102 protein-coding genes, 1 tRNA gene and 1 pseudogene (1 of these 104 running past the window's edge) are annotated in these 115,343 nt (G+C 71.6%); 41 read left to right on the top strand and 63 right to left on the bottom strand.

The window, feature by feature from the left end; all coding sequences use genetic code 11:
* Positions 1–21, top strand: the final stretch of a protein-coding gene (locus AC067U_RS34260) for a glycosyltransferase (protein WP_478833737.1). Its footprint begins 1,107 nt before the window's first position; 21 of the gene's 1,128 nt are visible here — the last part of the coding sequence; its start codon lies off the left edge, out of view; the stop codon is at positions 19–21.
* 46 nt (positions 22–67) lie between these two features.
* Here the strand turns inward: AC067U_RS34260 and AC067U_RS34255 are convergent, their stop codons facing one another.
* From AC067U_RS34255 to gmd, 4 genes are all read right to left on the bottom strand, one after another.
* Positions 68–595 (bottom strand): toxin-antitoxin system HicB family antitoxin, encoded by a 528-nt coding sequence (locus AC067U_RS34255; RefSeq protein WP_478833736.1) that lies wholly within the window; start codon positions 593–595, stop codon positions 68–70.
* A 254-nt stretch (positions 596–849) separates the two neighbouring features.
* On the bottom strand, positions 850–1,536 hold the full coding sequence (locus tag AC067U_RS34250; protein WP_478833735.1) for a hypothetical protein: 687 nt from the start codon (positions 1,534–1,536) through the stop codon (positions 850–852).
* 128 nt (positions 1,537–1,664) lie between these two features.
* Positions 1,665–4,454, bottom strand: a complete 2,790-nt coding sequence (locus AC067U_RS34245) for a CBM96 family carbohydrate-binding protein (protein WP_478833734.1) — start codon at positions 4,452–4,454, stop codon at positions 1,665–1,667.
* Positions 4,455–4,701: 247 nt separating this feature from the next.
* Positions 4,702–5,715 carry a GDP-mannose 4,6-dehydratase gene (gene gmd, locus AC067U_RS34240; RefSeq protein ID WP_478833733.1) on the bottom strand — a complete coding sequence of 338 codons (1,014 nt, stop codon included), beginning with the start codon at positions 5,713–5,715 and terminating at the stop codon, positions 4,702–4,704.
* Between the two features lie 215 nt (positions 5,716–5,930).
* Here gmd and AC067U_RS34235 point away from each other — a divergent pair, with 215 nt between their 5' ends.
* The gene (locus AC067U_RS34235; RefSeq protein ID WP_478833732.1) at positions 5,931–6,866 is read left to right on the top strand and encodes a GDP-L-fucose synthase family protein; all 936 of its coding nucleotides are present in this window, start codon (positions 5,931–5,933) and stop codon (positions 6,864–6,866) included.
* Positions 6,867–6,875: 9 nt separating this feature from the next.
* On the opposite strand, the gene AC067U_RS34230 is transcribed toward AC067U_RS34235, so the two are convergent.
* Entirely contained in the window at positions 6,876–8,351 is a 1,476-nt protein-coding gene (locus AC067U_RS34230; RefSeq protein ID WP_478833731.1) for a sugar transferase, read from the bottom strand.
* 447 nt (positions 8,352–8,798) lie between these two features.
* Between AC067U_RS34230 and AC067U_RS34225 the strand changes: the two genes are divergently transcribed.
* Positions 8,799–11,069 carry a M4 family metallopeptidase gene (locus AC067U_RS34225; protein ID WP_478833730.1) on the top strand — a complete coding sequence of 757 codons (2,271 nt, stop codon included), beginning with the start codon at positions 8,799–8,801 and terminating at the stop codon, positions 11,067–11,069.
* Positions 11,070–11,178: 109 nt separating this feature from the next.
* Here the strand turns inward: AC067U_RS34225 and AC067U_RS34220 are convergent, their stop codons facing one another.
* The 4 genes from AC067U_RS34220 to glgP form a co-directional block, all read right to left on the bottom strand.
* Complete coding sequence (locus AC067U_RS34220) at positions 11,179–11,535, bottom strand: hypothetical protein (RefSeq protein WP_478833729.1); 357 nt, start codon at positions 11,533–11,535, stop codon at positions 11,179–11,181.
* A 154-nt stretch (positions 11,536–11,689) separates the two neighbouring features.
* Positions 11,690–12,382 carry a hypothetical protein gene (locus AC067U_RS34215; protein WP_478833728.1) on the bottom strand — a complete coding sequence of 231 codons (693 nt, stop codon included), beginning with the start codon at positions 12,380–12,382 and terminating at the stop codon, positions 11,690–11,692.
* Between the two features lie 174 nt (positions 12,383–12,556).
* Positions 12,557–13,777 carry an acyltransferase family protein gene (locus AC067U_RS34210; protein WP_478833727.1) on the bottom strand — a complete coding sequence of 407 codons (1,221 nt, stop codon included), beginning with the start codon at positions 13,775–13,777 and terminating at the stop codon, positions 12,557–12,559.
* 251 nt (positions 13,778–14,028) lie between these two features.
* Positions 14,029–16,674 carry an alpha-glucan family phosphorylase gene (gene glgP / locus AC067U_RS34205; protein WP_478833726.1) on the bottom strand — a complete coding sequence of 882 codons (2,646 nt, stop codon included), beginning with the start codon at positions 16,672–16,674 and terminating at the stop codon, positions 14,029–14,031.
* 508 nt (positions 16,675–17,182) lie between these two features.
* On the opposite strand from glgP, the gene AC067U_RS34200 reads away from it, so the two are divergent.
* The 5 genes from AC067U_RS34200 to AC067U_RS34180 all read left to right on the top strand — a co-directional run bounded on the left by AC067U_RS34200 (position 17,183) and on the right by AC067U_RS34180 (position 25,972).
* On the top strand, positions 17,183–19,171 hold the full coding sequence (locus tag AC067U_RS34200) for an alpha-1,4-glucan--maltose-1-phosphate maltosyltransferase (protein ID WP_478833725.1): 1,989 nt from the start codon (positions 17,183–17,185) through the stop codon (positions 19,169–19,171).
* Positions 19,168–20,862, top strand: coding sequence for a maltose alpha-D-glucosyltransferase (gene treS, locus AC067U_RS34195; protein ID WP_478833724.1), 1,695 nt, complete (start codon positions 19,168–19,170; stop codon positions 20,860–20,862). Before AC067U_RS34200 ends, treS begins: the two co-directional genes overlap by 4 nt.
* A gap of 261 nt (positions 20,863–21,123) precedes the next feature.
* Entirely contained in the window at positions 21,124–22,587 is a 1,464-nt protein-coding gene (locus AC067U_RS34190) for a maltokinase N-terminal cap-like domain-containing protein (RefSeq protein ID WP_478833723.1), read from the top strand.
* Positions 22,584–24,881 carry a 1,4-alpha-glucan branching enzyme gene (gene glgB / locus AC067U_RS34185; RefSeq protein ID WP_478833722.1) on the top strand — a complete coding sequence of 766 codons (2,298 nt, stop codon included), beginning with the start codon at positions 22,584–22,586 and terminating at the stop codon, positions 24,879–24,881. Before AC067U_RS34190 ends, glgB begins: the two co-directional genes overlap by 4 nt.
* A 467-nt stretch (positions 24,882–25,348) precedes the next feature.
* On the top strand, positions 25,349–25,972 hold the full coding sequence (locus AC067U_RS34180; protein WP_478833772.1) for a helix-turn-helix domain-containing protein: 624 nt from the start codon (positions 25,349–25,351) through the stop codon (positions 25,970–25,972).
* 63 nt (positions 25,973–26,035) lie between these two features.
* Here AC067U_RS34180 and AC067U_RS34175 read toward each other — a convergent pair whose 3' ends face one another.
* On the bottom strand, positions 26,036–27,061 hold the full coding sequence (locus tag AC067U_RS34175; RefSeq protein ID WP_478833721.1) for an ATP-dependent 6-phosphofructokinase: 1,026 nt from the start codon (positions 27,059–27,061) through the stop codon (positions 26,036–26,038).
* Positions 27,062–27,389: 328 nt separating this feature from the next.
* Between AC067U_RS34175 and pta the strand changes: the two genes are divergently transcribed.
* From pta to pyk, 3 genes are all read left to right on the top strand, one after another.
* On the top strand, positions 27,390–29,579 hold the full coding sequence (gene pta / locus AC067U_RS34170) for a phosphate acetyltransferase (RefSeq protein WP_478833720.1): 2,190 nt from the start codon (positions 27,390–27,392) through the stop codon (positions 29,577–29,579).
* A gap of 14 nt (positions 29,580–29,593) precedes the next feature.
* Complete coding sequence (locus tag AC067U_RS34165) at positions 29,594–30,805, top strand: acetate kinase (protein WP_478833719.1); 1,212 nt, start codon at positions 29,594–29,596, stop codon at positions 30,803–30,805.
* Positions 30,806–30,867: 62 nt separating this feature from the next.
* The gene (gene pyk / locus AC067U_RS34160) at positions 30,868–32,298 is read left to right on the top strand and encodes a pyruvate kinase (protein ID WP_478833718.1); all 1,431 of its coding nucleotides are present in this window, start codon (positions 30,868–30,870) and stop codon (positions 32,296–32,298) included.
* A gap of 128 nt (positions 32,299–32,426) precedes the next feature.
* Here pyk and AC067U_RS34155 read toward each other — a convergent pair whose 3' ends face one another.
* The 4 genes from AC067U_RS34155 to AC067U_RS34140 all read right to left on the bottom strand — a co-directional run bounded on the left by AC067U_RS34155 (position 32,427) and on the right by AC067U_RS34140 (position 36,639).
* Positions 32,427–33,749, bottom strand: coding sequence for a hypothetical protein (locus AC067U_RS34155; RefSeq protein ID WP_478833717.1), 1,323 nt, complete (start codon positions 33,747–33,749; stop codon positions 32,427–32,429).
* Complete coding sequence (locus AC067U_RS34150; protein WP_478833716.1) at positions 33,739–34,275, bottom strand: DUF6114 domain-containing protein; 537 nt, start codon at positions 34,273–34,275, stop codon at positions 33,739–33,741. The genes AC067U_RS34155 and AC067U_RS34150 overlap by 11 nt, the downstream gene beginning before the upstream one ends.
* Positions 34,276–34,394: 119 nt before the next feature.
* Complete coding sequence (locus AC067U_RS34145) at positions 34,395–35,036, bottom strand: DUF6230 family protein (RefSeq protein WP_478833715.1); 642 nt, start codon at positions 35,034–35,036, stop codon at positions 34,395–34,397.
* 628 nt (positions 35,037–35,664) lie between these two features.
* On the bottom strand, positions 35,665–36,639 hold the full coding sequence (locus tag AC067U_RS34140) for a tetratricopeptide repeat protein (protein ID WP_478833714.1): 975 nt from the start codon (positions 36,637–36,639) through the stop codon (positions 35,665–35,667).
* A gap of 296 nt (positions 36,640–36,935) precedes the next feature.
* Here AC067U_RS34140 and AC067U_RS34135 point away from each other — a divergent pair, with 296 nt between their 5' ends.
* Positions 36,936–37,559: a TetR/AcrR family transcriptional regulator gene (locus AC067U_RS34135; protein ID WP_478833713.1), complete on the top strand. Its 624-nt coding sequence runs from the start codon at positions 36,936–36,938 to the stop codon at positions 37,557–37,559.
* 115 nt (positions 37,560–37,674) lie between these two features.
* On the opposite strand, the gene AC067U_RS34130 is transcribed toward AC067U_RS34135, so the two are convergent.
* The 5 genes and pseudogenes from AC067U_RS34130 to AC067U_RS34110 all read right to left on the bottom strand — a co-directional run bounded on the left by AC067U_RS34130 (position 37,675) and on the right by AC067U_RS34110 (position 42,772).
* Positions 37,675–39,375: an acyl-CoA mutase large subunit family protein gene (locus AC067U_RS34130; RefSeq protein WP_478833712.1), complete on the bottom strand. Its 1,701-nt coding sequence runs from the start codon at positions 39,373–39,375 to the stop codon at positions 37,675–37,677.
* Between the two features lie 101 nt (positions 39,376–39,476).
* A complete protein-coding gene (locus tag AC067U_RS34125) occupies positions 39,477–39,806 on the bottom strand; it encodes a DUF3817 domain-containing protein (RefSeq protein WP_478833711.1) in 330 nt (109 codons plus the stop codon).
* 93 nt (positions 39,807–39,899) lie between these two features.
* Positions 39,900–40,409 carry a MarR family winged helix-turn-helix transcriptional regulator gene (locus tag AC067U_RS34120; protein ID WP_478833710.1) on the bottom strand — a complete coding sequence of 170 codons (510 nt, stop codon included), beginning with the start codon at positions 40,407–40,409 and terminating at the stop codon, positions 39,900–39,902.
* Between the two features lie 137 nt (positions 40,410–40,546).
* Positions 40,547–41,778 (bottom strand): annotated as a pseudogene (locus AC067U_RS34115) (MFS transporter); the annotation flags it as partial.
* Between the two features lie 250 nt (positions 41,779–42,028).
* Entirely contained in the window at positions 42,029–42,772 is a 744-nt protein-coding gene (locus tag AC067U_RS34110) for a tyrosine-protein phosphatase (protein WP_478833709.1), read from the bottom strand.
* An 18-nt stretch (positions 42,773–42,790) separates the two neighbouring features.
* Between AC067U_RS34110 and AC067U_RS34105 the strand changes: the two genes are divergently transcribed.
* The gene (locus AC067U_RS34105; RefSeq protein WP_478833708.1) at positions 42,791–43,792 is read left to right on the top strand and encodes an ArsR/SmtB family transcription factor; all 1,002 of its coding nucleotides are present in this window, start codon (positions 42,791–42,793) and stop codon (positions 43,790–43,792) included.
* An 88-nt stretch (positions 43,793–43,880) separates the two neighbouring features.
* Positions 43,881–44,909, top strand: a complete 1,029-nt coding sequence (locus AC067U_RS34100) for a glycoside hydrolase family 6 protein (protein WP_478833707.1) — start codon at positions 43,881–43,883, stop codon at positions 44,907–44,909.
* A gap of 92 nt (positions 44,910–45,001) precedes the next feature.
* Here AC067U_RS34100 and AC067U_RS34095 read toward each other — a convergent pair whose 3' ends face one another.
* From AC067U_RS34095 to AC067U_RS34080, 4 genes are all read right to left on the bottom strand, one after another.
* Positions 45,002–45,433: a PIN domain-containing protein gene (locus AC067U_RS34095; protein WP_478833706.1), complete on the bottom strand. Its 432-nt coding sequence runs from the start codon at positions 45,431–45,433 to the stop codon at positions 45,002–45,004.
* On the bottom strand, positions 45,430–45,999 hold the full coding sequence (locus AC067U_RS34090) for a type II toxin-antitoxin system VapB family antitoxin (protein WP_478833705.1): 570 nt from the start codon (positions 45,997–45,999) through the stop codon (positions 45,430–45,432). The genes AC067U_RS34095 and AC067U_RS34090 overlap by 4 nt, the downstream gene beginning before the upstream one ends.
* Positions 46,000–46,102: 103 nt before the next feature.
* Positions 46,103–46,399, bottom strand: coding sequence for an MTH1187 family thiamine-binding protein (locus AC067U_RS34085; RefSeq protein WP_125816333.1), 297 nt, complete (start codon positions 46,397–46,399; stop codon positions 46,103–46,105).
* Positions 46,396–46,755, bottom strand: a complete 360-nt coding sequence (locus AC067U_RS34080; RefSeq protein ID WP_478833704.1) for a DUF3817 domain-containing protein — start codon at positions 46,753–46,755, stop codon at positions 46,396–46,398. The genes AC067U_RS34085 and AC067U_RS34080 overlap by 4 nt, the downstream gene beginning before the upstream one ends.
* A gap of 205 nt (positions 46,756–46,960) precedes the next feature.
* Between AC067U_RS34080 and AC067U_RS34075 the strand changes: the two genes are divergently transcribed.
* The 4 genes from AC067U_RS34075 (at position 46,961) to AC067U_RS34060 (ending at position 49,700) form a co-directional block, all read left to right on the top strand.
* On the top strand, positions 46,961–47,599 hold the full coding sequence (locus AC067U_RS34075; RefSeq protein ID WP_478833703.1) for an AIM24 family protein: 639 nt from the start codon (positions 46,961–46,963) through the stop codon (positions 47,597–47,599).
* A complete protein-coding gene (locus tag AC067U_RS34070) occupies positions 47,599–48,249 on the top strand; it encodes an AIM24 family protein (RefSeq protein ID WP_478833702.1) in 651 nt (216 codons plus the stop codon). The genes AC067U_RS34075 and AC067U_RS34070 overlap by 1 nt, the downstream gene beginning before the upstream one ends.
* A gap of 101 nt (positions 48,250–48,350) precedes the next feature.
* Positions 48,351–49,160, top strand: a complete 810-nt coding sequence (locus tag AC067U_RS34065) for an AIM24 family protein (RefSeq protein WP_478833771.1) — start codon at positions 48,351–48,353, stop codon at positions 49,158–49,160.
* A gap of 63 nt (positions 49,161–49,223) precedes the next feature.
* Positions 49,224–49,700, top strand: a complete 477-nt coding sequence (locus AC067U_RS34060; protein WP_478833770.1) for a MarR family winged helix-turn-helix transcriptional regulator — start codon at positions 49,224–49,226, stop codon at positions 49,698–49,700.
* A gap of 70 nt (positions 49,701–49,770) precedes the next feature.
* On the opposite strand, the gene AC067U_RS34055 is transcribed toward AC067U_RS34060, so the two are convergent.
* The 3 genes from AC067U_RS34055 to AC067U_RS34045 form a co-directional block, all read right to left on the bottom strand.
* On the bottom strand, positions 49,771–49,845 hold the full coding sequence (locus AC067U_RS34055; RefSeq protein WP_478833769.1) for a 50S ribosomal protein bL37: 75 nt from the start codon (positions 49,843–49,845) through the stop codon (positions 49,771–49,773).
* A gap of 183 nt (positions 49,846–50,028) precedes the next feature.
* Positions 50,029–50,988, bottom strand: coding sequence for a methylmalonyl Co-A mutase-associated GTPase MeaB (gene meaB, locus AC067U_RS34050; RefSeq protein ID WP_478833701.1), 960 nt, complete (start codon positions 50,986–50,988; stop codon positions 50,029–50,031).
* A 49-nt stretch (positions 50,989–51,037) separates the two neighbouring features.
* Positions 51,038–52,240 (bottom strand): acetyl-CoA C-acetyltransferase, encoded by a 1,203-nt coding sequence (locus tag AC067U_RS34045; RefSeq protein WP_478833700.1) that lies wholly within the window; start codon positions 52,238–52,240, stop codon positions 51,038–51,040.
* 136 nt (positions 52,241–52,376) lie between these two features.
* Between AC067U_RS34045 and mce the strand changes: the two genes are divergently transcribed.
* The 7 genes from mce to AC067U_RS34010 all read left to right on the top strand — a co-directional run bounded on the left by mce (position 52,377) and on the right by AC067U_RS34010 (position 62,873).
* Positions 52,377–52,823, top strand: a complete 447-nt coding sequence (gene mce, locus AC067U_RS34040; RefSeq protein ID WP_478833699.1) for a methylmalonyl-CoA epimerase — start codon at positions 52,377–52,379, stop codon at positions 52,821–52,823.
* Between the two features lie 185 nt (positions 52,824–53,008).
* Positions 53,009–57,598: a polarized growth protein Scy gene (gene scy, locus AC067U_RS34035; protein WP_478833768.1), complete on the top strand. Its 4,590-nt coding sequence runs from the start codon at positions 53,009–53,011 to the stop codon at positions 57,596–57,598.
* A 195-nt stretch (positions 57,599–57,793) separates the two neighbouring features.
* The gene (locus AC067U_RS34030; RefSeq protein ID WP_478833698.1) at positions 57,794–58,732 is read left to right on the top strand and encodes a cellulose-binding protein; all 939 of its coding nucleotides are present in this window, start codon (positions 57,794–57,796) and stop codon (positions 58,730–58,732) included.
* Between the two features lie 136 nt (positions 58,733–58,868).
* Entirely contained in the window at positions 58,869–59,888 is a 1,020-nt protein-coding gene (locus AC067U_RS34025) for an ABC transporter ATP-binding protein (RefSeq protein ID WP_478833697.1), read from the top strand.
* Positions 59,889–59,890: 2 nt separating this feature from the next.
* Complete coding sequence (locus tag AC067U_RS34020) at positions 59,891–60,646, top strand: ABC transporter permease (RefSeq protein ID WP_478833696.1); 756 nt, start codon at positions 59,891–59,893, stop codon at positions 60,644–60,646.
* Positions 60,647–60,786: 140 nt separating this feature from the next.
* Positions 60,787–61,956 (top strand): ABC transporter ATP-binding protein, encoded by a 1,170-nt coding sequence (locus AC067U_RS34015; RefSeq protein ID WP_478833695.1) that lies wholly within the window; start codon positions 60,787–60,789, stop codon positions 61,954–61,956.
* Positions 61,953–62,873, top strand: coding sequence for an ABC transporter permease (locus AC067U_RS34010; RefSeq protein ID WP_478833694.1), 921 nt, complete (start codon positions 61,953–61,955; stop codon positions 62,871–62,873). The genes AC067U_RS34015 and AC067U_RS34010 overlap by 4 nt, the downstream gene beginning before the upstream one ends.
* A 47-nt stretch (positions 62,874–62,920) precedes the next feature.
* Here AC067U_RS34010 and AC067U_RS34005 read toward each other — a convergent pair whose 3' ends face one another.
* Positions 62,921–63,247 carry an ATP/GTP-binding protein gene (locus AC067U_RS34005; protein WP_478833693.1) on the bottom strand — a complete coding sequence of 109 codons (327 nt, stop codon included), beginning with the start codon at positions 63,245–63,247 and terminating at the stop codon, positions 62,921–62,923.
* A gap of 236 nt (positions 63,248–63,483) precedes the next feature.
* On the opposite strand from AC067U_RS34005, the gene AC067U_RS34000 reads away from it, so the two are divergent.
* The gene (locus AC067U_RS34000; protein ID WP_478833692.1) at positions 63,484–64,515 is read left to right on the top strand and encodes an LLM class flavin-dependent oxidoreductase; all 1,032 of its coding nucleotides are present in this window, start codon (positions 63,484–63,486) and stop codon (positions 64,513–64,515) included.
* Between the two features lie 176 nt (positions 64,516–64,691).
* Here AC067U_RS34000 and AC067U_RS33995 read toward each other — a convergent pair whose 3' ends face one another.
* Complete coding sequence (locus tag AC067U_RS33995; RefSeq protein WP_150207310.1) at positions 64,692–65,084, bottom strand: SCO5389 family protein; 393 nt, start codon at positions 65,082–65,084, stop codon at positions 64,692–64,694.
* A gap of 232 nt (positions 65,085–65,316) precedes the next feature.
* Between AC067U_RS33995 and nucS the strand changes: the two genes are divergently transcribed.
* Positions 65,317–65,988, top strand: a complete 672-nt coding sequence (gene nucS / locus AC067U_RS33990) for an endonuclease NucS (RefSeq protein ID WP_478833691.1) — start codon at positions 65,317–65,319, stop codon at positions 65,986–65,988.
* A gap of 834 nt (positions 65,989–66,822) precedes the next feature.
* Here the strand turns inward: nucS and AC067U_RS33985 are convergent.
* From AC067U_RS33985 to AC067U_RS33975, 3 genes are all read right to left on the bottom strand, one after another.
* The gene (locus tag AC067U_RS33985; RefSeq protein WP_478833690.1) at positions 66,823–69,432 is read right to left on the bottom strand and encodes an ATP-binding protein; all 2,610 of its coding nucleotides are present in this window, start codon (positions 69,430–69,432) and stop codon (positions 66,823–66,825) included.
* Between the two features lie 154 nt (positions 69,433–69,586).
* Positions 69,587–69,910, bottom strand: a complete 324-nt coding sequence (locus tag AC067U_RS33980; RefSeq protein WP_478833689.1) for an STAS domain-containing protein — start codon at positions 69,908–69,910, stop codon at positions 69,587–69,589.
* Positions 69,911–70,084: 174 nt separating this feature from the next.
* Entirely contained in the window at positions 70,085–70,933 is an 849-nt protein-coding gene (locus tag AC067U_RS33975; protein ID WP_478833688.1) for a 3-hydroxyacyl-CoA dehydrogenase family protein, read from the bottom strand.
* Between the two features lie 168 nt (positions 70,934–71,101).
* Here AC067U_RS33975 and AC067U_RS33970 point away from each other — a divergent pair, with 168 nt between their 5' ends.
* Entirely contained in the window at positions 71,102–71,674 is a 573-nt protein-coding gene (locus AC067U_RS33970) for a cob(I)yrinic acid a,c-diamide adenosyltransferase (RefSeq protein WP_478833687.1), read from the top strand.
* A gap of 19 nt (positions 71,675–71,693) precedes the next feature.
* On the opposite strand, the gene AC067U_RS33965 is transcribed toward AC067U_RS33970, so the two are convergent.
* Genes AC067U_RS33965 through AC067U_RS33955 form a run of 3 tightly spaced genes read right to left on the bottom strand, consistent with a single transcriptional unit; the run spans position 71,694 to position 72,836 of the window.
* Positions 71,694–71,963, bottom strand: a complete 270-nt coding sequence (locus AC067U_RS33965) for a type II toxin-antitoxin system RelE family toxin (RefSeq protein WP_478833686.1) — start codon at positions 71,961–71,963, stop codon at positions 71,694–71,696.
* Entirely contained in the window at positions 71,960–72,235 is a 276-nt protein-coding gene (locus AC067U_RS33960) for a type II toxin-antitoxin system Phd/YefM family antitoxin (protein ID WP_478833685.1), read from the bottom strand. Before AC067U_RS33960 ends, AC067U_RS33965 begins: the two co-directional genes overlap by 4 nt.
* Before the next feature lie 37 nt (positions 72,236–72,272).
* On the bottom strand, positions 72,273–72,836 hold the full coding sequence (locus AC067U_RS33955) for a hypothetical protein (protein ID WP_478833684.1): 564 nt from the start codon (positions 72,834–72,836) through the stop codon (positions 72,273–72,275).
* Between the two features lie 152 nt (positions 72,837–72,988).
* Between AC067U_RS33955 and AC067U_RS33950 the strand changes: the two genes are divergently transcribed.
* The 3 genes from AC067U_RS33950 (at position 72,989) to AC067U_RS33940 (ending at position 76,901) form a co-directional block, all read left to right on the top strand.
* Entirely contained in the window at positions 72,989–74,191 is a 1,203-nt protein-coding gene (locus AC067U_RS33950) for a sensor histidine kinase (RefSeq protein ID WP_478833767.1), read from the top strand.
* Entirely contained in the window at positions 74,188–74,850 is a 663-nt protein-coding gene (locus AC067U_RS33945) for a response regulator (RefSeq protein WP_478833683.1), read from the top strand. Before AC067U_RS33950 ends, AC067U_RS33945 begins: the two co-directional genes overlap by 4 nt.
* 191 nt (positions 74,851–75,041) lie before the next feature.
* Positions 75,042–76,901: a glycosyl hydrolase family 18 protein gene (locus AC067U_RS33940; RefSeq protein ID WP_478833682.1), complete on the top strand. Its 1,860-nt coding sequence runs from the start codon at positions 75,042–75,044 to the stop codon at positions 76,899–76,901.
* A 138-nt stretch (positions 76,902–77,039) separates the two neighbouring features.
* Here the strand turns inward: AC067U_RS33940 and AC067U_RS33935 are convergent, their stop codons facing one another.
* From AC067U_RS33935 to AC067U_RS33810, 26 genes are all read right to left on the bottom strand, one after another.
* Positions 77,040–77,486 (bottom strand): DUF2550 domain-containing protein, encoded by a 447-nt coding sequence (locus AC067U_RS33935; RefSeq protein ID WP_478833681.1) that lies wholly within the window; start codon positions 77,484–77,486, stop codon positions 77,040–77,042.
* 144 nt (positions 77,487–77,630) lie between these two features.
* Positions 77,631–78,005 carry a F0F1 ATP synthase subunit epsilon gene (locus AC067U_RS33930; RefSeq protein ID WP_351310763.1) on the bottom strand — a complete coding sequence of 125 codons (375 nt, stop codon included), beginning with the start codon at positions 78,003–78,005 and terminating at the stop codon, positions 77,631–77,633.
* Between the two features lie 135 nt (positions 78,006–78,140).
* Positions 78,141–79,583 carry a F0F1 ATP synthase subunit beta gene (gene atpD / locus AC067U_RS33925; protein WP_478833680.1) on the bottom strand — a complete coding sequence of 481 codons (1,443 nt, stop codon included), beginning with the start codon at positions 79,581–79,583 and terminating at the stop codon, positions 78,141–78,143.
* Positions 79,583–80,500 (bottom strand): F0F1 ATP synthase subunit gamma, encoded by a 918-nt coding sequence (locus AC067U_RS33920; protein ID WP_478833679.1) that lies wholly within the window; start codon positions 80,498–80,500, stop codon positions 79,583–79,585. The genes atpD and AC067U_RS33920 overlap by 1 nt, the downstream gene beginning before the upstream one ends.
* A 20-nt stretch (positions 80,501–80,520) precedes the next feature.
* Complete coding sequence (atpA, locus tag AC067U_RS33915; protein WP_478833678.1) at positions 80,521–82,113, bottom strand: F0F1 ATP synthase subunit alpha; 1,593 nt, start codon at positions 82,111–82,113, stop codon at positions 80,521–80,523.
* Between the two features lie 129 nt (positions 82,114–82,242).
* Complete coding sequence (locus AC067U_RS33910; protein WP_478833677.1) at positions 82,243–83,058, bottom strand: F0F1 ATP synthase subunit delta; 816 nt, start codon at positions 83,056–83,058, stop codon at positions 82,243–82,245.
* The gene (locus AC067U_RS33905; RefSeq protein WP_478833676.1) at positions 83,055–83,597 is read right to left on the bottom strand and encodes a F0F1 ATP synthase subunit B; all 543 of its coding nucleotides are present in this window, start codon (positions 83,595–83,597) and stop codon (positions 83,055–83,057) included. Before AC067U_RS33905 ends, AC067U_RS33910 begins: the two co-directional genes overlap by 4 nt.
* A 42-nt stretch (positions 83,598–83,639) precedes the next feature.
* Positions 83,640–83,870, bottom strand: a complete 231-nt coding sequence (locus AC067U_RS33900; RefSeq protein ID WP_365111196.1) for an ATP synthase subunit c family protein — start codon at positions 83,868–83,870, stop codon at positions 83,640–83,642.
* Between the two features lie 72 nt (positions 83,871–83,942).
* Complete coding sequence (gene atpB / locus AC067U_RS33895; protein WP_478833766.1) at positions 83,943–84,782, bottom strand: F0F1 ATP synthase subunit A; 840 nt, start codon at positions 84,780–84,782, stop codon at positions 83,943–83,945.
* Between the two features lie 210 nt (positions 84,783–84,992).
* The gene (locus AC067U_RS33890) at positions 84,993–85,430 is read right to left on the bottom strand and encodes a hypothetical protein (RefSeq protein ID WP_478833675.1); all 438 of its coding nucleotides are present in this window, start codon (positions 85,428–85,430) and stop codon (positions 84,993–84,995) included.
* 641 nt (positions 85,431–86,071) lie between these two features.
* The gene (locus AC067U_RS33885; RefSeq protein ID WP_478833765.1) at positions 86,072–87,433 is read right to left on the bottom strand and encodes an MraY family glycosyltransferase; all 1,362 of its coding nucleotides are present in this window, start codon (positions 87,431–87,433) and stop codon (positions 86,072–86,074) included.
* Positions 87,434–87,537: 104 nt separating this feature from the next.
* Positions 87,538–88,770, bottom strand: a complete 1,233-nt coding sequence (locus AC067U_RS33880; protein WP_478833674.1) for a serine hydroxymethyltransferase — start codon at positions 88,768–88,770, stop codon at positions 87,538–87,540.
* Between the two features lie 267 nt (positions 88,771–89,037).
* Positions 89,038–89,676 carry an arsenate reductase/protein-tyrosine-phosphatase family protein gene (locus AC067U_RS33875; RefSeq protein ID WP_478833673.1) on the bottom strand — a complete coding sequence of 213 codons (639 nt, stop codon included), beginning with the start codon at positions 89,674–89,676 and terminating at the stop codon, positions 89,038–89,040.
* Positions 89,673–90,320 (bottom strand): L-threonylcarbamoyladenylate synthase, encoded by a 648-nt coding sequence (locus AC067U_RS33870; RefSeq protein WP_478833672.1) that lies wholly within the window; start codon positions 90,318–90,320, stop codon positions 89,673–89,675. Before AC067U_RS33870 ends, AC067U_RS33875 begins: the two co-directional genes overlap by 4 nt.
* Positions 90,321–90,369: 49 nt before the next feature.
* Positions 90,370–91,215, bottom strand: a complete 846-nt coding sequence (gene prmC, locus AC067U_RS33865; protein WP_478833671.1) for a peptide chain release factor N(5)-glutamine methyltransferase — start codon at positions 91,213–91,215, stop codon at positions 90,370–90,372.
* 88 nt (positions 91,216–91,303) lie between these two features.
* Positions 91,304–92,383, bottom strand: a complete 1,080-nt coding sequence (prfA, locus tag AC067U_RS33860) for a peptide chain release factor 1 (protein WP_478833670.1) — start codon at positions 92,381–92,383, stop codon at positions 91,304–91,306.
* Positions 92,384–92,522: 139 nt separating this feature from the next.
* Positions 92,523–92,744 carry a 50S ribosomal protein L31 gene (rpmE, locus tag AC067U_RS33855; RefSeq protein WP_365111216.1) on the bottom strand — a complete coding sequence of 74 codons (222 nt, stop codon included), beginning with the start codon at positions 92,742–92,744 and terminating at the stop codon, positions 92,523–92,525.
* Between the two features lie 205 nt (positions 92,745–92,949).
* Positions 92,950–94,050, bottom strand: coding sequence for an LCP family protein (locus AC067U_RS33850; protein WP_478833669.1), 1,101 nt, complete (start codon positions 94,048–94,050; stop codon positions 92,950–92,952).
* Positions 94,051–94,222: 172 nt separating this feature from the next.
* Positions 94,223–95,974: a trypsin-like serine protease gene (locus tag AC067U_RS33845; protein ID WP_478833668.1), complete on the bottom strand. Its 1,752-nt coding sequence runs from the start codon at positions 95,972–95,974 to the stop codon at positions 94,223–94,225.
* A gap of 131 nt (positions 95,975–96,105) precedes the next feature.
* Positions 96,106–98,154: a transcription termination factor Rho gene (rho, locus tag AC067U_RS33840; RefSeq protein WP_478833667.1), complete on the bottom strand. Its 2,049-nt coding sequence runs from the start codon at positions 98,152–98,154 to the stop codon at positions 96,106–96,108.
* 428 nt (positions 98,155–98,582) lie between these two features.
* Entirely contained in the window at positions 98,583–99,512 is a 930-nt protein-coding gene (gene thrB / locus AC067U_RS33835) for a homoserine kinase (protein ID WP_478833666.1), read from the bottom strand.
* 377 nt (positions 99,513–99,889) lie between these two features.
* Positions 99,890–100,960, bottom strand: a complete 1,071-nt coding sequence (gene thrC, locus AC067U_RS33830; RefSeq protein WP_478833665.1) for a threonine synthase — start codon at positions 100,958–100,960, stop codon at positions 99,890–99,892.
* Positions 100,961–100,967: 7 nt separating this feature from the next.
* A complete protein-coding gene (locus AC067U_RS33825; protein WP_478833764.1) occupies positions 100,968–102,266 on the bottom strand; it encodes a homoserine dehydrogenase in 1,299 nt (432 codons plus the stop codon).
* Between the two features lie 181 nt (positions 102,267–102,447).
* Positions 102,448–103,839, bottom strand: coding sequence for a diaminopimelate decarboxylase (lysA, locus tag AC067U_RS33820; protein WP_478833664.1), 1,392 nt, complete (start codon positions 103,837–103,839; stop codon positions 102,448–102,450).
* Positions 103,840–103,874: 35 nt separating this feature from the next.
* Positions 103,875–104,843: an ArgS-related anticodon-binding protein NrtL gene (gene nrtL, locus AC067U_RS33815; protein WP_478833663.1), complete on the bottom strand. Its 969-nt coding sequence runs from the start codon at positions 104,841–104,843 to the stop codon at positions 103,875–103,877.
* Between the two features lie 155 nt (positions 104,844–104,998).
* On the bottom strand, positions 104,999–105,442 hold the full coding sequence (locus AC067U_RS33810) for a response regulator (protein WP_478833662.1): 444 nt from the start codon (positions 105,440–105,442) through the stop codon (positions 104,999–105,001).
* Between the two features lie 109 nt (positions 105,443–105,551).
* On the opposite strand from AC067U_RS33810, the gene AC067U_RS33805 reads away from it, so the two are divergent.
* The 8 genes from AC067U_RS33805 to AC067U_RS33770 all read left to right on the top strand — a co-directional run bounded on the left by AC067U_RS33805 (position 105,552) and on the right by AC067U_RS33770 (position 110,798).
* Positions 105,552–105,623: transfer RNA gene (locus tag AC067U_RS33805), tRNA-Arg, on the top strand.
* Between the two features lie 378 nt (positions 105,624–106,001).
* Positions 106,002–106,367: a WXG100 family type VII secretion target gene (locus AC067U_RS33800; RefSeq protein WP_478833661.1), complete on the top strand. Its 366-nt coding sequence runs from the start codon at positions 106,002–106,004 to the stop codon at positions 106,365–106,367.
* 37 nt (positions 106,368–106,404) lie between these two features.
* The gene (locus tag AC067U_RS33795; RefSeq protein WP_478833660.1) at positions 106,405–106,701 is read left to right on the top strand and encodes a WXG100 family type VII secretion target; all 297 of its coding nucleotides are present in this window, start codon (positions 106,405–106,407) and stop codon (positions 106,699–106,701) included.
* A complete protein-coding gene (locus AC067U_RS33790) occupies positions 106,701–107,942 on the top strand; it encodes a hypothetical protein (protein WP_478833659.1) in 1,242 nt (413 codons plus the stop codon). The genes AC067U_RS33795 and AC067U_RS33790 overlap by 1 nt, the downstream gene beginning before the upstream one ends.
* A gap of 19 nt (positions 107,943–107,961) precedes the next feature.
* The gene (locus AC067U_RS33785; RefSeq protein ID WP_478833658.1) at positions 107,962–108,615 is read left to right on the top strand and encodes a hypothetical protein; all 654 of its coding nucleotides are present in this window, start codon (positions 107,962–107,964) and stop codon (positions 108,613–108,615) included.
* On the top strand, positions 108,612–108,923 hold the full coding sequence (locus AC067U_RS33780) for an RNase A-like domain-containing protein (protein ID WP_478833657.1): 312 nt from the start codon (positions 108,612–108,614) through the stop codon (positions 108,921–108,923). Before AC067U_RS33785 ends, AC067U_RS33780 begins: the two co-directional genes overlap by 4 nt.
* Positions 108,924–108,937: 14 nt before the next feature.
* The gene (locus AC067U_RS33775) at positions 108,938–109,573 is read left to right on the top strand and encodes a contact-dependent growth inhibition system immunity protein (RefSeq protein ID WP_478833656.1); all 636 of its coding nucleotides are present in this window, start codon (positions 108,938–108,940) and stop codon (positions 109,571–109,573) included.
* Between the two features lie 241 nt (positions 109,574–109,814).
* Positions 109,815–110,798 (top strand): XdhC family protein, encoded by a 984-nt coding sequence (locus AC067U_RS33770; RefSeq protein WP_478833655.1) that lies wholly within the window; start codon positions 109,815–109,817, stop codon positions 110,796–110,798.
* A gap of 66 nt (positions 110,799–110,864) precedes the next feature.
* Here the strand turns inward: AC067U_RS33770 and AC067U_RS33765 are convergent, their stop codons facing one another.
* Entirely contained in the window at positions 110,865–111,191 is a 327-nt protein-coding gene (locus tag AC067U_RS33765) for a plasmid stabilization protein (protein WP_478833654.1), read from the bottom strand.
* A 121-nt stretch (positions 111,192–111,312) separates the two neighbouring features.
* On the opposite strand from AC067U_RS33765, the gene AC067U_RS33760 reads away from it, so the two are divergent.
* Positions 111,313–111,693 carry a DUF6479 family protein gene (locus tag AC067U_RS33760; RefSeq protein WP_478833653.1) on the top strand — a complete coding sequence of 127 codons (381 nt, stop codon included), beginning with the start codon at positions 111,313–111,315 and terminating at the stop codon, positions 111,691–111,693.
* Between the two features lie 215 nt (positions 111,694–111,908).
* Here AC067U_RS33760 and AC067U_RS33755 read toward each other — a convergent pair whose 3' ends face one another.
* Entirely contained in the window at positions 111,909–112,793 is an 885-nt protein-coding gene (locus AC067U_RS33755; RefSeq protein WP_478833763.1) for an ATP-dependent DNA ligase, read from the bottom strand.
* A 9-nt stretch (positions 112,794–112,802) separates the two neighbouring features.
* Entirely contained in the window at positions 112,803–113,708 is a 906-nt protein-coding gene (ligD, locus tag AC067U_RS33750) for a non-homologous end-joining DNA ligase (protein WP_478833652.1), read from the bottom strand.
* 31 nt (positions 113,709–113,739) lie between these two features.
* Between ligD and ku the strand changes: the two genes are divergently transcribed.
* Positions 113,740–114,897 (top strand): non-homologous end joining protein Ku, encoded by a 1,158-nt coding sequence (ku, locus tag AC067U_RS33745; RefSeq protein ID WP_478833651.1) that lies wholly within the window; start codon positions 113,740–113,742, stop codon positions 114,895–114,897.
* The last annotated feature ends 446 nt before the right edge of the window (positions 114,898–115,343 follow it).

The raw sequence follows: 115,343 nt of genomic DNA, 5'->3' as shown, positions 1-115,343 counted from the left end.
GGCCGGGCGGGCGGCGCCTGACCGGCCGCGGTCCGCGGGGCCGGGTCAGGAACGGCGGATGACGATGTCAGCGGACCCAGCCGGTGAAGCCCTGCTCGCCGCGCCAGGGGCGGGTGGGTGCGGCGGCCTGCGCGGTGGGCTGCAGGGCGGAGGCCGCGGCCCGTACGAGCCAGGCGTTGACGGAAAGGCCCTCCGCGGCGGCGGCTTCCTCGACCCGGGTCTTGAGGTGGCCCGGGAGCCGGAAGTTGATCCGGGCGGTGGTGCCGTCCTCCACGTCGGCGGGGACGACCGGAACCGGAGCGGGCGCGGGCGTGGCGGGGGTGATGTTCTCGGACCCCGCGCCGGTGCCGGCCGGCGGGGCGGTGACGACGAACTCGGGGTCCACCCCACGCAGCCGTACGTCGACCGAGCCGGGTGCCAGGTCCCGGGTGACCTCGGCCATGGCGTCCGAGAGGGCGTTCAGGAGGGTGAGCCGGGCGGCGGACTCCAGCGGAGCGGTGAGCCGCTCGGCGAGGACCCGCGCCTCGTCGCCGCCGGCGTGGGCGGCGACCGCGAGTTCCTGTCGGAGGTGGTCGACGTAGGGAGTAAGGTCCATGACGCCATCATGGCATGGAGTTGGCGCCACGAACAAAGAGCAATGGTGTCATTATGGCACCATTGAGCATCGTGAGGCACCGTCGGCTTAGGGGCCGGCCCGCCTGACCGGACCGGGACCGCGCCGGGGAGCGGGCATGCGCCGGGAGGGGGCATGCGCCGGGAGGGGGCATGCGCCGGGAGGGGGCATGCGCCGGGAGGGGGCATGCGCGAGCCCCCGGCCGCTCGGGGCCGGGGGCTCGGCAAGGGATGCGGTTACGCCGGGAACCAGACGTAGCAGCCCGTGGAGACGAACGCGGCCGTGCCGGCCGGGATCTTCGCCGTGAGCGGGGCACCCGGCTTGGCACCCATCTCGGGGCCGGACGCCAGCACCGAACCGCTGGCGGACTTCGCCTCCCAGATGCAGGACGTGGTCGGGGTGGCCGCCCGGTAGGTCCCGGCCGCGGGGGACTTGCGGGTGCCGTCCCCGAAGCCCTTCTCCGCCGCCGCCAGCACCGGCTTCTGCTCCGGGCAGAGGTAGGTGATCGCGTCCTTGGCGCCCGCGATCTCGCCCGAGGCCACCGCCGCCGCCGCCGCGTTCTTGTCCCGCTTCGCGGTGCGCTCGATGCGCTGGCACGCGTCCTGGCCGGTCTGCAGGACCGCCGCCGGGTCCGCCTTCTCCGGCACCCGGCCGCTCAGGTACTTCTTCTCGTTCTCCTTGAAGGAGCCCGTGGCCGGCGTCAACTTCGCGTCCGGCACCACCGGACCGGTCGGCTTCGCCTCCGGCGAGGCCGGAGCGGACGGCGCGGCGGGCGAGTCCGCCGGGTCCGGGACCGAGGACGCGGCCGGGGGCTTCGGCTTCGCCTCCGCGGCCGGCTTGTCCCCGTCCGAGCTGCAGGCGGTGAGGGACAGGGACAGGACGGTGGCCAGCAGAACAGCAGCCGCTGCCGGGCGTCGGTACATCACAGGGCTCCCGTGGTACTGGGGCGGGGTGCGCGGAGGGTCGGGTTGCACGCGTCCACGTGGACGGACGCGCGTTCGGGTATGGGTGCGGGCCCCGGCCTCGAGGCCGGGGCCCGCAGGCGGCACCGTTACGGCGCGCCGAAGGTGAGAACCAGCTGCGGAGTGCCCTCCGCCGCCGAGGCCTCGCGGGACCAGATCCACAGCGGGTCGGTGCCCGCCGAGGTCAGGGCCATGTCGTAGCCGGTGCCCAGCGCGGCCTTCACCGCGGCCGTGTCCAGCTCGACGTTGTGGATCGCGGAGCCGTCGGCGATGCCGGCGACCGAACCCAGCACCGTGGCACCCAGCGTCGGCTTGGTGTTGTAGGTGGTGGTCGCGCCGCTCCAGGAGCCGGTGACCGGAACCACCTTGACCGTGTCGGCCGTGCCGGCACTCGCCTGGGTGCTGGTCTTGATCTGCAGCGCGGCCGACTTCAGCACCTGCCCGGCGGGGGCCGCCGGCAGGGTGAAGCGCAGGTACGTCTCGTACGCCGAGGTGCCGCGCACCGCGAGCGAGGTGGACGTGCCGTAGGCCGCGTTCGGGGCACCCTGGTTGACGTAGGTGTCCTCGGTCGCGGAGACCGTGGTGACGGTCTCGGCCACCGCCTTGGCCAGGTCGTAGTGGTTCTTGACCTGGGCCTGGGTGAGCGCGGACGGGTAGACGGCCGTCTCGTCGATCTGCCCGGCGAAGAAGTTGCTCGTCGGACGGTTCGGCCAGCTGCCCAGCTGGTCCCCGCCCACGTGCCAGTAACCCCAGTAGGGCTGGTGCGTGGTGACGTTCAGCTGGCCCTTGTTCTGGCCGTCGACGTACAGCGTCATGCCGCCCGCACCCTGGGTCGCGACGACGTGGTGCCACTTGTTGTCGTTGTAGGTGTCGAACAGACCGGTGGTGACGGTGCGCGTCGAGCCGCCGCTGTAGACACCGAAGACCAGACGACCCGTGTTGGTCATGTAGATCTGCTTGTCGTACTGCTTGCTGTTGCGGGTGGTGTTGTCACCGAACCCGATCAGCTTGCCGCCGCGCGTGGTGTTCGTCTTGAACCAGGTCTCCAGGGTGTAGGCGGAGCCCACCTCTTGGCGGCGGTCGCTGTGCACCTGCTGGCTGGTGCCGTTGAGGCCCATCGCCGTGCTGGAGCCGGTGATCGCACCGGGAGACTGCTTCAGCGCCGGGGCGTTGACCTGGATGCCGCTGCGGTTGCCCGAGACCGAGGAGTCGGCCGTGTACGGGCTGACCGCGTCGTCGTAGCGCCAGTACAGATCCGCGCCGTCGGCGCGGACCTGGTTCGGGTACGCCTGGACGGAGCCCGGGACGGCCACGCTCGCGGTGGCCGACAGGGCGCTGGTGTTGCCCGCCGCGTCGGTCGCGGTGACCCGGTAGGTGTACGACTGGCCGGCCTTGACCGTGGTGTCGTTCCAGGACGCCTGCGGGCGCTCCCACTCCAGGGAGGAGGCGGCGACCGTGGCGATCGGGGTGGCCGCACCGTTGCGGTAGATCCGGTACGTCAGCTTGCTGTCGTCCTGGTCGTAGCTGGTGCGCCAGCGGACCTGGACCTCACCGGGCTTGACGCTGGAGGCGCTGGCGACCGGGGTGGTCGGGGCGCCGACGTCGCCGGTGGAGGCGAAGCGGGTCAGGCCCCACTGCTCCTTGCCGTTGATGAGCGTGAACTCACCGCCGACCCACATGTACTTGACGCCGTTCTTCTCCGACACGGACATCACGCGCGGGCCGATGCCCTCGGTGCCCTCCATGCCGTCGTTGGCGGTGGGGTGCCAGCCGAGCTTGCCGGGGCTGCGCACGAAGCCGTCCACCGGTGCGGGGGCGGCGCCGGCCCAGTTGGTGTTCTGGGCGAGCAGGAAGTTCCGCTTGCCGTCGGGGAACTCCAGCTCGGTGGAGCAGTCGTGGGCGTGCGAGGAGCTGTAGAGGACCCCGTCGTAGGGCAGCACGGCCTGGGTCGCGCCGAGGCAGCGGTCCCGCCACTTCTCGCTGAAGTCGCTCAGGTTGAGGCCGATGCGACCGTCGAAGACGCCGCCGCCGGAGCCCTCGTTGCCGGTGTACCAGCCGCCGTTCTCGTCGGTGGCGATGTCCTTGACCACCGAGTTGCTCGGAATGTTGCTGTAGGTCTTGACGACCGCGCCGGTGCCGGCGTTCACCACGGCGAGCGCGTGGCTGTTCTTGCCGTTGACGGTGAAGAAGTCACCGCCGAGCAGGACGTTGTTGCCGTCCGGGGTGACCTCGATCGCACGGCCGGGCTCGTCGGCGTTGGCCGTGAACGGCTTCAGCTCACCGGAGGCGGCGTCGACCGCGGCGAACCGCTCGCGGTTCTGACCCTCGACGGTGAAGAAGTCGCCACCCGCGTACAGGGTGTCGTCGGTGACCGCGAGCGCGCGCACGGTGGCGGCGAAGCCCGGGTGGAAGTCGGCCTTGGGCTTGCAGCTCGCGATGTCGATCGCGGCGAGGCTGCTGACCGGGACGCCGTTGACGGCACCGAAGTAGCCGCCCGCGTACAGGGTCTTCTTGTCCTTGGAGACGGTCAGGGCGCGCACCGTCGCGCTGCCCTCGCCGATGGTGAAGGACAGCTTGCAGGAGGTGGGGGCTCCGGTCGCGGCGTCGAACGCGGCGAAGTTGACGGCCTCCTGCTCGGCCCCGGCCGCGCCCACGGGCGGACGCACGGCGGAGAAGGTGCCGCCCGCGAAGACGGTGCCGTCCGCTTCCGCCATGGCGAAGACGACGCCGTTGGTCTGCCAGGTCGGCAGGTTGTCGGCGGTGAAGGCCACCGGCTGGGTGATGGCCGACGCCTCCGGCATCAGCACCACACCGATACCGGCGCCGGCGCCGGCCAAGGACAGGACGAGGGCAGTCGTCAGCCCTCTCGATCTACGCATGAGCCCCCCAGGGCGGCAACGCCCGGTTGTGTGGCTGGAAATATTCGTTCAGCCATATGTACCGGCGCAGACTAGGGCTTCGGTGAGAACCTGTCACCTCACTTGACCCATTGCATACCAAGTGGGAATGAGCAGCGCTCAGCACGGCAGGCGCACATCGGACATACGGCAGGTTTGCCCCGGTCATCCCCGTCAAGGGATGACCGGAACATGCAAATCCTAGGGTACTGCGGGTAACTCGCGGGTCTCAGCGGTCGATCCGGACGGTGACTCCGGCGAGCTGGTCCTCGACCTGCCGGATGTCCGCTTCCACCATAATCTGGGCCAGTTCCTCGACCAGGACCGTCGGCTTCCAGCCGAGCAGCTCGCGCGCCTTGCTCGCGTCACCGATGAGGGCGTCGACCTCGCTGGGGCGCTCGTACTTGGCGTCGTAGGCCACGTACTCCTCCCAGTCGAGGCCCGCGTGCGAGAAGGACGCCTGGACGAACTCGCGGACGGTCGCGGCCACACCGGTGGCGACCACGTAGTCGGTGGGCTCGTCCTGCTGCAGCATCCGCCACATGGCGTCCACGTACTCGGGCGCGTAGCCCCAGTCGCGCACGGCGTCGAGGTTGCCGAGGTACAGCTTGTCCTGGAGGCCCGCCTTGATCCGGGCGACCGCGCGGGTGATCTTGCGGGTCACGAAGGTCTCGCCGCGGCGCGGGGACTCGTGGTTGAAGAGGATCCCGTTGACCGCGAACATGTCGTAGGCCTCGCGGTAGTTCACGGTGGTCCAGTACGCGAACACCTTCGCGGCGCCGTACGGGCTGCGCGGGTGGAACGGGGTCTGCTCGTTCTGCGGCGGCGGGGTGGCGCCGAACATCTCCGAGGACGAGGCCTGGTAGATGCGGGTGTCCACGCCCGAGGCCCGGATCGCCTCCAGCAGCCGCAGCGCGCCGAGGCCGGTGACGTCACCGGTGTACAGCGGGGCGTCGAAGGAGACGCGCACGTGGGACTGGGCGCCCAGGTTGTAGACCTCGTCGGGGCGTATGTCACGGAGCAGGTTCACCAGCGCGACGCCGTCGGACAGGTCGGCGTGGTGGAGCACGAGGGACCGGTCGGCCGTGTGCGGGTCCTGGTAGATGTGGTCGATCCGCTCCGTGTTGAAGCTGGACGAGCGCCGGACCAGGCCGTGCACCGTGTAGCCCTTGGAGAGCAGCAGCTCGGCGAGGTAGGAGCCGTCCTGGCCGGTGACGCCGGTGATCAGCGCGGTCTTGCTCATGCGGGTTCCCCCCGGGGGTTGAAAGTGGTTCCTGTTCAGCGGTCCCGGGGCGGTGCCCCGGCATCCGGCGCGCGGGCTTCCGCCCGCGCTTCGGCTCATGCGGGTCCCCGCATGGTACGTGTGTGCGGCTCCGGCACCGCCCGGGCCCCAGGGGATCCGGTGCGCAGCCCGGGGCAGCCGCCGCCCCGCCCGGATGCCCTGGCATCATCGGCGGTATGACAAGCTTTCTGCCTTCGCGTGCCCGCATCTTCGTCGCCGGACACCGCGGCCTCGTGGGGTCCGCCGTCGTACGGCGGCTGACCGCCGACGGGCACGAGGTGATCACCCGGGGCCGCGCGGACCTGGACCTGCGGGACGCGGCCGCGACCGGCGCGTTCCTGAAGGACGTCCGCCCCGACGCGGTGGTGCTCGCCGCCGCCAAGGTGGGCGGAATCATGGCGAACAGCACCTACCCGGTGCAGTTCCTGGAGGAGAACCTGCAGATCCAGCTGAGCGTCATCGCCGGCGCGCACGCGGCCGGCGTGGGGCGCCTGCTGTTCCTCGGCTCCTCCTGCATCTACCCCAAGCTCGCCCCGCAGCCGATCCACGAGGACGCGCTGCTGACGGGCCCGCTGGAGCCGACCAACGAGGCGTACGCGCTCGCCAAGATCGCCGGCATCGTGCAGGTGCAGTCGTACCGGAAGCAGTACGGCGCCTCGTACATCTCCGCGATGCCGACGAACCTCTACGGCCCGGGCGACAACTTCGACCTGGAGACCTCGCACGTCCTGCCGGCCCTGATCCGCCGCTTCCACGAGGCCGCGGCGCAGGGGCGCGAGGAGGTCGCGCTCTGGGGTTCGGGCACGCCCCGCCGGGAGTTCCTGCACGTGGACGACCTCGCGGCGGCCTGCGCCGTGCTGCTGGAGCGGTACGACGGCGACGAGCCGGTGAACATCGGCTGCGGCGAGGACCTCACCATCAAGGAGCTCGCGGAGACCGTCGCCGAGGTGACCGGCTTCACCGGGCGGCTCGCCTGGGACACCTCCAAGCCGGACGGGACCCCCCGCAAGCTCCTGGACGTGACCCGGCTGGGCTCGCTGGGCTGGAAGCCGGGGATCCCGCTCAAGGACGGGATCGCCGACACCTACCGGTGGTGGCTGGACAACCGCTGACCGCATGGCTCAGTACGCTCCGCGGCCGTCCACGACGGCCCGGAACGTACGGCCCATCACGTCGACATCGCTGGTGAACGACCAGTTGTCGACGTACTGCAGGTCAAGCTGAATCGTTTCATCCCAGGACAGGTCGGACCTTCCGCTGATCTGCCACAGCCCGGTCATCCCCGGCCGCACCGCCAGCCGGCGGAGCTCCACCTCGTCGTACCGCGCCACTTCCTCGGGCAGCGGCGGCCGGGGGCCGACCAGCGACATGTGGCCGCTCAGCACGTTGAACAGCTGCGGCAGTTCGTCCAGCGAGGTGCGGCGCAGCAGTCGGCCCACCCGGGTCACCCGGGGGTCGCGGCGCATCTTGAACATCAGGCCGTCGTTCTCGTTGGACGCCGCCAGGTCGGCCTTGAGCCGGTCCGCGTCCACCACCATGGTGCGGAACTTCCACATGACGAACGGTTCGCCGTCGCGGCCGATCCGGTGCTGCCGGTAGAACGCCGGGCCGCGGCTGCCCAGCCGGATCGCCGCGACGATGCCCAGGAAGACCGGGGAGAGCAGCAGCAGGCCGAGGCCCGCGCCGATCCGGTCCAGCGCCGACTTCAGCACCGGCTGCAGGCCGCGCCGCACCGGCGGGGCCACCCGCAGCACCGCGAGGCCGCCGGCCGACAGGGTCTCCAGGCGCTTGACCGAGACCTCCACCAGGCCGGGGAAGACCGCGAGTTCCAGGCCCGCGTCGTGCAGGGCCCAGGCCACCCGGCGCAGCCGCTCGCCGGTGATCCGCACCCCGGGGGCGACCAGGACCAGGTCGGCGTGCTGGCCGCGGACGGCGCCGAGGACGGTGTCCGCGTCCCCGGACGGAGTCTCGGGCATGTCCGCGCCGAGCCGTCCGGCGACCGGGACGCCGCCGGTCAGTTCGCCGTCGCCGACCGGGAGCACGCCGACCACCACGTACGGGTGGTCGGTCCGGGCGGAGAGGTGGGCGATGACCCCCTCGGCCGCACCGGGCTCACCGATCACCAGCACCCGGCTGACGGCCTGGGCCTCGCGGCGGGCGGCGAAGAGATGACGGTAGGTCAGCTTGCGGCAGGCGACGGTGACGAGGAGGGCCGGCAGGAGGGCGCCCAGAGCGGCCAGACGCGGGGTGCTCTCGTCCGTCGCAGCCCGGGCGACGGCCAGGACGCCGATCAGAATCAGCCAGTCGTGCAGCACCGGGAGCACTCCCCGGGACTCACCGAGCGCCCGGTTCGCGTAACGTCGGCGGAGCGCCTGCACACAGATCCAGGCGAGCGCCGCACCGGCCGCGCAGTACAGCGGGCGGACCTGGCGGGCGGCCTCGAACACCAGGAACACCGGGACGGCGGCGCCGAGCAGGTCGGCGGTCAGCGCTGCGGGCAGGTACCAGCGGGCCTTGTCGCCCAGGCGTCGCAGGGGCGCATTCGACTCGTACGCCGATCCGGCCACTCTTTGCGCAGGAAATCGGACATGCCTCATGAGCCCCCCTGGCACGTGGATATGACGGAGGCGAGTGTCCGCGGCTTCCCCAAACGGCAGACAACTATCGCACCGGAGAACAGTACGACAAACGTCCGTACGGTAGATGCCGTTTGCTTCAATGCAGCCTCATGTTGCCCGTTCGTTAGCATCCGGTACATCAGATTCCGCATTCTGGACCGACTCTACGCGGGCCGGCACGGGCCTGGACACGGGCCTCGGCGCGAACGAAGGTGAACGGTTCGCATATCGAACCTGCCACTTCGGACAACGGACCATTTCCGGCCAACCTTTTGACGCGACCCTGACAGTTCAGCCGGGAGCTGGCACGCTTCGATCCGTTCTTCGCACAGCGTTCGCACAGCCACTGCACGGCCATCGCTCAGCCCTGCTCTGCCCGGAGGCCCCACCCAGCCGTCCGGAACCCCCCTGCAGAAGGAGTCTGCGTTGAGTCCCACCCCCCACCGGCGTGCCACCGCGGCCGGCGCTCTCGTAGCCGCAGCGGCACTGCTCGCCGTCGGCATGCAGACCACGACGGCCTCCGCCGACGCCACCGCGTCGCAGGCGAACCGCGCCGTCCAGCCCAACCCGGGCGCGGCGCCCATGAAGCTGAGCCCCTCGGAGCGTGCGACGCTCCTCGCCGAGGCGAACTCCGGCACCACCCAGGCGGCCAAGGCCCTCGGCCTCGGCGGCCAGGAGAAGCTGATCGTCCGCGATGTCGTCAAGGACGCGGACGGCACCACGCACACCACCTACGAGCGGACCTACGCCGGCCTCCCGGTCCACGGCGGCGACCTCACGGTGCACGCCAAGGGCGGGGTCACCAAGAGCGTGACCAAGGCGACCAACCACGAGATCAAGGTCGCCACCACGGACGCCACGGTCACCCCGGCCGCCGCCGAGGGCCAGGCGCTCTCCGCCGCCAAGGCCGAAGGTTCCAAGGACGCCAAGGCCTCGAAGAACGCCCGCAAGGTGATCTGGGCCGCCACGGGTGCCCCGGTGCTCGCCTACGAGACCGTCGTCGGTGGATTCCAGCACGACGGCACCCCGAACGAGCTGCACGTGATCACCGACGCCAGGACCGGCGCCAAGATCACCGAGTGGCAGGCCATCGAGACCGGCACCGGCAACACCATGTACAGCGGCCAGGTCACCCTGGGCACCACGCAGTCGGGCAGCACCTGGAACCTGACCGACGCCGCGCGCGGCAGCCACAAGACCTACAACCTCAACCGTGGCACCGGCTCCGGCACCGGCACGCTGTTCTCCGGCCCGGACGACACCTGGGGCAACGGCCTGCCCTCCAACCTGGAGACGGCCGGCGCGGACGCCCACTACGGCGCGGCGGTCACCTGGGACTACTACAAGAACGTGCACGGCCGCAACGGCCTGCGCAACGACGGCGTCGCCCCGTACACCCGGGTCCACTACGGCAACGCCTACGTCAACGCGTTCTGGAGCGACTCCTGCTTCTGCATGACGTACGGCGACGGCGAGGGCAACAACAAGCCGCTCACCTCGACGGACGTGGCCGCGCACGAGATGACCCACGGTCTGACCTCGGTCACCGGCAACATGACCTACAGCGGTGAGCCCGGCGGTCTGAACGAGGCGACCTCCGACATCATGGCCGCCGCGGTCGAGTTCTACGCCAACAACCCGACCGACGTCGGCGACTACCTGGTCGGCGAGAAGATCGACATCAACGGCGACGGCACCCCGCTGCGCTACATGGACAAGCCGAGCAAGGACGGCTCCTCCAAGGACGCCTGGTACTCCGGCCTCGGCGGCATCGACGTCCACTACTCCTCGGGTCCGGCCAACCACTGGTACTACCTGGCCTCCGAGGGCTCCGGGCAGAAGGTCATCAACGGCGTGAGCTACGACTCGCCGACCTCCGACGGCCTGCCGGTCACCGCGATCGGCCGGGACGCCGCCTCGAAGATCTGGTTCCGCGCGCTGACGGTGGGCTACTTCAAGTCCAACACCAACTACGCCGACGCCCGGGTCCAGACCCTGAAGGCCGCCGCCGACCTGTACGGCCAGGGCTCGACCATCTACAACAACGTCGCCAACGCCTGGGCCGCGATCAACGTCGGCCCGCGCATCAACGACGGTGTGACGGTCCAGCCGATCGCCAACCAGAACACCCAGATCAACACCGCGGTGAGCCTCCAGGTCCAGGCCACCAGCACCAACCCGGGCGCGCTGAGCTACGCGGCGACCGGCCTGCCGGCCGGCCTGTCGATCAACGCGTCCACCGGTCTGATCTCGGGTACGGCCACCACGGCCGGCACCTCCAACGTGACCGTCACGGTGACCGACTCGGCGAGCAAGAGCGGCACCGCGTCCTTCACCTGGACCGTCGGCACCAGCCAGCAGAACGTCTTCGAGAACACGAACGACTACCAGATCGCGGACAACTCCACCGTCGAGTCCCCGATCACCGTCACCCGCTCCGGCAACGCGCCGAGCACCCTGAAGGTGGACGTCAACATCGTCCACACCTACGTCGGTGACCTGCGGGTCGACCTGGTCGCCCCCGACGGCACCGTCTACAACCTGCGGAACCGCACCGGCGGCAGCGCGGACAACATCGTCCAGTCCTTCACCGTGAACGCCTCCTCCGAGGTCGCGAACGGCGTGTGGAAGCTGCGCGTGGCGGACCTCGCCAGCATCGACACCGGCTACATCAACAGCTGGAAGCTGACCTTCTGATCCGCTTCCGCCGACCCGCCCCGGCACACCGCGGGGCACGGCACGACCGAACCGGGAACGGCCCGGGGACCCCAGGTCCCCGGGCCGTTCCACGTCGCCAACGGGCCGGTCAGTCCTCGTCGGGGATGAGCCGTACGGCGAAGACGCGGACCTCGGAGTCGCGACCCGGCAGGACCTTGTCGAGCGGCTGGCCGCTGCACCCCCGGTCCCCGTAGAGCAGGGCCGGGGAGCTGGACTCGTTGACGGTGCGGAAGGCCGGGGTGGCGGCCAGCTCGGGGAACGCGATGCACACCCCGTCCTCGGGGTCGACGAGGACGGCGGTGGTCTCCCGGCCCCACGCGTCGGTGTACGTGTACTCCACGCCGCCGGAGGCGGCGGCGGACGTCCCGGCGGCGGGCAGCACGGCGAAGGCGGCGGCAGCGGCGGCGACGGCTGTGGTCGCGGCGGTGCGGGTACGGAGGTGCATGCGCGGCAGCGTAGGAGCGGCCGCCCGGCCGCGGGGGCACGCTCCCCCGGTGTTCCCCAGGTTCACCCGAAGGGGCCCGGCGGGGCGGGCAGGCGGCTCAGGGCGTGCGGGTCAGGGCGTGCGGGTCCCGGGCACACGGGTCAGGGCACACGGGTCAGGACCGGGCGCGGAACGCCTCGCGGAAGATGGCGTCGAGCAGGTCCGCGGTGGAGGCCCGCCCGACCCGCCCCTCGTCGCCGGGCCGCTCCCGGCCGTCCCGCCGCCCCTCCGCCGGGGCGGGGTCCTCGTCGCCCCGGCTGTTGTCCGCCGGCTCGCCCTCCTCGGCCCGGTCCCGCTCGTCGTCCCACGGGTCCTCGTCGTCCCACGGGTCGTCGTCCTCCCACGGGTCCTCGTTGTCCCACGGGCTTCCCTCCCCCCATTCGTCCCCCTCGTACGCCTCGTCCCACGGGTCGCGGCCGTCACCTCCGTTGCCGCCGCCGCCCGAGGGCCGGTCCTGGTCCCGCTGCCGCTCGAACCGGACCGCGACCGCCTCGAAGCCGTCCTCCTGCTCGTCAGGTCCGAGCACCGCCACCGGTTCCCCCGAGCACGCGTCGTCGTCGAACAGCAGGGCCACCAGGGGCGTCCGGTTGGCCGCCTCCACCGCCGGCCGGTTCGGCGAGGTGCCGCCCAGCAGGTAGCACGTGTGCGTCGAGGCCGGGTGGAGCCGCCCGTGCCGCTCGTCGCCACCGGCGAAGTAGGTGTAGTTCAGGGTGGCCCCGTCCGAGGCGAACGCCGCGTCCTGGCCGGAGACGGGGAGGACGAGGGCGAACGCGCCGGCGAAGGCCGCCGCGGTGGTACGAAGACGCATGGGGGTTCCGTTCTTCCACAGGCGTTGGGTACCGGTCCGGTCGGCACCCCGCGGGGAGCGTAGAAGCGGAGCGCCTCGCTGAAACGTTTCCCCGCCCAGGGGCGTTCGGAGGTTCACCCGGAGAGGGGCCCGGCCGCGCGGCCGGGCCCCTCTCCGTCGGGCACACCGTGGATGTCAGACCCGGACGGACGCGCGCTCCCGCTCCGTCACGTCCGTCACCGCCGGCTCGCCGGCGAGGACGAGCTCACCGTCGGCCGGTGCGCCGTGGGACGCGTCGCTCCCGCGCACCCTGCGGGTGGCGCCCAGCCGACGCATCAGCGGCTGCTCCACGTACGTGTACAGCAGGTGGGAGGCCAGCAGGCTGAAGGCGAGGACGGCGAACAGCAGGGCCGCCCCGACGCCCGTCGTCAGCTGCGCACCGTTCACCGCCCAGCGGTAGAAGAAGACCAGCGCCATGCCGTGCACCAGGTAGAAGGCGAAGGACAGTTCGCCGAGCCGGACCAGGACGGCGCCCCGGAACGGCGAGGCGGACCCCCGGACATCGGCCGTGGCCGCGGCGGCCACCAGCGGGACGAGCCACATCGCGCCGGTGCCACCGATGCCGAACAAGTACGGGACCTTCGAGGCCATCGCGTAGCCGCCGGCCGCGATCAGCAGCGAGGGCAGCAGGCCGACCCGGGGCCAGGAACCCGTCATGACCAGACGGGCGACCACCATGCCCAGGACGAATTCCAGGGCCCGGACCGGCGGGAAGGTGTAGACGAACCAGAGCTGCTCGTAGGAGACGGAGCCGTACGGCGGAAGGCCCAGCGGGGCTCCGCCGATCAGCTCCCGGGCGGCCAGGGGGACCAGCCAGGTCAGCGCGACCAGCGCGGCGGCGAGCGGCCAGAGCCGGCGCACCGGAACCCGCTTCAGCAGCGGCAGCAGCAGCGGGAAGGCGAGGTAGAAGAACAGCTCGCAGGAGAGCGACCAGCTGGCCTGGTTCATGGAGGAGGAGACGTGGCGCTCGGGGGACCACGCGTGCAGGAGTAAGAAGTTGGCGACGGAGCCCTCGGCGGTGAAGGCGTCGGCGAAGGCCAGCATCAGCGCCGCGGTGATTCCGAAGGTGGCGAGGTGGTTGGGGAAGATCTTCACCAGCCTCCGCCGCAGGGTTCCGCTTGCACTGTCACCTGGTCTGGCCGCCCAGGTCAGGACGAAGCCGCTGAGGACGAAGAAGAAGGTCACCCCGTAGGCCCCGGAGCGGGCGAACATCTGGTTCAGGTCCAGCCCGAGCCGGCCGCCGATGTACGGGAGCTGGGTGGCGTGCACGGCGAAGACGAGCAGCGCCGCGATGAACCGGAGTCCGGTGAGCGAGGGCAGCCTGGCGGCCTGTCCTCGTCTGGTGTCGATCGACATGGTGGATCCCTTTCCGGTGGCGTGTGGGCGTGTGCCGGTCCGGCCGGGGGCGTGCGGCCCGGCGGCCGGAGCCGGTGACACCATGCTGCGAAGGGGGCATATCGGCTTGACACCGAAGAGATATCCCAAGATCTCCCAGAAGCGGCCAGTGGCCGCCTCCCGCCATAAATCCGGAAATTCCGCTTCCACTCCGGAAAAGAGCGGGCGGGCGGCGGTCGATCCGCCGCCCGCCCCGGGCCGGGCCCTCCGCGTCAGCGCAGCGGTACGCCGCCCCCGCCCGCCGCGCCCCCCGCCGACTCCGGCGGGGCGGCGACCAGCCCGAGTTCGGCCGCCGTCGCCAGCAGCGGGTGCGCCGGCAGGATCCGTACGGTGTAGCCGAACGGCCCGGTGCGGTCCAGGGATAGGGGTCCCTCGAACACCCAGCGGCCCTCCAGGTCCGGCCCGGCGGCCGGCTTGAGCGGGAAGGCGCGCGCGTCCCGGATCACGTCCTGCGCGTCCACCCGGCCCGCGACGGCCGCCACCTCCACCTCCTCGGGGCCGAGCGTGTCCAGGGCGGCCTGCACCCGGAGGGTGAGCGTGGCGCCCAGTTCGGCGGTCCCGTTGACCGGGGCGGCGGCCAGCGCCTCCACGTGGCCCACCGACACCCGCGGCCAGCAGTCCCGGACGCGGCCCTTCCAGGCGGCCAGGTCCCGGGCCGCCTCCGGGGTGAGGGCGCGGTGGGCCAGGGCCGCGGGCGCGTAGAGGCGCTCGACGTACTCCCGCACCATCCGCCCCGCGAGCACCTTCGGCCCCAGCGAGACCAGGGTGCGGCGGACCATCTCGATCCACCGCGCCGGCAGCCGGCCCGGTCCGGTCCGGTCGTAGAACCGGGGGGCCACCCGCCGCTCGATCAGCTCGTAGAGGGCGGCGGCCTCCAGGTCGTCCCGCCGCTCCTCGTCGGTGTCCCCGTCGGCGGTGGGAATGGCCCAGCCGAAGTCGGGCTCGAACCATTCGTCCCACCAGCCGTCCAGCACCGACAGGTTGAGACAGCCGTTGAGCGCCGCCTTCATCCCGCTGGTGCCGCACGCCTCCAGCGGGCGGAGGGGGTTGTTCAGCCAGACGTCGCAGCCCGGGTAGAGCTTCTGCGCCATGGCCATGCCGTAGTCGGGGAGGAAGACGATCCGGTGCCGGACCCGCGGGTCGTCGGTGAACCGGACCAGCTCCTGCACCAGGCGCTTCCCGCCGTCGTCGGCGGGGTGCGCCTTGCCGGCGACCACGATCTGCACCGGCCGGTCGGGGTCGAGCAGCAGCCGGCGCAGCCGTTCCGGGTCGCGCAGCATCAGGGTGAGCCGCTTGTACGAGGGCACCCGGCGGGCGAACCCGATGGTGAGCACGTCCGGGTCGAGCACCGAGTCCACCCAGCCGAGCTCGGCGGCCCCGGCGCCACGCTGCCGCCAGGAGGCGCGCAGCCGCTCGCGCACCTCCTGCACCAGTTGTTCGCGCAGGCCCCGCCGCAGGTCCCAGATGTCCTGGTCGGGGATGTCGGCCACCGCGTCCCAGCGCTGCGAACCGCCCACGGACAGCGCGTCCTCGGTCCGCCCGGCCCCGATCTGCCGGGCGCCCAGCCGCATCACCTCGGGCGCCACCCAGGTCGGCGCGTGCACGCCGTTGGTCACCGAGGTGATGGGCACGTCGGCGGGGTCGAACCCGGGCCAGAGCCCGGCGAACATCTCCCGGGAGACGGCCCCGTGCAGGGTGGACACCCCGTTGGCCCGCTGGGCCAGCCGGAGCCCCATCACCGCCATGTTGAACACCCCGGGATCTCCGCCGGGGTAACTCTCGGCGCCCAGCTGGAGGATCCGCTCGACGGGTACGCCGGCCAGTTCGCCGCCCTCCCCGAAGTGCCGGGCGACCAGGGACCGGTCGAACCGGTCGATGCCCGCGGGCACCGGGGTGTGGGTGGTGAACACGGTCCCGGCGCGCACCGCCTCCACGGCGGCGTCGAAGTCGAGGCCCTGCTCCCCGGCGAGTTCCCTTATGCGTTCCAGTCCGAGGAATCCGGCGTGTCCCTCGTTCGTGTGGAACACCTCGGGCGCGGGGTGACCGCTGATCCGGCAGTACGTGCGCACGGCCCGCACCCCGCCGATGCCCAGCAGCATCTCCTGCAGCAGCCGGTGGTCGCTGCCGCCGCCGTAGAGCCGGTCGGTCACCTCGCGGGCGGCGGAGTCGTTGTCCTCGACGTCGGAGTCGAGCAGCAGCAGCGGGACCCGGCCGACGCGGGCCTGCCAGACGTGGGCGTGCAGGGCCCGGCCCCCGGGCAGGGTGAGGGTCACCCGGGCGGGGGATCCGTCCTCGTCCCGGAGCAGGGCGACGGGCAGTTCGTTGGGGTCGAGCACCGGGTAGTGCTCCTGCTGCCAGCCGTCCCGGGAGAGGGACTGGCGGAAGTACCCGTGCCGGTAGAGGAGCCCGACCCCGACGAGCGGGATGCCGAGGTCGCTGGCGGCCTTGAGGTGGTCCCCGGCGAGGATGCCGAGGCCGCCGGAGTACTGCGGCAGGGCGGCGGTGATCCCGAACTCGGGTGAGAAGTAGGCGACCGCGGCGGGCAGCTCCGCGCCCGACGGGTGGGACTGGTACCACCTCTCCCCGGTCAGGTAGTCGTCGAGATCGGCGGCCGCCGCGGCGAGCCTCCGCAGGAACCTCCGATCGCGGGCCAACGTTTGCAAACGGTCATCGGATACGGAGCCCAGCAGCCGGACGGGGTCCCCGCCCGCGGCGTGCCAGCCCTCGGGGTCGACGCTGTGGAAGAGTTCTCGGGTCTCGGCATGCCACGACCAGCGCAGATTTCGAGCGAGGCCGGCGAGCGGCAGCAGTGGTTCAGGCAGGACGGGGCGCACGGTGAATCGACGGATAGCCTTCACACGTTCCACCTTCGCAGGCGTTTGCGGATCGAAGCGGAGCACCACGCTGTGCTTCCGGTCATCACCCCGTGAAGGCTAGTGCCGCCGCCCTCCCCGCGCCGGGGACTCGGACGGATCCCCCGACTACGGCCGGAACCCTTCGAACAGTGGTCGGGGCCGTCAACAGGACCGTGCCCGAAGGTGACTTGACGAAGCCGGGGTCAATGCCGGTCCACGGGTTCACTTCGGTCGTGCGACTACGTACGAGTAGTTAACCAACACGGACGGTTGCACGGGGCGGGAGTGGGAAGGGCTCTGCGCGTACGCGCACGGCACACCCGCAAGCACCCCTCCCGCCACCCGAGTGAACGCGGACAGGAGCGGCCATGCCCGCAGCCCAGCCGTCGACGGAGCGGCTAGAAACAGAGCGAACAGAGCGTGCACTACCCGCTGATCCGCCGCCCGGACACCCCGGGCCGGCGGAGCTGGTGTCACCGAGCCCTGCGAACCTCCCCCAGGTGATCACATCATGATCGGTCGCATTCCCGTGCTGGACGTCCGCCCTGCCGTCGATTGCGGTGCCAGAGCCGCCAAGGCGGTGGTGGACGAGGTCTTCGAAGTATCCGCCACCGTGTTCCGGGAGGGACACGACGCCGTTGCCGCCCACGTGGTGCTGCGGGACCCCAAGGGGCGGCTGCGGGCGCCCGTCCCGATGCGGGAGCTGGCCCCCGGCACCGACCGGTGGGGGGCCCGCGTCTCCGCCGAGCTGGAGGGGAGGTGGACGTACACCGTCGAGGCGTGGAGCGATCCCGTCGCCACCTGGCGGTCGGCGGCGCTGATCAAGGTGCCGGCGGGCATCGACGGCGAGCTGATGCTGCTGGAGGGTGCCGAGCTCTACGAGCGGGCGGCCGTCCGGATCCCGAAGAAGGACGGCCGGGAGGCGGTGCTGCGGGCCGCCGAGCTGATGCGGGCGGAGGGTGATCCGCGGGTCCGGCTGCGGGCGGCGCTGACCGCCGAGGTGGACGAGGCCTTCGCCCGCCGGCCCTACCGGGAGCTGGTGACCTCGGCGAAGCCGGTCGCGGTGCTGGTGGAGCGCAAGCGGGCGCTGTTCGGTTCCTGGTACGAGATGTTCCCGCGGTCCGAGGGCGCGGTCGTCGAGGAGGGGCGGCCGCCGGTCAGCGGCACCTTCCGGACCGCTGCCGAACGGCTCCCGGCCATCGCCGCCATGGGCTTCGACGTGGTGTACCTGCCGCCGGTGCACCCCATCGGCACCACCTTCCGCAAGGGGGCCAACAACTCCCTCTCGGCCGACCGTTGGGACCCGGGCGTGCCGTGGGCCATCGGCTCCCCGGAGGGCGGCCACGACGCGGTCCACCCGGACCTCGGCACCATGGAGGACTTCGACCACTTCGTGGCGCGGGCCGGGGAGCTGCGGATGGAGGTGGCGCTGGACTTCGCCCTGCAGTGCTCGCCCGACCACCCGTGGGTGGAGAAGCACCCGGAGTGGTTCCGGCACCGGGCCGACGGGACCATCGCGTACGCCGAGAACCCGCCGAAGAAGTACCAGGACATCTTCCCGGTGCACTTCGACACGGACATGGCCGGGATCGTGGCCGAGACCCTGCGGGTGCTGCGGCACTGGATGGCCCACGGGGTCCGGATCTTCCGGGTCGACAACCCGCACACCAAGCCGGTGGTGTTCTGGGAGAAGGTGATCGGGGAGATCGGGAAGACCGACCCCGACGTGATCTTCCTGGCCGAGGCGTTCACCCGGCCGGCGATGATGCGGGCGCTGGCGTCCGTCGGCTTCCAGCAGTCGTACACCTATTTCACCTGGCGGAACACCAAGGCGGAGCTGACCGAGTACCTCCGGGAGCTGTCCTGCGAGACCGCCTCCGTGATGCGGCCGAACTTCTTCGTGAACACCCCCGACATCCTGCACGAGTACCTGCAGCACGGCGGCCGGCCCGCCTTCGAGGTGCGGGCGGTGCTCGCCGCGACCCTGTCCCCGGCCTGGGGGGTCTACGCGGGCTACGAGCTGTGCGAGAACACCCCGGTGCGGGAGGGCTCGGAGGAGTACCTGGACTCGGAGAAGTACCAGTTCCGGCCGCGGGACTGGGCGGCCGCCGAGCGGGAGGGGCGGACCATCGCCCCGCTGATCACCCAGCTGAACCGGCTGCGCCGGCGGCATCCGGCGCTCCAGCAGCTGCGCGACCTCCATTTCCACTCGACCGACAACGAACAGGTGATCGCCTACTCCAAGCATTCCGGAGCCAATTCCGTACTGGTGGTCGTCAACCTCGATCCGCACCACACCCAGGAGGCGACCGTCTCGTTGGACATGCCGGTACTCGGCCTCGACTGGCACGGGTCCCTCGCGGTGCGCGACGAGCTCACCGGCGAGACCTACCACTGGGGCAGGGCGAACTACGTGCGTCTGGAGCCGGGGCGAACGCCCGCGCATGTACTGGCCGCCCTGCGACCGTCCCCGCCCACCGGAGGGTCACCCACCACATGATGATCAACGATCCCGTCCACGACACCTTCGAGGACACCCCCGCCAAGGACCGCGATCCCGACTGGTTCAAGCGGGCGGTCTTCTACGAGGTGCTGGTCCGCTCCTTCCACGACAGCAACGGGGACGGGGTGGGCGACCTCAAGGGGCTGACCGCCAAACTGGACTACCTCCAGTGGCTCGGCATCGACTGCCTCTGGCTGCCGCCGTTCTTCGCCTCACCCCTGCGGGACGGCGGCTACGACGTCTCCGATTACACCTCCGTCCTCCCCGAGTTCGGCGATCTCGCCGACTTCGTGGAGTTCGTGGACGCCGCGCACCAGCGGGGCATGCGGGTGATCATCGACTTCGTCATGAACCACACGAGCGACCAGCACGAGTGGTTCCAGCAGTCCCGCAAGGACCCGGACGGGCCGTACGGCGACTACTACACGTGGGCCGACAACGACAAGCAGTACCAGGACGCCCGGATCATCTTCATCGACACCGAGACGTCCAACTGGACCTACGACCCGGTCCGCAAGCAGTACTACTGGCACCGGTTCTTCTCGCACCAGCCGGACCTCAACTACGAGAACCCCAAGGTGCAGGACGAGATCATCTCGGCGCTGCGGTTCTGGCTGGACCTGGGCATCGACGGGTTCCGGCTCGACGCGGTCCCGTACCTGTTCGCCGAGGAGGGCACCAACTGCGAGAACCTCCCCCGCACCCACACCTTCCTCAAGCGGGTGCGGGCCGAGATCGACGCGCACTACCCGGACACGGTCCTGCTGGCCGAGGCCAACCAGTGGCCGGAGGACGTGGTCGACTACCTGGGCGACTTCCGCTCGGGCGGGGACGAGTGCCACATGGCGTTCCACTTCCCCGTGATGCCGCGCATCTTCATGGCGGTGCGCAGGGAGAGCCGGTACCCCGTCTCCGAGATCCTCGCCAAGACGCCGGAGATCCCGGCACGCTGCCAGTGGGGCATCTTCCTCCGCAACCACGACGAGCTCACCCTCGAAATGGTCACGGACGAGGAACGCGACTACATGTACGCCGAGTACGCCAAGGACCCGCGGATGCGGGCCAACGTCGGCATCCGGCGCCGGCTCGCGCCCCTGCTCGACAACGACCGGCACCAGATCGAGCTGTTCACCGCCCTGCTGCTGTCCCTGCCGGGCTCGCCGATCCTCTACTACGGCGACGAGATCGGCATGGGCGACAACATCTGGCTGGGCGACCGGGACGGGGTCCGCACCCCGATGCAGTGGACGCCGGACCGCAACGCCGGTTTCTCCTCCTGCGATCCGGGCAGGCTCAACCTGCCGGTCATCATGGACCCGGTCTACGGGTACCAGGTCACCAATGTCGAAGCGGCGATGTCCTCGCCCTCCTCCCTGCTGCACTGGACCCGCCGGCTGATCGAGGTCCGCAAGGCGAACCCCGCCTTCGGCCTCGGCTCGTACACGGAACTGCCGTCGTCCAACCCGGCGGTGCTGGCGTTCCTGCGGGAGTACGGCGACGACCTCGTGCTCTGCGTGCACAACTTCTCCCGCTTCGCGCAGCCGACCGAGCTGGACCTGCGGTCGTTCAACGGGCGGGTCCCGGTGGAGCTCACGGGTGACGTGCGCTTCCCGCCGATCGGCGAGTGGCCGTACCTGCTGACCCTGGCGGGCCACGGCTTCTACTGGTTCCGCCTGCACGGGGAGTGACGGCCGCACGGAGGCCGGCGCCCATCCCGTGCCGGCCTCCGTCCCACCGCTCCGCACCCCCACCGCACAGCACCGCACCGCACCCCCACCGCACGCAACCCACCGCACGCACCACGTGCCCGGCCCCGGCGGCGAACGGGTCAATCGCCGTCCCTGTACGGATCATCCTGACCCGACACTCGCCCATCGCCGGACAGCAATCACAGCAATCCGGGACACTCTGCGCATTCCATGACGGCCCCGGGGAAAGGACGCAACGCCATGTCAGAGGCTGCATCCGCCCGGAGCCGCCCGCGCGGCGGCCACGGCCGCCTCGCCGCCGACCGGCTCGGCCCGCTGGAGCCCATGCTCCGCGCCTGGCTGCCCCACCAGCGCTGGTTCGCCGGCAAGGGCCGCGAGATCGGCCGGGTCGAGCTCGTCTCGGCGGCGGACCTGCTCCCGCCCCGGGTGGTCCCCGGCCTGCTGCACCTGCTGGTGGACGTCGACGGCGACTGCTACCAGCTGCTGCTCGGCGTCCGGCCGGCCCTGCCGCCCGCCCTCGCGCCCGCCCTGATCGGACGCGCCGAGACCGGACCGTACGCCGGCCAGTTCGTCTACGAGGGACTCGGCGATCCCCGCCTCGCCGCACTGCTGCTGGAACGGCTGCGCTCCCCCGGGGTCCTCGGCCCGCTCCGCTTCGACCGGGACCCGATGGCCCTGATCCCGGCCGCCCTGGCACCCCGGCCGCTCTCCGGCGAGCAGACCAACTCCTCGCTGATCTACGGGGATTCGTACATCCTCAAGGTGTTCCGCCGGGTCGGCCCCGGGGTCAACCCGGACCTGGAGCTGCCCCGGGCGCTGGCCGCCGCCGGCTGCGGCCGGGTGCCGGCCCCGGTCGCCTGGTACGAGGCGGACCTGCCCGGCGGCACCCCCGGCGACCGGGGCGGCCCGGAGCCGCTGACCCTGGGCGTGCTCCAGCCGTACCTGCGCGGCTCGCACGACGGCTGGCAGCTCGCGCTGCGCAAGCTGAGCGCCGGCGCCGACTTCACCACCGAGGCGCACGCGCTGGGCCGGGCCACCGCCGAGGTGCACAGCGCACTGGCGACCGCGCTGCCGACGGTGGCCCTGGACCCGGAGCGCACGGCCCGGCTGGCGGCCGGGATGACCGCCCGGCTGGCCGCCACCGTCCGCGAGGTGCCCGCCCTGCGGCCGTACGAGGCCGGGCTGCGCGGCGCCTTCGACGCACTGGCCGCCTCCCGCGGACTGGCCGTGCCCGCCCAGCGGATCCATGGCGACCTGCACCTGGGCCAGACCCTGCGGACCGCCGACGGCACCTGGTCACTGATCGACTTCGAGGGCGAGCCGGCCCGGCCGCTGGCCGAGCGCCGCCGCCCCGAACCGGCCGTCCGGGACATCGCCGGAATGCTCCGCAGCTTCGACTACGCCGCCCGCTCCCACCAGCCCTTCGCCCCGGCCTGGGCGGACGCCGCCCGGGCCGCCTTCTGCGAGGGCTACGCCCGCACCACCGGCCGCGACCCCCGCGAGGACCCGGTGCTGCTGCGCGCGTTCGAGACGGACAAGGCCGTCTACGAAGCCCGCTACGAGTCCCGGCACCGCCCGGACTGGCTGCACGTCCCGATGGCGGCCATCCGCCGCCTCTCCCAACGCGACCGCCCGCCCGCCAAACGGGCGCCCGCACCCTCCCCCCACCCCCGCCCGCAGCCCCCGAGGAGGCCGCACACGTGAGCGCCGCCCGTCAGCCGTCGCCGCCGTCACCCGTCGCCAAGAGCGACGCCCCCGCCAAGAAGCCCCGCACACCGCGCGCCCGCAAGGCAGCGCCCGCGGCCCCCGCGGCCCCCGTGCACGGAGTGCGGCCCGCACCCCCGCTGCATCCGGACGAGCGGACCCGGCTGCTGGAGGGCCGGCACCACGATCCGCACGCGGTGCTGGGCGCCCGGGTCCTGCGGGGCGGGGTGGCGGTCCGGGCCCTGCGCCCGTACGCGAAGTCGGTGACCGTGGTCGCCAAGGGCCTGCGGACCGAGCTGCACGACGACGGGGACGGCCTGTTCTCGGGGCTGCTGCCGCTCACCGAGGTGCCGGACTACCGGCTCCTGGTGGCGTACGGCGACCACGAGACCGAGGTGCACGACCCGTACCGGTTCCTGCCCGCCCTCGGCGAGCTGGACCTGCACCTGATCGGCGAGGGCCGGCACGAGGAGCTGTGGACCGCCCTGGGCGCCCATCCCATGGAGCACCAGGGGGTGGCCGGCACCCGGTTCACCGTATGGGCGCCCAACGCCCGGGGGGTGCGCGTCACCGGCGACTTCTCGTGCTGGGACCCGGTGGCCCACCCGATGAGGTCACTGGGATCGAGCGGGGTGTGGGAGGTGTTCCTGCCGGGCATCGGCGAGGGCGCCCTCTACAAGTTCGACATCACCAGGCCGGACGGCTCGCACACCCTGCGGGCCGACCCGATGGCCCGCCGTACCGAGGTGCCCCCGGCCACCGCCTCGGTGGTGACCGCCGACGCGTACGCCTGGCAGGACGCGGAGTGGATGGCGAACCGGGGGAACCGGCCGCCGCACCAGGCGCCGTTCTCGGTGTACGAGGTCCACCTGGCCTCGTGGCGGCCGGGGCTGGACTACCGGCAACTCGCAGAGCAGTTGCCCGCGTACGTGAAGGAGCTCGGCTTCACCCACGTGGAACTCATGCCGGTGGCCGAGCACCCCTTCGGCGGCTCCTGGGGCTACCAGGTGACCGGCTTCTACGCGCCGACCTCCCGGCTGGGCGGCCCCGACGACTTCCGCTTCCTCGTCGACTCGCTGCACCGGGCCGGCATCGGGGTGATCATCGACTGGGTGCCGGCCCACTTCCCGCGGGACGACTGGGCACTGGCGGAGTTCGACGGGCGCCCGCTGTACGAGCACGAGGACCCGCGCCGGTCGGCGCACCCGGACTGGGGGACGCTGGAGTTCGACTACGGCCGCAAGGAGGTCCGCAACTTCCTGGTGGCCAACGCGGTGTACTGGGCACAGGAGTTCCACGTGGACGGCATCCGGGTGGACGCGGTCGCCTCGATGCTCTACCTGGACTACTCGCGGAACGACGGCGAGTGGGCGCCGAACGAGCACGGCGGCCGGGAGAACTGGGACGCGGTCCGCTTCCTCCAGGAGATGAACGCCACGGTGTACCGGCGCTGCCCGGGGGTGGTGACCATCGCGGAGGAGTCCACCGCCTGGGAGGGGGTGACCCGGCCGACCGACGCCGGGGGCCTGGGCTTCGGGCTGAAGTGGAACATGGGCTGGATGCACGACACCCTCCGCTACATGGGGAAGGAGCCGGTGCACCGGAAGTACCACCACCACGACATGACCTTCGGGATGGTGTACGCGTACAGCGAGAACTACGTCCTGCCGATCTCGCACGACGAGGTGGTGCACGGCAAGGGCGCACTGGTCTCGAAGATGCCCGGGGACTGGTGGCAGCAGCGCGCCGGCCACCGGGCCTACCTGGGCTTCATGTGGGCCCACCCGGGCAAGCAACTGCTTTTCATGGGGCAGGAGTTCGCGCAGGGGGCGGAGTGGTCCGAGGCGCACGGTCCGGACTGGTGGCTGCTGGACCCCGGCTACTCGGCGGCGGGTGACCACCGGGGGGTGCGGGAGCTGGTGGCCGACCTGAACCGGGCCTACCTGGCCGCGCCCTCCCTGTGGGAGCGGGACAGCGTGCCGGACGGGTTCGCCTGGGTGACGGCGGACGCGGCCGACGACAACGTCTTCGCCTTCCTGCGGTACGCGGCGGACGGCTCACCGCTGCTGGCGGTCAGCAACTTCTCCCCGGTGGTGCGGCAGGGCTACCGGATCGGGGTGCCGGACGGGCCGCGGGCGTGGCGGGAGGTGCTGAACACCGACGCCGAGCGGTACGGGGGCAGCGGCGTCCACCACCCCCGTCCGCTGCGGGCGCTGCCGGAGCCGGCCCACGGCCGGCCGGCGAGCCTGCGGATGACGCTGCCGCCGCTGGCCACGGTCTGGCTCAGGCCGTAGCGGTCACCGCCCGGAGGCGGGGTTCGAGCCCGGTGCGCAGCTTGCGCCCGGCCCGGGCCCCGGCCGTCCGGGCGACCGGTCCCCGTCCCGGCCCCGTGACGGGGGCCCTCACCACCCCCGTGCGCGAGGGCCCCCGTACCGGTCACGCAGGTGACGTCGGTCCGGTTCGATCCGCCCGGGGGTATGTGGCGCGGCTCACGTGATACGTATCGCGTACGCTTGGCCGAAAAGGTGAGCACATCTCGACTGCATCGAGTGACGGAAGTGGATCTTCCACTAATCGGTTACCTCGCGGTCACGGGAAAACCGGACCAAAGCGCCGACCGTCCTAGGAGATTCCTACGAGTTGTGACCTTGGGTGAACAGCCCGTAGTCGGCACCCCCCGGCCACTTCTACCGTGTGCCTCGTGCACCAGAGCCCACCCTTCAACGCCCCCGCCGCCCGCCGCCTGCGCGTGGCCCTGGGGATGGCGCCCGGCCACGTCGCCTACGGTCTGCGCGCCCAGTACGGACTCCTCGTCTCCCCCGAAACCGTCATGGCCTGGGAACTCGGCGAGGCATCACCCGGTTCGGCGGAGCTGACCGCGCTCGCGGGAGTGCTGTGGTGCTCCCCCGGGGACCTGCTGGCCGAGCCGGTCACCCTGCGGGAGCACCGGATCGCCCGCGGGTACTCCCCGGAGGACCTCGCCCGCCGGATCGGACTGGAGGCGAACTCCTACCAGAAGATGGAGGACACCGGCCGCTGGAAGGGCAACGAGCGGCAGTCCGCGGCCCTGGCCGCCGTACTGAGCCTGACCCTTCCGCAGTTCGTGGCCGCCACCGGGAAGCAGGAGGAACTCGCCGGGCTGCTGCGCAGCGCGGTCACCACCCGCTGGCAGGCGTACCTCAAGCCACTGGCCAAGCTGTTGCCGGTGCCCAAGGACCATCTGGAACTCGTGCTCGAACGCCTGCACTCGGACTACCAGTCGCGCATGGTCACCACCCTCAGCTGGGGCGGCGGCATGGGCGAGGCCGGAACCGGGGACGCGGGCCGGGAGTTCCTCGCGGACATCGTGGACCGCTTCTGGTCCCTGGCCCGGGGCGCCGAGTAGCCCGGGCCCCGCGGCGGGCCGGGAGCCGGCCGGCTCCGGGGATCGGCAGCCGGGGGCCGGGCGTCAGAAGACGAACTCGGCCTCGTACATGCGGTCCTCCGGCACCCTCTTCAGCTCCGTGACCGCGGACGCCAGCGGCGCCATCACGATGTCGGTGCCGCGCAGCGCGGTCATGTTGCCGAAGTCCCCCCGGTGGGCGGCCTCGACCGCGTGCCAGCCGAAGCGGGTCGCCAGGACCCTGTCGTACGCGGTGGGTACGCCGCCGCGCTGGACGTGGCCGAGGATGACCGGCCGGGCCTCCTTGCCGAGCCGGTGCTCCAGCTCGATGGCGAGCCGGTTGCCGATGCCGGCGAAGCGCTCGTGCCCGTACTGGTCGATCGCGCCCTTCTCGTACGGCATCGAGCCCTCGGCGGGATGGGCGCCCTCGGCCACGCAGATGACGGCGAACCTCTTGCCGCGGGCGAACCGCTCCTCCACCATCTTGACCAGGTCGTCCACCTCGAACAGGCGCTCGGGGAGGCAGATGCCGTGGGCGCCGCCGGCCATTCCGGACTCCAGGGCGATCCATCCGGCGTGCCGGCCCATCACCTCCACCACCATCACGCGCTGGTGCGACTCGGCGGTGGTCTTGAGCCGGTCCATGGCCTCGGTGGCGACCGTGACCGCCGTGTCGAAGCCGAAGGTGCGGTCGGTGGCGGAGATGTCGTTGTCGATGGTCTTCGGCACGCCGACCACCGGCATGCCCGCGTCGGACAGCATGCGGGCGGCCGTCAGGGTGCCCTCGCCGCCGATCGGGATCAGCACGTCCAGGTTGTACTTCCGGGACAGGGCCGCGCAGTTCTCGGCCGCCTCGCGCAGCCGGTCGCGCTCCAGGCGGGCCGATCCCAGGATCGTTCCGCCGCGGGCCAGGATGCCGCTGACCGCGTTGATGTCCAGCGGACGGTAGTGGCCGTCGAGGAGTCCCTTGAAGCCGTCCTCGAAGCCGATGACTTCGTCCCCGTGCCCGACGACGGCGCGGTGCACCACAGACCGGATGACGGCGTTCAGGCCCGGGCAGTCGCCGCCTGCGGTGAGAACTCCGATACGCATCGTGCTGTGTCTCCTGCTCCTGGTCGTTCGCTCCTGGTCGTTCGCTCCCGGCCGTCCACTCCCGGCCGCTTGCCCCGGCCGTTCGCTCCGACCGTTCACTCCGGCTCGTTTACGAAGCTTGTCCGATTCTTCCACGGTCGGGAGATCAGGCGCGCTCTGTGGTAGCCCGCACAGAAACACACCGAAGGCCCCTTTACCCCCCACCTCGGGGTCATGCTCCCGGTAAGCGCCTTATCCATCACGAGGGGTATTGTCAAGGGGGCAAGCCCGCCCCACCGGGAAAAGTTCACACCGGCATGACAGCCACCGACACGGACGGAGAGCAGGCGTGACGCGCAGCGTGTACCTGACCGGCATCGACCGGGGAGACGGCCGGCAGGTCATCGAGCTGGGAATCATGGAACTGCTGGCCCGCCAGACGGGCCGGGTCGGCGTCTACCGCCCCCTGCTGCACGACGCACCCGACCGCCTGTTCGAGGTGCTCAGGGGCCGCTACCGGCTGGAGCAGGACCCGGCGACCGCCTTCGGCATGGAGTACCACGAGGCCTCCGCGGTGCTGGCCGAGAAGGGCACCGACGAGCTGGTCTCCCGGCTGGTCGACCGCTACCAGCGGGCCGCCCGCGACTTCGACGTCATGCTGGTCCTCGGCACCGACTACGCCGAGACCAACCTGCCGGACGAGCTGGCGCTCAACGCCCGGCTCGCCAACGAGCTGGGAGCCGTCGTCATCCCGGTGGTCGGCGGCACCCGGCAGCCGGCCGAGTCGGTCCGCGCCGAGGCCCGCAACGCCCACCGCGCGTACGAGAGCCTGGGCTGCCAGGTCGTCGCCATGGTGGTGAACCGGGTGGCCGCCGAGGACCGCGAGGCGATAGCCGGGCGGCTGGCGGCCCGGCTGCCGGTCCCCTGCTACGTCCTGCCGGACGACAAGTCCCTGGCCGCACCGACCGTCGCCCAGATCACCCGGGCGCTCGGCGGCGAGGTGCTGCTCGGCGACGACGCCGGTCTGGCGCGGGACGCCCTGGACTTCGTCTTCGGCGGCGCCCACCTGCCGAACTTCCTCAACGCCCTGACCCCCGGCTGCCTGGTGGTCACCCCCGGCGACCGCTCCGACCTGGTGGTCGGCGCGCTGGCCGCGCACACCGCCGGCACCCCGCCGATCGCCGGCGTGCTGCTGACCCTGGGCGAGCGCCCCGGCCAGGACGTGCTGACCCTGGCCTCGAAGCTGGCGCCGGGCACCCCGGTGGTGTCGGTGGCCGGCAACAGCTTCCCGACCGCCGCCGAACTCTTCTCCCTGCAGAGCCGGCTGACCTCCGCGACGCCCCGCAAGCTGGAGACCGCCCTCGGCCTGTTCGAGCGGCACGTGGACACCGCGGAACTGCGCGGCCTGCTGTCGCTGGCCCGGTCCGAGCGGGTCACCCCGATGATGTTCGAGAACGCGCTGCTGGAACAGGCCCGTTCGGAGCGCCGCCGGGTGGTGCTGCCCGAGGGGACCGAGGAGCGGGTGCTGCGTGCCGCCGACGTGGTACTGCGCCGCGGGGTCTGCGACCTGACCCTGCTCGGCGAGACCCAGGCGGTGCTGAAGAAGGCCGCCGACCTCGGCGTGGACATCGGCCGCGCCGACATCGTGGACCCGGCCACCTCCCCTCTGCGGGAACGTTTCGCTGAGCACTACGCGCAGGCCCGGGCGCACAAGGGCATGACCGTCGAGCTGGCCGGCGACGTGGTCACCGACGTGAACTACTTCGGCACCCTGATGGTCCAGGAGGGCCTGGCCGACGGCATGGTCTCCGGCGCGGTGCACTCCACCGCGTCGACCATCCGGCCCGCCTTCGAGATCATCAAGACCAACACAGCCGCGCGATGGGGGTCCCCCCGGACGGAGTCTGGGGGAGCGTCAGGCAGGGTGGTGGCGGGCGACGGGAGGGCGAAGCCCGAAGCGTCGATCGTCTCGTCCGTGTTCTTCATGTGCCTGGCCGACAAGGTCCTCGTCTACGGCGACTGCGCGGTCAACCCGGACCCGGACGCCGAGCAACTCGCCGACATCGCCGTGCAGTCCGCCGCCACCGCGGCCGCCTTCGGGGTCGAGCCGCGGATCGCGATGCTCTCGTACTCCACCGGCACCTCCGGCTCCGGCGCGGACGTGGACAAGGTCCGCAAGGCCACCGAACTCGTCCGCGCACAGCGCCCGGACCTCTTGATCGAGGGGCCGATCCAGTACGACGCGGCCGTGGACGCGGACGTGGCCGCGACCAAGCTGCCCGGCTCCGAGGTTGCCGGCCGGGCCACCGTACTGATCTTCCCGGACCTCAACACCGGCAACAACACGTACAAGGCCGTGCAGCGTTCGGCCGGCGCCGTCGCGGTCGGGCCGGTGCTCCAGGGTCTGCGCAAGCCGGTCAACGACCTCTCGCGCGGCGCCCTGGTCCAGGACATCGTCACCACGATCGCGATCACCGCGATCCAGTCCCAGGCCCCCTCACCGTCTCCCTCTGCGTCCCCCTCTCCGTCGGCGAAGTAAGGAACCCGTCCCCAGTGAACGCGACCGCATCGCGCGTACTCGTCCTCAACTCCGGCTCCTCGTCGGTCAAGTACCAGCTGCTCGACATGGCGGACCGGTCCCGGCTGGCCGTCGGCCTGGTGGAGCGGATCGGCGAGGAGAGCTCCCGGCTGGTCCACGAACCCTCGGCCGCCGACCGCGGGAAGCGCGAGCGGCTCGGGCCGATCGCCGACCACGCGGAGGCGCTGAAGGCGGTGGCGGCCGAGCTGGCCGCGGACGGCCTGGGCCTGGACTCCCCCGAGCTCGCGGCCGTCGGCCACCGGGTGGTGCACGGCGGCACCCGGTTCACCGCCCCCACCGTCATCGACGAGGAGGTGCTCGCCGAGATCGGGAAGCTGGTGCCGCTGGCCCCGCTGCACAACCCGGCGAACATCACCGGCATCCGGGTGGCGCTCTCCCTGCGCCCGGACATCCCGCAGGTGGCGGTGTTCGACACGGCCTTCCACGCGACGATCCCCGACCACGCCGCCCGGTACGCGATCGACGCGGAGACCGCGGCGAAGTACTCCGTCCGCCGGTACGGCTTCCACGGCACCTCGCACGCCTACGTGTCCCGGGCCGCGGCGGCCCTGCTGGGCAAGGCCCCCGAGGAGGTCAACGTCATCGTGCTGCACCTGGGCAACGGCGCCTCGGCCTCGGCCGTGCGGGGCGGGGTGTGCGTGGACACCTCGATGGGACTGACCCCGCTGGAGGGCCTGGTCATGGGCACCCGCTCGGGCGACCTGGACCCGGCGGTGATCTTCCACCTGGCCCGGGTCGGCGGACTGTCGGTCGACGAGATCGACTCGCTGCTGAACAAGCGGAGCGGTCTGCTGGGCATGTGCGGGGACAACGACATGCGGGAGGTGCTGCGCCGGGCCGGAGAGGGCGACGAGGCGGCGCGGAGCGCCTTCGCGACGTACGCGTACCGGCTGAAGAAGTACATCGGCGCCTATTCGGCGGTGCTCGGTCGGGTGGACGCGGTGGTCTTCACGGCCGGGGTCGGCGAGAACTCGGCTGAGGTGCGGGAGGCTGCGGTGGACGGGCTGGGCGCGCTCGGCCTGGTCCTTGATCCGCAGGTCAACGCGGTGCGCTCGCGCGAGCCGCGGCTGATCTCGGCGGCCTCGGCGCGGGTCGCCGTGGCGGTGGTCCCGACGGACGAGGAGCTGGAGATCGCCGAGCAGAGCTACGCGCTGGTTACTGAATAGTCAGTTGGAGTTTCCGCCAGACGGAATATTCCGCTGCGAAACAAACGGGATAGGATCCGCTTATGCGCCGTTCCAAAATCGTCTGCACGCTGGGCCCCGCCGTCGACTCGTATGAGCAGCTGAAAGCACTCATCGAGGCAGGCATGAACGTGGCCCGATTCAACTTCAGCCACGGCTCCCAGGCAGAACACCAGGAGCGGTACGACCGCGTCCGGAAGGCCGCCGAGGACACCGGGCGCGCGATCGGCGTCCTCGCCGACCTGCAGGGACCCAAGATCCGCCTGGAGACCTTCGCCGAGGGTCCGGTGGAGCTGGTGCGCGGTGACGAGTTCACCATCACCACCGAGGACGTCCCGGGTGACAAGTCCATCTGCGGCACCACCTACAAGGGCCTGCCCGGGGACGTCACCAAGGGCGACCAGGTCCTGATCAACGACGGAAACGTCGAGCTCCAGGTGGTCTCGGTCGAGGGCCCCCGGGTCAAGACCGTCGTCATCGAGGGCGGTGTCATCTCCGACCACAAGGGCATCAACCTGCCCGGTGCGGCCGTCAACGTGCCGGCCCTGTCGGAGAAGGACAAGGAGGACCTCCGCTTCGCCCTCCGGATGGGCTGCGACATGGTCGCGCTGTCCTTCGTCCGCGACGCCAACGACGTCCGCGACGTCCACCAGGTCATGGACGAGGAGGGCCGCCGGGTCCCCGTCATCGCCAAGGTCGAGAAGCCGCAGGCGGTGGAGAACATGGAGGCCGTGGTCGCGGCCTTCGACGCCGTCATGGTGGCGCGCGGCGACCTGGCCGTCGAGTACCCGCTCGAAAAGGTCCCGATGGTCCAGAAGCGGCTCATCGAGATGTGCCGCCGCAACGCCAAGCCGGTGATCGTCGCGACCCAGATGATGGAGTCGATGATCACCAACTCCCGGCCGACCCGCGCCGAGGCCTCCGACGTGGCCAACGCCATCCTGGACGGCGCGGACGCGGTCATGCTGTCCGCCGAGTCCTCGGTCGGCCAGTACCCGATCGAGACCGTCAAGACGATGTCGAAGATCGTCGCGGCGGCCGAGGAGGAACTGCTCTCCAAGGGCCTGCAGCCGCTGGTCCAGGGCAAGAAGCCGCGCACCCAGGGCGGCTCCGTGGCCCGCGCGGCCTGCGAGATCGCCGACTTCCTGAACGGCAAGGCACTGGTCGCCTTCACCCAGTCCGGCGACACCGCCCGCCGGCTGGCGCGCTACCGCGCCTCCCAGCCGATCGTGGCCTTCACCACCGACGTGAACACCCGCAACCAGCTCACCCTGAGCTGGGGCGTGGAGTCCCACATCGTCCCGTTCGTGGACAACACGGACGCGATGGTCGACCTGGTGGACGGCGAGATGCTCAAGCTCAAGCGGTTCAACCCGGGCGACACCATGATCATCACGGCCGGCTCGCCCCCCGGCGTCCCGGGCACGACCAACATGGTCCGGGTCCACCACCTGGGCGGCGGCGACCTCGACTGACCCCGTCGCGCACCGCACAGCCCGCACAGCCGGCCGAGGCCCGCACCCCCGAAGGGGTGCGGGCCTCGGCCGTGCGGTCGTGCGGATGGTGCCGGTCGTGCGTGTGGTGCCGGCCGCGGGGGCGGGTGCTACTCGGGCGGGCCGATGTAGTTCTTCAGGCCCGGGACGGTCAGGGTGCCGCCGAACTGCCCGGCCTGGACCACCTTGACCTTGGTGAAGAAGGCGAACGGCACGTCCAGCGGGGGCGGGCTGTTCGGGCTGAACTCGATCGGGATGATCCCGAACAGGTTGCCCTTCAGGGACTCGGTGTACATGGTCACCGTCCCGCCGCGGATCTTCGAGGTGGAGCCGGGCCTCGACTTGAGGTGCGCGACGTTCCCGCTCTTGCCCACGGTCTGGTACAGGTCCTTGATGTCCAGCGAGTCCGCGGTGAACTTCAGCACCTTCTTGATCTTGCCGCTGCCCGTCTTCACCTCGACGATGCCGTGGTACTTCAGGCCGTAGAGGGTCAGCAGGGAGCTGTCCAGGTACCAGGGCTCGTCCGGCAGGAGCGGGATGCCGGGTTCGAGCTCGGCCTCGGCCAGGGCCTTGGCGTCGTACGTCGGGCAGGGGAACGGCTCCTTGCCGTCCGCGCCCTTCTTCCCGTCCTTCCCGTCGCCGGCCTCGGCGTCCTTCTCGTCCTCGCCCTTGACCCCGGTCCGCCCCTCCTCGGTGCCGGTCTTGCCGGTCTCGTCCCTGGGCTTGGTCTCGGTGTCCTTGACCTCGTCGGAGAGTTCGGCGACCGGTACGCCGGCCTCCTTGGCGGCGTCCCGGATCTGCTGCTCCTGCGGGTGGGGAGCGACCGGGGCCTTCGGGGTGGCGGTCGGGGCGGACGGAGCGGGAGTGGGAGCGGACGGGGCGGGCTGCTTGCCGGCCAGCCCGTCCAGCAGGTCGCCGACCTTGTCGCCCAGGCCCAGCGGGTCGAGCGGGTTGGGCTTCTGGGTCGCCGTCGGCGTGGCCGTCGGGGACGGGACCGCCGTCGGCGCGGACGGGTCCTGCTTCTGGGGCTTCACCGGTGCGGAGGCGGACGGCACGGGGGCCGGAGCCCTGCTCGCACGCGCCGAGGGGCTCGCGCCGGGCGAGGCACCCGGCGAGGGCTTCTTGGTGGGGCTCTTCGAGGCCGAGGGCGACGGAGAGGCGGACTTGCTCTCCTCCTCCTTCGGCTCGTCCGAGCGCGTCACGCACGGTCCCGGCGCGAACGGGATGTCCTTGTCGTCGGCGAGCGCCAGCTTCGGGGCCATACCCATGCCGACGAACACGGCCGTGGGCATCGCGGCGAGCGCCATGGTCTTGCCGACGGGTATCTGGAGCTTCGTCAGCAGCGACTTCCTGGGGGCCGCGTGTCGCGGGCCCTTCCTCTCACGGGACTCTGCGTCTGGGGCCACGGCCCGCTGCGTCTCGTCACCCCGCACTGTTCCTCCCGCCATCGGCGTGGCCGCTCGTCTCGGTCGCGTAATCCGTTTCCATGTCGCGGGGGCCGGGGACGGCGGCCGCGGCCAGCGCCTCGGCCGGCTGTCCGGCCGGCTCCTCGACGGGGGTGCCCGGCGCCCACGACAGGGCGAGGCAGCCGCCCACCAGTGCGCAGAGGAAGCCCATGAAGAAGCCGCCGAGGTTGGACACCGGCAGCGACACCAGGCCGAGGAGGAGCGTGGCCACGCCCGCGAAGATCCGGATCGTCTGCTGGAACCACAGGGCCAGGCCCAGGGTGATCAGCAGGACCCCGATGATCAGGGCGCCGGCACCGCCGGTCGTCGCCATCGCGATGGTGACGCTGCCGAGCCGGAGGTCCGCGTACGGGAAGTAGGCGATCGGCACACCGGCGAGCAGGGTGAACAGCCCGGCCCAGAACGGCCGCGTGCCGCTCCAGCCATGGAAGCGGTAGTACACCACGGTGAGCCAGTGGTCGCGGGCGGCGTTGACCGGGGCCTGGGGGTTCATGGACAACAGCTCCCTGGAAACGGTGGTACTGGAGAACTACGTGGAGCCCGGACGGGCGGAGCGCACCACGGGGCGCGGGGCCCCGCGGCCCGCCCGTCCGGTCCTGCAACGGGGACGGACTACTTCTCGTCCTCGTAGCACGGCTGGTCGCCGCCGAGCAGGCGCAGCTTGAGGTCGGGCAGGCTGAAGGTACCCGCCGTCGTCGCCCACGCCTTCTGCCGCACGTTGGACAGCGTCGCCTCTTCGGCGCGCTGCGAGAACGCGTACGGGCTCTTCACCGTGCCGGGCTGCGGCTTCATCTTGTGGCTGGGGTCGCCCACGGCCACACCGATGTCGAGGTTCTTGAACTCGGCGTCGGCGTCCAGCTCGGCGACATCCAGGTAGATGTTCTTCGCCACTGCCGGGCGGCCCTTGTGGCCGGTCTGCAGCTTCAGCGTGATGTTGCCAATGCCGGGCACCGGGGTGACCAGCGACTGGCACATGTTGGTGATCTTGGCCTCGCTGAACCCGGAGATGGTGACCGGGTGGGCCTGCGGGTTGCCCTTGAGGTCATGACCCTCGGCGACACCGCCGTACTGGATCAGGTCCTTGCCCTCGAGCTTGTCGGCGCGGACCTTGAAGTCCTGGCCGGACACGCTGAAGGACGCCGCAAGGGCACCCTGCGCCAGACCGACACCCACCGCGGCGGTCGCCGCGATGCTCGGCACCATGACGAGCGCGAAGCGCTTCCATCTGGTCCCGCCACGAATCTGGGAATTCATCTTGTTCCTCCTTCTCGGACGTACATCTCCGGTCCGGGCCCTGCCCGTCCTGGGATGGGAGAAGTGCTACGTCCTCGGGAAGGAGCGCAGGAGACCGAGGCGCGGATCCGCGACAGGTACACCGGCGATCACCCCCGAGCGACAACCACTGGGCCACGCGTCCGCGCAACCTGGAGGACAGGCCCTGCCGGTTCGGCAGAGACCCCCCTGTCCCGGGCCGGCGGCAAGGCCACCGGTCCACTCGGTGGGGACCCATCTCCCCAGTTCCGGATGAACGGCTCTGCGGGATGGACCGAGCGTGGCCGATCGTGGTCCATTCCAGGGCTCGGCACAAGGGGGTTCGTTACTCACGGGTAACGGCTGGATAACCAGGGCGCGACGCGCGGCTTCCGGGCCGCCACACAGGGTGTCACCCGGGGCCATGACAAAACCCCCGGTTCCCTCCGCAAGCGGACAGATCCGGGGGTTCGACTTACTCCCAGTAACAGCCCTTCGCATTACCAAGTTTTGGTAAAGCGAAGGCGCTGTTCGTCTCCGTGTCAATAAATCGCCGGTGTCCCGCGACCCTTCGCGCGGGCTTCCGGACGGGCTCCCACAGGGGTCGTCGGGACTGCCTCCGAGGGGGTCCTCAGAAGAGCACCCGGGCGAGGGCGGTGCGGGCCGCCGTCACCCGTGGGTCGTCGGCGCCGATCACCTCGAACAGTTCCAGCAGCCGCAGCCGGACCGCGTCCCGGTCCTCACCGGCCGTCACCCGCACGGTGTCGACCAGCCGCCCGAAGGCGTCCTCGACGTGCCCGCCCACCAGGTCCAGGTCCGCCGCCGCGATCTGCGCGGCCGGGTCCCGCGGGTTCTCCGCCGCCGCGGTGCGCACCGCCTGCGGGTCCATGTCCCGTACCCGGGACAGGAGTTCGGCCTGCGCCAGACCCAGCCGGGCCTCCGGGTGCGCGGGGTCCTCGGCCAGTACGTTCTTGTACGCCTGGACGGCTCCGCCCAGGTCACCGGCGTCCAGGGCGCGCATGGCCGCTTCGAGCAGGGAGTCGTACGGGCCCGCGGGCACGGTGGCACCGGCCTCGCCCGGGGCGCCCTCGGCATCCGGGTCCACCGTGATCCCGGTCAGGCCGAAGCGCTCCTCGGCGACCTGGATCAGCTGCGCGAGGGTCTCGCGGATCTGCTGTTCGGGGGCCGCCCCCTGGAACAGCGGGAGCGCCTGGCCCGCGACCACCGCGAAGACCGCCGGAATGCCCTGGATGCCGAACTGCTGCATCAGCATCTGGTTGGCGTCGACGTCCACCTTGGCGAGCACGAAGCGGCCGGCCGCCTCCACGGCCATCCGCTCCAGCAGCGGGCCGAGTTGCTTGCACGGCTCGCACCACTCGGCCCAGAAGTCGATGACGACCGGAACCTCGGTGGACCGCTGGATCACATCACGCTCGAAGCCGGCCTCGTCGACGTCGATGACGAGCGCGGACGGCGGCACCGCCGCCGAGCCGCCCTGGCGGGCTGCCTCCGCGCGCGCCTGCTCCGCCTTGGCCTTGGCCTCGCCGGCCGCCTTCACCGCGGCGAGGTCGACGACGCCGCTCATGGACATGTTTCTGGGCTGCATGCGTACATCCTCCCCCGTGTGCGCGCGCCTGCGGAAAAGGTTCGCCGGAAAGCCGGAGAACCGACGGTGGCGCCGGGTCCCCACCTGGCGCCGGTAGCGGTCGCGTGGTTGTCGCTTCGGTCTCACTCTTACGCTACGAGTCGTAGCGTAACTCCCTCGGAGGGTATCGCGACCGTGATGTCAGCCACAGCGCCGACGCCCGCCGCCAAGAGCGGCGGCACCGACGGAGCCTCCCGGAAACATGACGGTGACGGGGGTCACGGCGGTTTCGCTACCGACGGGTATGGTCCTCTGCCATGCACACGCTCGGCTCCCCCTCCGGTCGCACCGGCCGCCCCCGAAGCGCCGCGGCGGACGCCGCGATCCTCGCGGCGACCCGGGACGCGCTGTGCGAACTGGGCTGGTCCAAGCTGACGATGAGCGATGTCTCGGCCCGCGCCGGCGTCGCCAAGACCACCCTCTACCGGCGCTGGGCCGGCAAGAACGAGCTGGTCGTGGACGCGGTCGCGGAACTGTTCGACTCCCTGGAACTGCCGGACCGCGGCTCACTGGAAGCCGACGTGGAGTACGTGGTGCTCCGGTTCGCGGAGCTGCTGCGCCGCCCGGAGGCCCGTACGGCCCTGATGGCGGTGGTCGCCGAGTCCACCCGGGACGAGGCGCTGCGGGACCGGATCCGGTCGGCGATCGTGGACCGGCAGAAACGACTCGTCGTACTGGGGCGGGAACGTGCCCAGGCCCGGGGCGAACTCCCCTACGAGGAGGACGCGTCCCTGACCGGCCGCACCACCGACCTGATCTTCGACGTGATCGCCGGGACGGTGGTGCACCGCGCGCTGGTCAGCTCGGAGCCGGTGGACGAGGAGTGGGTGGCCACCTTCACGGCCCTGCTGATGCACGGCCTCCGCGGCCCCGCCGCCTGAGGGCGGCCCGGGCCCGACCCTCCGCACGAGTCCGGCCCCTCCACACGAGTCCGGCCCCGCCGCGCGGGGGAGGCGCGGCGGGGCCGGGTGCGGGGTCGACCTGCGGCCGGCCCGCCTAGAAGCCGGGCGGCTCCGTGTACACGCCCCACTCCTGGCGCAGTGCGTTGCAGATCTCCCCGAGCGTGGCCTCGGCCCGTACGGCGTCCAGCATGGCCGGGATCATGTTCGAGCCGTCGCGGGCGGCCATGAGCATGGCCTCCAGGGCACCGGCCACCTTCGCGTCGTCCCGCCGGTCCTTGCGCTCGCCGAGCACCCGGACCTGCTCCCACTCCACCTCGTGGCTGACCCGGAGGATCTCCAGGTCGCCGGTCACGGACCCGTCGTGGCAGTTGACGCCGACGACCCGCTTCTCACCCTTCTCCAGCGCGCGCTGGTACTGGAAGGCGGACTCGGCGATCTCCCCGGTGAACCAGCCGTCCTCGATTCCGCGCAGGATGCCGGAGGTGATCGGACCGATCGGGTGCTTCCCGTCCGGGTGGGCGCGCAGGCCGCGCTCCTTGATCTGGTCGAAGATCTTCTCCGCGTCCGCCTCGATGCGGTCGGTGAGCTGCTCGACGTACCAGGAGCCGCCCAGCGGGTCGGCCACGTTGGCCACGCCGGTCTCCTCCATCAGCACCTGCTGGGTGCGCAGGGCGATTTCGGCGGCCTGCTCGCTGGGCAGCGCGAGGGTCTCGTCGAGGGCGTTGGTGTGGAGGGAGTTGGTGCCGCCGAGCACGGCCGCCAGGGCTTCCACGGCGGTCCGCACCACGTTGTTGTACGGCTGCTGGGCGGTGAGCGAGACGCCGGCCGTCTGGGTGTGGAAGCGCAGCCACATCGCCTTGTCGGTCTTGGCGCCGTAGACCTCCTTCATCCAGCGCGCCCAGATCCGGCGGGCGGCCCGGAACTTGGCGATCTCCTCGAAGAAGTCGAGGTGGGCGTCGAAGAAGAAGGAGAGGCCGGGGGCGAAGACGTCCACGTCGAGCCCGCGGGACAGGCCCAGCTCCACGTAGCCGAAACCGTCGGCGAGGGTGTACGCGAGCTCCTGCGCGGCCGTCGCGCCAGCCTCGCGGATGTGGTAGCCGGAGACCGAGAGCGGCTTGTAGGCGGGGATGCCGTTGGCGCAGTACTCCATGAGGTCGCCGATGAGCCGCAGGTGCGGCTCCGGAGCGAAGATCCACTCCTTCTGGGCGATGTACTCCTTGAAGATGTCCGTCTGCAGCGTGCCGTTGAGCACCGCCGGGTCGACGCCCTGGCGCTCGGCGGCGACCAGGTACATGCAGAAGGCCGGGACGGCGGGTCCGGAGATGGTCATCGACGTGGTCACGTCGCCGAGCGGGATGTCCTTGAAGAGGACCTCCATGTCGGCCGCGGAGTCGATGGCCACTCCGCAGTGCCCGACCTCGCCCAGCGAGCGCGGGTCGTCGGAGTCCCGGCCCATCAGGGTGGGCATGTCGAAGGCCACCGAGAGTCCGCCGCCTCCGGCGGCCAGGATCATCTTGTAGCGCTCGTTGGTCTGCTCGGCGTTGCCGAAGCCGGCGAACTGCCGGATCGTCCAGGTGCGGCCCCGGTAGCCGGTGGGGTACAGGCCCCGGGTGAACGGGTACTCGCCCGGCCATCCGATGCGCTCGAAGCCCTCGTAGGTGTCGCCGGGCCGGGGTCCGTAGACCGGGTCGACGGCATCGCCGGAGAGCGTGGTGAAGTCGGCGTCGCGCTTGCGGGCCTTGTCATAACGGGCCTGCCAGCGGCGGCGGCCCTCCTCGATGGCGTCAGCGTCCATGCTGCGAATTTACTAGGACGTCCTAGTAAATGTCGATGGCAAACCCCGGGAAGTCCTCCCGGGGTTCCCTCGGACTGCCGAACGGAGCCGCCCGCCGCGGACTACGCGCGCGCGGTCGCGGGGTCGCCGACGACCAGCGGCTCGACCTCGGCGCGGACCTTGCGCTCGACGAAGAAGGCGGCCAGCGGGATGGTGCCGCTCACCAGCACCCACAGCAGCTTGCCGAAGGACCACTTGGCCTTGGAGCCCAGGTCGAAGGCGAAGACGAGGTAGATCATGAAGAGCACGCCGTGCGCCTGGGAGACCGCGAAGGTCAGGTCGGCGCCGGTGTCGAAGCCGTACTTCGCCACCATGCAGGCACAGAGGATCAGCAGCATCACGGCGGTGACGTAGGCCATGACGCGGTAGCGGGTCAGCACGCTTCGTTTCATGCCGTCGAGCGTAACGGTCCGGTTTGCGAGATCTTGACCCGGGCGCCGCTTCATCGGGCGTGACCCTGCTTACCGCTCTCCCTCCTTCCTCGCCTACTTCTCCTCGAAGTCGGCGGCGGCGACCCGCAGCGGCCGGAGCATCGCGAAGATCTCCGCGCACTCCTCCGCGTCGTACACGCCGAGCCCGAAGTCGATCGCCATCAGGTCCCGGGTCGCGGCCTCCACGACCTCCCGGCCCTTGTCCGTGATCGAGGCCAGGGTCCCGCGGCCGTCGTTGGGGTTGGGCCGCTTGGCCACGAGCCCGGACTTCACCAGGCGGTCCACGGTGTTGGTGACGGAGGTCGGGTGGACCATCAGGCGTTCGCCGATCTTCGACATCGGCAGCTCGCCGGACTTGGAGAAGGTCAGCAGCACCAGCGCCTCGTACCGCGCGAAGGTCAGCCCGTAGGGCTTCACCACCGCGTCGACCTCGCCGAGCAGGATCTGATGGGCGCGCATGATCGAGGTGATCGCGGCCATCGAGGGCACGGGTCCCCAGCGCTGCTGCCAGAGCTCGTCGGCGCGGGCGATGGGATCGAAGGAAAGGCTGAGCGGCTTGGGCACGTAGCTGACCCTACCGGCCGGTCATTTGGTGGACAGGCCCGTCTCATTCTTCGGCCGTACCTCCTCCGTCCGCCCCTCGTTTCACCGCCCCTCGTCCACCGTCCCTCGTTCGACGCCCCTCGTTCGACGCCCCTCGTTCACCGGCCCTCCCCGGCCGACCGGGGCCCCGTTCGCCGGAGCCCGCCCAGCAGCAGGGCCACGCACAGCGTCCCGAGCAGCCCGGACCCGGCGACCACCAGGTGCACCGGCAGGAACTCGGCGGCCACCCCGGCCGCCGCCATCCCGGCGCCCTGGAGCGTCATCAGCCCGGTGCTCAGCAGGGTCATGGCCCGGCCGCGCAGCTCCTGCGGCAGTGCGGCCACGTACCGCTGGTCCAGCCCGAGGGTGTACGCGTGGGCCAGTCCGGCGAGCAGCAGCAGGACCAGGGTGCCGGCGAGCCCCGGCCGTACGGCGTACCCGGCGAGCGGCAGCAGGGCGACGGCGGCCAGTGGCACGGTGATCCGGGTCCGGGCCCGCGGGCCGAGTACGGACCCGGCCCAGAGCTCCCCCGCGACGGTGCCGACGGGCAGGGCGCACATCATCAGACCCAGCGCGGCCGGGCCGGCGCCGAGGCCTTCGGCGTACGGGGCCATCAGTGCCTCCGGCACGACCAGGAACAGCGGCGGCACCCAGAACAGCAGGGTGAGCGCGCGGAGCCGGCGGTCGCCGAACACCGCGCGGAACCCGGCGAAGGGCGGGGCCGGGCTCCCGCTCCCGGCCCCGCCCTTCGCCGGGTTCCGCGGCGCAGCAGCAGCGCGGACCCCGCGAACCCGGCCGCGGTCAGGGCGAGCGCAGCGCGCGGCTGGACCACGGTGAGCAGCAGCCCGCCCAGCCCGAACCCGGCCGGCAGGGCGCTCTGCGCCACCATCCGCAGCAGCGAGCGGCCCAGCACGTAGGCGTCCTGGTCGCCGAGGACGTCGGTGAGGGAAGCCGCCCGGGTGCCCTGGAAGAGGGGGGCGACCACGGCCATGAGGCAGCGGAGGCCCAGCATCGCCGCGACCGGCGTCCACGGCAGGACCATGGCGGCGGCCGCGGCGGCGCAGACCAGATCGCAGCCGACCAGCACCCGCCGGGCCGGGTACCGGTCGGCGAGCCCCGCGAGCAGGGTGCCGCCGACGGCGTAGGGCAGGAAGCCCAGGGCGAAGGTCAGCGCGCTCAGCAGCGGCGATCCGGTCAGCCGGTACACGAGCACGGTCAGGGCGATCTCGGCGACCACCACCCCGAGCACGGACACCAGGTGGGCGGCGAACACGGCCCGGAACTCCCGGACCCGGAACACGGAGCGGTAGCCGGACGCCGTGGCGGCGCCGGCAGCGGTTTCGGTCGGCATGGGACGACCCTGCCGCCGGGTCCCGGCCCGGCCCATTGATTCGTCCTGCGCCGAATCGTGTGGGCCGGGGGCTGCGGCCGGGCGGGCTGCGACGGCCGGGCGGCGGTGTCCCGCGTGTGCCCACCTCTCCCGGACTCCGTCCGGGGAGACCCCCACCCCCGAGCTCTCGGCTTCGCTCGAGCAGGGGGACCCCCATCGCCCTGCGGGACGCCTGCCCACACGGGAGGCGCCGCCCACACCGAGGGGGCGGTCAGTCCGCCAGCAGCTGCTTGCGGAGGCGGGCCAGGAGGTCCTCGTCCACGCCGAGCCGGGCGGTGGCGTAGCCGTGCACGGAGCCGTACGCCGCGGTCAGGTCCGCCAGGAAGAGCCGGATGACCTCTTCCGGCGCCCGCCCGTACGCGGGCCAGCGCAGCTCGCGGCCGGGGTGGGCGGCGTGCCAGTCGGCCACCAGCCGCGCCGTGGCCAGTTCGGTGAGGGCGAAGTCGGCGGCGATCGTGTCCTCGTCGACCCCGAGCAGGGCCAGGACCAGGGCCGCGAGCAGGCCGGTGCGGTCCTTGCCGGAGGCGCAGTGGAAGACCTGCGGGGCGTCGCCGTCGGCGATCACCTCCAGGGCTTCGCGCAGTTCGGCGGTGCCGTCGTCGGCGACCTCCGCGAACCGGTCCGCGAGGTACCGCCAGGGGTCCTGCTCCGGGTCGATCTCCGCCTGGTCGTAGGGGCGGTGCTCGATGCTGCAGTTGTGGTACGCCAGGCCGTCCGCCTCCGGGACCCGGCCCTTGGCCTCGATCTCCCAGGGGTAGCGCAGGTCGATGACGGTCCGTACGCCCAGGGCCGAGAACCGCTCGCGGTCGGCCTCCGCGCCGGGCCCGGCGAGCTTGCCGAGCGAGTCGGAGCGGTAGAGCCGCCCCCAGCGCAGGGTGCGGCCGTCACGCGTCCGATAGCCGCCCAGATCACGGAAGTTGTGCAGATTCTCGAAGTCCACATGTCGTCGCGTCACACGCGTCACCCTAAGCGCATGCCGTACCTCCACCGCCTGGGTCCCGGCGATCTCCTCCGCTGCCGCTTCGCGCTCTCGCCGCGCTGGGAGACCCAGGAAGCGGTCCGGGTGCTGCTCCGCCCCGAGCGGCACGGCTACCACCTGCCCTGGATCCGGCGCGTCCGGGAGGCGGCGCGGGGACTGGACCTCCGCCCCCTGTGGCTGCTGATGCCGGTGCGCGGGCACAACCCGGACTTCCTCTGGCCGCCGCCGGCCGGTCCGGCGGCCGGCTTCGAGGAGGAGACGGCGGCGGTCCGCCGCACCGACCCCGCGACGGCCCGGGAGGACCTGCGCCGGTCCCTGGCCTGCACCCCGGGCGCCCTGGACAGCCCCGCCGGACGGGCCATGCTCGACGATCCGGCCCGCGCCGTACACGAGTTGGCCGACCTCTCCGAAGCGGCCTGGCGGGCCCTGGTGGAACCGGAGTGGCCTCGGCTGCGCGCCCTGCTGGAGGCCGACATCGCCTTCCACTCCCGCCGCCTGGCCGCCGGCGGGCTGGCCGCCCTCTTCGACGGCCTGCACCCGGACCTGAACTGGGACGAGGCCACCGGCACCCTGACCGTCGACCGCGCGACCCGCTACGACCGCGCGCTCGACGGACAGGGCCTGGTGCTGATGCCGAGTGTCTTCGTCTGGCCGGACGTGGTGGGCGGCTTCGATCCGCCCTGGCAGCCGACCGTCGTCTATCCGGCGCGGGGCGTCGGTGCCCTGTGGACCCCGGGCGCGGAACGGGCTCCGGACGCACTGGCACGACTGCTGGGCCGGGTACGGGCGGACGTGCTGTGCGCCCTGGGGGAACCCGCCTCCACCACCGCCCTCGCCTGCCGTCTGGGCCTCGCGCCCTCGTCGGTGTCCGCGCATCTGACGGCGCTGCACGGCGCGGGCCTGCTGACCCGGCAGCGGCACGGCCGCCAGGTGCGGTACGAGCAGTCGGCGCTCGGCACCGCGCTGGCCGCCGGGGGCGCTCCGGCGGTGTCGTGACCAGCCGTCACCTGCCCGATATGTCAGGATGGCCCGGTCATGTCCGGGTCCCGGCCGGTCGGTCGGCCGAGCCGTCCCGAGGAAGCTGATGCCAGGCCGTCACCGCCCCCGTGCGTTCCTCGCCCCGGTCCTTGCCCCGGCCCTCGCCGTCCTGCTCGCCACGGCCGGCTGCACCTCGTCCGAGCCCGCCCGGTCCGGCCCACAGGCCGCGTCCGGCGCCGCGGGGGCCGAGGACGCCGGATCGCCCTTCTGGGTCGACCCGGACACCGATGCGGCCCGTCAGGTCGCCGACTGGGAGGCGCAGGGCCGCAACGGGGACGCCCAGGTCCTCCGGCGCATCTCCGACCGGCCCGCCACCCTCCAGGCCGCGGGCGGCGACCCCGGGCCGGAGGTCCGCCGGGCCGCCCGCGCCGCCGCGGCGGCCGGACAGACCCTGATCGTCACCGCCCACAACCTCCCGCACCGCGACTGCGGCCGGCGCTCGGCCGGCGGCGCCCGGGACGCCCGCGCCTATCGGGCCTGGACCACGGCCCTCGCCGCCGCCATCGGCCGCACCCGCGCCCTCGTCGTCCTCGAACCCGGCGCCGTCGCGCAGCTCGCCACCGGCTGCACCCCGCCCGACCGCCACGAGGAGCAGCTCCGCCTGCTGTCCGAGGCGGTCGGGCGGCTCAAGCGGAATCCCGCCACCCGGGTCTACCTGGACGCCGGGGACCCCGCCCGGCTCCCCGGCCCGCAGGCCGTGGCCGGCCCCCTCCTGAAGGCCGGCCTGGCGCACGCCGACGGCTTCGCCGTGAACACCGGCGGCTTCCAGTCCGACGCCACCGCCCGGGCTTACGGCTCCACGCTCTCCAAGGCCACCGGCGGCCGGCACTTCGTCATCGACACTGGCCGCAACGGCGAAGGCCCCCTCCCCGGCGACCCGGACGCGTCCTCGTGCAACCCGCCCGGCCGCGCCCTCGGCACACCGCCCACCGACCGCACGGGCGACCCGCTGGTCGACGCGTACCTGTGGATCAAGCCGCCGGGCGAGTCCGACGGCACCTGCCGCGGCGGCCCGGCGGCCGGCACCTGGTGGCCGGACTACGCCCTGGGCCTGGCCCGCCGCGCCAAGGACTGAGCGAACGCCCGCCACCCCCAGCCACCGAGACGCTCCCGCGGCTCGGCCAGTCAGGCATCAGGCATCAGGCATCAGGCATCAGGCATCAGGCATCAGGCATCAGGCATCCCATCGAGACGCAGAATGCTCGTCTCTGCAACCTCTGGAAGCACCCGGGCAACGGCCGAAAAGTCCGCGTCGTCATGCAGGACGGTCAGGCCGTGGCGGACCGCAGTCGCGCAGATGACGAGGTCCATCGCGCCCGGCCCGCGATGCTGCCCCTTCTGGGGCAACTTGTACTGAGCTGCCTCCGCCCAGCGCCACGCATCATCGGGAACCGAGGCATCCGCGAAGAGTGTGGTCAGCTCGTTCTCCATGGCGTCGCGGTCCGCCGGCCCCTGCGCCGAGTAGAGGTACTCGATCCGGGTCGGTGCGCACACCCTGATCAGACCGGCTTCCATCGGGCCGATCCATCGCGACCGGACGTCCCAGTCGCGCAGGATTCGCCAGATGCCGGAGGCATCGATCAGATAGCCGCCGATCACGCGCCGCCCCTCTGGGCGGCCTTGCGGGTCTCATAGGCGCGGATGGAAGGATCAAGTTCCCCGCTCTCCGCCCGAGCGGTCATCTTCTCCAGGGCTTCCAGCCGCTTCAGTCTCTGTACGACCTCACGCAGCGCCGTGTTGACGGTGTCCTTCTTCGTCTTGGTCCCGAGGAGTCGCATGGCATCGGCCAGAAGCTCCGGGTTGGCCTCCATGTCGGTCGCACTCACCGGCTCGCCGACGCCTGGCTCGGCACCACCCGGCACTGCCTGGGACCGCTCCCGTCCCCCGTACTCCTCGTCGTGCACCGGCGCGCCCGGCAGCTGGCAGTCCAGCGACTCGCGGTAGCGCACGCAGCCGCGGAGGAACTTCGGCCACGGCGGCACGGCCACCTCCGGCTCGACCCGCTCGGGCAACAGCCCCCACAGCCGGGGATGGTGCCAGCACAGGTCGTGCCCGGAGCCGTCCCGGTGCTCCCGGATGCCCGCGCGCAACCGGCGTACCTCGGCGGCCAGCGCATCGCGGCCCAGCGCGTCGAGGTCCACGTCCAAGTCCCCGTCCAGGTCCATGGGCGCACCGTAGCCCGGCTCCGTACGGCCGGCCGGCCGCGCCACGCGGCGCAGCACGAAGCCCCCGGCCCGAAGGGGGACCGGGGGCCGCGCGTACGGCGGATCAGCCTTCGGCGAGGTGCCGTTCGACCGTCTCGACCTTAGAGGTGATGCCGTCGGTGACGCCGGGCCGGATGTCGGCCTTGAGGATGAAGGACACCCGCGGCGCCCGCTCCTCCACCGCCGCCACCGCGCGCCGGACGACGTCCATGACCTCGTCCCACTCGCCTTCCACCGTGGTGAACATCGCGTCGGTGCGGTTCGGCAGCCCGGACTCGCGCACCACGCGGACCGCGTCGGCGACGTACTCGCCGACCTCTTCACCGACCCCGAGCGGGGTCACCGAGAAGGCGACGATCACGCGGCCGCGCCTTCCTTGCCGGCCTCCCGGCGCGCCCGGGCCGCCACCACGCTGTCGGCCTCCTCGCGCTTGAGGAGCTTGTCGCCGTACAGGCCGCCGAACGGCAGCAGCGCGAGGACGAAGAACAGCGCGACCTTCTTCACCGGCCACTTGGCCTTGTTCCACACGTCCAGCAGGAAGAGCGCGTAGAGGACGAACAGCACGCCGTGGATGATGCCGAGCGGCATCATCAGGTAGTCGACGTCCGAGATCCGGCTCAGCAGCGAGCCGAAGATCAGCAGGGCGGGGAAGGAGAGCGCCTCCGGGACGGAGATGAGGCGCAGCCGGTGCAGGGCGGAGGCGGTCTTGATGTCCACGGAGAACCTTCGGGAGGGCGGCCGGTGTCCGGACCAGTGTCCCACCCGCTTTGCACGATCTTGACCCGGGGGCCGTCCGCGGGCCGTCCCCGAACCGCCCCGGCACGCCCCTGGTGTCACTCAGGTCACAGATCCCGGACCGGTCGAGGCGTATATCGGCCAGGGGACCCTGTTCGGTGTCGCCCGCTGCCGATACCGTCTCCCCGTGGCTCAGTTCCGACTCCAAGGCAGCAAGGTGCTCGCCGTCGACCTGACCGGGGATGCCGTCAAAGCGAAGAACGGCTCCATGGTTGCGTACGACGGCCAGATGGCCTTCAAGAAGATGACCGGCGGCGGTGAGGGCCTGCGCGGCATGGTGACCCGCCGCCTGACCGGCGAACAGATGACCGTGATGGAAGTGCAGGGGCACGGCACCTGCTTCTTCGCGGACCGCGCGAGTGAGATCAATCTGGTCAATCTCCGCGGCGAGAAGCTCTACGTCGAGTCCAGCAACCTGCTGTGCACCGACGCCGGACTCCGCACCGGCACCACCTTCACCGGGCTCCGCGGCGGGGCGACCGGCAATGGCCTGTTCACGACCACCGTCGAGGGCACCGGCCAGGCCGCGATCATGTCCGACGGGCCGGCCGTGGTCCTGCGGGTGAGCGCGCAGTACCCGCTCTCCGTCGACCCGGGCGCGTACATCGCGCACACCGGCAACCTCCAGCAGCACTTCCAGTCGGGTGTGACCTTCCGCACGCTGATGGGCGAGGGCGGCGGAGAGGCGTTCCAGATCCGCTTCGAGGGCGAGGGACTCGTGTACGTCCAGCCGAGCGAGCGCAACACCATCGGCGGTGACGTCTGATGCCGTTCCGCGAGATCAACTCGAAGATGATCGAGGCCCAGGTGGTCCCGGGCCAGCGGCTCTACAGCCAGCGCGGCGCGATGCTCGCGTACCGCGGTGACGTGTCCTTCACGCCGAACCTGACCGGCGGTCAGGGCGGGGTGATGGGCATGATCGGGCGCCGCGTGGCCAATGAGCAGACCCCGCTGATGACCGTCGAGGGCAGCGGCACCGTGATGTTCGGCCACGGCGGCCACCACATCCAGGTGATCAGCCTCCAGGGCGAGACCCTCTACGTCGAGGCCGACCGCCTGCTCGCCTTCGACGGCACGCTCCAGCAGGGCACCATGTTCATGGGCTCGCAGGGCGGGGTCATGGGCATGGTCCGCGGCCAGGTCACCGGTCAGGGCCTGTTCACCACGACCCTCAAGGGCCACGGCTCGGTGGCCGTGATGGCCCACGGCGGGGTCATCGAGCTGCCGATCACCCCGCAGCGCCCGGTCCACGTCGACCCGCAGGCCTACGTCGCCCACCACGGCGAGGTGCGCAACAAGCTGTCCACGGCACTGGGCTGGCGGGACATGGTGGGCCGCGGTTCGGGCGAGGCGTTCCAGCTGGAGCTGTCCGGCCAGGGCGCGGTGTACGTACAGGCATCGGAGGAGAAGCTGTGACGTTCGGACCCCCCATGGACGGCTACGGCGCCGGCGGGTACGGAGCCGGCGCCCCCGCACCGGGCGGCTACGGGCCGGGCGCGACGATGCCCGGCGCCCCGATGCCCGCGGGCCCGGCCGGCCCGACGGTCCTCGACCCGTACGCGCTGCCCTCCGACGACAACGTCAACGCGTACACCTTCTGCGTGGAGCTCAAGGGCAGCCAGTGGTTCCTGCAGAAGGGCAAGATGATCGCCTACTACGGGCGCATCGAGTTCAACGGCATCGGCCACGGCCGCTTCGAGGGGCTGCTGCGCTCCAGTTTCCACTCGCCGCTGCACGCCGCCGACTGGGTGGTCGCCGAGGGCCAGGGCAAGATGCTGCTCGCCGACCGGGCCTTCGACGTGAACTCCTACGACCTGGAGGACGGCAACCTCACGATCCGCTCCGGGAACCTGCTGGCGTACCAGCCCTCGCTCTCCCTCAAGCAGTCGATCGTCCCGGGATTCCTGACCCTGATCGGAACCGGGAAGTTCGTGGCTGCGTCCAACGGTCCGGTGGTCTTCATGGAGCCGCCGCTGCGGGTCGACCCGCAGGCCTTGGTGGGCTGGGCCGACTGCCCGTCGCCCTGCCACCACTACGACCACGGTTACATGACCGGGGTGATGGGCGGCCTGCGGCAGCTGGCCGGGATCGGCGGGACCTCCGGCGAGGAGCACCAGTTCGAGTTCGTGGGGGCCGGGACGGTCCTGCTGCAGTCCACGGAGATGCTCATGGCGGAGCAGCCGGTGGGTACGGTCGGCGCCGAGCCGGGCGTGCCCGGACACGGGCCGTACGCCCAGGGCGGGCAGGGGCACGGTCAGCAGGGGCAGCTCGGCATTCCCCGGATGCCGGGGCAGCTGGGGGACCTCCAGCGCCGCTTCGGGCTCTGAACTCGGATCGTCCTATTTTTGTACGTAATTCAACTTCTTAGGTAGAGTTCTTTCATGGAGACGATGGAGACCGAGACGGCCACGCGCTGGCTGACCGATGCCGAGCAGTGCGCCTGGCGCACCCACCTGGACGTCAGCAGGCTGCTGATGCACCAGCTGGAAAAGGATCTCCAGCCCTTCGGACTCACCAACAACGACTACGAGATCCTCGTGAACCTCTCGGAGGCCGAGGAACACCGGATGCGGATGAGCGACCTCGCGACCGCGACGCTGCAGTCCAAGAGCCGGCTGTCCCACCAGATCACCCGCATGGAGACGGCGGGCCTGGTCCGGCGGGTGAACTGCGAGTCCGACCGGCGGGGCCTTTACGCGGTGCTGACGGACGAGGGCATGGAGACGATGCGGAAGGTCGCGCCGCACCACGTGGCGTCCGTCCGCGAGCACTTCATCGACCTGCTCACGCCGGAGGCCCTGACCGCCCTGCACGCCTCGCTGGCCCCGGTGGCGGAACACCTGCGCGGCCACCGCGGCAAGCCGTAACGCTCCCGCCGGGGGCGCCGAAAGGCCGGTGCGGGCCGGATCGCGATGGCGATCCGGCCCGCACCGGGTTTCAGGCGTTGGGGCGCTTGCCGTGGTTGGCGCTGTTCTTCTTGCGGGACCGCCGCTTGTTGCCGCGCTTGGACATGGTGCGCGCCTCCCGTATCGGGGGAAATCGGGCGTACGCCAGTCTAGGCGCAGCGCCGCCGGGCCGCCGTGTGGACAGGCGTGCCGCAGGGCGTGTGCACACGGCACACCCCCGCTCCGCCTCTGAGCGCAGCCGTGGGCGCGGCCCCCGCCGAGCGGACCCGCCCGCCCCGCAGGGCTGCGCTCAGCCCTCGGTCAGGGTGGCCAGGAGGGTGTCGGACGCCGCGTAGGGGTCCAGTTCGCCCGCCGCGACGCGGGTCGCCAGCCCGGCGAGGTGCGCGTCGCCGTGCACGTCCGCCAGCCGCGACCGCAGCGCCGTGATCGCGATCGTCTCGATCTCCCGCGCCGCACGGGCGGCCCGCCGCTCGGCCAGCACGCCCCGCTCGTCCATCCACGCCCGGTGCTTCTCCAGGGCCTCCACGACCTCGTCGACGCCCTCCGAGCGGGCCGCGACCGTCTTGATGATCGGCGGCCGCCAGTCCCCCGCCCCGCGCGCCTCGCCCAGCCCCAGCATGTGGTTCAGCTCCCGGGCCGTGGCGTCCGCGCCGTCCCGGTCCGCCTTGTTGACCACGTAGACGTCGCCGATCTCCAGGATGCCCGCCTTGGCGGCCTGGATCCCGTCGCCCATGCCGGGCGCCAGCAGCACCACGCAGGTGTCCGCCTGGGCGGCGATCTCGACCTCGGACTGGCCCACGCCCACCGTCTCGACCAGGATCACGTCGCAGCCCGCCGCGTCCAGCACCCGGATCGCCTGCGGCGCGGCCCAGGACAGGCCGCCCAGGTGGCCGCGGGTGGCCATCGAGCGGATGTACACGCCCGGGTCCGAGGCGTGGTCGGACATCCGGACCCGGTCGCCGAGCAGCGCCCCGCCCGAGAACGGCGAGGACGGGTCCACCGCCAGCACCCCGACCCGCTTCCCGGCGCGGCGGTACGCGGTCACCAGCGCCGAGGTCGAGGTGGACTTGCCGACGCCCGGCGAGCCCGTGAGGCCCACCACGTACGCCCCGCCGGTGAGCGGGGCCAGGGCCGCCATCACCTCGCGGAGCTGCGGGGACGCCCCCTCCACCAGTGAGATCAGCCGGGCGACCGCCCTCGGCCTCCCCTCACGGGCCTGTTCCACCAGCTGGGGGACGTCCACCGTCATACGTGCTGCGCTCCTCGGTTCGCGTTCGCTTTCGGGTACCGCAAGGGGGTCAGGACGCGGGCACCCGCACGATCAGCGCGTCGCCCTGCCCGCCGCCGCCGCACAGGGCGGCCGCGCCGACTCCGCCGCCACGCCGCTTCAGCTCCAGCGCCAGGTGCAGGACCACCCGGGCGCCGGACATGCCGATGGGGTGTCCCAGGGCGATCGCGCCACCGTTGACGTTCACCTTTTCCGGGGTCACGCCCAGGTCCTTCATTGACTGGACCGCGACGGCCGCGAACGCCTCGTTGATCTCGATCAGGTCCAGGTCGGCGACCTCCAGGCCCTCCTTCTTCAGGGCGTGGGCGATCGCGTTCGACGGCTGGGACTGCAGCGAGTTGTCCGGGCCGGCCACGTTGCCGTGGGCGCCGATCTCGGCGATCCACTCCAGGCCCAGCTCCTCGGCCTTGGCCTTGCTCATCACGACCACCGCGGCGGCGCCGTCGGAGATCTGCGAGGAGGTGCCTGCGGTGATCGTGCCGTCCTTGGCGAAGGCCGGGCGCAGCTTGCCCAGGGACTCCGCCGTGGTCTCCGGGCGGATGCCCTCGTCGGTGGAGAAGACCACCGGGTCGCCCTTGCGCTGCGGGATCTCGACCGGGGTGATCTCGGCCTCGAAGATCCCGTTCTTCTGCGCGGCCGCCGCACGCTGGTGCGAGAGCGCCGCGAACTCGTCCTGCGGGGCGCGCTCGATGCCGAGGCGGGCGTTGTGCTTCTCCGTGGACTCGCCCATCGCGATGCCCTCGAAGGAGTCGGTCAGGCCGTCGTAGGCCATCGCGTCGAGCATCTCCACGGCGCCGTACTTGTAGCCCTCGCGGGTCTTGGGCAGCAGGTGCGGGGCGTTGGTCATGGACTCCTGGCCGCCGGCGACCACGATGTCGAACTCTCCGGCGCGGATCAGCTGGTCGGCCAGCGCGATCGCGTCCAGGCCCGAGAGGCACACCTTGTTGATGGTCAGCGCGGGCACGTTCATGGGGATCCCGGCCTTGACCGCGGCCTGGCGGGCGGGGATCTGGCCGGCGCCGGCCTGCAGCACCTGGCCCATGATCACGTACTGCACCTGGTCACCGGAGATCCCGGCCCGGTCCAGTGCGGACTTGATGGCGAAACCGCCGAGGTCGGCACCCGAGAAGGACTTCAGCGAGCCCAGCAGCCGCCCCATGGGCGTGCGGGCCCCAGCGACGATCACTGAAGTGGTGTGGTTCGTTCCGGACATGAGGCACAGCCCCTTGGATGAGGAGTGAACGAGGGTTCACACGAATGTACTGAGCGGTACCGGTCAGCGTCACCGGGCCGTCGGTGTGATCGCGCGCACGTTGCGTAACCGGGCCCCGTGGCAGTGCACTGGACCCATGCTGACAAGAATCGACCACATCGGGATCGCCTGCTTCGACCTCGACAAGACCGTCGAGTTCTACCGTGCCACGTACGGCTTCGAGGTGTTCCACTCCGAGGTGAACGAGGAGCAGGGCGTTCGCGAGGCCATGCTCAGGATCAACGGCACCTCGGACGGCGGCGCCTCCTACATCCAGCTCCTGGAGCCGACCCGGGAGGACTCCACGGTCGCGAAGTGGCTGGCCAAGAACGGTGAGGGCGTCCACCACATCGCCTTCGGCACCGAGGACGTCACCGCCGACTCCGAGGCCATCCGCGGCAAGGGCGTCCGGGTCCTCTACGACGAGCCCCGCATCGGTTCCATGGGTTCGAAGATCACCTTCCTGCACCCCAAGGACTGCCACGGAGTCCTCACCGAGCTGGTCACTTCCCGGCCGGAGGGGTCCGAGCACCCGGAGCACTGACCTCGGCCGTATCCCCGGCCGGTAGAGTGGCCGTTGGCTCGGCCGGGGTTCGGTGCGGAGGGGGTCGGGTGCTGTGACCCCTGCCCCGGCATCTGACACCATATTTCCCCGGGGGCGCCGTTCAGCGGGCGGACGGTGCTCATTTGGGAGTGAGCTTGCGACCAGGGGACGGATGGGACCGCGCCGTGCGGGGCTACGAACGCCAGGAGAGCCATCAGGCCGAGGCCGACCATCTCTCGCGCTTCGAGGCCGAGATGGAGCGGCTGAAGAAGGAGCGTGAGAAGGCCGTCCAGCACGCCGAGGACCTGGGCTACCAGGTCGAGGTGCTGCGGGCCAAGCTCCACGAGGTGCGTCGCGCTCTCGCGTCCCGCCCCGCCTACCACGGCCAGGACATCGGCTACCAGGCCGAACAGATGCTGCGCGAGGCGCAGCTCCAGGCCGACCAGATGCGTTCCGACGCCGAGCGCGAGATGCGCGAGGCCCGGGCCCAGACCCAGCGGATCCTGCAGGAGCACGCCGAGCACCAGGCCCGCCTGCAGGCCGAACTGCACACCGAGGCCGTCAACCGCCGCCAGCGTCTGGACCAGGAGCTCAACGAGCGCCGGCAGACCGTCGAGGCGCACGTCAACGAGAACGTGGCCTGGGCCGAGCAGCTGCGGGCCCGTACGGAGTCCCAGGCGCGCCGGCTCATGGAGGAGTCCCGCGCCGAGGCCGAGCAGGCCCTGAACACGGCCCGCGCCGAGGCCGCCCGGGTCGCCGAGGAGACCCGGCGCCGGCTCGCCGAGGCCTCCGAGGCCGGCCGCGCCGAGGCCGAGGCCACCCTGCTGCGCGCCCGCAAGGAGGCCGAGCGGCTGCTGTCCGCCGCCTCCTCGCAGGCCCAGGAGGCCACCGAGCACGCCGAGCGGCTGCGCTCGGCCGCCAGCGCCGAGTCCGAGCAGACCCGGCAGCAGACCCTGGACCTGGGCCGGGTCGCCGACCAGCGGGTCCAGGAGGCCGAGGGCACGCTCCGCGAGGCCCGCGCCGAGGCCGAGAAGCTGCTCGCCGACGCCAAGGAAGCGGCCACCAAGCAGGTGGCCTCCGCCGAGTCCGTCAACGAGCAGCGCACCCGCACCGCCAAGGAGCAGGTCGCCCGGCTGGTCGCCGAGGCCACCAAGGAGGCCGAGGCGCTCAAGGCGGAGGCCGAGCAGGCGCTCGCCGACGCCCGCGCCCAGGCCGAGCGGCTGCGCACCGAGGCCGGCGAGCAGGCCCGTACGGCCGCTGCCGAGGACACCGCCGCGCAGCTCGCCAAGGCCGCCCGGACCGCCGAGGACGTACTCAACAAGGCCTCCGAGGACGCCAGGGCGACCACCCGCGCCGCCTCCGAGGAGGCCGAGCGGATCCGCCGCGAGGCGGAGGCCGAGGCCGAGCGGCTGCACGCGCAGGCCGCCGACAGCGCCGAGCAGCTCAAGGGCGCCGCCAAGGACGACACCGCCGAGTACCGGGCCAAGACCGTCGAACTCCAGGAGGAGGCACGACGGCTGCGCGGCGAGGCCGAGCAGCTGCGCGCCGAGGCCGTCGCCGAGGGCGAGCGGATCCGCGGCGAGGCCCGCCGCGAGGCAGTGGTCCAGATCGAGGAGGCGGCCAAGACCGCCGAGGAGCTGCTCAGCAAGGCCAAGGCGGACGCCGACGAGCTGCGCCGCGGCGCGGGCGCCGAGAGCGAACGGGTCCGCGCGGAGGCCATCGAGCGGGCCCAGACCCTGCGCGCCCAGGCCGAGGAGACCCTGGAGCGCACCCGGGCCGAGGCCGAGCGGCTGCGTACCGAGGCCGAGGAGGCCGCCGAGGCGCTCCGCACGGAGACCGACACCGCGCTGCGCGAGCGGCGCGAGGAGGCGGACCGGGCCCTGGCCGCCCGCCGTGCCGAGGCCGGCACCGAACTGGCCCGGCTGCAGCAGGAGGCCGAGGCGCGGCTGACCACGGCCGAGCAGACCCTGCGGGACGCCCGCGCCGCCGCCGAGACCCTCCGCCGCGAGACCACCGAGGAGTCCGACCGGCTGCGGGCGGAGTCGGCCGAGCGGATCCGCGCCCTGCAGACCCAGTCCGAGGCCGAGGCCGACCAGCTGCGCACCGACGCCGCGGAGGACGCCGGCCGGGTCCGGGCGGAGGCCGAGCAGGTCGCCGTACGGCTGACCGGTGAGGCCGAGGCCGAGGCCGAGCGGGTCCGGGCCGAGGCCCAGGACACCGCGGACCGGCTGCGCGCCGAGGCGAAGGCGGCGGCCGAGCGCGTCGCCGAGGAGGCCGCCGAGGCCCTCGCCGCCGCGCAGGACGAGGCCGCGCGCCGCCGCCGGGAGGCCGAGGAGACCCTGGCCGGTGCCCGCGACGAGGCCGACAGCGAGCGCGCCCAGGCCCGCGAGCAGAGCGAGGAGCTCCTCGCGGCGGCCCGCAAGCGCACCGAGGAGGCGCAGGCCGAGGCGACCCGGCTGGTCGAGGAGGCGGACCGGCGGGCGGCCGAGCTGGTGGCGGCCGCGGAGACCACCGCCCGCGAGGTGCGGGAGTCCGTGGCCGGGCTGCGCGAGGAGGCCGACGAGGAGATCACCGGGCTGCGCAGCGCCGCCGAGCACGCGGCCGAACGCACCCGGACCGAGGCGCAGGAGGAGGCGGACCGGCTCCGCGCCGACGCCCACGCGGAGCGGGAGCGGGCCGGCGAGGACGCCGCCCGGATCCGCACCGAGGCGAAGACGGAGACGGACGCGGCGAAGGCGCTGGCCGAGCGCACCGTCGCGGACGCCATCGCCGAGGCCGAGCAGCTGCGCACCGACACCGCCGAGTACGCGCAGCGGGTCCGTACCGAGGCCACGGACGCGCTGGCCGCGGCCGAGCGGGACGCGGCCCGGACCCGGGCGGACGCCCGGGAGGACGCCAACCGCATCCGCAGCGACGCCGCCGTCTCCCTGGAGGAGTCCCGCGCGGAGGGCCTGCGGATCACCGCCGAGGCGACCGCTGAGGCGGAGCGCCTGATCGAGGAGACTCGTACCGCCAACGAGGACACGGTCGGCGAGGCCGCCGCCGAGGCGGAGCGGATCACCGCCGAGGCCCGGGAGGCCGCCGAGGCCACCCGGACCGAGGCCGCCGGCACCCTGGACGAGGCACGCGCGGAGGCCAACCGGCTGCGCACCGAGGCCGCCGAGCAGGCCGACCGGCTCATCACCGAGGCCGCCACGGAGGCGGAGCGGCTGGTCGAGGAGACCCGCAGCGCCAACGAGGCCACGGTCGGCGAGGCCGCGGCGGAGGCCGAGCGGCTCACCACCGAGGCGGCCGCGCTCCTGGCGGGTGCCCGCACGGAGGCCGAGGCGCTCACCGCGAAGGCGGCCGAGACCCTCTCCGGCGCCGAGCGGGACGGCGCGCGCACGCTGGACGAGGCGCGCGCCGAGGGCGAGCGCCTGATCGCCGAGACCCGCGCGGCCAACGACCGTACGGTCGGCGAGGCGACCGAGCGGGCCGAGGCCCTCAAGGCCGTCGCCGAGCGGATCCTGGACGACGCCCGCACCGAGGGCGGCCGGATCATCGGCGAGGCCACCGCCGAGGCCGAGCGGGTCACCGCCGCGGCCGCGGAGACGCTCTCCGCCGCCGAGCGGGAGTCCGAGCAGACCCTGGACGAGGCGCGGGCCGAGGGCAACCGGCTGCGCACCGAGGCCGCCGAGCAGGCCGACCGGCTCATCGCCGAGGCCGCCTCGGAGGCGGAGAAGCTCACCGAGCTCACCCGCAAGGACAACGAGCGCACCGTCGGCGAGGCCGCCGCGGAGGCGGAGCGGCTGCGCGCCGAGGCGTCCGAGGCGCTGTCCTCGGCGCAGGAGCACGCCACCCGCACCCGGTCGGAGGCCGAGCGGGTCAAGGCGGAGGCCGCCGCCGACGCCGAGCGGACCCGCAACGAGGCCCGCGAGGAGTCCGAGCGGCTGCTCGACGACGCCCGGGAGGCGGCGAACAAGCGCCGTACCGAGGCCGCCGAGCAGGTCGACCGGCTCATCTCGGAGACGGCCGCCGAGGCGGAAAAGCTCGCCGCCGAGGCGCAGAAGCAGGCGCTCGCCGCGACCACCGCGGCCGAGGAGCAGGCGGACGCCATGGTGGACGCGGCCCGCAAGGAAGCGGCCCGGATCACCTCGGAGGCCACTGTCGAGGGCAACCTGACGGTGGAGAAGGCCCGGACGGACGCCGACGAGCTGCTGGTCGGCGCGCGCACGGACGCGGCCGCCATAAGGGAGCGGGCGGAGGAGCTGCGCGGCCGGGTCGAGTCCGAGGTGGAGGAGCTCCACGAGCGGGCCCGCCGGGAGACGGCGGAGCAGATGAAGTCGGCCGGCGAGCGGGTCGACAAGCTGGTGAAGGCCGCCACCGAGCAGAGCGCCGAAGCCGAGGCGAAGGCCAAGGAGCTGGTTTCGGACGCCAGCAGCGAGGCCTCGAAGGTGCGCATCGCCGCGGTGCGCAAGGCCGAACAGCTGCTGAAGGAAGCCGAGCAGAAGAAGGCCGACCTGTCGCGGGAGGCCGAGGACGTCCTGGAGCGGGCCAAGGCCGAGGCCGAACGCCTGGTCGAGGAGGGCCGGCGGGAACTCGACGTTCTTGTCCGCCGCCGCGAGGACATTCAGGCGGAGATCTCCCGTGTCCAGGATGTGCTTGAGGCGTTGGAATCATTCGAGGCGCCTTCAGGTGGCGGAAAGTCATCGGTCGGCAGCCAGGGCTCCGGTGGAGTGAAGGCGGGAGCGACAGCAGGCTCCACTCGTTCGGGTGGAAAGTCGTCAGAGGGGTAGCGAACTGACACTGAGGTGTGCTCCTGATGGGACTTCAGGCGAACGGCGGACAAGCATTCCGTCGCCTTGCCACTCAAAAGGGGTGTCATTGTCCAGATCAAACTGGGATTGACTCGATGACACGCCGCTCCGGCGCCTAGGATTCCCCTCAACACCTCACGTAGCACCTCATCGGTCTCATTCGACAGGAACCCCATGAGCGACACTTCCTCCCCCTTCGGCTTCGAGCTCGTGCGGCGTGGTTACGACCGCGGTCAGGTGGACGACCGCATTACCAAGCTCGTCGCCGACCGTGACAGCGCCCTGTCCCGCATCAACTCCCTGGAAAAGCGCATCGAGGAGCTGCACCTCGAAACGCAGAACGCCCAGGCCCAGGTCAACGACGCGGAGCCGTCGTACGCCGGTCTCGGCGCCCGGGTCGAGAAGATCCTGCGGCTCGCCGAGGAGGAGGCGAAGGACCTGCGCGAGGAGGCCCGCCGCGCGGCCGAGCAGCACCGCGAGCTGGCCGAGTCCGCCGCCCAGCAGGTCCGCAACGACGCCGAGTCCTTCGCTTCCGAGCGCAAGGCCAAGGCCGAGGACGAGGGCGTCCGGATCGTCGAGAAGGCCAAGGGCGACGCGCAGCAGCTGCGCGCCGAGGCCACCAAGGACGCCCAGTCCAAGCGCGAGGAAGCCGACGCGCTCTTCGAGGAGACCCGCGCCAAGGCCGCCCAGGCCGCCGCGGACTTCGAGACCAACCTGGCCAAGCGCCGCGAGCAGTCCGAGCGCGACCTGGCCTCCCGCCAGGCCAAGGCGGAGAAGCGCCTCGCCGAGATCGAGCACCGGGCCGAGCAGCTGCGCCTGGAGGCCGAGAAGCTGCGTACGGACGCCGAGCGCCGGGCCCGCCAGACGGTGGAGACCGCGCAGCGCCAGGCCGAGGACATCGTGGCCGACGCCAACGCCAAGGCCGACCGCATCCGCAGCGAATCGGAGCGTGAGCTGGCGGCCCTCACCAACCGCCGCGACTCCATCAACGCGCAGCTGACCAACGTCCGCGAGATGCTCGCGACGCTGACCGGTGCCGCCGTCGCCGCCGCCACCCCGGTCATCGACGACGAGCCCGTCAGCCGCGGCGTGCCGGCCCAGCAGACCCGCTGACACACGGGCAACAGCCCACTCGCGCCCGACTGGTACCCCCCTCCTGTACTCGCCGGTAGCGAACACCCCGTGCCCGAAGGCCCCACGCCCCCTTTCCCATTGGCGTTGGGCCTTCGGCCGTTCTAGTGTCAGGCGCATGATCGAGCTCGAGGGCCTCACGAAACGATTCGGCAGCAAGACTGCCGTCAACAGCCTCAGCTTCCAGGTCAAACCGGGGGTGGTCACCGGCTTCCTCGGCCCCAATGGGGCCGGCAAATCCACGACCATGCGCATGATGCTCGACCTCGACAACCCGACCAGTGGCACGGTCCGGATCGACGGCAAGCACTACCGGGACCTCAAGGAGCCGCTGAAGCACATCGGAGCACTGCTGGACGCCAAAGCGATGCACGGCGGCCGCAGCGCGTACAACAACCTGCTCTGCCTCGCCCAGTCCAACAATGTCCCGGAGAGCCGGGTCGGCGAGGTGCTTGACCTGGTCGGACTGACGGCCGTGGCCAAGAAGAAGTCGAAGGGATTCTCCCTGGGCATGGGCCAGCGCCTCGGCATCGCCGCCGCGCTGCTCGGCAACCCCGAGATCCTCATGTTCGACGAACCCGTCAACGGCCTGGACCCGGAGGGAATTCTCTGGATCCGCAATCTCATGAAGGGTCTTGCGGCCGAAGGGCGGACGATCTTCGTTTCGTCCCACCTGATGAGCGAAATGGCACTGACGGCCGACCATTTGATCGTCATCGGACAGGGAAAGCTGCTGGCCGACACGTCGATGACGGATTTCATCCACGAGAACTCGCGGAGCTACGTACGGCTTCGCTCCCCGCAGCAGGAAGAGCTCAAGGACGCCTTCCACGAGGCCGGTATCACCGCCGTCCCCACTCCCGTTGACGGCGCCTTGGAAATCGACGGGGTAACGGCGGAGCAGATCGGCGAGCTGGCCGCGCGCCACGGGATCGTGCTGCACGAACTCAGCCCGCAGCGGGCATCACTGGAGGAAGCGTTCATGCGCATGACGGCGAACGCGGTCGAATACCACGCGCACGCCCCCGGAGCCCCGGGGATCCCGGCGCCCGGTATGGCCGCGGACAACCCGGCCCGGCCGGCCGACGTTCCCGCGTGGGGCGCCGGCGCCCCGGCCGCGCCGAAGGGCGGTGAGTGAGCATGGCCTTCTCCGCCGTCCTCCGCTCCGAGTGGACCAAGATCCGCACGGTGGCCTCCACCAGCTGGACCCTCGCCCTCGTCTTCCTCGTCACCGTGGGCTTCTCCGCGCTGTTCGGCGCCACGGCCGACCCGGAGTCGATCGAGGGCTTCGACCCGACCGCGATGAGCTTCAGCTCGATGCAGTTCGGGCAGCTGTCGATGATCGTCTTCGGTGTGATGGTCGTGAGCACCGAGTACAGCACGGGCATGATCCGCACCTCGCTCGCCGCGGTACCGAACCGCACCCGTTTCCTGCTCGGCAAGATGGCCGTGGCGACGGGCCTGGCCCTGGCCGTCGCCATGCTGACCAGCTTCGTGTCGTTCTTCCTCACCCAGGCGCTGCTGGGCGACGCCGGCATCGGCATCGGTGAGGAGAACGTCCTGCGCGCCGTGGTCGGCGCCGGCCTGTACATGGCGCTGCTCGGCCTGTTCTGCATGGGCGTGGCCGCCATGCTGCGCAGCTCGATCGCCGCCATCAGCATCCTGATCCCGTTCTTCCTGATCCTCTCGAACGTCCTCGCGGGCTTCGAGGCCACCCGGCCCGTCGGCCAGTACCTGCCCAGCAACGCCGGGTCGCGGATCATGCTGGTCGTACCGGAGGCCTTCGGCAGTGCCGAGACCCCCTACGGCCCCTGGGGCGGCCTCGGGATCATGGTGCTGTGGGTCGCCGCCGCCGTGATCGGAGGACTGCTGGTCCTGAAGAAGCGCGACGCCTGAACCGCTCCGGCTCCGGGCCGGTCTCAGGGGTGGCTCAGGGCTACCTCAGGGATCCGGCCCGGGACGGAACCGAACGGCACTCGATATCCTCTTAAGTCTTACTCGGGCGAGAACCGCCCCACCGGCAAGAGGCAGAGAGCATGATCGAGGCAGTCGGCCTGACCAAGCGCTTCGGCGCGAAGACCGCCGTCGACCAGCTGTCCTTCCAGGTCAGGCCCGGTCACGTGACGGGATTCCTGGGACCCAACGGCTCCGGCAAATCCACCACCATGCGCATGATCCTCGGCCTGGACCGGCCCACCGCCGGCCGCGTCACGATCAACGGGCACCCCTTCCGGGAGCTGCCGAACGCGCAGCGCAGCGTCGGGGCGCTGCTCGACGCGAAGGCCGTGCACGGCGGCCGCCGGGCCCGCACCCACCTGCTCTCCCTCGCCCAGCTCTCCGGCATCCCGGAGAAGCGGGTGGACGAGGTGCTGGGCGTGGTCGGCCTGCGGGACGTGGCCCGTCAGCGCACCAAGGGCTTCTCCCTCGGCATGGGCCAGCGGCTGGGCATCGCCGCCGCCCTGCTCGGGGACCCGGAGGTGCTGCTGTTCGACGAACCGGTGAACGGCCTCGACCCCGAAGGCATCTACTGGGTCCGCAACCTCATGAAGCAGCTCGCCGCCGAGGGCCGCACCGTCTTCGTCTCCTCGCACCTGATGAGTGAGATGGCCCTCACCGCAGACCACCTGATCGTGATCGGCCGCGGACGGCTGCTGGCCGACATGGGCGTGCAGGAGTTCATCGCCCGCAATTCGGCCGGATTCGCTCGGGTCCGGGTCGCCGGCACCGGCCCCGGAGACCGGCAGACCCTGGGCGAGCTGCTCGTCAAGGAGGGCGGCCGGGTGCTCCAGGAGCCCGACGGCGCCCTGCGGGTGACCGGGCTGGAACTGCCCCGCATCTCCGACCTCGCGCACGGGGTCGGCGTACGGCTGTGGGAGCTGTCCCCGCACAAGGCCTCGCTGGAGGAGGCGTACATGCGGATGACGCAGAGCTCCGTCGAGTACACCTCCACCGACGACCCCCGGGCCGAGCTCTTCGAGACCGACCCGATGGCGCTGCCGCCCTGGGAGGACGGGAGCTCTGCGGAGCTGGCGGTCGAGACCGCCGCCGGGTTCTACGCTCCCCCGCCGCCGGGCGCCCCCGGCAGCCGGCCCTTCCTGATGCCCCGCACCCCGGCGGAGCTGGCGGGCGAGTCCCCGGACCACGGGGACGCCCACGCGAACCACGCCGCGAACCACGCCGCGAACGACCCGGAGGAGGCCCGATGACCGGCACCACCGGCCCTGCGAACGCCCCGGCCATGGGCCCGGCCGCCACCCCGGCCACCCCCCCCATGGGCCCGGCCGGCACGACCACGGCCGGCGGTACGGCCACCGCGTACACCTCGCCGCTGCCCGCCCCGCGGCCCAGCCTCGCGCACGCCGTGGCCTCGGAGTGGACCAAGCTGGTCTCGGTGCGCTCGACCCTGTTCACCCTCGGCTCGCTGGTGCTGGTGGTGACCGGCATCGGCGGACTCGCGGTGACGCAGACCGGATCCGCTGACTACGCGCAGATGCCGTTCACCGGCCCGGCCATGTTCGGCCTGATGGTCGGGCAGGTGTCGGTGATCGTGCTGGGGGTGCTGGCCATCACCTCCGAGTACGGCACCGGGCTGATCCGCACCACACTGACCGCCGCCCCGGACCGGAACCGGGTGCTGACCGCGAAGTACATCGTCTTCAGCACGGTCGCCTTCGCCGTGGTGGCGGCCTCGGTCTTCCTCGTCGGCATCGCCGCCGCCCTGGTGCACTCCGGCCGCGGGGCCGGGGTGCACTCCGCCTCCGAGTGGTCGGGAGCGCTGGGCGGCAGCCTGTACGTCACCCTGCTCGGGGTGCTGGCGCTCGCGGTCGGTGCCCTGGTGCGGCACTCGGCGGGCGGTATCGCCCTGATGCTGGGGCTGGTGACCGTACCTCCGGTGCTGGGCTCGATGCTCGGCGTGTGGGAGGCGACCGCGGACTTCGGCGCGCTGCTGATCGGCTACAGCTCTCCGCTGGCCCTGATCCAGCTGTTCGGCGCGAACGGGGACAACGCGGACACGGGCGAGATGTCCATCCCGGGCGACCTCGCCCAGCTGCTCGTGCTCGGCCTGGTCACGGCGGCCACGGTGGCCGCCTCGTACGCGGTGGTCGGCCGCCGCGACGTCTGACCGAGGGCGATGCGGAGTCCGCGGGCCCGTCCGGCCCGACGGATCCCTCAGTGCCTGGGCGCGTTCCTGGACCGCTGCACCTTGGTGGTGCGGCGGTCCTTCGCGTTCCAGCAGGCCTTGTGCCAGTGCCGGCGGTCGTCCACACCGCCGTACTCGGGCCAGGCCACCAGGTGCGGGGTGCCGGAGGGGATCTCCTGGTCGCAGCCGGGGCAGCGGTAGCGCTTGCCCACCGTGCTCGCTCCCGCGACGTGCCGCACCTTCCAGTCCTCGCCCATCCACTCCTCGGTGCTCTCCAGGCCGAAGCGGCCGGGAGGGGTCCGAGGGCCTTCGGCCGGGTTCTCTCCACCCCTGGGGCGGTTGTGGCGCGGTGACACGTATACCTCACGAAGCAGCGGACGGAAGGGACTTTCCACCAGACTACGCGGAGCGAGTCGGGGTACCCGCAGGGTGTTCAGGGAGCGGATCCCGCAGCGGGAAGGGGCCCGGCCGCGCCGAACCGAGCTGGGCCGAAAATCTCAATAACTTTCCTGTCAGGCCGTGCCTTTGGCACGTGTCAGACGTTGTTGCCAGGGAGGGGGGAGCCGCGTCAGCCGCGAGGAGGCAGAAGGCGATGCGCGTAGGAGCGTTTGTACTGGCGGCCCAGTTTCCGGGCCAGGGACAGGGGGAGGCGCTGCACCGGGCGGTGCGCACCGCGGAGGTGGCGGAGGAGGCCGGGCTGGACTCGGTCTGGGTCGCCGAGCACCACTTCGTCCCGTACGGGGTGTGCCCGTCGGCGGTGACCCTGGCCGCGCAGCTGCTCGGCCGGACCAGACGGCTCCGGGTCGGCACGGCGGTGAGCGTGCTGCCGAACACCCACCCGGTGGCGCTCGGCGAACAGGCCGCCCTGCTGCACCTGACCTCGGGCGGCCGGTTCACCCTCGGGGTGGGCCGGGGCGGTCCCTGGGTGGACCTGGAGGTGTTCGGCGGCGGCCTGGCGGCGTACGAGCGGGAGTTCCCGGAGGCCCTCGACCTGCTGCGACGCTGGCTCGGTGAGTCCCGGGTCGGGGCGGTCGGCGAGCGGTACGCCTTCCGCGAGGTGGCCGTCGTACCGCGGCCGGCGGAGGCGCTGGACGGTGACGGAACAGGACCGGAACTGATCCTCGCCTGCACCTCGCCCACCTCGGTACGGGCCGCCGCCGAACGCGGACTCCCGATGCTGCTGGGCATGCACTGCGGGGACGAGGACAAGGCGGCGATGGTCGCCCTGTGGCGGGAGACGGCGCTCGCCGCGGGCCACTCCCCCGACACCGTCCGGGCGGCGGGCCATGTCTCGGCAGGTGTCTGCCAGCTGGCGGACCGGACGGCGGACGCCCGGGAGACGCTGCTGAAGGCGATGCCGGACTGGCTGAAACAGGGACTCGACGCCCATGTGACCGTGGACGGGCGGCACCGCTCGATGCGGGACCCGGTCGCGTACACGGAACTGCTCTGCGACCTGCACCCGGTCGGGACGGTGGAACTCGCCGCGGACCGGCTGGCGGCCACCGCCGAGCGCACCGGGATCAGCCGGTTCGCGCTGCTGGCCGAGGGCTCGGGCGACCTCGCGGCGACCGAGGAGAACGTACGGCGGCTGGGCGCCGAGGTCCTTCCCCGCCTGATCTGACGGCGGGCGGGGCCACGGCGACATGGCGGCGGAGGCTGCCGCTCCGGGTGCGGAGCGGCAGCGAAGAGCCTGCGAATCGTTCGGGTGGATCGGTTCGATCTGATTGATCGGGATGATCTGGTTGATCGGGATGTTCGGGATGGAGACGGGCAGGTGGGGCAGCCGGCCGGCCGGGCTCAGCAGTCCCGGAGCTCCGGGGACTGGTTCAGCAGCTGACCGCGGATCGACGTGAACTTGGCCAGCCGGTCATCGGCCGAGGCGTCCAGGGGGAACACCGCGACCCGGTGGCAGTTCTGGAAGGCGAGCCGCACTCCGAAGTGCCGCTGCAGCGCACCGCGTATCGCGTCACTCGCGAGCGCACGCAGCAGCTGGCCACGCGCCTGCTCGTCCGGCGGCGGCGTCTGGTTGTCGGCGAACTCTCCGCCGTCCACCTTCAGCTGGGCCACCAGCGAGCTGATCATCTCCCATGCGAAGGGCAGGGAGGTCCGGACGCAGTCGACGAAAGCGGCTTCGTCGACCTCGCCTCGCTCGGCCTGTTCGAGTAGGGCCGGTGAGACGTCGAGCGACATGGGTTCTCCTCTCGCGACCCCGGCCGTTTCGGTGACCGGAGTCTTACGGGCAGGGAAGGAGGCGCCGCGACGCGCGGCGACGAAGTGTGCGCGTTCGGCAACCTCCTGCTCACCACGGTAGGCGTCCCATGGGGACCGCACCAGGAGAATGCGCATACAACGCGCCATCCGCGAACGGGGCTTTCGGGGGCGAATCGCGTGAGGGCGGCTCCGTCGAGTAGCGTTGCCGACCATGCGTCTCGTCATTGCCCGCTGCTCCGTCGACTACGCGGGCCGGCTCACCGCCCATCTGCCCTCCGCACCCCGTCTGATCCTCGTGAAGGCCGACGGCAGTGTCTCGATCCACGCGGACGACCGGGCGTACAAACCGCTCAACTGGATGTCCCCGCCATGCACCCTCAAGGAGGGGACGGGGGACGACGAAGGCGTCTGGACGGTCGTCAACAAGGCGGGCGAGAAGCTCATCATCACCATGGAGGAAGTCCTCCACGACTCCTCGCACGAGCTGGGCGTGGACCCCGGACTGATCAAGGACGGCGTCGAGGCCCACCTCCAGGAGCTGCTGGCGGACCGCATCGAGACCCTGGGCGAGGGCTACACGCTGATCCGCCGCGAGTACATGACGGCGATCGGGCCGGTGGACATCCTGTGCCGGGACGCCGACGGGGGCACGGTGGCGGTCGAGATCAAGCGGCGCGGTGAGATCGACGGCGTGGAGCAGCTCACCCGCTACCTGGAACTGCTGAACCGGGACCCGCACCTGGCGCCGGTCCGCGGCGTCTTCGCGGCCCAGGAGATCAAGCCGCAGGCTCGCGTGCTCGCCACCGACCGCGGCATGGACTGTGTGGTCCTGGACTACGACGCCATGCGCGGCATCGAGGACGACAAACTCCGCCTGTTCTGAGGCCCGCCTCCGACCGGCCCGGCCTCGGACAGCTCCGGGTCCGGCCTCGGGCGGCTCCGGGTCCGGGGGCGATGACTGCCCGGCGGGCCGTGCTCGGGCGGCTCCGGGTCCGGGCGCCATGACTGCCCGGCCGGGCCGTGCCGGGGCTCGGGCGGCTTCGGGTCCGGGCGCGATGACTGCCCGGCGGGCCGGGGTTGGGGCGGCTTCGGGTGCGGGGGCCGAGGGCTCCGGGTGGGGGCATCCGGGACGGCATGATTTACGGCGCGTTGCGCGGAGTCCGGTTGTCGGGCGGGGGGCGCGCCACAAATCACGCTTGAGTGTCCCGGACACCCCCACCCTCCACCCCCGACCCCCTCCCGCCACACCCCGGCCTCCGGCAAGGTCGTGACAGAAGCCGAACGGCGCGGGCAGCCGAACTACCGCGGTGTGGGCAGGCGTCCCGCAGGGCGATGGGGGTCCCCCCTGCTCGAGCGAAGTCGAGAGCTTGGGGGAGGGTGGGCACACCGGGACACCGCCGCGTGCGGCTGGAACCCGTCCCACCCGAAGCCGGCCTCCAGGAGCGGGCCCAGACCCGGAAACCCTGCCTGGGGCGCAGCCCCGCAAGGGGCCCGGGGCGCAGCCCCGCAAGGGGCCCGGGGCGCAGCCCCGCAAGGGGCCCGGGGCGCAGCCCCGCAAGGGGCCCGGGGCGCAGCCCCGCAAGGGGCCCCGGGCGCAGCCCCGCAAGGGGCCCCGGGCGCAGCCCCGCAAGGGGCCCCGGGGCGCAGCCCCGCGAGGGGCCCGGGGCGGAGCCCAGGAGGGGGCGGGGCCGGAGTCACGCCCGCGGGGAACGCGCCGTCAGGAGGACTGGCTCGCCGCAGGCGACTGACCGCTCGCGGACGACGAGCTCGACGGCGTAGCCGTCGGAGACGCCGGCGAAGTCGAGGTCGGCGCTGCAGAAGTAGGCGCAGCCGAAGTCGCGGGCGGCGACGAGACCGGCGAGGACACCGGCGGCGAGGACGACGGCCGGCCCGAGGGGGTCCTGCTCGCGCTCCCCGACGTCGAGGGCGACACCGAGACCGAGGCACTCGCCCCCGGCGACGCGCTGGACGTGGCCGTACCGGACGGCGACGCGCTGCCGGACGACGGCGGCCGCGAGGTCCCCGCCACCTCCTCCGAAGGCTCCGGCGCAGGATCGTTCCAGCTGTTCTTGGGGTCGACCGAGGTAGCCGTCCCGAACTTCGGCTGCACGCCCGGTGCCGAACCGTCGCCCGAGGTCAGCACCAGGCTGATGCCGGTGCCGAGCAGGGCCACCACCAGGACGGCCGCGCCGGCCAGCACCACCGGGTCCCGGCGGTTCTGCTTCGGTCGCTGCCCCGCGGGCGCCGGGCCGAGGTGGACGTCGTCCTCGAAGGCCGCGGCCCGCGTGGTCGGCACCGTCTCGGGAAACGCCGGCCGGGCCGCCGACGCAACCGGCGCCGCCCCCGACAGCAGCGGCACGACCTGCGTGGCCGCCTCCGAGCCGCCCGCGGCGGCCAGGTGCGCGGCGGCCGCGGCGGCCGCGGGCGCTCCGGCGGCGGCAGCAGCGGCCGCGGCGGGCCGGACGGACGCCGCGGGGGCAGCGGCCGAAGGTCCGCCGGGAGCCGAGCCCGGCCGCGCCGTCCCGCCGCCCCGAAGGGGCAGCGCGGGCGTCCCCGCGGCCCCGCGGGGCAGGGCCGGTGCGCCCGAAGGGCCGGCCGCGCCGGTGGCGGGCATCCCGCCCTGCGGCGCCTCCAGCCGCAGCGGGGGCGAGGCGACCGCCGGTACGTCCGCCGCGGCCCGTTCCCGGTCCGCGACCAGCGCCAGCGCGCGCCGCCCCGCGACGGTCCCGCGCTTGTCCGCCAGTGCGCCGCGCAGCCCGATCGACGCCTCCAGTTCCGCCCGGGCCCGGTCCAGCCGGCCCCCGCACAGCGCGAGCACGCCCAACTCGTGGTGGAAGTAAGCCTGTTCGGCGACCTCGCCGGCCGTCCGCGCGGCCTCCGCGCCGGCCCGCAGCACCCGCTCCCAGGCACCCCACTGCAGCGATGCCGCGAAGGCGGGTGCGGCGGTGCGCGCCAGCATCACGCCCGCGACCACGTCCGCGCCCGCGAGTGCCGCCAGTACCGCGTCCGTCTCCGCCGCCACCCGCTCGGGGGTGACCGAGGCGTGCCCGGTCCACCAGGCGTAGTGGCGGGCCGCCGTACGCGCCTCTTCGGTCGGCTCCCAGCCGACGTCGGCCAGCTGGCGCGCCACGCCGGCCGCCAGCCGGTACCGGGGCCCGGCGGCGGTCAGCAGGCCGCAGGCCAGGAGTTCGCCGACGGCCAGATCCGCGTGGGTGTCCCCGACGAGGGCCGGCAGGTGTGCGTGGTGCGGCATCTCGCCGCCCAGTGCGCAGGCGAGGCGGAGGGCCGCCTTCGCGGCCTCGCCGGCCCGGGCGGCCAGCAGCTCGGCGGGAGCGGCGCCTTCCGCCAGGGTCGGTGCCGGAACCGGTGCCGCGTCGCGCGGGCGCTCCTCGAAGACGCCCGGCTCGTCGGCGCCTTCCTCCTCGGACTCCGCGACCCGCCGGTTGAGTTCGTCGCGCTGCCGCAGCAGCGCCGCCGCCTGGACGAACCGCAGGGGCAGCCCCTCCGAGGCGAACCGCAGGTCCCCGGCCCAGGCGGTCTCCTCCTCGGTCAGGGCCCGCCCGAGCGCCGTCTCCAGGAGTTCCGTGCAGCCGGCCCGGGTGAGCCCGCCGAGGGCGACCTCCTCCAGGTGGGCGTCCTCGGAGGGCGCCGGGGTGTCGGGGGTGGCGGCCAGCAGGTAGGCGCATTCCGGGGTGGCGCGCAGCAGTTCGTCGAGGGCCGGGCCGCCGAGGTCCAGGTCGTCGACGAGCACGATGGCGCCGATCTCCCGTACGCCGGTGAGGAGTTCGTCCCGGTCGGGCCGCCGCAGGTCCGCGTCGTACACCGTGGTGTAGAGGGCGTGCAGGAGCTCGCCGGTGGTGTGCCGGTGCCCGGAGAGGCGTACGACCCCGTCCGGTGCGAGTGCGGCGCAGTCCTCGGCGACCGCGTCGAGGAGGGTGGTGCGGCCGGATCCGGAGGGTCCGGTGAGCCGTACGGAGCGGCCACGCCCGAGCAGCCGTACGAGCCGCTCCCGCTCCTCCTCGCGCTCCAGCACGGGGAGGGCGGGCAGACCGGGGCCGGGCGGTACGGCGGGCAGTGCGGCGGCGGCGAGGGAGGCGCGGGCGGCGGCGCCGCGACGGGCGGGGCGGCCGGCCTCCGCGGCGGTGTCCCGGCCGGGGCGGCGCGGTTCGATCTCGCTGCCGTCCACGGGGTTGACGGTCAGGGTGAACGGGCCGGCCGTCAGCGTGACGACCCGGGCCGGGCCGGTCGCGGATCCCCCCGCGCCGCCGGCCGGTGCTCCCGTCGGAACCTCCGGCTCCGAGCCACCGTGCCCCTGTGTGCGGTCCATGACCCTGCCCCCCGATCCCATCGTGCGGGCCCAAACCTAAACGGTGGCCACGACGGCCGGAACCGCAGGGGGTCCATCACCACCGGACCGTTACGTTTCGCCCGGTCTGCGCGCACACAAGCGGGGCCACACACTCCGGTTGCACACCGGGGGCTCACACCCGGGGCAGGGACTCCGCCTCCAGGCCGCCCTCGATCGCGAGGATCCGGTGCAGTCGGGTCGCGACCAGCAGGCGCTGCATCTGCGGCGGCACCCCGCGCAGCACCAGCCGCCGCCCGGTCCGGCCGGCCCGCCGGTGCGCACCCATGATGACGCCCAGGCCGGTCGCGTCCCAGGAGTCGAGGGCGGTGAGGTCGAGGACCAGATCACCGGCGCCGTCGTCGAGGGCGGTGTGCAGGACCGTACGGGCGTCCGCCGCGCTGCGCACGTCGAGGCGGCCCCCGACAGCGAGTTCGGCGTGGTCGCCCCTGATGTGCATATGTGCTCCCCGGCAGGACTGCGTAGGCGTGCAACTCTCACTGCAACTGACTGCCGCGCGGGCAGGGAAGTTGCCGACCGTGAGCGAACCGATACCTAATTCACCCGTGGGGGTGAGAAAGGTATCGGCCGCTATCGACAGGTTCCAACTGGTTTACGGGCGCGCCGTGAGCGCTCAGTGCTTGTAGAAGCCCTGCCCGCTCTTGCGGCCGATGTCGCCCGCGTCGACCATGCGGCGCATGAGCTCCGGCGGCGCGAACTTCTCGTCCTGGGACTCGGTGTAGATGTTGCTGGTGGCGTGCAGCAGGATGTCCACGCCCGTCAGGTCGGCGGTGGCGAGGGGGCCCATGGCGTGCCCGAAGCCCAGCTTGCACGCGATGTCGATGTCCTCGGCGGACGCCACGCCCGATTCGTACAGCTTCGCCGCCTCCACGACCAGGGCGGAGATCAGACGGGTGGTCACGAAACCGGCCACGTCGCGGTTGACCACGATGCAGGTCTTGCCGACGGACTCGGCGAAGGCGCGGGCGGTGGCGAGCGTCTCGTCGCTCGTCTTGTAGCCGCGGACCAGCTCGCAGAGCTGCATCATCGGGACGGGCGAGAAGAAGTGGGTGCCCACGACCCGCTCCGGGCGCTCCGTCACGGCCGCGATCTTGGTGATCGGGATGGCGGAGGTGTTGGAGGCGAGCACGGCGTCCTCGCGGACCAGCTTGTCCAGGGCGCGGAAGATCTCGTGCTTGACCTCGAGCTTCTCGAAGACGGCCTCGACGACGATGTCGGCGTCGGCGACGGCCTCCAGCTCGGTGCTCGTGGTGATCCGGCCGAGCGCCGCCTCGGCGTCCTCGGCGGAGAGCTTGCCCTTGGCCACGAACCGGTCGTACGACGCCTTGATACCGTCGGTCCCCCGGGTCAGGGCGGCGTCGGTGACATCGCGCAGGACGACGTCCCAGCCCGCCTGAGCGGACACCTGAGCGATCCCGGAACCCATCAAGCCGGCACCGATGACGGCGAGCTTCCCAGCCACTGCACACCCCTAGATCTCGTAGGTCTCCGGCGGAGAGTAGCGCTCGCGGGCGGCCGTGTGACCGGGAAGTAACACGCGTCACGTCTCAGATGACGGACATCACACCGGTCCGGCCCAGCGGCCCGACCGGGCCCGGGACTTCACCCCCCGCCGGACTACGCTGACGGCATGGTGAACCTCACTCGCATCTACACCCGGACCGGCGACAAGGGCACGACGGCGCTCGGCGACATGAGCCGGACGGCCAAGACGGACCTGCGGATCTCCGCGTACGCCGACGCCAACGAGGCCAACGCGGCGATCGGGACCGCGATCGCGCTCGGCGCGCTGCCCGAGGAGGTCGTGAAGGTCCTGGTCCGGATCCAGAACGACCTGTTCGACGTGGGGGCGGACCTGTGCACCCCGGTGGTGGAGAACCCGGAGTACCCGCCGCTGCGGGTGGAGCAGTTCTACGTCGACAAGCTGGAGGCGGACTGCGACCGCTTCAACGAGGAGCTGGAGAAGCTGCGGAGCTTCATCCTGCCCGGCGGCACCCCGGGCGCGGCCCTGCTGCACCAGGCCTGCACGGTGGTCCGCCGCGCCGAGCGCTCCACCTGGGCGGCGCTGGAGGTGCACGGCGAGACGATGAACCCGCTCACCGCCACCTACCTGAACCGGCTTTCGGACCTGCTGTTCATCCTGGCCCGCACCGCCAACAAGGAGGTCGGCGACGTCCTGTGGGTCCCCGGCGGCGAACGCTGACCGACAGCGCCCGGGCCGCTCAGAGCCTGCGGTAGATCTCCCGGCGGTGACCCACTTCGATCACCAGAATGACGAGCTTGCCGTTGTCGACGGTGTAGGCGATCCGGTACGCGCCGACCCGCAGCCGGTACAGCGCGTCGTGGCCGGACAGCTCCTTCACGTCCGCGTGTTCGCGGTACGGGTCCTCGCCCAGAAGGCTCAGGGCGTGAAGCAGGCGCAGCGCGGTCGGCTGGTCGATGCCGCGCAGTTGCCGTCGTGCCGTGGCCGTGAACTCGAAGGCGTACTTCACGCCACGTCCGACGCGGGGGGCCCGAAGAGGTCGGCGAGGACGTCCGCCAGCGTGGCCCGCGGCTCGTCCCCCTCCTCGGCCAGGGTCCGCAGGGCCTGGCGGGCGAGCAGTTCGTCCGCCGCCTCCTCCAGCGCCTCGTACTCCTCGATGGGCACGATCGCGGCGACCGGGGCACCGGCGCGTGTGATGACGGTCGCCTCGCCGCCCTGCGCCTGGTCGAGCAGCTTCGCCAGGTTCGCCCTGGCCTCGCGGACGGACACGGATTCATCCATACCAGCAGTGTACCCGGCACCGTGTACACCAAGCGGGTCAGCGGATCTGCTCCGGCTCGGTGGAGGCGGCGACAGGGGCCTTTTTCGGCCAGATCGTGTAGGCGGCGGCGACCAGGGCGTGGATGCCCGTGATCCGGAGCGCGGTGAACTGCCAGGACTCCAGCGAGCCGGTGTCGCCCGAGTCGCCGACGTAGAGGATCGCGCCCTGGAGCAGGGCGAGCGCGACCGCGGCGGCGACCAGGGTGCGCAGCCACAGCTTCCACTCGTGGACGGCGCGGGCCTTGCCGTAGCCTGCGCCGGGCGGCTTCGGGCCGCCGGCGAGGCGGTGGGCGGCGTGCGCGTCCAGCCACGTGATCGTGTAGTGCCCGAAGGCGACGGTGTAGCCGATGTAGAGGGCGGCCAGGCCGTGCTTCCAGTCGGGCTCGGCACCGTTCTTCAGGTCCACGGTGGTGACGATGAGCAGCACGAGTTCGAGCAGCGGCTCCAGCAGCAGGACCGCGGCTCCGAGCCGGGGCTTCTTCGCGAGGTAGCGCAGGGCGAGGCCGGCCGCGAGCAGCACCCAGAAGCCGACCTCGCAGGCGATGATCAGCGCGACGATCACAGCGGTGTCTCCGTTCGGGATCAGTGGGTCACCCCTCAAGGTTCCCGCCGGGACCTGCCGGATTCGTCGTCTGCGGAGACGACCTTCCACTGCATCCTTCGATGTACTGGGGATTCACCTCCCGCGTCGACGCCCGGGCGGTCCGCACCGTGTTGGATGGTGCCGTGAGACTGCCGCCGCACTTCCGCCCCCACCGCCACGACGTGGTCATCGCCGTGGTCAGTGTGCTCGCCGGCCTGGCGCTGTGGTCGCTCGGGCTGTACACCACCTCCTTCCGGGACCTGCTGCCCGCGTGGGCGGCCCTGGTGCCGCTGGCGGTGATGGGCGTGCTGGAGCTGTTCCGGCGGACCGCCCCGCAGACGGCGCTGTCCATCGGGACCATCGCGGTGATCGCGGACCAGTTCACAGCCGGCAACCTGGCCACCGTCTTCATGTTCACGGACGTGATGTACGCCGCCGTGGTCTACGGGCGGCCCGCGTTGGCCCGCCGGCTGCCCGTGAGCACGGGGCTGATCACCGTCGCCGTGACCCTGATCGCGGTGGCCTGGCTGCGCACCCCGGAGTCGGTCCTGATCGGGGTGGTCGTCGGCATCGTGTGCTTCGGCCCGGCGCTGACCGGGGCCTCGGTCCGCAACCACCGAGAGGCGGCGGAGGCGGCCCGGCTGCGGGCGGAGCAGACCGCGCTGCTGGCCGAAATGGACCGTAAATCGGCCATCGTCGCCGAGCGCGCCCGGATGGCCCGGGAGCTGCACGACATGGTGGCCAACCACCTGTCCGCGATCGCCATCCACTCCACCGCCGCGCTGTCCATCGACGACCCCGGCACCAGCCGGGACGCGCTGGGGGTGATCCGGGAGAACAGCGTGCAGGGCCTGTCGGAGATGCGCCGGCTGATCGGGCTGCTGCGGGAGGCGGGGGCGGAGCAGGAGCCGGTGGCGGTGCCCTCGCTGGACGGGCTGGAGGCACTGCTGGAGCAGGCCCGTACGACCGGTTCGGCGAGCGGGCTGGACTTCGTCCTGGAAGACGGCCGGCCGCGCGGCGGGGAACCGCTGCCGGCGCCGGTGGAGCTGGCCGCGTACCGGATCGTGCAGGAGTCGCTGACCAACGCGCTCAAGCACGCGGTGCCCGGTACGGTCCGGATCCGGCTGGCCCGGTCCGACGGACTGCTGACGGTGCGGGTGGACAGTCCGTACGGGGAGCGGCCGGGGCCGCGGGCGCCCGGCTCCGGCGCCGGGCTGGTCGGCATGCGGGAACGGACGGAGCTGCTGGGCGGTGAGTTCGGCGCGGGCCGGGACGGCTCGGTGTGGCGGGTGCGGGCAGTGCTGCCCGCCGAGGAGAAGGCGGTGGAGGCATGACGATCAGGGTGCTGGTGGCGGAGGACCAGTCGGCGGTACGGGCCGGGCTGGTGCTGATCCTGCGCAGCGCGGGCGACATCGAGGTCGCGGGCGAGGCCGCGGACGGCGAGGAGGCGGTCCGGCTGGCCCGGGAGCTGCGGCCGGACCTGGTCCTGATGGACGTCCAGATGCCGAGGCTGGACGGGGTGGCCGCGACGGCGCGGGTGGTGGCCGAGGGACTGGCCGACGTGCTGGTGCTGACCACCTTCGACCTGGACGAGTACGTGTTCGGGGCGCTGCGCGCGGGAGCGGCGGGCTTCCTGCTGAAGAACGCCGATGCCCGGGAGCTGATCGAGGCGGTCCGTACGGTCGCCCGCGGAGAGGGACTGATCTCACCGGCGGTGACCCGGCGGCTGATCGCGGAGTTCGCGGCACCGCGCACCGCCCGCCCGGCTGCCGCCCCGGTCGACCCGGCGCGGAGCGCGGCCGTGGAGGCGCTGACCCGGCGGGAGCGGGAGGTCCTGTCCTGTCTGGGCGAGGGGCTGTCGAACGCGGAGGTGGCGGCACGGCTGGGGATGGCGGAGGCCACCGTGAAGACCCACGTCAGCCGGCTGCTCGGCAAACTGAACCTGCGCAGCCGGGTCCAAGCGGCCGTGCTGGCACAGGAGTTGGGCCTCTAAGGGGTCCTGGCGGGACATCCATAGGTTTGGTCCAGACCTCTTGACGCTTGGTACAGACCTTTCTACGCTCACGGCCATACTGCGGTGAGCGTGCCATGACAACGTGCCCCGGGTGCGCTCACGGGCGGCGCAGGTCCCACCCCCATGCCGCTGCCGGCCTCCGACAGCGGCGGACCTACGGAGGAGCACCCTTGAGCGCAGCATCCCCCCCACGCACCCGCACGCGCACCCGTCTCCTGTCCCGGGTGGCGGCGACCGTCGCCGCCTTCGCCCTTCCGATCGCCGGACTCGTCGGCCTGGCCCCACCCGCCCACGCCGCGACCTCCGCGACCGCCACCTACGTCAAGACCCAGGACTGGGGCACCGGCTTCGAGGGCAAGTGGACGATCAAGAACACCGGTGACACCACCCTCACCAGCTGGGCCGTCGAATGGGACTACCCCTCCGACACCCGCGTCACCTCGGCCTGGGACGCCGCCGTCACCAACTCCGGCAACCACTGGACCGGCAGGAACGCCGGCTGGAACGGCACCCTCGCCCCGGGCGCCAGCATCAGCTTCGGCTTCAACGGCGCCGGCCCGGGCGCCCCCTCCGGCTGCAAGATCAACGGAGCCTCCTGCGACGGCGGAAGCCAGCCCGGCGACGCTCCCCCCTCCACCCCCGGCACCCCCACCGCCGCGAACGTCACCGAGACCTCGCTGACCCTGAACTGGGCGGCCGCCACCGACGACAAGGGCGTCAAGGACTACGACGTCTACCGCAACGGCACCAAGGTCGCCACCGTCACCGGCACCTCCCGCGCCGAGACCGGCCTGACCAAGGGCACCGCCTACAGCTACCACGTGGTCGCGAGGGACACCGCCGACCAGACCGGGCCCGCCTCCGGCACCCTCTCGGTCACCACCTCGGGCGGGGTCGTCGACCCGCCGCTCCCCGGCGGCCCGGTCAAGCTCGGCTACTTCACCAACTGGGGCGTCTACGGACGCAACTACCACGTGAAGAACCTGGTCACCTCGGGCACGGCGAGCAAGATCACGCACATCAACTACGCCTTCGGCAACGTCCAGAACGGACAGTGCACGATCGGTGACTCCTACGCCGACTACGACAAGGCCTACACGGCCGACCAGAGCGTCGACGGGGTCGCCGACACCTGGGACCAGAGCCTGCGCGGCAACTTCAACCAGCTCCGCAAGCTGAAGAAGCAGTACCCGCACATCAAGGTGCTGTGGTCGTTCGGCGGCTGGACCTGGTCCGGCGGCTTCGGCCAGGCCGCGGCCAACCCGACCGCCTTCGCCAACTCCTGCTACAACCTCGTCGAGGACCCGCGCTGGGCCGACGTCTTCGACGGCATCGACCTCGACTGGGAGTACCCCAACGCCTGCGGCCTGAGCTGCGACACCTCGGGCGCGGCCGCCTTCAAGAACATGATGCAGGCCATGCGCGCCAAGTTCGGCGCGAACAACCTGGTCACCGCCGCCATCACCGCCGACGCCTCGGACGGCGGCAAGATCGACAAGGCCGACTACGCGGGCGCCGCCGCGTACACGGACTTCTACAACGTCATGACGTACGACTTCTTCGGCGCCTGGGCCGCCCAGGGCCCGACCGCCCCGCACTCCCCGCTCACCTCCTACGCCGGCATCCCGCAGGCCGGCTTCAACTCCGCCGAGGCCATCGCCAAGCTCAAGGCCAAGGGAGTCCCGGGCAGCAAGCTCAACCTGGGCATCGGCTTCTACGGCCGCGGCTGGACCGGCGTCACCCAGGCGGCCCCCGGCGGCACCGCCACCGGCCCCGCGCAGGGCACGTACGAGCAGGGCATCGAGGACTACAAGGTGCTCAAGGGCAGCTGCCCGGCCACCGGCACCGTCGCCGGCACCGCGTACGCCCACTGCGGCAGCAACTGGTGGAGCTACGACACCCCCGCCACCATCGCCGGAAAGATGACCTGGGCCAAGCAGCAGGGGCTGCGCGGAGCCTTCTACTGGGAGTTCAGCGGCGACACCGCGAACGGTGAGCTCGCGAGCGCCGTCCACACCGGCCTGCAGTAGAGCAGTAAACAGACCGAAGCCGGGATGACGGGCCGCCCCCGTCATCCCGGCTTCTTCACGTCTCGAACGCGCTCAGGCCACGTTCACTCTCCCCCAGACTTCGTCCGGGGGGACCCCCACCCAACGGGCAAGGAACTTTTAGGCGACATTCACCCGTTGGCCCGGAGGCGCGGCCTCCAGCCAGGCCAGGAAACCGGTCAGCGCGTCCTCGCTCATCGCCAGCTCCAGGCGGGTCCCCTGGTGGAGACAGCCGAGCACGACGGCGTCGGACAGCAGCGCCAGCTCCTCCTCGCCCTCCGGGGCACGGCGGGCCAGCACCTCGATCGAGTCCCGCTCCAGCAGCCGGCGCGGCTTCGGCGCATAGCTGAACACACGGAACCACTCGATGCGGTCACCGCTGTACCGGGCGACCCCGTAGACCCAGCCCTTGCCGGACAGGTCGGGCTCCTCCGCGACACCCCAGCGGAGCGAACAGTCGAAGGTGCCGCCGGACCGCTGGATCAGCCGCCGGCGCAGCCCGAACACGAAGAGCCCGATCACCACCAGGGCTACGACCAGGCCGCTCACAAGCAGAGCGAGGAGCATCTTCACCGACCTCCTCGCTCATTCGAACTCGACGTTTGCCTTGCCGGACAGGATCCGGAAGGCAGCTGCATCGCCTCAGCCGCGACCCGCTCCGGAAAGCTCCGGTCGGGCCGCGGCTGAGGTTTCACACTCTTCGGCGCAGGGTCAGTGCCCCGCGACCGCGCGCAGTCGGACATCGGCGCGGCGCTCGGCGGCCGCATCGGCCTCCGACTTGGCGCGCTCCAGTGCCCGCTCCGCCCGCTGGACGTCGATCTCGTCCGCGAGCTCGGCGATCTCGGCCAGCAGGGACAGCTTGTTGTCCGCGAACGAGATGAATCCGCCGTGCACCGCGGCGACGACCGTGCCGCCCTCGCTGGTACGGATGGTCACCGGGCCCGATTCCAGCACGCCGAGAAGCGGCTGGTGACCGGGCATGACGCCGATGTCGCCGGACGTGGTGCGGGCGACGACCAGGGTGGCCTCGCCGGACCAGACACTACGGTCCGCCGCGACCAGCTCGACGTGCAGCTCAGCAGCCAAGGTGGCTCCTCGGGTCACCACCCGGCGGGTCTGCCGGGTGTTGGGTCAAATTCTAATGGGCGTGTGGAGAGGGACGGGACATGCCCGCCCCTCTCCGGTGAACCTTGGCGATCCTTTGGCAAGGACCGCCCCGGATCAGGAGACGCCCAGCTCCTTGGCGTTGGCCTTCAGGTCCTCGATGCCACCGCAGAGGAAGAACGCCTGCTCGGGGAAGTGGTCGTACTCACCGTCGCAGATCGCGTTGAACGCGGCGATCGACTCGTCGAGCGGAACGTCCGAACCGTCGACGCCGGTGAACTGCTTGGCGACGTGGGTGTTCTGCGACAGGAAGCGCTCGACACGGCGGGCACGGTGGACGACGAGCTTGTCCTCCTCGCCCAGCTCGTCGATACCGAGGATCGCGATGATGTCCTGGAGGTCCTTGTACTTCTGCAGGATCCCCTTGACGCGCATCGCCGTGGCGTAGTGGTCCGCCGCGATGTACCGCGGGTCGAGGATGCGGGACGTCGAGTCCAGCGGGTCCACGGCCGGGTAGATGCCCTTCTCGGAGATCGGACGGGAGAGAACCGTCGTCGCGTCGAGGTGGGCGAAGGTGGTCGCCGGCGCCGGGTCGGTGAGGTCGTCGGCGGGGACGTAGATCGCCTGCATGGAGGTGATCGAGTGACCACGGGTCGAGGTGATGCGCTCCTGGAGGAGACCCATCTCGTCGGCCAGGTTCGGCTGGTAACCCACCGCGGAGGGCATACGGCCGAGCAGGGTCGACACCTCGGAACCGGCCTGGGTGTACCGGAAGATGTTGTCGATGAAGAAGAGCACGTCCTGCTTCTGAACATCGCGGAAGTACTCCGCCATGGTCAGACCGGCCAGGGCGACGCGCAGACGGGTGCCCGGGGGCTCGTCCATCTGGCCGAAGACAAGGGCGGTCTTGTCGATGACGCCCGAGTCCGTCATCTCCTCGATGAGGTCGTTGCCCTCACGGGTACGCTCACCGACACCCGCGAACACCGACACACCGTCGTGGTTGTTGGCGACGCGGTAGATCATTTCCTGGATCAGAACGGTCTTGCCGACACCGGCACCACCGAACAGACCGATCTTTCCACCCTTGACGTACGGGGTGAGGAGGTCGATGACCTTGACGCCGGTCTCGAACATCTCGGTCTTCGACTCGAGCTCGTCGAAGTTCGGCGCCTTGCGGTGGATCGGCCAGCGCTCGGTCACCTCGGAGTTGGCCTCCGGGTAGTTGAGCACGGTACCCAGGGTGTTGAACACCTTGCCCTTGGTGAAGTCACCGACCGGGACGGTGATGCCCGTGCCCGTGTCGGTCACCGTGGCCTGGCGGACCAGACCGTCGGTGGGCTGCATCGAGATGGTGCGGACCAGGCCGTCACCGAGGTGCTGCGCGACCTCGAGGGTCAGCGTCTTGAGCGCGCCCTCCTCGGCCGGGTCGGCGACCTGAACGGTCAGCGCGTTGTAGATCTCGGGCATCGCGTCGACGGGGAACTCCACGTCGACGACCGGGCCGATGACCCGGGCGACGCGGCCCGTGGCGGCGGCCGTCTCAACAGTGGTCGTCATTACTTGTCACTCCCCGCGGTCGCGTCAGCCATGGCGCTGGCGCCACCGACGATCTCGCTGATTTCCTGGGTGATTTCGGCCTGGCGGGCCGCGTTGGCAAGGCGGGAGAGGCTCTTGATGAGCTCCCCGGCGTTGTCGGTGGCCGACTTCATCGCGCGGCGGCGGGCGGCGTGCTCGGAAGCAGCGGCCTGCAGCAGCGCGTTGTAGATCCGGCTCTCGACGTAGCGCGGCAGCAGGGCGTCGAGGACGTCCTCCGCCGACGGCTCGAAGTCGAACAGGGGAAGGATCTCGCCCTTCGTCCCGCTCTCCTCCGCGGCCTTCTCAAGGCTGAGCGGCAGCATCCGGTTGTCCACCGGGTTCTGCGTCATCATCGACACGAACTCCGTGTAGACGATGTGCAGCTCGTCCACGCCACCCTCGGCGGTCTCCTTCGAGACCGCCTCGATCAGGGGCGCGGCGACGGCCTTGGCGTCCGCGTAGCTCGGGTTGTCGGTGAAGCCGGTCCAGCTGTCCGCGATCTTGCGCTCGCGGAAGCCGTAGTAGGCGACACCCTTGCGGCCGACGATGTAGCTGTCGACCTCCTTGCCCTCGCCCTGCAGCCGCTCGATCAGCCGGTCCGCAGCCTTGATGGCGTTGGACGAGTAGCCGCCGGCCAGACCGCGGTCGCTCGTGACGAGCAGGACCGCGGCACGGACCGGGGACTCGGCCTCGGTGGTGAGCGGGTGCTTGGTGTTCGACCCGGTGGCGATCGCGGTCACCGCACGGGTGAGCTCGGTCGCGTACGGCGTCGAGGCCGCCACCCTGCGCTGCGCCTTGACGATGCGCGAGGCGGCGATCATCTCCATCGCCTTGGTGATCTTCTTGGTCGCGGTGACGGCACGGATGCGACGCTTGTAGACCCGGAGCTGTGCTCCCATGAGTCAGGTCCCTTCCGTCGTCACTTACCGGCGGCGGCCGGCGCGTCTTCGCCCAGAAGCTTGCCGTCCGAGGTCTCGAACTGCTTCTTGAAGTCGGCGATCGCGTCCCCGATGGACTGGATCGTGTCGTCCGACATCTTCGCGCCCTCGCGGATGGAGGTCAGGAGGTCCTTGCGGTTCAGACGCAGGTGCTCCAGCAGCTCCGACTCGAAGCGACGGATGTCGTTGACCGGGACGTCGTCCATCTTGCCGGTGGTACCGGCCCACACGGAGACGACCTGCTCCTCGACCGGCATCGGCTGGTACTGGCCCTGCTTCAGCAGCTCGACCATGCGCTTGCCGCGCTCCAGCGCGGACTTCGACGCGGCGTCCAGGTCGGAACCGAAGGCGGCGAACGCCTCCAGCTCGCGGTACTGGGCGAGGTCGACGCGGAGACGGCCGGAGACCTGGCGCATCGCCTTGTGCTGGGCCGAACCACCGACGCGGGAGACCGAGATACCGACGTTCAGGGCCGGGCGCTGGCCGGCGTTGAACAGGTCGGACTCCAGGAAGCACTGGCCGTCGGTGATGGAGATGACGTTGGTCGGGATGAACGCCGAGACGTCGTTGGCCTTGGTCTCGACGATCGGCAGACCGGTCATCGAGCCGGCGCCCATGTCGTCGGAGAGCTTGGCGCAGCGCTCCAGCAGACGCGAGTGCAGGTAGAAGACGTCACCCGGGTACGCCTCACGGCCCGGCGGGCGGCGCAGCAGCAGCGAAACGGCACGGTAGGCGTCGGCCTGCTTCGACAGGTCGTCGAAGATGATCAGGACGTGCTTGCCCTGGTACATCCAGTGCTGGCCGATGGCGGAGCCGGTGTAGGGCGCCAGGTACTTGAAGCCGGCCGGGTCGGACGCCGGGGCGGCGACGATGGTCGTGTACTCCAGCGCGCCGGCCTCCTCCAGGGCGCCGCGCACGGACGCGATGGTGGAGCCCTTCTGGCCGATGGCGACGTAGATGCAGCGGACCTGCTTGTTCACGTCGCCCGAGCGCCAGTTGTCGCGCTGGTTGATGATCGTGTCGACGGCCAGAGCGGTCTTGCCGGTCTGACGGTCACCGATGATCAGCTGACGCTGGCCACGGCCGATCGGCACCATGGCGTCGACGGCCTTGTAGCCGGTCTGCATCGGCTCGTGGACCGACTTGCGGACCATGACGCCGGGGGCCTGCAGCTCGAGGGCGCGGCGGCCTTCGGTCGCGATCTCGCCGAGACCGTCGATCGGGTTGCCGAGCGGGTCGATCACGCGGCCGAGGTAGCCCTCGCCGACGCCGACGGAGAGAACCTCACCGGTGCGCTGCACCGGCTGGCCCTCCTCGATGCCGCTGAACTCGCCGAGGACGATCGCACCGATCTCGCGCTCCTCGAGGTTGAGGGCGAGACCGAGGGTGCCGTCCTCGAACTTCAGCAGCTCGTTCGCCATGGCGGAGGGCAGGCCCTCCACCTTCGCGATGCCGTCGCCGGCCAGGCTGACCGTACCGACCTCCTCGCGCGAGGCCGCGTCCGGCTTGTACGACTGGACAAAGTTCTCCAGCGCGTCCCGGATCTCCTCCGGCCGGATCGTGAGCTCCGCCATCTGGGTTCCCTGCTCTCCTTGTTGGGCCTGAAGCTTCATAGGGGTCTGGGGGTGACCCCCAGGAATCTTCTGCAAGTTCTGCACGGCCCAACCGGGCCGTCGACAAATGCTTCTTGAGTTGGTGGCTGGTCAGCCGGCCATACGACGGGTCGCCTCGGCGAGGCGCTCCGCGATGGAGCCGTCGATGACCTCGTCGCCGACGCGCACCGAGATCCCGCCGAGGACCTCGGGGTCCACGTCGAGGTTCAGGTGCATCTCGCGGCCGTACAGCTTGGCCAGCACCGCGCCGAGACGCTGCTTCTGCACGTCGCTGAGCGGCACCGCGGTGGTCACGGTGGCGACCATGCGGTTGCGGCGCTCGGCGGCGAGCTTGGAAAGGGACTCCAGTCCCGCTTCCAGGCTACGTCCACGCGGGTGCGTGACCAGACGGACGACCAGACGCTCCGTGGCGGCCTTGGCCTTCCCGCCGAGCAGGCTGCGGAGCAGCTCGCTCTTGGCGGTGCCGGTCGCGGCCTTGTCGGTCAGCGCGGCACGCAGCTCGGTGTTCGAGGCGAGGATCCGGCCGAACCGGAACAGCTCGTCCTCGACGTCGTCGAGCGTGCCGGCGCTCTGGGCCGCCGTGAGGTCGGCGGTGTTCGCCAGCTCCTCCAGCGAGTCCACCAGGTCACGGGACTGCGACCAGCGGGACCGGACCATGCCCGTCACCAGGTCGAGGGTCTCCCCGCCGACCTGGCTGCCGAGCAGCCGGTTCGCAAGCTCGGCCTTGGCCTCGCCGGACTGCGCCGGGTCGGTCAGGACCCGACGCAGCGAGACCTCGCGGTCGAGCAGCGCGGTGACGGCAGCCAGCTCGCCGGCGAGCTTCTCCGCGTCGACGGACGTGTTGTCCGTCAGCGCGTCGAGACGCTCGCGCGCGGCGCCCAGCGCCTCGCGGCTCGCTCCGTTCATCGGGCGGCCTCGGCCTTCGCCTCGAGCTCGTCGAGGAACCGGTCGATGGTGCGGCTCTGCCGGGCGTGGTCCTCGAGGGACTCACCGACGAGCTTGCCCGCCAGGTCGGTGGCGAGCTTGCCCACGTCCTGGCGAAGTGCCTGCGAGGCGGCCTTGCGGTCGGCCTCGATCTGGGCGTGGCCGGCAGCGATGATCTCCTCACGCTGCCGCTGGCCCTCTGCGCGCAGTTCTTCCTTGAGCGCAGTGCCCTGCTCCAGCGCGTCCTGGCGCAGGCGAGCGGCCTCATGCCGGGCCTCGGCGAGCTGGGCCTTGTACTGCTCCAGCACGCTCTGGGCCTCGGTCTGAGCGGCTTCCGCCTTCTCGATACCGCCTTCGATGGCCTCGCGACGCTCGTCCAGAACCTTGTTGATGTTCGGGAGGAGCTTCTTGGCGAGGAAGCCGAAGACGATGACGAAGGCGATAAAGCCAATGACCAGCTCGGGGAGCGGCGGAATGAGGGGGCTCTGAGGCTCCTCAGCCGCGAGAACCAGGAGGTTCACATCAGTGCCTTTCGTCTAGTTTGGCTGATCGGGATCCGGAGATCAGGGGCCGTAGACGAACGGCATGACCAGACCGATGAGGGCGAGCGCCTCACAGAAGGCGAAGCCGAGGATCTGGTTGGCGCGGATGATGCCGGCCGCCTCGGGCTGACGGGCGAGAGCCTGGGTGCCGTTACCGAAGATGATGCCGACGCCGACGCCCGGGCCGATGGCCGCGAGACCGTAACCGATGGAGCCGAGGGAGCCGGTGACTGCGGCAAGGGTCTGGGACATGCCAGTTCTTCCTTCTCTTTCACGGACCGGTGGGGGTTGGCCACCGGACGAATGGGAGCTTTGGGTGGGCGATCAGTGGTGCTCGGCGAGCGCGCCCTGGATGAAGCTGCAGGCCAGGAGGACGAAGACGTACGCCTGGACGGCCTGGATGAAGAGCTCGAAGGCGGTCATCACGAGGACCATCACGAACGAGACACCCGCGTAGGCGATGCCGATGCCGTTCAGCAGGTACCAGCTGGCGATGGTGAACAGCAGCAGCAGGGTGTGACCCGCGAACATGTTCGCGAACAGTCGGACCGCGTGGGTGAACGGGCGGACCAGGACGTTCGAGAAGAACTCGATGACCATGACCATCGGCAGGACCGGGCCGAGCGACTTGTCGTAGCCCGTGATGTTCTTGAAGCCGCCGACGAAGCCGTGACGCTTGAAGGTCACCGACATCCAGATGACGTAGACGATCGCGGCGAGCGCGGCCGGGTACGCGATGATCGAGGTCACCGGGAACTGGGCCAGCGGGATGATCGACCAGAGGTTCATCATCCAGACGAAGAAGAACAGCGCCACCATGAAGGGGACGTACTTCTCGCCCTCCTTCTTGCCCAGGGTCTCGTAGACGATCCCGCGGCGCACGAAGTCGTAGCCGGCCTCGGCGACCATCTGGAGCTTGCCCGGAACCAGCTTCGGCTTACGGAAAGCGGCCCAGAAGAAGCCGACGATGATGACCGTGCCCAGGAGGGCGAGCAGCATCGTCTTGTTGAAATAACCGAAGCTGCTGTTCGCGTCACCGAAGATCGGCTCGAAGAGGAACGAGTGCAGGCCCGGGGCCGGGAAGCCACATCCGTCGAAGATGTGACAGTCGGTCTCGAAGGCGAGCACCTGCGTCGGGTCAGCACTCACCGCGGGCTCCTTCAGCGTGGCGCATAGGTACGGCAACCTCGTTGTGTCGGCGCGGCGCGCAGCCGCGGTTCGGCACTGGACTGGTGTTACGGATGGTGGGGCGGCGGGCAGGCAGCGAGCCTCGCGATGGAACAGGCGTCAGCTCAGATGCCCGCGCCCGTAGTGCCGCACTCGGCACCGGACGATAGCAGGATCTCGAACGCTCACTTATCCCGCCCCTACCCTTCACGTCTTGGGGCCCGAGTTCTCGGGCTTTTCGGCCTTGGCCGAGTCCGGCTCGACGTAGAGGATCTTGGCCTTCATGTGAGCACGCGTCTGCGCGCCGATCCACACGAGGGTGGTCGCGACGAGCGTGATGGCGAAGGCCCTGGGGTTGAACAGCGTGGTGTTCTTGAACGCGGCGACAAAGATGAACAGCAGAAGAATTTGTGCCGTGTACAGCATCAATCCCATCGCCTGGAACAGATGCGGCAGCGAGCGTGCCGTGCGCTGCAGAACGACGAATCCCATGCCCATGAAGAGGATCACGATCAGGGTCGCGACGACGGCTCCTATCGCCCCCTTGCCGCCGGCGACCACACCGCTGATCACGGCGGCGAGAACGCCGACGGCAGCAGTGGGTACAGCGGCTTGCAGGAGGGATCGGACGTCATCAGACCGCATGGCGGGTGGCTCCGCATGTTTTGGGGGGCACGGGACTCGTACGGGACGAGCGTAAGCCCGGTCCGAGAGGAAACCTCGGGCCAACGAACCGTCGCACTACGGTCCTTCGGCTCTGTCGCCGGGTCTAGTGAACGGTATCACAAACTATTTGATGAGGTCTTTACCTGGGGGTGTGCTCGCTGTCACACATGAGAGTGACCGCGCACGTGTGTGCGCGACGCGCGGCCGCCGTGTCTGATATAGGACGTTCCGTCCCGGTAGCACCGGCGTACGTCAGCCCGGCGATCCGACCATCCGCCGGTCGGGTAGCGCAAACGGGGAAGTGCCACCGCCCTCGTTGACGCCCCTGCCCGCAGGAGCGAACAGAAAGGCGCACCCCACGCTTCCGTGGGGCCCGCCCTGCCCTGCGCCTGGGAACTTGGGGTCCTTGCGGGCTGCCACGGTGACGGTGAAGCACTGCGTTCCGCTGCAGTTGTTGCGGACCCCTCTCGGTCGGACATGGCCGCTTCGGCACACCGGCGCGTCCGCCATGGGTGGGCCGGATCCCGGCGGCTTCCGCCTCCGCGTGACGCCGCGCACGGAGGCCTTTCGGACGGCGGCCACGCCCGGAATGACCCGGATGCCTGGGTCGCCGCGCCGCGTCAGCGTGACGATCCGGCCTTGCGCCGGTCGGGGAAGCGCGAACGGGGGCCCACCGCGGTCGCGCCGTTGACGCCGGAGACGCCGCCCACGAGCACCCGGTCCGGGTCCTGGCCGTCGCCCGGCTGCGCGCCCGGGAGGGCCGCCGCCGTGGCCTCGCGGGCCGTCTCCTCGGCGTCCCGCTCCGCGTGCCGGTAGCGCGGCGGTACCAGGCCCTCGGCCCACTGCGGGGCGCGCGGGGTGAAGCGCGGGAGTAGGAGCAGGACCAGGCCGACACCGCTCAGCGCGGCGATCACGAGCACGATCCACATCGATGTGGAGTTCACCGAATAGGCCACCGCGCCGAAGGCGATCAGCGCCGACCAGAAGTACATGATGAGGACGGCCCGGCTGTGCGAATGCCCGATCTCCAGCAGGCGGTGGTGCAGGTGCCCGCGGTCGGCGGCGAACGGCGACTGGCCGTTCCAGGTACGCCGGACGATCGCCAGCACCAGGTCCGCGGCCGGCAGCGCGATGATCGTCAGCGGCATCAGCAGCGGGATGAAGACCGGGAGCATCGCGTGGGTCGCGTTGCGCTCACCGCCGGCCCACAGGGCCAGCGCATCGGGGTCCACCTGGCCGGTGATGGAGATGGCGCCGGCCGCCAGCACCAGCCCGATCAGCATCGAGCCGGAGTCGCCCATGAAGATCCGGGCCGGGTGCATGTTGTGCGGCAGGAAGCCCAGGCACATGCCCATCAGGATGGCCGCGAACAGGGTCGCGGGGGCCGCGGCCTCGATGCCGTAGCCGTACCAGATGCGGTACGAGTACATGAAGAACGCCGCGGCCGCGATGCACACCATGCCCGCCGCCAGGCCGTCCAGACCGTCCACGAAGTTCACCGCGTTGATGGTGATGACCACCAGGGCGACGGTCAGCAGGTTGCCCTGCCACTGGGTGAGCGAGACCGTGCCGACGCCCGGGACCGGAATCCACAGGATGGTCAGGCCCTGCATGACCATCACGCCCGCCGAGATCATCTGGGCGCCGAGCTTGATCAGCGCGTCGATCTCGAACTTGTCGTCCAGCACGCCGACCAGCCAGATCAGCGCCGCCCCGGAGAGCAGCGCCCGCGGCTCGTTCGACAGCTCGAAGACCCCGTTGAGGTTCTGCAGGTGGTCGGCGACCAGCAGGCCGGCGCAGAGTCCGCCGAACATGGCGATGCCGCCCAGCCGCGGAGTCGGCTCCCGGTGCACGTCACGGGCGCGGATCTCCGGCATGGCGCCGGCCGCGATCGCGAACTTCCGCACCGGTCCGGTCAGCAGGTAGGTCACCGCGACCGTGACGCAGAGCGTCAGCAGATATTCACGCACGGGCTGCCCCAGATGTATCGCCGGCCATCTCAGCCCCACACATTAGCCGTGTTGTCCTCTCCACCGAGGACGCGAGGGGAGCACATCCCGGTTGCGCTACGCCCTCCTTGCGTTCGTTACTCCCCATAAGGGGGAAAAGCGCGCGTGAGCTCGGCCACCTCCGCGCGCACCCGCGGGGCCTCCTCGCCGCGCAGCGCCCGCCCGAACAGCCCGGCGATCCGCACCATCTCCGACTCCCCCATCCCCTGCGTGGTCACCGCGGCCGTACCGAGCCGGATGCCGCGCTGGTCCCCGTAGGGGAGGGCGCAGGTGTCCAGGACCATCCCCGCGGCCGCCAGACGGCCGCGTGCGGCCCGTCCGTCCATGCCCAGGGGTGCGGGGTCGGCGGTGATGAGATGGGTGTCCGTACCGCCCGTGGTGATCGCGAATCCGAGAGCGGCAAGGGCCTGGGCCATGGCGCGCGCATTGGTGACGGCGCGGTGCGCGTAGCGCGCGAAGGCGGGCGTCGCCGCCTCGCCGAAGGCGACGGCCTTCGCCGCGATGGTGTGCATCTGCGCGCCGCCCTGGGTGAACGGGAACACCGCGCGGTCGATCCGCTCACCGAGCTCGGCTCCGCAGAGGATCATCCCGCCGCGCGGTCCGCGGAGCACCTTGTGGGTGGTCGCGCAGACCACGTCCGCGTACGGCAGCGGACTCGGCGCGGCTCCGCCGGCCACCAGCCCGATCGGATGGGCGGCATCGGCGATCAGGACCGCCCCGACCTCGTCGGCGATCTCCCGGAAGGCCGAGTACTCGGGGTGCCTGGGGTAGCAGATCGAGCCGCAGACGATGGCTTTGGGCCGGTGGCTGCGGGCCAGGGCCTGCACCTGGTGGTAGTCGATGATGCCGGTCTCGGCGTCCACCCCGTAGGCGACGAAGTCGAACCAGCGGCCGGAGAAGTTCGCCGGGGAGCCGTGGGTGAGGTGCCCGCCGTAGGGCAGGCCCATCGCGAGGACGGTGTCCCCCGGCCGCAGCAGCGCGGCGTAGGCGGCGAGCATGGCGGCCGACCCGGAGTGCGGCTGCACGTTGGCGTGCTCGGCCCCGAACAGGGCGCGGGCGCGTTCCACGGCGGTCCGCTCGGCGAGGTCGGCGTATTCGCAGCCGCCGTGGTGCCGGGCCCCCGGGTAGCCCTCGGCGTACTTGTTGGCGAGGGCCGAGCCGAGCGCCGCGAGCACCGCGCGGGAGGTGAAGTTCTCGGCGGCGATGAGCTGCAGGGTGGTGTCCTGGCGGTGGGCCTCTCCCGAGAGGATGTCGGCCATCTGGGGGTCCTGCCGGCGGAGGAGGTCGGTGGGTTGCGTGAGGATGCTCATGGCCGACTCCCGCGCGCGAGGGGTACCGGTTGTGGGTACCGCCCACGATATTCCGGGCCGGCCGCTCCCGCCCGGCGGCCGCACGGACGCACCCGCGGGCGTCCCACGACCGGACCGCACCACCGGATCCCGCCATCGGATCGCCCGGCCGTACGGCACCGCCGGACGGAACCACCGGTCCGAACGTCCGGAGGACGTCCGGAGGACGTCCGGAGGAGGTCCGGACCGCAGGACCGGTCCCGGCGCGGGTCCCGCGCCGCGCGGCGGTCAGCGGTTGGCCGTCACCCCGGTCAGGGCCGTGACGACCGGGTCCAGCGCCTGGTGGATCTCGTCGCCGATCGAGCGGAAGAACGTGATCGGCGCGCCGTACGGGTCGTAGACCTCGTCGGCGTCGGGGGACGGCGCCAGCAGCCACCCGCGCAGCGCGGCCGCCGCCCGCACCAGCGCGCGGGCCCGCGCGGCCATGCCGTCGTCCAGCGGCGGCAGCGTCGCCGGGTCTATCGCCCGTACGAGCCGGGTGAACTCCTTCAGGGTGAAGGTGCGCAGGCCCGCCGAGTGGCCCATCGAGATGACCTGCGCCCGGTGGTCACGGGTCGCGGTCAGGACCAGGTCGGCACGGATGACGTGCTCGTCGAGGAGCTCGCGCCCGGTGAAACCGGACGCGTCCGCCCCGAAGTCGGCCAGGACGGCCGCGGCGTTCGCCTCCATCGGCGCGCCCTCGTGGCCCCAGGTGCCGGCGCTCTCCACGATCAGGCCGCCGGTGGACACCCCGCCCAGGCGGTGGATCAGGGCATGCCGGGTGAGCCGCTCGGTGATCGGCGAGCGGCAGACGTTGCCGGTGCTGACGTGGAGTATGCGGAAGGTGTCGCCCGATTCACTCGCTATGCCACGCCCCTCAGGGCTCACGGGGCCACCTCGAGGTCGGGTACGACCTCCCGGAGCTGGTCGGCGGTCAGCGCCCCGGCCCGGAGCAGCACGGGCACCTTCCCGGTGACGTCGACGATCGACGAGGGCTCGATGCCCGGGGTCGGTCCGCCGTCGAGGTAGACGGAGACGGAGTCGCCGAGCATCGCGCGGGCCGCGTCGCAGTCCTCCGGGGCGGGGTGCCCGGTCAGGTTCGCCGAGGAGACGGCCATCGGGCCGACCTCGGTCAGCAGCTCGATCGCGACCGGGTGCAGCGGCATGCGGACGGCGACGGTGCCGCCGGTCTCGCCCAGGTCCCAGGCGAGCGAGGGCTGGTGCTTGGCGACCAGGGTCAGCGCGCCCGGCCAGAACGCGTCGACGAGCTCCCACGCCTGCTCGGAGAAGTCGGTGACCAGCCCGTGCAGGGTGTTCGGGGAGCCGATGAGGACGGGGGTCGGCATGTTCCGGCCGCGGCCCTTGGCGGCGAGCAGGTCGCCGACCGCCTCCGCGTTGAAGGCGTCCGCGCCGATGCCGTACAGGGTGTCCGTCGGCAGGACGACGAGTTCCCCGCGGCGCACGGCGGATGCCGCTTCACGCAGACCGGTCTTGCGGTCCGTCGCGTCGTTGCAGTCGTATCGCCGTGCCATCAGCGGGACTCCTCGTACATCGAAAGGGGGGCGGGGTGGTCGGCGCGGGTCACGGGAGCGCCTTCCGGGCCGTCGCGAAACGCGGGCGGTTGTTGAGGTCCGGGTGGTCGGCCGCGTCGGCCCAGCCCAGCTCCTCGGCGAAGATCCACGGCACCTGGCCGCCCTGGGTGTCCGCGTGCTCGACGACGACGAGGCCGCCGGGCCGCAGCAGCCGGTGCGCGGTGCGCTCGATGCCGCGGATGGTGTCCAGGCCGTCCTCGCCGGAGAACAGCGCCATCTGCGGGTCGTGGTCGCGGGCCTCCGGGGCGACGTACTCCCACTCGGTGAGCGGGATGTACGGCGGGTTGGAGATGACCAGGTCCACCTGGCCGTCCAGCTCGGGCAGGGCGCTCAGCGCGTCACCCTGGTGGACGGTGACCCGGGAGCCCTCGGCGTTCTTCCGGGTGTAGACGAGCGCGTCCTCGGACAGCTCGACGGCGTGCACGCGCGACCGCGGCACCTCCTGGGCCATGGCCAGGGCGATCGCGCCGGATCCGCTGCACAGGTCCACGATCAGCGGCTCGACGACGTCCATCGCGCGGACGGCCTGTATGGCCCAGTCGACGACGGACTCGGTCTCCGGGCGCGGTACGAACACGCCCGGGCCGACCTGGAGCTCCAGGTAGCGGAAGAACGCCCGCCCGGTGATGTGCTGGAGCGGCTCGCGCGCCTCGCGCCGGGCGACCGCCTCCCAGTAGCGGGCGTCGAAGTCGCTGTCCTTGACGTGGTGCAGTTCCCCCCGCTTGACCCCGTGCACCCACGCGGCGAGCTCCTCCGCGTCGAAACGCGGAGAGGGCACACCGGCGGCGGCCAGCCGCTGGGTGGCCTGGGCCACCTCGGCAAGCAGCAAGTTCATCTGCGCTGGTCCTCCGGGCTGCTGTCGTACGGGGGGCGGTTCGCGGAACGGTACTCGGGACGGTACGCGTTCCGCGGGGCTGGTGCGGTTACTGCGCGGCGGCGAGCTTGGCGGCGGAGTCCGCGTCGACGCAGGCCTGGATGACCGGGTCGAGCTCGCCGTCGAGCACCTGGTCGAGGTTGTACGCCTTGAAGCCGACCCGGTGGTCCGAGATCCGGTTCTCCGGGAAGTTGTACGTGCGGATCTTCTCGGAGCGGTCCACGGTGCGCACCTGGCTGCGGCGGGCGTCCGCGGCCTCCTGCTCGGCGGCCTCCTGGGCGGCGGCCAGCAGGCGGGACCGGAGGATGCGCATGGCCTGCTCCTTGTTCTGGAGCTGGCTCTTCTCGTTCTGGCAGGAGGCGACCACACCGGTCGGGATGTGCGTGATGCGCACGGCCGAGTCGGTGGTGTTGACGGACTGGCCGCCGGGGCCGGAGGAGCGGTAGACGTCGATCCGCAGGTCGTTGGGGTTGATCTCGACCTCGACCTCCTCGGCCTCCGGGGTGACGAGCACACCGGCGGCGGAGGTGTGGATGCGGCCCTGGGACTCGGTGGCCGGCACGCGCTGCACGCGGTGCACGCCGCCCTCGTACTTCAGGCGGGCCCAGACGCCCTGGCCGGGCTCGGTCGCGCCGTTGCCGCCCTTGGTCTTGACGGCGACCTGGACGTCCTTGTAGCCGCCGAGCTCGGACTCGGTGGAGTCGATGATCTCGGTCTTCCAGCCCACGCGCTCGGCGTAGCGCAGGTACATGCGCAGCAGGTCGCCGGCGAACAGGGCGGACTCGTCGCCGCCCGCGCCCGCCTTGATCTCCAGCAGCACGTCCTTGTCGTCGCTGGGGTCGCGCGGCACCAGGAGCAGCCGGAGCTTCTCGGTGAGCTCCTCGCGGTGCGCGGTCAGCTCCTTCACCTCGGCGGCGAAGTCGGGGTCGTCGGCGGCCAGCTCCTTGGCCGTCTCGATGTCCTCGGCCGACTGCTTCCAGGCCCGGAAGGTGGCGATGATCGGGGTCAGCTCCGCGTAGCGCTTGTTGAGCTTGCGCGCATTGGCCTGATCGGAGTGGACCGACGGGTCGGCGAGCTTCTTCTCGAGGTCGGCGTGCTCGCCGACCAGGTCCTCGACGGCCTCGAACATCTTCGGGCTCCTGGTGAAAGAAGAGAAAGGGCTGGGCAGCCGGGGTGGGGGGCCGACGGCTGCGGCGGGACGACAAAGGCGCCGGTCCGGCCACCCCCGCGTGGACAGGGAGCGGCCGGAGACCGGCGCCGAGGTCTCGCTACTTCTTGGCGGCCGCAGCCTTGCCGAAGCGGGCCTCGAAGCGGGCCACGCGGCCACCGGTGTCGAGGATCTTCTGCTTGCCCGTGTAGAACGGGTGGCACTCGGAGCAGACCTCGGCACGGATGGTGCCCTCGGTCAGGGTGCTACGGGTGGTGAACGACGCGCCGCAGGTGCAGCTGACCTGGGTCTCGACGTACTCGGGGTGGATCTCGCGCTTCAAGGTGTCTCCTAGTTTCGGGAGGGCGCCGGGTCGCACGTCGCGGAATTGCTCCATGCGTGAACCGGGGCCGACGTACCAGTCTGCCAGGACCGGCCCGCCTGTCAAAATTCCGGGACGCACCCCTCAACGGGTACCCGCGCGCCGTTATTCCTGCCCCCGCCCGGCGGGCTCCGCCGCTCCCCCGGCGGGTCTCCGCCGGCCGGCCCTAACGGACGACGGACCCGGCGGTGCCCTTGTCCCCGGCGGATTTCTCGGTGGCCTCGGCCGGGATCGGCCGGTCGGCCCGCAGGGCCTGCCAGACCAGCGCGGTCTCCTTCGCCAGCGGGACCACGCGGTTGGGGTCGCGGATGTCCCCGGCCACCGGCAGGGTGATCATCTGCATGTCCCGGGAGTCGATGCCGCCCATCCCGGAGGCGAATCCCATCAGCGACTTCACGTCGCCCAGCTTCGAGTCGGTGGTGACCGCCTTGGTGGCGGTGTCGGCCAGGTCCAGCAGCCGCCCCGGGTTGTCGAGGATCCCGATGCCCTTGACCTGCTCGACCAGGGCCTTGATGAAGGCCTGCTGGAGCTGTATCCGCCCCAGGTCGCTGCCGTCGCCGACGCTCTTGCGGGTGCGGACCAGGCCGAGGGCCTGCTCGCCGTTCAGCCGGTGGGTTCCGGGCGGGAGGTCGAGGTGGCTGGCGCCGTCCTTGATGGGCCTGGCCGTGGTGACCTGCACTCCGCCGAGCTTGTCGATGATCTTCTTGAAGCCCGTGAAGTCGACTTCGAGGTAGTGGTCCATCCGGATCCCGGACATCTGCTCGACCGTCTTGACCGCGCAGGGCGCCCCGCCGACGGTGAAGGACTCGTTGAACATCCGCCGGGTACCGCCGGGGTCGGTCCTCCCGGACGCGGTCGTGCAGGAGGGCCGGGTGACCAGGGTGTCCCGGGGTATCGATATGACGCCGGCCTTCTCGTGGCCCTCGTAGACGTGGACGATCATGGCGGTGTCGGAGCGGGCGGAACCGCCGTCGTCCCTGCCGTACTCGGCGTTCGCGCCGCCGCGCGAGTCGGAGCCGAGGACCAGGATGTCCATCGAGCCGTTGTCGACGTCGGCCGGGCGGTCCTTGCCGAGGGCCGCGTCGAGGTCCACGCTCTTCAGGTTGTCGTTGAGCTTCTCGTAGAACCAGCCCAGACCACCCCCGCCGAGGACCAGCACTCCCGCGGCGGTCCACCCGGCGATCGCGACCGCCCGGCGGCCCTTCGAGGGTTTTCCGCGGCGCCCCGCCCCGGCCCGGTGGCCCCGGCCCCTGCTGTCCTCGGTCATGCGTCCTCGCCTCCCGTGCGTCCGCCCACACAGACGGGTGCCCGGTATGACGGGTTCCATGACGGTTCCACGAGGTGCCGTGAACGCCCCGTGCCCACCGCGCGGACGCGGTGGGCACGGGGCGGCCGTGAAGGGCCTTGTTCGCCGGTTTACTGCCGGTGTACCCGGGGGGTCAGCCGAAGAGGTTGAACTGTGCCCAGGCGGTGCCGAAGGCCTTGCGCGTGGCGAAGGTCGCACCGGTGCTGCTGCCGGTCCCCGGGAACAGCCACAGGGCGTCGCCCTCACGGGCCAGCAGGTCGGCCTTGCCGTCGTTGTTGACGTCGCCGACGGTCGCGAAGGCGGTGTACGAGCTGCCGAGGGTGGCCACCTTCACGCGCGGCGCGAAGCTGTTCAGGCCGAGGGTGCCGGTGCCCTTGTACAGGAAGACCTCGCCGGCCGGGGTACGGGCCAGCAGGTCCGTCTTGCCGTCACCGGTCAGGTCGCCGTGGCCGAGGACCTGGCTGTAGATCTGCCAGCCCGGTCCGCCGTCGACCTCGGCGTAGAAGCCGCCCTTGCCGTTGCCCGGGTGGATCCGCAGCCGGCCGGCCGAGTCCACCGAGATCAGGTCCTGCACGTCGTTGCCGTTGACGTCGCCGGGCGCGAGGAAGGTGCGCCGGGTCTGCCAGCCACTGGCGAGCTTGGTGTGCTGCCAGGTGCCGTTCGACTGGAACGTCCGGTACAGGTCGCCGGCGGCGGTGCGCCGGATGACGTCCTGCGAGCCGTCCAGGTCGAGATCGGCCTGCACGAGCAGGTTGTCGGTCGTGAAGTCACCCGGCACCGAGGCCTGCCAGGACAGGCTGGTGCCCTTGGAGTGGAACGGGAACAGCTTGCCGTCGGAGGCCCGGCGGGCCAGCATGTCGGCCTGGCCGTCCTTGCTCCAGTCGGTGTCGTACACGCGGGCCCGGATCGGCCCGGAGTACGAGGTGACCTTCGCGTAGACCCCGTAGGCGCCCTTGTAGACGCAGTCCTCGACGCCCCAGGAGACCACGCCGATCAGGCGGCCGTTGCGGACCAGCGGACCACCGGAGTCGCCGTTGCAGGCGGTGGTGGTGCCGGCGTCCGCCCCGGAGGCCGGGGTGCCCGCGCAGACCATGTGCCCGCGGATCAGGTAGTCGCCCCAGAAGCCCGCGCAGGTGTCGTCGGAGACGAGCGGCAGCGAGGCCTTCTTGAGGGTGGGCGAGACGGCCTGGCTGCCGGAGGTGTAGCGGCCCCAGCCGTACACCTCGGCGGTGTTCCCGACCGCGTAGTTGCCCGTGTCCGTGGAGCGCGCGACCGGCAGCAGCGGAACGCTGACGGGCTTGGCGAGGGTCAGCACCGCCACGTCGTTGTCCGTCGTGGCGGCGTTGTACGCGGAGTGCTTCCACTGGCGGCGGACGGTCACCGGGGTGCCGCCCTGCCAGTTGGTCACTCCGGAGGAGTCGACCGTCGGGAGCTTGGTGGCGCCGACGACGACCACGCTGTCGAGGGTCCAGTTGACCCCGTCGACGCAGTGGGACGCGGTGAGGATCTTCGTCGGGGAGACGACCGTGCCCCCGCAGAAGAAGGCCTCGTCGTCCGCCTTGTCCGGGGTGTTGCGGTCGTCGAAGTAGTGGAGCTGCGCCATCCAGGGTGCGTTGGCGATGGTCTCCGTGTTGCCGCCGATGATGTACGGCGACGACTTCGGAGGCTCCGGCTTGGTGCTCTGCGGCGGGACCGGCTTGGTCACGTCCCGCGCCTGCTGATCGGTCGTCATCGACCGGGAGACGCGCTTGCCGAGCTCCTTCACGGAGGGCTCGGGCGTCGTGGTGGCGGCTGCCTGTGCTCCGGTGGCCGTCAGTCCCGTGCCCAGCAGGGCCAGGACGGACGCGGCGACAGGGACCGCCAGGCGCGAAGTGCGTATGTGCACGCGCGACTTCCTTCTTTTTGGCGGAGCAGTTGATTGGTGCGGTGATCCTATGGCAACGCCGCCCCCGCCCTGGTGGGCGGGGGCGGCGTCGGGGTGCTCCGCCGGTCCGGCCGGTGCGGCCGGACCCGAGGTCAGTCGTTGTTGACGGCCGAGGGGGTCGTCTTGGCGATCTGCATCAGGAACTCGGCGTTCGACTTCGTCTGCTTCATCTTGTCCAGCAGCAGCTCGATCGCCTGCTGCGAGTCGAGCGCGTGCAGCACCCGGCGCAGCTTCCAGACGATGCTGAGCTCCTCGCTGTTGAGGAGGATCTCCTCCTTGCGGGTGCCCGAGGGGTCGACGTCGACGGCCGGGAAGATGCGCTTGTCGGCGAGCTTCCGGTCGAGCTTGAGCTCCATGTTGCCGGTGCCCTTGAACTCCTCGAAGATCACCTCGTCCATCCGCGAGCCGGTCTCGACCAGCGCGGTGGCCAGGATGGTCAGCGAGCCGCCGTCCTCGATGTTGCGCGCGGCACCGAAGAAGCGCTTCGGCGGGTACAGCGCGGTCGAGTCGACACCACCGGACAGGATGCGGCCGGAGGCGGGCGCCGCGAGGTTGTACGCGCGGCCCAGACGGGTGATGGAGTCCAGCAGGACGACCACGTCGTGGCCCAGCTCGACGAGACGCTTGGCGCGCTCGATGGCCAGCTCGGCGACGGTGGTGTGGTCCTCGGCCGGGCGGTCGAAGGTCGAGGAGATGACCTCGCCCTTGACCGACCGCTGCATGTCGGTGACCTCTTCCGGACGCTCGTCGACCAGGACGACCATCAGGTGGCACTCGGGGTTGTTGTGCGTGATCGCGTTGGCGATCGCCTGCATGATCATGGTCTTACCGGTCTTCGGCGGGGCCACGATCAGACCGCGCTGGCCCTTGCCGATCGGCGACACGAGGTCGATGATGCGGGTGGTCAGCACGCCCGGGTCGGTCTCCAGGCGGAGCCGGTCCTGCGGGTAGAGCGGGGTGAGCTTGTTGAACTCGGGGCGGCCGCGGCCGGACTCCGGCGCCATGCCGTTGACCGAGTCGAGGCGCACCAGCGCGTTGAACTTCTCGCGGCGCTCGCCTTCCTTCGGCTGGCGCACGGCACCGGTGACGTGGTCACCCTTGCGCAGGCCGTTCTTGCGGACCTGGGCGAGGGAGACGTAGACGTCGTTCGGGCCGGGCAGGTAGCCGGAGGTCCGGATGAACGCGTAGTTGTCGAGGATGTCGAGGATGCCCGCGACGGGGATCAGCACGTCGTCGTCGGCCACGGTGGGCTCGCCGGCGCCGAACTCCTCGCGTCCGCGACGGCCACGGCGGTCGCGGTAGCGTCCGCGACGGCCACGGCGGCCGCCGTCCTCGTCGAAGTCGTCCTGCGGACCGCTGTCCCGCTGCGGCTGCTGGCCCTGACCGCGGCCGCCCTGCTGCTGGCGGTCCTGACGGTCCCGGTCCTGGCGGTCCGGGCGGTCCTGACGGTCCTGACGGCCCTGGCGCTCGCCGCCCTGGGCCTGGCCGGCCTGGGCCTGCTCCTCGCCCTTGGCGCCACGTTCGCGGCGGTCGCGCTGACGGTCACGGCGGTCACGACGGCCGCGGCCCTCGGCCTCCTGGCCGGAGACGGCGGTCTCGGCCTTGGCCTCGGGCTGCGCGGCAGCGGCGGGCGCCTCGGCCTTGGGCTCGGCCTTGGGCTCGGCGGCCGGGGCGACGACGGTGGTGGCGGCGGCCGCGGCGGCGGTCTCGGGGGCACCGGCGGGCGCGGTGGCCCGGCGGCGGCGGCGCTCGCCGGCCGGCTGGTCGGCGGCGGCCGGCTGGCCCGGGATGTCGATCTGCTGCTGGGCGGCCGGCGCCTCGGCGGCGGCCTCGCCCGTGCGGGCCTTGCTGGTGGTACGGCGCTTCGGCTTGGCCTCGGCGGTGCCGGCGGAGTCCGCGGCCTTGGCGGCGGTGCCGCCGCCGGCCTGCGCCTCCTTGATGACCTCGATCAGCTGGCTCTTGCGCATGCGCGCGGTGCCCCTGATCCCGAGGCCGGAAGCGACCTGCTGCAGCTCGGCCAGGACCATGCCCTCGAGGCCGGTGCCGGAGCGGCGACGCTTGGGGGCGGCGGTACCCGCAGCGGGAGCACTGGTGTCGACAGTGGTGTCGGCAGCGCCCATCAGATCGGTGGTGTCGCTCACGAAGGGTCCTTCCCTGGAGCGGACGTCGGCCTGTCTGGCTCGGCGACCGGTTGTGCTGTCCGACCGCGGACCGAGATCTTGCTGATCGTGGCCCGAAGTCGAGGCGGTGGTCCGCCGGACATCGATACGGCGGAGAGATACGTGCATGGGTTCCGGCGAGAAGCCCCCCAGCTGAAAGCGTGGGAATGTGTCACGCCGATTCCGGAGCGTGCTCGAAACTGCCTGGCAGAAATCAAAGCAGTTGGGGAGGCTCCCGGAAGAAGGGTGGTCCCTGATAGGGACACTGAGCACCGAGCCCTGGCGGCTTCGGATGCACACTTGAGAGTAACACTACCGGATCCAACAGACATTCCCCCTCTCACTCACCGGCAATCGCGCCTTCCCCGGGCCGCGGGCGGCCTGCCCGGCCGCCCGCCCCCGGCGCGCCGTTACTGGCCGCCCTGGGTGCCCAGCGGAAGAACGCTCGCGCCCGCGGCGTCGAGGGCGAGCCGGTTGGCCGCCCACCCCTCGCCCGCGAGCTGCGCGACCTTGTCGGCCGCACCGCTGTCGACCAGCGCGAGGACCGTGGGGCCCGCGCCGGAAATGACCGCGGGCACGCCGTCCGCCCGCAGCCGGTTCACGAGTGCCACGCTCTCGGGCATCGCGGGGGACCGGTACTCCTGGTGCAGCCGGTCCTCGGTGGCGGGCAGCAGCAGCTCGGGACGCCGGGTCAGGGCTTCGACGAGCAGGGCCGCACGGCCCGCGTTGACGGCCGCGTCCACGTGCGGGACGGTCCGCGGCAGCAGGCCGCGCGCGGTCTCGGTCAGGACCGGCTTCGAGGGCACGAAGACCACCGGAACGATGGAATCGGCGGGGTCCATCCTGATGGCCTTGGCGCTGCCGCCGTCCATCCAGGCCAGGGTGAAGCCGCCGAGGAGGCAGGCGGCGACGTTGTCGGGGTGGCCTTCGATCTCCGTGGCGAGCTCCAGCAGCGCCGCGTCGTCGAGCCGGGCCTCTCCGCCTATGGTCACGGCGCGGGCGGCGACGATGCCGGCGCAGATGGCCGCGGAGGAGGAGCCCAGGCCCCGGCCGTGCGGGATGCGGTTGGCGCAGCGCACCTCCAGGCCGCGCGGCTGCCCGCCGAGCAGGTCGAAGGCGGTGCGCATGGAGCGTACGAGCAGGTGGCTCTCGTCGCGGGGCAGCGTCTCGGCGCCCTCACCCGCGATGTCGATGTCGAGGCCGGAATCGGCCACCCGCACGACCACGTCGTCGTAGAGCCCCAGGGCCAGGCCCAGGGCGTCGAACCCGGGTCCGAGGTTGGCACTGCTGGCGGGGACGCGCACCCGTACGGCGGCGGCGCGGAACGCTGGACCGGCCATCGCTCGATGAACTCCTTGTTGACTGTGCGGGACCCGCGCACGGGACTGCGCGGGATCTGCTGGGGATCTGCTGGGGATCTGCTGGGGATCTTCCGCTGTGAATGTACTGGAGAACGTACGACACCCGAAGGCCCCTGAAACTCCCGAGGGGCAGCACCTTGTCACGTGAAAGGGCGCGTGCACGGTGGCGGATGTAAGTACAGCGTATCGAAGGAAGGTTCTGTCGCGACATAGGGCGCACAGGAGGCGCACGATGCGTGTCGCGCACACCGGCCGTGTTTCGCGGCTTTCGCCCCGCGCTGCCGGGTTCTCGTCCCCCTCAGCGCCGGGTTCCGGAGTGCTCCGGAACCCGGCGTGCGGGGCTACCCGCGTTCCGCTCAGACCAGGCCGAGGCGTACGGCGGCGGCCTCGGCGTCCACCGGAACGGTGACCGGCTGCGGAGCGCCGGCGATCGCCCAGTCGGGGTCCTTCAGGCCGTTGCCGGTGACGGTGCAGACGATCGTCTGGCCCGGGTCGACCAGGCCCTGCTCGGCGGCCTTGAGCAGACCGGCGACCGAGGCGGCCGAGGCGGGCTCCACGAAGACGCCCTCCTGGGCGGCCAACAGCCGGTAGGCGGCCAGGATCTGGCGGTCCGTCACCTCGTCGATGAAGCCGCCAGACTCGTCCCGGGCCGCGAGCGCGTAGTCCCAGGAGGCCGGGTTGCCGATCCGGATGGCGGTGGCGATGGTGTGCGGCTCCTTGACCGGCTCGCCGCGCACGATCGGCGCCGAGCCCGAGGCCTGGAAACCCCACACGCGGGGCGTACGGGAGGCCAGGCCGTCGGCCTTGTACTCCTTGAAGCCCTTCCAGTACGCGGTGATGTTGCCCGCGTTGCCGACCGGCAGCACATGGATGTCGGGGGCGTCGCCGAGCGCGTCCACGATCTCGAACGCGGCCGTCTTCTGGCCCTCGATGCGCACCGGGTTCACCGAATTGACCAGTGCCACGGGGTAGTTGTCGGACAGCCGGCGGGCGAGCGTGAGGCAGTCGTCGAAGTTGCCGTCCACCTGCAGGATCTTGGCGCCGTGGACCAGGGCCTGGCCCATCTTGCCGAGTGCGATCTTGCCCTGGGGGACCAGTACCGCGGAGACCATGCCGGCGCGCACCGCGTACGCGGCCGCGGAGGCGGAGGTGTTGCCGGTGGAGGCGCAGATGACGGCCTTGGCGCCCTCCTCCTTGGCCCGGGTGATGGCCATGGTCATGCCGCGGTCCTTGAAGGAGCCGGTCGGGTTGGCTCCCTCGACCTTCAGGTGGACCTGGCAGCCCGTGCGCTCCGACAGCACCTGCGCGGGCACGAGCGGAGTGCCACCCTCGCGGAGCGTCACCACCGGGGTCGTGTCCGTGACCGGCAGCCGGTCACGGTACTCCTCGATGATGCCCCGCCACTGGTGGGTGCGATTGGTGCTCATGGGTCCTTTACTCCCCTTCAACGCGCATGATGCTGGCCACACCGCGGACGGTGTCGAGCTTCCGCAGTGCCTCGACGGTCCCGGAGAGGGCGGCGTCGGGGGCCCGGTGGGTGACGACGACGAGGGAGGCCCCACCGTCGATTTCTGGACGACCTTGCTGCCGGACGGTGTCGATCGACACCCCGTGCTCGGCGAAGACCGTCGCGACCTGGGCGAGCACGCCCGGCTTGTCGGCCACATCGAGGCTGATGTGGTACCGCGTCACGACCTCTCCCATCGGGCTGACCGGCAGCTGGGTGTACGCCGACTCGCCCGGCCCCGTTGCCTCGGCGAGCTTGTTCCGGCAGACGGCGACCAGGTCGCCGAGGACCGCGGAGGCGGTCGGCGAGCCGCCCGCGCCCGGGCCGTAGAACATGAGCCGCCCGGCGGCCTCCGCCTCGACGAAGACGGCGTTGTACGCCTCGCGCACGGAGGCCAGCGGGTGGCTGAGCGGGATCATCGCGGGGTGGACTCGAGCCGTGACGGACTCGCCGTCGGCGGCGCGCTCGCAGATCGCCAGCAGCTTGATGGTGCAGCCCATCCGCTTGGCGGAGGCGAAGTCGGCGGCGCTGACCTCGGTCATGCCCTCGCGGTGGACGTCGTCGAGCCGGACCCGGGTGTGGAAGGCGATGCCGGCCAGGATCGCGGCCTTCGCGGCGGCGTCGTAACCCTCGACGTCGGCGGTCGGGTCGGCCTCCGCGTAACCCAGCGCGGTGGCCTCGTCCAGGGCCTCCTGGTAGCCGGCGCCGGTGGAGTCCATCTTGTCGAGGATGAAGTTGGTCGTGCCGTTGACGATGCCCATCACCCGGTTGATCTTGTCGCCGGCCAGCGACTCGCGCAGCGGGCGGATCAACGGGATGGCACCGGCCACGGCGGCCTCGTAGTAGAGGTCCAGCCCGGCCTGCTCTGCGGCGGCGTGCAGCGCGGCCCCGTCCTGGGCGAGCAGCGCCTTGTTCGCCGAGACCACGGCGATGCCGTGCTCGAAGGCGGTGGTGATCAGTCCGCGGGCCGGCTCGATGCCGCCGATGACCTCGATGGCGACGTCGATGTCGCCGCGTTTGAGCAGGGCGGTCGCATCGGTGGTGACCAGGGCCGGGTCGATGCCCTCACGGACCTTGGAGGGGCGGCGGACGGCCACGCCGGCGAGTTCGACGGGCGCGCCGATCCGGGCCGCCAGATCGTCGGCGTGCGTCGTCATGATGCGCGCCACCTCTGAGCCGACCACTCCACAGCCCAGCAGCGCCACCTTCAGCGGACGCGTACGCATCATTTGACCTACGCCTTTCGATCTTGGATCACTTCGATCGGCCCCGGTCCGCGGAATTGCACACCGGGGGTGGAACCAGTCTCACTCAATGGACAGCGGAATCCATCCTCGGTCCATTGACTGAGACGTCATGAGACGTCCATTTTGGGGGGTCGGACGTCCTCTCGGGAAAAAACGCGTGTCATCCGAGGTCGAGACGCAGGAGATCTTCCTCCGTCTCACGCCGGACGATCACCCGCGCGTCGCCGTTCCGGACCGCCACGACCGGCGGGCGGAGGGCGTGGTTGTAGTTGCTCGCCATGGAGCGGCAGTACGCCCCGGTGGCCGGTACGGCGATCAGGTCGCCGGGTGCGAGGTCGGCGGGCAGGAACGCGTCCTTGACCACGATGTCCCCGCTCTCGCAGTGCTTGCCGACGACCCGGGAGAGCACCGGTTCGGCCTCGGACCGGCGGGAGACCAGCGCCACGCTGTACTCGGCGTCGTAGAGCGCGGTGCGGATGTTGTCCGACATGCCTCCGTCGACGCTGACGTACGTGCGGAGCCCTTCGAGCGGCTTGATCGTGCCGACCTCGTACAGGGTGAACGCGGTCGGGCCGACGATGGCCCGGCCCGGCTCCACGGAGATGCGGGGCGCGCTCAGCCCGGCGCTCTCGCACTCGCGGGCGACGATCTCCTTCAGCGCCTTGGCGATCTCGTGGGGCTCGCGCGGGTCGTCCTCCGAGGTGTACGCGATGCCGAGGCCCCCGCCGAGGTCGATCTCGGGCAGCTCGATGCCGTGCTCGTCGCGTACGGCGGCCAGCAGCCGTACGACGCGCTTGGCGGACACCTCGAAGCCGGCCATGTCGAAGATCTGCGAGCCGATGTGCGAGTGGACGCCGATCAGCTCCAGGCTGTCGTGTCCCAGCGCCCGGCGCACGGCCTCGGCGGCCGAACCGTCGGCGACGGCGATGCCGAACTTCTGGTCCTCGTGCGCGGTGGCGATGAACTCGTGCGTGTGGGCCTCGACGCCGACGGTGACCCGGATCTGCACGCGCTGGCGCACCCCGAGCTCGCTCGCGACGTGGGCGACCCGGGCGATCTCCTGGTAGCTGTCGAGGACGATCCGGCCGACGCCGGCCTCGACGGCCCGGCGGATTTCGCGGACGGACTTGTTGTTGCCGTGGAAGGCGATGCGGTCGGCGGGCATCTCCGCGGCGAGGGCGGTCGCGAGTTCCCCCTCGCTGCACACGTCGAGATTCAGCCCCTCCTCCTTCAGCCACCGCACGACGGCCTTGGAGAGAAATGCCTTGCCGGCGTAGAACACGTCCGCGTCCTTGCCGAACGCGTGCGCCCACGCGCGGCACCGCTGCCGGAAATCCTCCTCGTCGAGGAAATAGGCGGGCGTGCCGAACTCCTCCGCCAGCCGGGTGACTTCGATGCCGCCGACGCTGACCACACCGTCGTCACCACGGGTGACCGTACGGGACCACACCTTCTCGTCCAGCGCGTTGAGGTCGGCCGGCGGCGGGGAGTAGTGCCCCTCGGGCAGGTCGGCGGCGTGGCGGGGCCCTGCGGGGTGCGCGGAACGGCTCATGTCTCTCTCAACTCTCTTGATCTTTCTGAACGTCGCTAGATCAGCTCGGGGGCGTCGATGCCGAGCAGGGACAGGCCGCCGGCCAGCACCGTCCCGGCGGCTTCGGCAAGGGCCAGCCGGGCGCGGTGGGCGGCCCCGGGTTTCTCGTCCCCGACGGGGAGCACCCCGTACTGGAAGTCGAGCAGGGCGTCGGCGATCACGACGAGCTGCCGGAGGACCCGGTCGGGCTCCCGGTGGTGGGCAGCGGCCTCCAGGGCGAGGGGGTAGTCGGCGAGGGCGGAGAGCAGGGCGGGCGCGTCGACTTCCCTCACTTCGGCCGTGAAACCGAGCTGGGCGGCGTTCCGGGTCACGGCCCGACTCCGGGAGTGCGCGTAACGCACCCGGAACAACTCACTGCTCTCGTCCTGGACGAGCAGCCACTCGCCGAAAACAGGGGTCTCCCTGGGCCCGACGGAGAGCATCGCCCAGCGCGCGGCGTCCGCACCGTAGAGACGTTCGACGTCCCCGTCGCGCCGGGCGACGGGCGCGACGGCGGGCGGGGCACCCGCCCCGACGACGCCCTGACTGGCGGCGATCCGCGTGACGGCACCGACGACGGCGCGCTCACGCAGCTCGGCTCCGGCGGCGTCGGGCACAGCGGGCGGGTAGGCGTTGTCGGCGTAGCCGTAGGGCCGCCGTTCGGCGCCACCGAGGATCCGTGCGACGAGAGCGGCGCCGCCCCCCTCCTGGAGGGTGAAGTTCAGAAAACCGCCCCCGGTGACCACCACGTCCCGTATCCCGGGCTCGGCGAGCAGCCGCCGGGCGAGCACTCCGGCCACCTCGGCGGGCTTGATCCCGGCACCCTTCGCGACCCGGAAGGCGACGGGGGTGGCGTACTCCCCCACCCCACCCGGACGGGTCCGTTCGACCACGATCCGCGCGGGCACCTCGACCGCCAGCTCCCCGCCCTCGACGGCGCAGCGCAGGGCGCGACCGACGGTACGGGAGAGATCAGCGGGGTTCACGGTCCCAGCCTAGGCGAGAGACCCCCACCGGCCGCGAAGGGTTTCGCCATGTGAAACCCCGGCAGGACGGGACCCCCACAGGCCGGCACACCCGAGCCAGACCAACGAACCTGTCCACCGGACCCATCCACAGGAGGGCCTGTCCACAGGAGGACCTATCCGCCGAGCCGCACGCCGTTCCGCTCCACCAGCCGCCGTACGACCTTCACCAGCTCGGCCGGCTCGAAGGGTTTGGCGAGGAAGGCGTCCACTCCCGCCTCCACCCCGACATCGACCTCGTGCTGCGTGCACGCGCTCACGATCGCGACGGGCAGGTCCCTGGTCCGCGGATCGGCCCGCAGCCGCGCGGCGGTCCCGAACCCGTCCAACCGGGGCATGACCACATCAAGCGTCACCACGTCCGGACGCACCTCGTGCACCACGTCCAGACACTCGGCACCATCGGCCGCGGTCACGACCTCGAAGCCCTCCAGCTCGAGATTGACCTTGATCAGCTGCCGGATGACCTTGTTGTCGTCGACAACAAGCACCCGGCCCGAGGCGCCTGGCACAACTCGAGAGTAGGTGTCCGCCTGCCCCCGCGTCCGGGTTTTGCCCACTTCCACCCCGTCCGAGCGACCCAACCCCCTCTCCCGCCCGAAACCCGTTCCTGATCACCCCTCCGGAGCTGGTAGTGTTCATCCCGTCGCCGCGAGAAGCGGACGATACGCCCCCGTAGCTCAGGGGATAGAGCAACGGCCTCCGGAGCCGTGTGCGCAGGTTCGAATCCTGCCGGGGGCACTTCGCAGGAAGTGCCCAAAGACCCCGCCATCAGCGGTAACGCTGAAGCCGGGGTCTTCGCGTATCTGCAGCCGTACGCCGCGCCGAGCAGCCCCGGAGTGAGCGCATTCCTCCTGGGCCGCGCTGTCCACCTGCTCCCGGCGGTGGTGCCGCACCGGGCCCTGCCCGGTGAGCGAGGTGCCGTTCCCCCCAAGACGTGGCGCGCATGCGGGTGGCCGCCCCGCCGTCGCGGCGATCGGGTTCGGCAAGCCTGCGCACGTACGTCACGGCGGGCCCTCCCGGCACCGCCCGTCCTCCCCAAGTAGCGGGGAGAGGCCGGTTGTTAAGGTGATCGAAAGAGGGACGGGGGGCGGAATGTCGGGTTTCACCAATCTCCACGTGGCCGATGACGATCTGCGGAAACTCGCCGACGACATGGACGAGATGCAACGGCACCTCGACGGCCAGGTGCGCCGGATGGACGCGATCGTCGACCGGATCGAGGCCGGCTGGCGTGGCACGACCGGCGAGGCGTACCGGGCACTGCACCGGGCGGCGGCCGAGGATGCCGTGCGGATCCGGGAGATCCTCCTCGTCTTGGAGCAGGCCGTGCGGCTGAGCCGCGACGGGTTCAGTCAGCAGGATTTGGAGACCCTCCGGGAGTTCCGGCGGGTGCAGAGCGCAGTCGATGCGGCCCGCGAGGTACAGGCCCTCTCGGAGGGCACGGCGCCGCCGGCCCGGCGCAGCAGCATCGACGATCTCTGAGAACTTCAGGAACACGCCGAACAGCGGGGGGAATCGCGTGGCGGATGACCACATAGGCGTCAACTTCGGCGCTCTTCACGGGCTCGCGGGTGAGCTCGAAGACATCATCGGGCAGCTGTCACTGAAGCTCGAGGAGCTCTACAAGCGCACTGAGCCCGTGGTGTTGACCTGGGAAGGCGAGGCCCGCGACGTCTTCGTGGACCAGCTCGACCGGTGGGACCGGGAGATGCAGGACCTCGAAGCCGCGCAGAGGTGGCTGCACTCGGTCGTCACCACGGGCCAGGTGAATTACGGCGCTGCCCACCGGGCCGTGCTGCGCGGTTGGGGTGCTTGATGGCAGGACCCGCGACCCCGCCGGCACCCGCGCCGAGCGGTGCATTCGACGTCACGCCGACGAAGCTGAACGGTGTGGCGCAAGGGGCGGTGATACAGCAGGGCGTGCTGGACAAGGGTGCCCGTGACCTGGTGTACGACCTCGTCGAGTACATGGACTGCGGTGGGTACGGGACTGCCGCACAAGCGGTGGCGAGCGCCTACGTCGACATCGGGAACCGCTTCCTCGAGACGTGGGCCAAGAGTGTCGTGAGCATCGGCGGTGTCGCGGTCGGGTTCGTCACCACGGCGAACAACTACTCCAAGGCTGACGCGGCAAGCCATCCTTCGGGCACGGCGCAGCCCGTCGTGTTCCCGGTGCCCCATGTCATCGACGCACCGCCGAAGTACCAGCCGGTCACCGACCTGAGCTGGGGTGACCTCGACGACTACAGCAGCGGATTCCTCTCCTGGGTTCTCGAGGGTGTCCCCGACTTCGCGATGGACATCCTGCGCGGGCTGCTTCACCACGCCTACCGGTGGGGTGAAGCAGCCGACATCCTGCCGCTGCCCGACTATCAGCAGATCAACAAGATCGCCCTGCGGTGGCTGGAACCCGGTACCACCGTCTCCGGAGTGGCCGACGCGATGACCGGTCTGGTCGGTTCCATATCCGACCCCAACAACGGTGAGTGGCAGGCTGCAATGCGGCAGTTCGCCAGTTCCCTGTGGGGCACCACGGCGTGGGGCAAGCACACGGTCAACTACGAGTGGGGGCATGACACGGGTGGCGGAGCACCGGGCGCCGCCAGCCACCCGGTCATGTCGGTCCTCAAGGACACGGCAGACGGGATCAGCCAGGCCATGATGGCCTACGCCGACGCCGCCGAGAAGATGCGCGTCGAGTTGTGGCGCATCTTCAAGCAGGCCATCAAGCAGGCGATCGCCGATCTCAAGCAGCTCCCGGACTTCGACGACGTGAAGAAGATCGGCAAGAAGCTGCTCGGGCTCGGCGGCGAGATCGGTGTCGGCATCACGTTGAAACTGGACACCGCCGCCATGAACCGTGCGGTTTCCACCTACGAGGCCGAGCTGGCCGACGTGGCGAGCCGGATCAGGGCCCTGAGGCCGGCCCTCGATGAGGCATACACGAGCGCTCCGACCTTCCAGGCGGAAGAAGCTCGAGCCGTGCGCGTGGTACTGCGGTACGCACAGGGTCTGGAGCCGCCGTTCATCGTGCTCACGTCCATGCCGATTGCCTGAGAGCCTGAGGTCAGTCCCCGTGCAGCCAACCCCAAGGGCCTTTTTTCTGGAGAGCCCGGCCACCAGGCTCATCGACCTGGCCATCCTGGCTCAGGAGGGCCACAGCGGATCCTCCCTCGACGACGAGATCCGGCGCTACAACCGCGTCGTCAGGAACTCCTGGCGGGCTGATTGGATCTGCCCGCCCCACACGGCCGCGGCCATGCTGGACCTCCTCGCGGTGCTCGTCGCCGCGCCGAACCCCCAGGCTCCGCTCCCGGCTTCCTTCGAGGAAAAGCTGGCCCGGGCGGCCGATGGAATGGATCAGGCCGAGTACCTCCACACGCTTGCGGAAATCGTACGGACCCTCGACCGCGAAGAGCCCGCGGCCTATGACGAGCTCTCCATGGCCGCATGGGAGCTCTCCGTCCTCTTCCCCTATCTGAACGGCTTCTCCGCCGAGCTGGATGATGGCGGCCACACCTCCTTCGCGGCAGCCGTCGCCTCCGGAGTGCTGAACGAGCACCCGTACTGCGTCGAGCTCGCGGTCCCGTACACCACCGAGGCCCAGCTCGGGCTCACCCTGTTCCCCGACGAGCGATCCCTCGGCCGGTACATCCCCTGGGCTTCCCGCGACCGGCTCCACGAACTTGTCGACATCGTCAACGACCACATGCAGCGAGAGCACTCATGACCACCCCCATCGCGAACCGGGCGGCGACCTACCCCGACCGGGAGACGGCCCAGTGGGCCACCCAGCAGGTCGTCACCCGCAACGAGCAGATGATCCACCGCTGGCTGGCCCAATCCACCCGGCAGCGACTCACCATCGAAGCTTCCTGGCCCTCCCGCGAAGGGCCTGTCGGGCGTGTGCTGCTCCGGGCGATGATGCTCGCCGGCCGGGACGCCGTCGAGGTTCGAGCCGCGCGGGTCGTCCTTCTGCGGAACCCCCGCGTCCCCCACGGATTCACCGTCCACGCCACCTTCCCGATCCACCTGTAGAGGCAGCAGCTGACGTGTCCCTCAAACCCCTCGAACACGACCGGAAGTACGGCGAGCTCGACCAGGTAATGCGTGCGCACACGGGATGCACGGCACATGACGAGGAAGCCCTCACGGCCTACCTCCGGCATTGCTGGCGCACCCGGCCGTGGGCCATCGCCGTTGCCGAGGAACAGCTGCGCGCCTACGCGCAGAACCCGCCGGGGCGGCTCCGCCTGCGGCTGGGCGAGTTCTACCCCGTTCCGGATGTCGGCCTGCCCGATTCCGAGATCCAGCCCTGGCTGCTGCAGCTGGCCGACCGGCTCAAGGAGAGCGTCGAGACCGGCACCGCGCCCGCCCCCGCCACGCCCCGGACCCACTGGGAGTGGCACGCCCGGTTCCCTGAGCTGGCCCAGTTCCTCGGGGGCTGGTTCTCCCAGGACGCCCCCGACGAGTTCGACGAGCACGACGCGGCAGTGCAGGACTACCTGGAAGGGACCGACCCTGGCCTTGTCGCCCAGCTCCTCGGGGAGCTGCACGACCTGCTTTCGCTGCCGCTGGAGGACTCCGACTACGCCCTGGCCCTGTCCGAACTGGGTATGGAGGTCGACCCCCCGGCACCGCTCGGCCCGCGGGCCTGGCTCAAGGAGCTCACCGACCGCCTGCTCTGAGGCCGGCCGCCTCCTCCCCGCCCGGACGAGACAGCGCCTCGTCTCGTTATGAGGTGGAGCGTACGGCGCGGACGCGGCAGGGGTGTCCGGTGGTTCGCACGAGGGGCAACCGGGGGTTACGGGGCTTTTCGACGCTTGTTTCGGGGGGAAGTGGGGTGCCTAGGATTTTGGGGAAGGCTGCTTGGTGCCGTTGACCTGGCATTTCGTGGCGCGGGTGGTTCGGACGAGGAGGTACCGGGGCATGCGGGAGCTGGTGGAGACGGCGCGGCGGTGGATGTCCGAGGGCCGGGTCGCGTTTCTGGCGCGGCCCGTGACCGAGCAGGGGTTCGGGCCGCGGGATCCGGGCGGGGCGCTGCTCGTCGACGCGCGCGGGGAGTGCGTCGGGTCCCTGTACCGCGGTGTGTTCGACGCCGAGCTGGCCGCCGAGGCCGCCGCGATGCCGGCCGGGGCGACCGCACGGGTGTGCGAGGTGTCCGTCGGCGGGCCCGAGGCCGAGGCCGCGCGGCTGACCTGTGGCGGGCAGGCGGAGATCCTGCTGCAGCCGCTGGCGGGCGTACCGGCCGAGTGGTGGGAGCTGCTCGGGCAGGGCGCCGGGGTGGCGCTGGTGACCCGGCTGAACGAGGCCGCGGACCAGGCGGAGAGTGTGATCGTACGGGCGGTGGACGCGCCGGAGACGGAGGCCCAGCGGCGGGCGGCCGAGCTGCTGGCCACGCGGCGGGCGGGCCGGGACGCGCTGTACGGGGACTCCGGGCTGCTGCTGGTCGAGGCGTTCCCGTCGGCCCCCTACGTGGTGATCTGCGGCGGTGGCGAGCTCGCCGGGATCATCGCGCGGCAGGCCCGGCTGCTGGAGTGGGAGGCGGTGGAGGTCGCCGACGCCGCCGAGGGCGAGAAGGTGCTGGCCGCGCACCGGGACGCCGCGTGTCTGGTGGTGCTGACCCACGACCCCGCGTTCGACGTGCCAGTGCTGCGTTACGCGCTCGCCGATGGGATCCCGTACGTGGGGGCCCTCGGGTCACGCAAGACCCAGGCGCGGCGGACCGAGGCGCTGCTCGCGGGCGGGGTGGGCGAGGCGGACCTGGCCCGGGTGCACGGGCCGATCGGGCTGGACCTGGGCGCCCGGACCCCCGCGGAGACGGCGCTCGCCATCTGCGCGGAGATCCTGGGCGTGCTGGGCGGGCGCGACGGCGGCGGGATGCGGGACACCACGGGGCCGATCAACAAGTAGTCCGTGGCGGCGCCGGTCCCCCGGCGGCGGACGCGGCGCCGTTCCGTCCGACGCCGTCAGCCGCCGTCAGCCGCCGTCCAGGGCCTTCTTCAGTTCGGCCTTGTTCATGTCCGAGCGGCCGTGGATGTTGCGGCGCTGCGCCTCGGCGTAGAGCTGGTCGTACGTCGGGCCCTGGGCGCCCTTGTGGGAGTGCAGGCCGCCGCGGCGGGAGGAGGACATGTCCTCCAGCGACTGCTTGCTCGCGGTCCTGGACTCGCCGGCGCGGGCGCGTTCCTTGTTCACGGTGCGGGCGGCGATCTCCTCCGCCCGGTCCGTGGACTCGCCGCGCTCCAGGGCGCTCTCCTTGATGTGTTCGTACTGGCGTTCCCGTTTGGGGGAAGATCCGCGGGGCATGCGCTCTCCTCGCCTTCCGTCCGGAGTGGGTGGTTCCTTCCCGCGCACGTACCCCGCACCGGTGGAGCAATTCACGACTTTTGGGATGCATGGGGTGTTTTGATCCGGGTACACGGGGAGCATGGACAGCACCAAGGGAGAGGCCGCGTTCATCCTGGCCGCCGGCATAGCCGTGGCCGGGTTCCTCATTCTCATGTTCTGGCTGGGCAGGCGTGTCCGGGACCGTGAGCCGGAGCCGCCGACTGCCGACAGCCAGCCGCACCTGCCCGAGGGCGGGGCGGTCTACGAGGTGCGCGAAGAGCGGGACCAGGTCGAGATCCCCACGGGCGGCCTCCGGCCGCACGAGATGCAGGGATACGGGAACTTCGGTTCCACCACATCGGCACACCCCGACGAGGCACGCAAGGAGCGGGAGCCCGAATACACCGGTCTGCACCGGCGCTGGCCGGAACACAAGCGGCCCGGTGGGGGCGGCGGGACCGGGACCGTGAAGCCCGCGTAGGCGCCACCCGCGCACGGACCTCCCACGGACCGACGTCCGACCTCCGACCTCCGACCTCCGACCGGCAATCGACCTCCCACCGGCATTCGACCTCCGACCGGCCTCCGACCTGTGGATCTCATCGATCCGGGCGGGCCACCGACCCACAGGACCCGCGTGCGGCGCACCGCACGCGGGTCCTCGCGCGCCCGTGGCCCCGCCTCCGGCCACGCCCGTCAGAGCTCCTCCCGCAGCCTGAGCACCTCCGGCGGCGGATGCCGTTTGCCGGCGGCCCGGACCTCCGCCGCCAGCGGCGGATCGAGGACCCGGAACGGCACCTCCCCCAGCCCGATGGCGGTGACCGTGCCGCCCGGCGGCGCCGCCGTCCGCTCCCCCAGGGCCGCCGCCACCTCGGCCCGCACCGCGGGCGACAGCGGGCTCGACACCATCGGCGCCTCGTCGTCCTCGCCCGGCAGGACGAGGACCAGCGCGGCCGGCCGCCGGGAGGTCCCGGTGTAGCCGATCACGGCCGCGTCGCGGGTGTCGGTGTGCCGGAGCTTCCGCCAGGCGCGCCTGCCCGCCGGATAGGGCTGGTCGAGGCGTTTGATGACCAGCCCCTCGATGCCGCTGGCGGGCAGGGTCTCGTACCAGGTGGCCGCCAGTTCCGGGTCCGTGGTCATCGGCACCGGCTGCAGCGGCGGCCCCAGCGGCAGCAGCAGGTCCACCAGCAGCGCCCGGCGGCGTTCGTACGGGCGGGCCCGGACGTCCAGCCCGGCGAGGGTGAGCACGTCGAAGGCCGCGTACGAGGCCGGCAGGCTCTGGGCGAGCAGCGCGGCCCGCGCCTCGGTGGCGGCGGCCCGGCGCTGCACCAGGGCGAAGTCCGTACGGCCGGCGTGCCAGACCACGACCTCACCGTCGAGCACGGTGTCGGGCGGCAACTGCCGCGCGGCGCCCGCCAGGTCGGGGAACGCGCTGGTGACGATCCGCCCGGACCGGGCCTGGAGGACGACGTCCGTCGCGGTCCGGGAGATCACCATCCGGTGGCCGTCGAACTTGGGTTCGTACGCCAGACCGGGCCCGTGCGGCAGGGTCCGTACGGTGGCGGCCAGCGCGACCCGGATCACCGTGGCTCACCGCCCCGGCGCGGGGGGAACGGGCAGCGGCCGGGCCCGGTCGGGGTCGACGAGCGCACCGTACAGATCTCCCTCGCGGGCCAGCCGCGGCGGGATGTCGTCGGCGAGGAAGACCAGGTGCCCGGGCTCGCGGCAGGCCGCCACCTCCTCCCAGGAGAGCGGGGCCGAGACGGCCGGCAGGGTCCGGGCGCGCAGGGTGTAGGGCGCGGCGGTGGTCTTGGCGGCGGCGTTCTGGCTGTGGTCGACGAAGACCTTGCCCGGCCGCAGGGCCTTGGCCATGCGGTGGACGACGAGGTCCGGCAGTTCCCGCTCGGCTTCCTGGGCGAGGCGTTTCGCGTACGCGGAGACCACGCCGGACGGGGTCGGCTCCAGCGGCGCGGCGAGGTGGAGGCCCTTCGACCCCGAGGTCTTCACGCAGACGGTCAGGCCGTCGGCCCGCAGCCGGTCGCGCAGCCAGAGCGCGGCGCCGCAGCACTCCACGACGGTGGCGGGCGGGCCGGGGTCGAGGTCGAGGACGAGGCGGTCGGCGACGGCGGGATCGCCCACGGGCCATTGGTGGGTGTGGAACTCCACCACCAGATTGGCCGCCCACACGAGGGTGGGGAGATCGGCGACGACCACCTGCCGGGCCCGCTGGTTCTCGGAGCGCGGCACGGGAGTGGTCTTCACCCATGCGGGGGTGCCGGGCGGCGGGTTCTTGGTGAAGAACAACTGGCCGTCCGGCCCGTCGGGATAGCGAAGGAAGGACACCGCCCGGTCGTGGATGTGGGCGAGCAGGGGGTCCGCGACCGTGGCGTAGTAGTGGAGCACCTCGCCCTTGGTGTAGCCGGTCTCGGGATAGATGACCTTGTCGAGATTGCTGAGCGCGAGGCGACGCCCCTCCACCGATGTGATCGGCGTCATACGATGAGACTGCCACGAAAGAGGAGGAACCGTGCGATCCATCTGGAACGGTGCGATTTCCTTCGGCCTGGTCAGCATCCCGATCAAGCTGGTGAACGCCACCGAGAACCACTCCATCTCGTTCCGCCAGATCCATCTGGAGGACGGTGGCCGGATCCGCTACCGGAAGGTCTGCGAGCTCGACGGCGAGGAGGTCGGGGCGGAGGAGATCGGCAAGGGCTACGAGGAGGCCGACGGCTCGATCATTCCGGTGACGGACGCGGACCTGGCGCAGCTGCCGCTGCCGACCGCGAAGACGATCGAGATCGTCTCCTTCGTCCCGGCCTCGGAGATCGACCCCCTCCAGATGGACGCGGCGTACTACCTGGCGGCGAACGGCGTGGCCGCCGCCAAGCCGTACACCCTGCTGCGGGAAGCGCTGAAGCGCAGCGAGCGGGTGGCCATCGCGAAGTTCGCGCTGCGGGGGCGGGAGCGGCTCGGCATGCTGCGGGTCGTGGACGAGGTCATCGCCATGCACGGCCTCCTGTGGCCGGACGAGATCCGCGCGCCGGAGGGTGTGGCACCGGACACGAAGGTCACGGTCCGCGAAGCCGAACTCGACCTGGCGGACGCGCTGATGGCCACGCTGGGCGAGGTGGAGGTCGCGTCGCTGCACGACGAGTACCGCGAGGCGGTGGAGGCGATGCTCGCGGCGAAGGCGGGCGAGGCGATCGAACGCGAACTGCCGGAGGAGGGCGCGGAGGCCGCGCCCGGCCAGGTGATCGACCTGATGGCCGCACTGGAGAAGAGCGTACGGGCGGCCAGGGCCTCGCGGGGCGAGGGGGACGGGGCGGTGGGCGGGGCGGGCGAGGCGCGCGGGGCGGGCGGGGCGGGCGAGGGTCGGGCGGCGGAGGTTACGCCGCTGGCGGGGAAGCGGAAGCGGGCTCCGGCTGCGCCGAAGGCGGTGGGCGGCAAGAAGTCGACGACGTCCACGGCGAAGCGGGTGGCGGGGGCGGGGGCTGCGGGGGCGGGGGCGGGGGCTGCGGGGGCCGCCGGGGCGGGGACGAAGAAGTCGACGGGTACGAGTGCGCGCGCCTCGAAGGCGGCTTCGAAGGCAACGACGAAGTCGGCCGCGAAGTCGACTGCGAAGTCGACGAAGGCTGCGGCGGCGGGGAAGAAGGCGGCGCCGCGGAAGCGGACTTCGGCCTGAGGGGGGTGGGAGGTGGGGGCGCGCTGGGTGCGGAAGGAGGTTCCCCACCCGCCCACCCGTACAGGGCGTCACGGACGCCGAGCCACCAGTGGGTGGCTGCGCACCATCGGCACCCACCCCGCCGTGTTCCCGTGTGCCCCCGCTACGCCTGAGGGCACCATCTCGCCGAGCAGGAGGGGATGTTGGCCGACCTTCACCGGGTCGAGATCGATCCACGGGGCGGGGTCTGGGCAACCGGGCTCCGCGTCAGCGGGACTGGTTGGCTGGGCGGGGACGGGTGCTGCCGGGGCTTCGCCCAGACGGAATCGGGAGGTGCCCGGGGGCTGCCCGGCAGTCCCAGTGTCATTACGCGCCGGCCGCCGGCGTCAAGGGCGCTCCCGTTGGTCGCGTCGGCAAGCCGATGGCCCTTCGGGCCACCCTTGACACCGACGACCGTCACGCAACGA

It is taken from the genome of Streptomyces sp. NPDC043853 (assembly GCF_056436025.1).
Note: the sequence above shows the minus strand (reverse complement) of the source record. Positions and strands in the feature narration are given on the sequence as shown.

Bases quoted from the DNA above. Each gene is read 5' to 3' on its own strand.
- AC067U_RS33980 (WP_478833689.1), bottom strand. From the start codon at position 69,910: ATGCACATCAGGGGCGACCACGCCGAACTCGCTGTCGGGGGCCGCCTC.
- AC067U_RS33970 (WP_478833687.1), top strand. From the start codon at position 71,102: ATGGTGAACCTCACTCGCATCTACACCCGGACCGGCGACAAGGGCACG.
- AC067U_RS34045 (WP_478833700.1), bottom strand. From the start codon at position 52,240: ATGTCCGGAACGAACCACACCACTTCAGTGATCGTCGCTGGGGCCCGC.
- AC067U_RS34100 (WP_478833707.1), top strand. From the start codon at position 43,881: ATGCCAGGCCGTCACCGCCCCCGTGCGTTCCTCGCCCCGGTCCTTGCC.
- mce (WP_478833699.1), top strand. From the start codon at position 52,377: ATGCTGACAAGAATCGACCACATCGGGATCGCCTGCTTCGACCTCGAC.
- AC067U_RS34150 (WP_478833716.1), bottom strand. From the start codon at position 34,275: ATGAACCCCCAGGCCCCGGTCAACGCCGCCCGCGACCACTGGCTCACC.
- ligD (WP_478833652.1), bottom strand. From the start codon at position 113,708: ATGACGCCGATCACATCGGTGGAGGGGCGTCGCCTCGCGCTCAGCAAT.
- AC067U_RS34015 (WP_478833695.1), top strand. From the start codon at position 60,787: ATGATCGAGGCAGTCGGCCTGACCAAGCGCTTCGGCGCGAAGACCGCC.
- AC067U_RS34250 (WP_478833735.1), bottom strand. From the start codon at position 1,536: ATGTACCGACGCCCGGCAGCGGCTGCTGTTCTGCTGGCCACCGTCCTG.
- AC067U_RS33900 (WP_365111196.1), bottom strand. From the start codon at position 83,870: ATGTCCCAGACCCTTGCCGCAGTCACCGGCTCCCTCGGCTCCATCGGT.
- prfA (WP_478833670.1), bottom strand. From the start codon at position 92,383: ATGTTCGAGGCCGTCGAGGACCTGGTCGGCGAGCACGCCGACCTCGAG.
- AC067U_RS34030 (WP_478833698.1), top strand. From the start codon at position 57,794: ATGAGCGACACTTCCTCCCCCTTCGGCTTCGAGCTCGTGCGGCGTGGT.
- AC067U_RS34235 (WP_478833732.1), top strand. From the start codon at position 5,931: ATGACAAGCTTTCTGCCTTCGCGTGCCCGCATCTTCGTCGCCGGACAC.
- AC067U_RS34070 (WP_478833702.1), top strand. From the start codon at position 47,599: ATGCCGTTCCGCGAGATCAACTCGAAGATGATCGAGGCCCAGGTGGTC.
- AC067U_RS34145 (WP_478833715.1), bottom strand. From the start codon at position 35,036: ATGAATTCCCAGATTCGTGGCGGGACCAGATGGAAGCGCTTCGCGCTC.
- AC067U_RS33890 (WP_478833675.1), bottom strand. From the start codon at position 85,430: ATGCGGTCTGATGACGTCCGATCCCTCCTGCAAGCCGCTGTACCCACT.
- AC067U_RS33765 (WP_478833654.1), bottom strand. From the start codon at position 111,191: ATGCCCCGCGGATCTTCCCCCAAACGGGAACGCCAGTACGAACACATC.
- AC067U_RS34090 (WP_478833705.1), bottom strand. From the start codon at position 45,999: ATGGACCTGGACGGGGACTTGGACGTGGACCTCGACGCGCTGGGCCGC.
- AC067U_RS34245 (WP_478833734.1), bottom strand. From the start codon at position 4,454: ATGCGTAGATCGAGAGGGCTGACGACTGCCCTCGTCCTGTCCTTGGCC.
- AC067U_RS34000 (WP_478833692.1), top strand. From the start codon at position 63,484: ATGCGCGTAGGAGCGTTTGTACTGGCGGCCCAGTTTCCGGGCCAGGGA.
- AC067U_RS34200 (WP_478833725.1), top strand. From the start codon at position 17,183: ATGATCGGTCGCATTCCCGTGCTGGACGTCCGCCCTGCCGTCGATTGC.
- lysA (WP_478833664.1), bottom strand. From the start codon at position 103,839: ATGAGCCGTTCCGCGCACCCCGCAGGGCCCCGCCACGCCGCCGACCTG.
- AC067U_RS34065 (WP_478833771.1), top strand. From the start codon at position 48,351: ATGCCCGCGGGCCCGGCCGGCCCGACGGTCCTCGACCCGTACGCGCTG.
- AC067U_RS34130 (WP_478833712.1), bottom strand. From the start codon at position 39,375: ATGGACGCTGACGCCATCGAGGAGGGCCGCCGCCGCTGGCAGGCCCGT.
- AC067U_RS33870 (WP_478833672.1), bottom strand. From the start codon at position 90,320: ATGGCACGGCGATACGACTGCAACGACGCGACGGACCGCAAGACCGGT.
- thrC (WP_478833665.1), bottom strand. From the start codon at position 100,960: ATGAGCACCAATCGCACCCACCAGTGGCGGGGCATCATCGAGGAGTAC.
- AC067U_RS34175 (WP_478833721.1), bottom strand. From the start codon at position 27,061: ATGCGTATCGGAGTTCTCACCGCAGGCGGCGACTGCCCGGGCCTGAAC.
- AC067U_RS34140 (WP_478833714.1), bottom strand. From the start codon at position 36,639: ATGCAGCCCAGAAACATGTCCATGAGCGGCGTCGTCGACCTCGCCGCG.
- gmd (WP_478833733.1), bottom strand. From the start codon at position 5,715: ATGAGCAAGACCGCGCTGATCACCGGCGTCACCGGCCAGGACGGCTCC.
- AC067U_RS34180 (WP_478833772.1), top strand. From the start codon at position 25,349: ATGGCGCCCGGCCACGTCGCCTACGGTCTGCGCGCCCAGTACGGACTC.
- thrB (WP_478833666.1), bottom strand. From the start codon at position 99,512: ATGGCCGGTCCAGCGTTCCGCGCCGCCGCCGTACGGGTGCGCGTCCCC.
- AC067U_RS34190 (WP_478833723.1), top strand. From the start codon at position 21,124: ATGTCAGAGGCTGCATCCGCCCGGAGCCGCCCGCGCGGCGGCCACGGC.
- AC067U_RS34135 (WP_478833713.1), top strand. From the start codon at position 36,936: ATGCACACGCTCGGCTCCCCCTCCGGTCGCACCGGCCGCCCCCGAAGC.
- prmC (WP_478833671.1), bottom strand. From the start codon at position 91,215: ATGAACTTGCTGCTTGCCGAGGTGGCCCAGGCCACCCAGCGGCTGGCC.
- AC067U_RS33960 (WP_478833685.1), bottom strand. From the start codon at position 72,235: ATGGATGAATCCGTGTCCGTCCGCGAGGCCAGGGCGAACCTGGCGAAG.
- AC067U_RS34060 (WP_478833770.1), top strand. From the start codon at position 49,224: ATGGAGACCGAGACGGCCACGCGCTGGCTGACCGATGCCGAGCAGTGC.
- AC067U_RS33935 (WP_478833681.1), bottom strand. From the start codon at position 77,486: ATGCTCCTCGCTCTGCTTGTGAGCGGCCTGGTCGTAGCCCTGGTGGTG.
- treS (WP_478833724.1), top strand. From the start codon at position 19,168: ATGATGATCAACGATCCCGTCCACGACACCTTCGAGGACACCCCCGCC.
- AC067U_RS34210 (WP_478833727.1), bottom strand. From the start codon at position 13,777: ATGTCGATCGACACCAGACGAGGACAGGCCGCCAGGCTGCCCTCGCTC.
- AC067U_RS33790 (WP_478833659.1), top strand. From the start codon at position 106,701: ATGGCAGGACCCGCGACCCCGCCGGCACCCGCGCCGAGCGGTGCATTC.
- AC067U_RS33910 (WP_478833677.1), bottom strand. From the start codon at position 83,058: ATGAACGGAGCGAGCCGCGAGGCGCTGGGCGCCGCGCGCGAGCGTCTC.
- AC067U_RS33825 (WP_478833764.1), bottom strand. From the start codon at position 102,266: ATGCGTACGCGTCCGCTGAAGGTGGCGCTGCTGGGCTGTGGAGTGGTC.
- AC067U_RS33945 (WP_478833683.1), top strand. From the start codon at position 74,188: ATGACGATCAGGGTGCTGGTGGCGGAGGACCAGTCGGCGGTACGGGCC.
- AC067U_RS34025 (WP_478833697.1), top strand. From the start codon at position 58,869: ATGATCGAGCTCGAGGGCCTCACGAAACGATTCGGCAGCAAGACTGCC.
- nucS (WP_478833691.1), top strand. From the start codon at position 65,317: ATGCGTCTCGTCATTGCCCGCTGCTCCGTCGACTACGCGGGCCGGCTC.
- meaB (WP_478833701.1), bottom strand. From the start codon at position 50,988: ATGACGGTGGACGTCCCCCAGCTGGTGGAACAGGCCCGTGAGGGGAGG.
- AC067U_RS33850 (WP_478833669.1), bottom strand. From the start codon at position 94,050: ATGACCGAGGACAGCAGGGGCCGGGGCCACCGGGCCGGGGCGGGGCGC.
- atpA (WP_478833678.1), bottom strand. From the start codon at position 82,113: ATGGCGGAGCTCACGATCCGGCCGGAGGAGATCCGGGACGCGCTGGAG.
- AC067U_RS33985 (WP_478833690.1), bottom strand. From the start codon at position 69,432: ATGGACCGCACACAGGGGCACGGTGGCTCGGAGCCGGAGGTTCCGACG.
- AC067U_RS34105 (WP_478833708.1), top strand. From the start codon at position 42,791: ATGCCGTACCTCCACCGCCTGGGTCCCGGCGATCTCCTCCGCTGCCGC.
- AC067U_RS33995 (WP_150207310.1), bottom strand. From the start codon at position 65,084: ATGTCGCTCGACGTCTCACCGGCCCTACTCGAACAGGCCGAGCGAGGC.
- AC067U_RS33760 (WP_478833653.1), top strand. From the start codon at position 111,313: ATGGACAGCACCAAGGGAGAGGCCGCGTTCATCCTGGCCGCCGGCATA.
- AC067U_RS34230 (WP_478833731.1), bottom strand. From the start codon at position 8,351: ATGAGGCATGTCCGATTTCCTGCGCAAAGAGTGGCCGGATCGGCGTAC.
- AC067U_RS34020 (WP_478833696.1), top strand. From the start codon at position 59,891: ATGGCCTTCTCCGCCGTCCTCCGCTCCGAGTGGACCAAGATCCGCACG.
- AC067U_RS33920 (WP_478833679.1), bottom strand. From the start codon at position 80,500: ATGGGAGCACAGCTCCGGGTCTACAAGCGTCGCATCCGTGCCGTCACC.
- AC067U_RS34220 (WP_478833729.1), bottom strand. From the start codon at position 11,535: ATGCACCTCCGTACCCGCACCGCCGCGACCACAGCCGTCGCCGCCGCT.
- AC067U_RS34125 (WP_478833711.1), bottom strand. From the start codon at position 39,806: ATGAAACGAAGCGTGCTGACCCGCTACCGCGTCATGGCCTACGTCACC.
- AC067U_RS33880 (WP_478833674.1), bottom strand. From the start codon at position 88,770: ATGAGCATCCTCACGCAACCCACCGACCTCCTCCGCCGGCAGGACCCC.
- pyk (WP_478833718.1), top strand. From the start codon at position 30,868: ATGCGCCGTTCCAAAATCGTCTGCACGCTGGGCCCCGCCGTCGACTCG.
- AC067U_RS33770 (WP_478833655.1), top strand. From the start codon at position 109,815: ATGCGGGAGCTGGTGGAGACGGCGCGGCGGTGGATGTCCGAGGGCCGG.
- atpD (WP_478833680.1), bottom strand. From the start codon at position 79,583: ATGACGACCACTGTTGAGACGGCCGCCGCCACGGGCCGCGTCGCCCGG.
- AC067U_RS34215 (WP_478833728.1), bottom strand. From the start codon at position 12,382: ATGCGTCTTCGTACCACCGCGGCGGCCTTCGCCGGCGCGTTCGCCCTC.
- AC067U_RS34010 (WP_478833694.1), top strand. From the start codon at position 61,953: ATGACCGGCACCACCGGCCCTGCGAACGCCCCGGCCATGGGCCCGGCC.
- AC067U_RS34255 (WP_478833736.1), bottom strand. From the start codon at position 595: ATGGACCTTACTCCCTACGTCGACCACCTCCGACAGGAACTCGCGGTC.
- AC067U_RS33780 (WP_478833657.1), top strand. From the start codon at position 108,612: ATGACCACCCCCATCGCGAACCGGGCGGCGACCTACCCCGACCGGGAG.